Annotated in this window: 107 protein-coding genes, 2 tRNA genes, 5 pseudogenes and 1 riboswitch (2 of these 115 running past the window's edge); of the genes and pseudogenes, 46 read left to right on the forward strand and 68 right to left on the reverse strand. The window is 70.8% G+C overall.

Features of this window, described 5'->3' with window-relative positions:
- Positions 1-425, forward strand: partial view of a site-2 protease family protein gene (locus tag AC3CF1_RS11825; RefSeq protein WP_141910690.1) — the 3' portion only. 715 nt of this gene lie to the left of the window's left edge; the window shows 425 of its 1,140 coding nt (coding positions 716-1,140); the start codon falls outside the window, past its left edge; it ends in the stop codon at positions 423-425.
- A gap of 97 nt (positions 426-522) precedes the next feature.
- Here AC3CF1_RS11825 and AC3CF1_RS11830 read toward each other — a convergent pair whose 3' ends face one another.
- Positions 523-1,800 (reverse strand): FAD-binding protein, encoded by a 1,278-nt coding sequence (locus AC3CF1_RS11830; RefSeq protein ID WP_488450469.1) that lies wholly within the window; start codon positions 1,798-1,800, stop codon positions 523-525.
- Entirely contained in the window at positions 1,797-2,567 is a 771-nt protein-coding gene (locus AC3CF1_RS11835) for a hypothetical protein (protein ID WP_488450470.1), read from the reverse strand. The genes AC3CF1_RS11830 and AC3CF1_RS11835 overlap by 4 nt, the downstream gene beginning before the upstream one ends.
- Before the next feature lie 101 nt (positions 2,568-2,668).
- Between AC3CF1_RS11835 and AC3CF1_RS11840 the strand changes: the two genes are divergently transcribed.
- Complete coding sequence (locus AC3CF1_RS11840) at positions 2,669-3,097, forward strand: hypothetical protein (RefSeq protein WP_210928887.1); 429 nt, start codon at positions 2,669-2,671, stop codon at positions 3,095-3,097.
- A gap of 86 nt (positions 3,098-3,183) precedes the next feature.
- Here the strand turns inward: AC3CF1_RS11840 and AC3CF1_RS11845 are convergent, their stop codons facing one another.
- Positions 3,184-4,113, reverse strand: coding sequence for an LLM class F420-dependent oxidoreductase (locus AC3CF1_RS11845; protein WP_488450471.1), 930 nt, complete (start codon positions 4,111-4,113; stop codon positions 3,184-3,186).
- Between the two features lie 98 nt (positions 4,114-4,211).
- Here AC3CF1_RS11845 and AC3CF1_RS11850 point away from each other — a divergent pair, with 98 nt between their 5' ends.
- Both AC3CF1_RS11850 and AC3CF1_RS11855 read left to right on the forward strand, forming a co-directional pair.
- Positions 4,212-4,523: an ArsR/SmtB family transcription factor gene (locus AC3CF1_RS11850; RefSeq protein ID WP_088949605.1), complete on the forward strand. Its 312-nt coding sequence runs from the start codon at positions 4,212-4,214 to the stop codon at positions 4,521-4,523.
- Complete coding sequence (locus tag AC3CF1_RS11855) at positions 4,524-5,054, forward strand: SRPBCC family protein (RefSeq protein WP_488450472.1); 531 nt, start codon at positions 4,524-4,526, stop codon at positions 5,052-5,054.
- Between the two features lie 46 nt (positions 5,055-5,100).
- Here the strand turns inward: AC3CF1_RS11855 and AC3CF1_RS11860 are convergent, their stop codons facing one another.
- Positions 5,101-6,138 (reverse strand): hypothetical protein, encoded by a 1,038-nt coding sequence (locus AC3CF1_RS11860; protein WP_354983198.1) that lies wholly within the window; start codon positions 6,136-6,138, stop codon positions 5,101-5,103.
- The gene (locus AC3CF1_RS11865) at positions 6,138-6,407 is read right to left on the reverse strand and encodes a hypothetical protein (RefSeq protein WP_088949608.1); all 270 of its coding nucleotides are present in this window, start codon (positions 6,405-6,407) and stop codon (positions 6,138-6,140) included. Before AC3CF1_RS11865 ends, AC3CF1_RS11860 begins: the two co-directional genes overlap by 1 nt.
- Before the next feature lie 479 nt (positions 6,408-6,886).
- On the opposite strand from AC3CF1_RS11865, the gene AC3CF1_RS11870 reads away from it, so the two are divergent.
- The 3 genes from AC3CF1_RS11870 to AC3CF1_RS11880 all read left to right on the forward strand — a co-directional run bounded on the left by AC3CF1_RS11870 (position 6,887) and on the right by AC3CF1_RS11880 (position 8,903).
- A complete protein-coding gene (locus tag AC3CF1_RS11870; protein WP_488450473.1) occupies positions 6,887-7,141 on the forward strand; it encodes a GNAT family N-acetyltransferase in 255 nt (84 codons plus the stop codon).
- 9 nt (positions 7,142-7,150) lie between these two features.
- On the forward strand, positions 7,151-7,630 hold the full coding sequence (locus AC3CF1_RS11875) for a hypothetical protein (RefSeq protein ID WP_488450474.1): 480 nt from the start codon (positions 7,151-7,153) through the stop codon (positions 7,628-7,630).
- A 76-nt stretch (positions 7,631-7,706) separates the two neighbouring features.
- Positions 7,707-8,903: an MFS transporter gene (locus AC3CF1_RS11880; RefSeq protein WP_488450475.1), complete on the forward strand. Its 1,197-nt coding sequence runs from the start codon at positions 7,707-7,709 to the stop codon at positions 8,901-8,903.
- 11 nt (positions 8,904-8,914) lie between these two features.
- Here the strand turns inward: AC3CF1_RS11880 and AC3CF1_RS11885 are convergent, their stop codons facing one another.
- Both AC3CF1_RS11885 and AC3CF1_RS11890 read right to left on the reverse strand, forming a co-directional pair.
- Positions 8,915-9,511, reverse strand: coding sequence for an HD domain-containing protein (locus tag AC3CF1_RS11885; RefSeq protein WP_488450477.1), 597 nt, complete (start codon positions 9,509-9,511; stop codon positions 8,915-8,917).
- Between the two features lie 26 nt (positions 9,512-9,537).
- Positions 9,538-10,323, reverse strand: a complete 786-nt coding sequence (locus AC3CF1_RS11890; RefSeq protein ID WP_488450479.1) for a helix-turn-helix domain-containing protein — start codon at positions 10,321-10,323, stop codon at positions 9,538-9,540.
- Positions 10,324-10,386: 63 nt separating this feature from the next.
- On the opposite strand from AC3CF1_RS11890, the gene AC3CF1_RS11895 reads away from it, so the two are divergent.
- The 3 genes from AC3CF1_RS11895 (at position 10,387) to AC3CF1_RS11905 (ending at position 13,546) form a co-directional block, all read left to right on the forward strand.
- A complete protein-coding gene (locus tag AC3CF1_RS11895) occupies positions 10,387-11,220 on the forward strand; it encodes an SDR family NAD(P)-dependent oxidoreductase (RefSeq protein WP_488450481.1) in 834 nt (277 codons plus the stop codon).
- Between the two features lie 111 nt (positions 11,221-11,331).
- Positions 11,332-12,276 (forward strand): RNA polymerase sigma-70 factor, encoded by a 945-nt coding sequence (locus tag AC3CF1_RS11900; RefSeq protein ID WP_488450483.1) that lies wholly within the window; start codon positions 11,332-11,334, stop codon positions 12,274-12,276.
- A gap of 82 nt (positions 12,277-12,358) precedes the next feature.
- On the forward strand, positions 12,359-13,546 hold the full coding sequence (locus AC3CF1_RS11905) for an NAD(P)/FAD-dependent oxidoreductase (RefSeq protein WP_488450485.1): 1,188 nt from the start codon (positions 12,359-12,361) through the stop codon (positions 13,544-13,546).
- A gap of 4 nt (positions 13,547-13,550) precedes the next feature.
- Here AC3CF1_RS11905 and AC3CF1_RS11910 read toward each other — a convergent pair whose 3' ends face one another.
- Positions 13,551-14,441 (reverse strand): NmrA/HSCARG family protein, encoded by an 891-nt coding sequence (locus tag AC3CF1_RS11910; protein WP_488450486.1) that lies wholly within the window; start codon positions 14,439-14,441, stop codon positions 13,551-13,553.
- 86 nt (positions 14,442-14,527) lie between these two features.
- Here AC3CF1_RS11910 and AC3CF1_RS11915 point away from each other — a divergent pair, with 86 nt between their 5' ends.
- The gene (locus tag AC3CF1_RS11915) at positions 14,528-15,067 is read left to right on the forward strand and encodes a TetR/AcrR family transcriptional regulator (protein ID WP_488450488.1); all 540 of its coding nucleotides are present in this window, start codon (positions 14,528-14,530) and stop codon (positions 15,065-15,067) included.
- 73 nt (positions 15,068-15,140) lie between these two features.
- Here the strand turns inward: AC3CF1_RS11915 and AC3CF1_RS11920 are convergent, their stop codons facing one another.
- Together AC3CF1_RS11920 and AC3CF1_RS11925 are read right to left on the reverse strand one after the other, a co-directional pair.
- Positions 15,141-16,337, reverse strand: a complete 1,197-nt coding sequence (locus tag AC3CF1_RS11920) for a serine hydrolase domain-containing protein (protein ID WP_488450490.1) — start codon at positions 16,335-16,337, stop codon at positions 15,141-15,143.
- 120 nt (positions 16,338-16,457) lie between these two features.
- A complete protein-coding gene (locus AC3CF1_RS11925; RefSeq protein ID WP_488450492.1) occupies positions 16,458-17,534 on the reverse strand; it encodes an aldo/keto reductase in 1,077 nt (358 codons plus the stop codon).
- Positions 17,535-17,625: 91 nt separating this feature from the next.
- Here AC3CF1_RS11925 and AC3CF1_RS11930 point away from each other — a divergent pair, with 91 nt between their 5' ends.
- Entirely contained in the window at positions 17,626-18,507 is an 882-nt protein-coding gene (locus AC3CF1_RS11930; RefSeq protein ID WP_355161332.1) for an AraC family transcriptional regulator, read from the forward strand.
- Positions 18,508-18,697: 190 nt separating this feature from the next.
- Here the strand turns inward: AC3CF1_RS11930 and AC3CF1_RS11935 are convergent, their stop codons facing one another.
- From AC3CF1_RS11935 to AC3CF1_RS11945, 3 genes are all read right to left on the reverse strand, one after another.
- A complete protein-coding gene (locus tag AC3CF1_RS11935) occupies positions 18,698-19,585 on the reverse strand; it encodes a hypothetical protein (protein ID WP_488450494.1) in 888 nt (295 codons plus the stop codon).
- Positions 19,586-19,628: 43 nt separating this feature from the next.
- On the reverse strand, positions 19,629-20,348 hold the full coding sequence (locus AC3CF1_RS11940) for a hypothetical protein (RefSeq protein ID WP_355160338.1): 720 nt from the start codon (positions 20,346-20,348) through the stop codon (positions 19,629-19,631).
- Positions 20,349-20,440: 92 nt separating this feature from the next.
- A complete protein-coding gene (locus AC3CF1_RS11945) occupies positions 20,441-23,218 on the reverse strand; it encodes an AfsR/SARP family transcriptional regulator (RefSeq protein ID WP_488452070.1) in 2,778 nt (925 codons plus the stop codon).
- A gap of 124 nt (positions 23,219-23,342) precedes the next feature.
- Between AC3CF1_RS11945 and AC3CF1_RS11950 the strand changes: the two genes are divergently transcribed.
- From AC3CF1_RS11950 to AC3CF1_RS11965, 4 genes are all read left to right on the forward strand, one after another.
- On the forward strand, positions 23,343-23,798 hold the full coding sequence (locus AC3CF1_RS11950) for a hypothetical protein (RefSeq protein WP_488450495.1): 456 nt from the start codon (positions 23,343-23,345) through the stop codon (positions 23,796-23,798).
- A 284-nt stretch (positions 23,799-24,082) separates the two neighbouring features.
- Complete coding sequence (locus AC3CF1_RS11955; protein ID WP_354983227.1) at positions 24,083-24,376, forward strand: hypothetical protein; 294 nt, start codon at positions 24,083-24,085, stop codon at positions 24,374-24,376.
- The gene (locus AC3CF1_RS11960; protein ID WP_354983241.1) at positions 24,376-24,996 is read left to right on the forward strand and encodes an RNA polymerase sigma factor; all 621 of its coding nucleotides are present in this window, start codon (positions 24,376-24,378) and stop codon (positions 24,994-24,996) included. The genes AC3CF1_RS11955 and AC3CF1_RS11960 overlap by 1 nt, the downstream gene beginning before the upstream one ends.
- Positions 24,983-26,896: an EAL domain-containing protein gene (locus tag AC3CF1_RS11965; protein ID WP_354983228.1), complete on the forward strand. Its 1,914-nt coding sequence runs from the start codon at positions 24,983-24,985 to the stop codon at positions 26,894-26,896. Before AC3CF1_RS11960 ends, AC3CF1_RS11965 begins: the two co-directional genes overlap by 14 nt.
- 15 nt (positions 26,897-26,911) lie before the next feature.
- Here AC3CF1_RS11965 and AC3CF1_RS11970 read toward each other — a convergent pair whose 3' ends face one another.
- Together AC3CF1_RS11970 and AC3CF1_RS11975 are read right to left on the reverse strand one after the other, a co-directional pair.
- Entirely contained in the window at positions 26,912-27,169 is a 258-nt protein-coding gene (locus tag AC3CF1_RS11970; RefSeq protein WP_354983229.1) for a Txe/YoeB family addiction module toxin, read from the reverse strand.
- Entirely contained in the window at positions 27,166-27,441 is a 276-nt protein-coding gene (locus AC3CF1_RS11975) for a type II toxin-antitoxin system Phd/YefM family antitoxin (protein WP_354983230.1), read from the reverse strand. Before AC3CF1_RS11975 ends, AC3CF1_RS11970 begins: the two co-directional genes overlap by 4 nt.
- 157 nt (positions 27,442-27,598) lie before the next feature.
- Here AC3CF1_RS11975 and AC3CF1_RS11980 point away from each other — a divergent pair, with 157 nt between their 5' ends.
- A complete protein-coding gene (locus tag AC3CF1_RS11980; protein WP_488450496.1) occupies positions 27,599-28,426 on the forward strand; it encodes a M55 family metallopeptidase in 828 nt (275 codons plus the stop codon).
- Positions 28,427-28,461: 35 nt separating this feature from the next.
- On the opposite strand, the gene AC3CF1_RS11985 is transcribed toward AC3CF1_RS11980, so the two are convergent.
- Both AC3CF1_RS11985 and AC3CF1_RS11990 read right to left on the reverse strand, forming a co-directional pair.
- Positions 28,462-28,650 (reverse strand): DUF397 domain-containing protein, encoded by a 189-nt coding sequence (locus AC3CF1_RS11985; RefSeq protein WP_488450497.1) that lies wholly within the window; start codon positions 28,648-28,650, stop codon positions 28,462-28,464.
- A pseudogene (locus AC3CF1_RS11990) lies at positions 28,640-28,888 on the reverse strand (Scr1 family TA system antitoxin-like transcriptional regulator). The gene AC3CF1_RS11985 and the pseudogene AC3CF1_RS11990 overlap by 11 nt, the downstream one beginning before the upstream one ends.
- 336 nt (positions 28,889-29,224) lie before the next feature.
- Here AC3CF1_RS11990 and AC3CF1_RS11995 point away from each other — a divergent pair.
- The 4 genes from AC3CF1_RS11995 to AC3CF1_RS12010 all read left to right on the forward strand — a co-directional run bounded on the left by AC3CF1_RS11995 (position 29,225) and on the right by AC3CF1_RS12010 (position 33,115).
- The gene (locus AC3CF1_RS11995) at positions 29,225-29,479 is read left to right on the forward strand and encodes a type II toxin-antitoxin system Phd/YefM family antitoxin (RefSeq protein WP_328533632.1); all 255 of its coding nucleotides are present in this window, start codon (positions 29,225-29,227) and stop codon (positions 29,477-29,479) included.
- A complete protein-coding gene (locus tag AC3CF1_RS12000) occupies positions 29,476-29,850 on the forward strand; it encodes a type II toxin-antitoxin system VapC family toxin (protein ID WP_354983233.1) in 375 nt (124 codons plus the stop codon). The genes AC3CF1_RS11995 and AC3CF1_RS12000 overlap by 4 nt, the downstream gene beginning before the upstream one ends.
- Positions 29,851-30,208: 358 nt before the next feature.
- Positions 30,209-30,787 carry a TIGR03086 family metal-binding protein gene (locus AC3CF1_RS12005; RefSeq protein WP_354983234.1) on the forward strand — a complete coding sequence of 193 codons (579 nt, stop codon included), beginning with the start codon at positions 30,209-30,211 and terminating at the stop codon, positions 30,785-30,787.
- A gap of 531 nt (positions 30,788-31,318) precedes the next feature.
- Positions 31,319-33,115, forward strand: a complete 1,797-nt coding sequence (locus AC3CF1_RS12010) for an IS481 family transposase (RefSeq protein ID WP_488452071.1) — start codon at positions 31,319-31,321, stop codon at positions 33,113-33,115.
- Positions 33,116-33,304: 189 nt separating this feature from the next.
- Here AC3CF1_RS12010 and AC3CF1_RS12015 read toward each other — a convergent pair whose 3' ends face one another.
- Positions 33,305-33,814: a YwqG family protein gene (locus tag AC3CF1_RS12015; RefSeq protein WP_354983425.1), complete on the reverse strand. Its 510-nt coding sequence runs from the start codon at positions 33,812-33,814 to the stop codon at positions 33,305-33,307.
- A gap of 506 nt (positions 33,815-34,320) precedes the next feature.
- Here AC3CF1_RS12015 and AC3CF1_RS12020 point away from each other — a divergent pair.
- Positions 34,321-34,506, forward strand: a complete 186-nt coding sequence (locus AC3CF1_RS12020; RefSeq protein ID WP_354983424.1) for a hypothetical protein — start codon at positions 34,321-34,323, stop codon at positions 34,504-34,506.
- Positions 34,507-34,520: 14 nt separating this feature from the next.
- On the opposite strand, the gene AC3CF1_RS12025 is transcribed toward AC3CF1_RS12020, so the two are convergent.
- The 4 genes from AC3CF1_RS12025 to AC3CF1_RS12040 all read right to left on the reverse strand — a co-directional run bounded on the left by AC3CF1_RS12025 (position 34,521) and on the right by AC3CF1_RS12040 (position 38,298).
- Positions 34,521-34,597, reverse strand: a tRNA-Ile gene (locus AC3CF1_RS12025).
- 121 nt (positions 34,598-34,718) lie between these two features.
- A complete protein-coding gene (locus tag AC3CF1_RS12030) occupies positions 34,719-35,957 on the reverse strand; it encodes an NAD(P)/FAD-dependent oxidoreductase (RefSeq protein WP_488450498.1) in 1,239 nt (412 codons plus the stop codon).
- Complete coding sequence (locus tag AC3CF1_RS12035; protein WP_488450499.1) at positions 35,947-38,064, reverse strand: MMPL family transporter; 2,118 nt, start codon at positions 38,062-38,064, stop codon at positions 35,947-35,949. The genes AC3CF1_RS12030 and AC3CF1_RS12035 overlap by 11 nt, the downstream gene beginning before the upstream one ends.
- Positions 38,065-38,225: 161 nt before the next feature.
- Positions 38,226-38,298: transfer RNA gene (locus AC3CF1_RS12040), tRNA-Asn, on the reverse strand.
- Positions 38,299-38,593: 295 nt separating this feature from the next.
- Here AC3CF1_RS12040 and AC3CF1_RS12045 point away from each other — a divergent pair.
- A complete protein-coding gene (locus AC3CF1_RS12045; protein ID WP_088949629.1) occupies positions 38,594-39,007 on the forward strand; it encodes a hypothetical protein in 414 nt (137 codons plus the stop codon).
- A 64-nt stretch (positions 39,008-39,071) separates the two neighbouring features.
- Here AC3CF1_RS12045 and AC3CF1_RS12050 read toward each other — a convergent pair whose 3' ends face one another.
- The 22 genes from AC3CF1_RS12050 to AC3CF1_RS12155 form a co-directional block, all read right to left on the reverse strand.
- Positions 39,072-40,079, reverse strand: a complete 1,008-nt coding sequence (locus tag AC3CF1_RS12050) for a sugar phosphate isomerase/epimerase family protein (protein ID WP_088949630.1) — start codon at positions 40,077-40,079, stop codon at positions 39,072-39,074.
- A gap of 211 nt (positions 40,080-40,290) precedes the next feature.
- Complete coding sequence (locus AC3CF1_RS12055) at positions 40,291-40,794, reverse strand: sensor histidine kinase (protein ID WP_210928171.1); 504 nt, start codon at positions 40,792-40,794, stop codon at positions 40,291-40,293.
- 320 nt (positions 40,795-41,114) lie between these two features.
- On the reverse strand, positions 41,115-43,223 hold the full coding sequence (locus AC3CF1_RS12060; RefSeq protein WP_488450500.1) for a ThuA domain-containing protein: 2,109 nt from the start codon (positions 43,221-43,223) through the stop codon (positions 41,115-41,117).
- A gap of 74 nt (positions 43,224-43,297) precedes the next feature.
- Positions 43,298-46,156, reverse strand: coding sequence for a PQQ-dependent sugar dehydrogenase (locus AC3CF1_RS12065; RefSeq protein ID WP_488450501.1), 2,859 nt, complete (start codon positions 46,154-46,156; stop codon positions 43,298-43,300).
- A 219-nt stretch (positions 46,157-46,375) separates the two neighbouring features.
- A complete protein-coding gene (locus AC3CF1_RS12070; protein WP_488450502.1) occupies positions 46,376-47,443 on the reverse strand; it encodes a polyprenyl synthetase family protein in 1,068 nt (355 codons plus the stop codon).
- Positions 47,440-48,855 (reverse strand): alkaline phosphatase family protein, encoded by a 1,416-nt coding sequence (locus tag AC3CF1_RS12075; RefSeq protein ID WP_099856471.1) that lies wholly within the window; start codon positions 48,853-48,855, stop codon positions 47,440-47,442. Before AC3CF1_RS12075 ends, AC3CF1_RS12070 begins: the two co-directional genes overlap by 4 nt.
- Positions 48,852-50,051, reverse strand: a complete 1,200-nt coding sequence (gene eboE, locus AC3CF1_RS12080) for a metabolite traffic protein EboE (RefSeq protein ID WP_099856472.1) — start codon at positions 50,049-50,051, stop codon at positions 48,852-48,854. Before eboE ends, AC3CF1_RS12075 begins: the two co-directional genes overlap by 4 nt.
- Entirely contained in the window at positions 50,051-50,905 is an 855-nt protein-coding gene (locus AC3CF1_RS12085) for a TatD family hydrolase (protein WP_488450503.1), read from the reverse strand. Before AC3CF1_RS12085 ends, eboE begins: the two co-directional genes overlap by 1 nt.
- Positions 50,906-51,514, reverse strand: a complete 609-nt coding sequence (locus AC3CF1_RS12090) for an EboA domain-containing protein (RefSeq protein WP_088949638.1) — start codon at positions 51,512-51,514, stop codon at positions 50,906-50,908.
- Between the two features lie 52 nt (positions 51,515-51,566).
- Positions 51,567-52,520 carry a sugar phosphate isomerase/epimerase family protein gene (locus AC3CF1_RS12095; protein ID WP_488450504.1) on the reverse strand — a complete coding sequence of 318 codons (954 nt, stop codon included), beginning with the start codon at positions 52,518-52,520 and terminating at the stop codon, positions 51,567-51,569.
- Positions 52,517-53,371, reverse strand: a complete 855-nt coding sequence (locus AC3CF1_RS12100) for an SCO3242 family prenyltransferase (protein WP_088949640.1) — start codon at positions 53,369-53,371, stop codon at positions 52,517-52,519. The genes AC3CF1_RS12095 and AC3CF1_RS12100 overlap by 4 nt, the downstream gene beginning before the upstream one ends.
- Positions 53,355-54,521 carry an inositol-3-phosphate synthase gene (locus AC3CF1_RS12105; RefSeq protein WP_425887960.1) on the reverse strand — a complete coding sequence of 389 codons (1,167 nt, stop codon included), beginning with the start codon at positions 54,519-54,521 and terminating at the stop codon, positions 53,355-53,357. The genes AC3CF1_RS12100 and AC3CF1_RS12105 overlap by 17 nt, the downstream gene beginning before the upstream one ends.
- A gap of 625 nt (positions 54,522-55,146) precedes the next feature.
- Entirely contained in the window at positions 55,147-56,322 is a 1,176-nt protein-coding gene (locus tag AC3CF1_RS12110) for a Gfo/Idh/MocA family protein (RefSeq protein WP_370453101.1), read from the reverse strand.
- 54 nt (positions 56,323-56,376) lie between these two features.
- Positions 56,377-57,429, reverse strand: a complete 1,053-nt coding sequence (locus AC3CF1_RS12115) for a substrate-binding domain-containing protein (protein WP_210928144.1) — start codon at positions 57,427-57,429, stop codon at positions 56,377-56,379.
- A gap of 98 nt (positions 57,430-57,527) precedes the next feature.
- Positions 57,528-58,655 (reverse strand): ABC transporter permease, encoded by a 1,128-nt coding sequence (locus AC3CF1_RS12120; protein ID WP_099856484.1) that lies wholly within the window; start codon positions 58,653-58,655, stop codon positions 57,528-57,530.
- On the reverse strand, positions 58,652-60,160 hold the full coding sequence (locus tag AC3CF1_RS12125) for a sugar ABC transporter ATP-binding protein (protein ID WP_210793583.1): 1,509 nt from the start codon (positions 60,158-60,160) through the stop codon (positions 58,652-58,654). The genes AC3CF1_RS12120 and AC3CF1_RS12125 overlap by 4 nt, the downstream gene beginning before the upstream one ends.
- A 193-nt stretch (positions 60,161-60,353) precedes the next feature.
- A complete protein-coding gene (locus tag AC3CF1_RS12130; RefSeq protein WP_231927121.1) occupies positions 60,354-61,550 on the reverse strand; it encodes an ROK family protein in 1,197 nt (398 codons plus the stop codon).
- 243 nt (positions 61,551-61,793) lie between these two features.
- On the reverse strand, positions 61,794-62,819 hold the full coding sequence (locus tag AC3CF1_RS12135; RefSeq protein WP_354983415.1) for a YihY/virulence factor BrkB family protein: 1,026 nt from the start codon (positions 62,817-62,819) through the stop codon (positions 61,794-61,796).
- 64 nt (positions 62,820-62,883) lie between these two features.
- A complete protein-coding gene (locus tag AC3CF1_RS12140; protein WP_088949647.1) occupies positions 62,884-63,693 on the reverse strand; it encodes an ABC transporter permease in 810 nt (269 codons plus the stop codon).
- A 10-nt stretch (positions 63,694-63,703) separates the two neighbouring features.
- Positions 63,704-64,501 (reverse strand): ABC transporter permease, encoded by a 798-nt coding sequence (locus AC3CF1_RS12145; protein ID WP_488452072.1) that lies wholly within the window; start codon positions 64,499-64,501, stop codon positions 63,704-63,706.
- Between the two features lie 237 nt (positions 64,502-64,738).
- Positions 64,739-65,281: a hypothetical protein gene (locus AC3CF1_RS12150; protein WP_488450505.1), complete on the reverse strand. Its 543-nt coding sequence runs from the start codon at positions 65,279-65,281 to the stop codon at positions 64,739-64,741.
- 160 nt (positions 65,282-65,441) lie between these two features.
- Complete coding sequence (locus tag AC3CF1_RS12155) at positions 65,442-66,374, reverse strand: ABC transporter ATP-binding protein (protein WP_488450506.1); 933 nt, start codon at positions 66,372-66,374, stop codon at positions 65,442-65,444.
- Between the two features lie 408 nt (positions 66,375-66,782).
- On the opposite strand from AC3CF1_RS12155, the pseudogene AC3CF1_RS12160 reads away from it, so the two are divergent.
- Positions 66,783-68,878: pseudogene (locus tag AC3CF1_RS12160) on the forward strand (TRAP transporter permease).
- Complete coding sequence (locus AC3CF1_RS12165; protein ID WP_355160851.1) at positions 68,875-69,894, forward strand: TAXI family TRAP transporter solute-binding subunit; 1,020 nt, start codon at positions 68,875-68,877, stop codon at positions 69,892-69,894. Before AC3CF1_RS12160 ends, AC3CF1_RS12165 begins: the two are co-directional and overlap by 4 nt.
- Before the next feature lie 9 nt (positions 69,895-69,903).
- On the opposite strand, the gene AC3CF1_RS12170 is transcribed toward AC3CF1_RS12165, so the two are convergent.
- Together AC3CF1_RS12170 and dnaG are read right to left on the reverse strand one after the other, a co-directional pair.
- On the reverse strand, positions 69,904-70,440 hold the full coding sequence (locus AC3CF1_RS12170) for a hypothetical protein (protein WP_141910737.1): 537 nt from the start codon (positions 70,438-70,440) through the stop codon (positions 69,904-69,906).
- Positions 70,441-72,343: pseudogene (gene dnaG, locus AC3CF1_RS12175) on the reverse strand (DNA primase).
- A 113-nt stretch (positions 72,344-72,456) separates the two neighbouring features.
- Between dnaG and AC3CF1_RS12180 the strand changes: the two are divergent.
- Positions 72,457-73,661, forward strand: a pseudogene (locus AC3CF1_RS12180) (low temperature requirement protein A).
- Positions 73,662-73,668: 7 nt separating this feature from the next.
- On the opposite strand, the gene AC3CF1_RS12185 reads toward AC3CF1_RS12180, so the two are convergent.
- The 3 genes from AC3CF1_RS12185 to AC3CF1_RS12195 all read right to left on the reverse strand — a co-directional run bounded on the left by AC3CF1_RS12185 (position 73,669) and on the right by AC3CF1_RS12195 (position 76,262).
- Positions 73,669-74,526, reverse strand: a complete 858-nt coding sequence (locus AC3CF1_RS12185; RefSeq protein ID WP_488450507.1) for a siderophore-interacting protein — start codon at positions 74,524-74,526, stop codon at positions 73,669-73,671.
- Between the two features lie 15 nt (positions 74,527-74,541).
- The gene (locus AC3CF1_RS12190) at positions 74,542-75,807 is read right to left on the reverse strand and encodes a deoxyguanosinetriphosphate triphosphohydrolase (protein WP_355162494.1); all 1,266 of its coding nucleotides are present in this window, start codon (positions 75,805-75,807) and stop codon (positions 74,542-74,544) included.
- Between the two features lie 101 nt (positions 75,808-75,908).
- Positions 75,909-76,262 carry a VOC family protein gene (locus AC3CF1_RS12195; protein WP_088949656.1) on the reverse strand — a complete coding sequence of 118 codons (354 nt, stop codon included), beginning with the start codon at positions 76,260-76,262 and terminating at the stop codon, positions 75,909-75,911.
- 252 nt (positions 76,263-76,514) lie between these two features.
- On the opposite strand from AC3CF1_RS12195, the gene AC3CF1_RS12200 reads away from it, so the two are divergent.
- Positions 76,515-77,015 (forward strand): roadblock/LC7 domain-containing protein, encoded by a 501-nt coding sequence (locus tag AC3CF1_RS12200; protein WP_088949657.1) that lies wholly within the window; start codon positions 76,515-76,517, stop codon positions 77,013-77,015.
- Between the two features lie 53 nt (positions 77,016-77,068).
- Here AC3CF1_RS12200 and AC3CF1_RS12205 read toward each other — a convergent pair whose 3' ends face one another.
- Complete coding sequence (locus tag AC3CF1_RS12205) at positions 77,069-77,515, reverse strand: MarR family winged helix-turn-helix transcriptional regulator (RefSeq protein ID WP_355162493.1); 447 nt, start codon at positions 77,513-77,515, stop codon at positions 77,069-77,071.
- Between the two features lie 76 nt (positions 77,516-77,591).
- On the opposite strand from AC3CF1_RS12205, the gene wrbA reads away from it, so the two are divergent.
- Both wrbA and AC3CF1_RS12215 read left to right on the forward strand, forming a co-directional pair.
- The gene (wrbA, locus tag AC3CF1_RS12210; RefSeq protein WP_355162492.1) at positions 77,592-78,272 is read left to right on the forward strand and encodes an NAD(P)H:quinone oxidoreductase; all 681 of its coding nucleotides are present in this window, start codon (positions 77,592-77,594) and stop codon (positions 78,270-78,272) included.
- A gap of 26 nt (positions 78,273-78,298) precedes the next feature.
- Positions 78,299-79,726, forward strand: a complete 1,428-nt coding sequence (locus AC3CF1_RS12215; RefSeq protein WP_488450508.1) for an MFS transporter — start codon at positions 78,299-78,301, stop codon at positions 79,724-79,726.
- Positions 79,727-79,776: 50 nt separating this feature from the next.
- Here AC3CF1_RS12215 and ppdK read toward each other — a convergent pair whose 3' ends face one another.
- Positions 79,777-82,485, reverse strand: a complete 2,709-nt coding sequence (gene ppdK / locus AC3CF1_RS12220) for a pyruvate, phosphate dikinase (RefSeq protein WP_210793527.1) — start codon at positions 82,483-82,485, stop codon at positions 79,777-79,779.
- Between the two features lie 248 nt (positions 82,486-82,733).
- Between ppdK and AC3CF1_RS12225 the strand changes: the two are divergent.
- Positions 82,734-84,582, forward strand: a pseudogene (locus tag AC3CF1_RS12225) (beta-N-acetylhexosaminidase).
- Between the two features lie 712 nt (positions 84,583-85,294).
- On the forward strand, positions 85,295-85,954 hold the full coding sequence (locus AC3CF1_RS12230; protein WP_488450509.1) for a C39 family peptidase: 660 nt from the start codon (positions 85,295-85,297) through the stop codon (positions 85,952-85,954).
- A gap of 160 nt (positions 85,955-86,114) precedes the next feature.
- Here the strand turns inward: AC3CF1_RS12230 and dusB are convergent, their stop codons facing one another.
- The 4 genes from dusB to AC3CF1_RS12250 all read right to left on the reverse strand — a co-directional run bounded on the left by dusB (position 86,115) and on the right by AC3CF1_RS12250 (position 89,691).
- Positions 86,115-87,272 carry a tRNA dihydrouridine synthase DusB gene (dusB, locus tag AC3CF1_RS12235; RefSeq protein ID WP_327650599.1) on the reverse strand — a complete coding sequence of 386 codons (1,158 nt, stop codon included), beginning with the start codon at positions 87,270-87,272 and terminating at the stop codon, positions 86,115-86,117.
- A 79-nt stretch (positions 87,273-87,351) separates the two neighbouring features.
- Positions 87,352-88,731 (reverse strand): glycine--tRNA ligase, encoded by a 1,380-nt coding sequence (locus AC3CF1_RS12240; protein WP_141910749.1) that lies wholly within the window; start codon positions 88,729-88,731, stop codon positions 87,352-87,354.
- Between the two features lie 114 nt (positions 88,732-88,845).
- Positions 88,846-89,325, reverse strand: coding sequence for an Rv0361 family membrane protein (locus tag AC3CF1_RS12245; protein WP_088949664.1), 480 nt, complete (start codon positions 89,323-89,325; stop codon positions 88,846-88,848).
- 24 nt (positions 89,326-89,349) lie between these two features.
- Positions 89,350-89,691: an antibiotic biosynthesis monooxygenase gene (locus AC3CF1_RS12250; RefSeq protein ID WP_088949665.1), complete on the reverse strand. Its 342-nt coding sequence runs from the start codon at positions 89,689-89,691 to the stop codon at positions 89,350-89,352.
- Between the two features lie 29 nt (positions 89,692-89,720).
- Here AC3CF1_RS12250 and AC3CF1_RS12255 point away from each other — a divergent pair, with 29 nt between their 5' ends.
- The 8 genes from AC3CF1_RS12255 (at position 89,721) to AC3CF1_RS12290 (ending at position 94,306) form a co-directional block, all read left to right on the forward strand.
- Positions 89,721-89,978, forward strand: a complete 258-nt coding sequence (locus AC3CF1_RS12255; RefSeq protein WP_088949666.1) for a hypothetical protein — start codon at positions 89,721-89,723, stop codon at positions 89,976-89,978.
- 54 nt (positions 89,979-90,032) lie between these two features.
- Entirely contained in the window at positions 90,033-90,977 is a 945-nt protein-coding gene (locus AC3CF1_RS12260; protein ID WP_488450510.1) for a metal ABC transporter substrate-binding protein, read from the forward strand.
- Entirely contained in the window at positions 90,974-91,735 is a 762-nt protein-coding gene (locus AC3CF1_RS12265; RefSeq protein WP_488450511.1) for a metal ABC transporter ATP-binding protein, read from the forward strand. The genes AC3CF1_RS12260 and AC3CF1_RS12265 overlap by 4 nt, the downstream gene beginning before the upstream one ends.
- A 3-nt stretch (positions 91,736-91,738) precedes the next feature.
- Positions 91,739-92,605 carry a metal ABC transporter permease gene (locus AC3CF1_RS12270; RefSeq protein WP_488450512.1) on the forward strand — a complete coding sequence of 289 codons (867 nt, stop codon included), beginning with the start codon at positions 91,739-91,741 and terminating at the stop codon, positions 92,603-92,605.
- Between the two features lie 43 nt (positions 92,606-92,648).
- Entirely contained in the window at positions 92,649-92,948 is a 300-nt protein-coding gene (locus AC3CF1_RS12275) for an ArsR/SmtB family transcription factor (RefSeq protein ID WP_141910753.1), read from the forward strand.
- A complete protein-coding gene (locus AC3CF1_RS12280; protein ID WP_088949670.1) occupies positions 92,945-93,343 on the forward strand; it encodes a Fur family transcriptional regulator in 399 nt (132 codons plus the stop codon). Before AC3CF1_RS12275 ends, AC3CF1_RS12280 begins: the two co-directional genes overlap by 4 nt.
- A gap of 177 nt (positions 93,344-93,520) precedes the next feature.
- On the forward strand, positions 93,521-94,129 hold the full coding sequence (locus tag AC3CF1_RS12285) for a hypothetical protein (RefSeq protein WP_099857882.1): 609 nt from the start codon (positions 93,521-93,523) through the stop codon (positions 94,127-94,129).
- 9 nt (positions 94,130-94,138) lie between these two features.
- Entirely contained in the window at positions 94,139-94,306 is a 168-nt protein-coding gene (locus tag AC3CF1_RS12290) for a hypothetical protein (RefSeq protein ID WP_210926290.1), read from the forward strand.
- A 70-nt stretch (positions 94,307-94,376) separates the two neighbouring features.
- Here the strand turns inward: AC3CF1_RS12290 and AC3CF1_RS12295 are convergent, their stop codons facing one another.
- The 5 genes from AC3CF1_RS12295 to AC3CF1_RS12315 form a co-directional block, all read right to left on the reverse strand.
- Positions 94,377-96,383: an acyl-CoA dehydrogenase family protein gene (locus AC3CF1_RS12295; RefSeq protein WP_488450513.1), complete on the reverse strand. Its 2,007-nt coding sequence runs from the start codon at positions 96,381-96,383 to the stop codon at positions 94,377-94,379.
- Between the two features lie 112 nt (positions 96,384-96,495).
- Positions 96,496-96,999 carry a DUF6328 family protein gene (locus AC3CF1_RS12300; RefSeq protein ID WP_488450514.1) on the reverse strand — a complete coding sequence of 168 codons (504 nt, stop codon included), beginning with the start codon at positions 96,997-96,999 and terminating at the stop codon, positions 96,496-96,498.
- Positions 97,000-97,179: 180 nt separating this feature from the next.
- A complete protein-coding gene (locus AC3CF1_RS12305) occupies positions 97,180-97,929 on the reverse strand; it encodes a sugar isomerase domain-containing protein (protein ID WP_488450515.1) in 750 nt (249 codons plus the stop codon).
- Positions 97,926-98,732, reverse strand: a complete 807-nt coding sequence (locus AC3CF1_RS12310) for an AAC(3) family N-acetyltransferase (RefSeq protein ID WP_488450516.1) — start codon at positions 98,730-98,732, stop codon at positions 97,926-97,928. The genes AC3CF1_RS12305 and AC3CF1_RS12310 overlap by 4 nt, the downstream gene beginning before the upstream one ends.
- A 29-nt stretch (positions 98,733-98,761) precedes the next feature.
- A complete protein-coding gene (locus AC3CF1_RS12315; protein ID WP_488450517.1) occupies positions 98,762-99,592 on the reverse strand; it encodes an alpha/beta fold hydrolase in 831 nt (276 codons plus the stop codon).
- A 108-nt stretch (positions 99,593-99,700) separates the two neighbouring features.
- Positions 99,701-99,805, forward strand: a riboswitch (TPP riboswitch).
- A 74-nt stretch (positions 99,806-99,879) separates the two neighbouring features.
- On the opposite strand from AC3CF1_RS12315, the gene AC3CF1_RS12320 reads away from it, so the two are divergent.
- The 3 genes from AC3CF1_RS12320 to AC3CF1_RS12330 all read left to right on the forward strand — a co-directional run bounded on the left by AC3CF1_RS12320 (position 99,880) and on the right by AC3CF1_RS12330 (position 102,820).
- Positions 99,880-100,473, forward strand: a complete 594-nt coding sequence (locus AC3CF1_RS12320) for an ECF transporter S component (RefSeq protein WP_088951943.1) — start codon at positions 99,880-99,882, stop codon at positions 100,471-100,473.
- Between the two features lie 113 nt (positions 100,474-100,586).
- The gene (locus AC3CF1_RS12325) at positions 100,587-102,023 is read left to right on the forward strand and encodes an ABC transporter ATP-binding protein (protein ID WP_488450518.1); all 1,437 of its coding nucleotides are present in this window, start codon (positions 100,587-100,589) and stop codon (positions 102,021-102,023) included.
- A complete protein-coding gene (locus AC3CF1_RS12330; RefSeq protein ID WP_210793535.1) occupies positions 102,020-102,820 on the forward strand; it encodes an energy-coupling factor transporter transmembrane component T family protein in 801 nt (266 codons plus the stop codon). The genes AC3CF1_RS12325 and AC3CF1_RS12330 overlap by 4 nt, the downstream gene beginning before the upstream one ends.
- Positions 102,821-103,006: 186 nt before the next feature.
- Here the strand turns inward: AC3CF1_RS12330 and AC3CF1_RS12335 are convergent, their stop codons facing one another.
- Entirely contained in the window at positions 103,007-103,459 is a 453-nt protein-coding gene (locus tag AC3CF1_RS12335) for a hypothetical protein (RefSeq protein WP_355161463.1), read from the reverse strand.
- Between the two features lie 294 nt (positions 103,460-103,753).
- Between AC3CF1_RS12335 and AC3CF1_RS12340 the strand changes: the two genes are divergently transcribed.
- Both AC3CF1_RS12340 and gndA read left to right on the forward strand, forming a co-directional pair.
- Positions 103,754-104,050, forward strand: a complete 297-nt coding sequence (locus AC3CF1_RS12340) for an MTH1187 family thiamine-binding protein (RefSeq protein ID WP_354983399.1) — start codon at positions 103,754-103,756, stop codon at positions 104,048-104,050.
- 104 nt (positions 104,051-104,154) lie between these two features.
- Positions 104,155-105,597 (forward strand): NADP-dependent phosphogluconate dehydrogenase, encoded by a 1,443-nt coding sequence (gndA, locus tag AC3CF1_RS12345; RefSeq protein WP_354983398.1) that lies wholly within the window; start codon positions 104,155-104,157, stop codon positions 105,595-105,597.
- Between the two features lie 36 nt (positions 105,598-105,633).
- On the opposite strand, the gene AC3CF1_RS12350 is transcribed toward gndA, so the two are convergent.
- The 5 genes from AC3CF1_RS12350 to recO form a co-directional block, all read right to left on the reverse strand.
- Entirely contained in the window at positions 105,634-106,395 is a 762-nt protein-coding gene (locus tag AC3CF1_RS12350) for a pirin family protein (protein ID WP_088949681.1), read from the reverse strand.
- The gene (locus tag AC3CF1_RS12355) at positions 106,392-106,625 is read right to left on the reverse strand and encodes a thioredoxin reductase (RefSeq protein ID WP_355102034.1); all 234 of its coding nucleotides are present in this window, start codon (positions 106,623-106,625) and stop codon (positions 106,392-106,394) included. The genes AC3CF1_RS12350 and AC3CF1_RS12355 overlap by 4 nt, the downstream gene beginning before the upstream one ends.
- A gap of 254 nt (positions 106,626-106,879) precedes the next feature.
- A complete protein-coding gene (locus AC3CF1_RS12360; RefSeq protein WP_088949682.1) occupies positions 106,880-107,065 on the reverse strand; it encodes a hypothetical protein in 186 nt (61 codons plus the stop codon).
- A 69-nt stretch (positions 107,066-107,134) separates the two neighbouring features.
- Positions 107,135-107,947, reverse strand: a complete 813-nt coding sequence (locus AC3CF1_RS12365; protein WP_088949683.1) for an isoprenyl transferase — start codon at positions 107,945-107,947, stop codon at positions 107,135-107,137.
- A 4-nt stretch (positions 107,948-107,951) separates the two neighbouring features.
- Complete coding sequence (recO, locus tag AC3CF1_RS12370; protein WP_088949684.1) at positions 107,952-108,818, reverse strand: DNA repair protein RecO; 867 nt, start codon at positions 108,816-108,818, stop codon at positions 107,952-107,954.
- A gap of 102 nt (positions 108,819-108,920) precedes the next feature.
- On the opposite strand from recO, the gene AC3CF1_RS12375 reads away from it, so the two are divergent.
- Positions 108,921-109,727 carry a DUF4097 family beta strand repeat-containing protein gene (locus tag AC3CF1_RS12375; protein ID WP_488450519.1) on the forward strand — a complete coding sequence of 269 codons (807 nt, stop codon included), beginning with the start codon at positions 108,921-108,923 and terminating at the stop codon, positions 109,725-109,727.
- Here the strand turns inward: AC3CF1_RS12375 and AC3CF1_RS12380 are convergent.
- On the reverse strand, positions 109,714-110,877 hold the full coding sequence (locus tag AC3CF1_RS12380) for an acyltransferase family protein (protein ID WP_488450520.1): 1,164 nt from the start codon (positions 110,875-110,877) through the stop codon (positions 109,714-109,716). The two genes, AC3CF1_RS12375 and AC3CF1_RS12380, sit on opposite strands and share 14 nt — an antisense overlap.
- 194 nt (positions 110,878-111,071) lie before the next feature.
- Between AC3CF1_RS12380 and AC3CF1_RS12385 the strand changes: the two genes are divergently transcribed.
- On the forward strand, positions 111,072-111,542 hold the full coding sequence (locus AC3CF1_RS12385) for a hypothetical protein (RefSeq protein ID WP_354983393.1): 471 nt from the start codon (positions 111,072-111,074) through the stop codon (positions 111,540-111,542).
- 36 nt (positions 111,543-111,578) lie between these two features.
- Here AC3CF1_RS12385 and era read toward each other — a convergent pair whose 3' ends face one another.
- Positions 111,579-111,628: the end of a GTPase Era gene (era, locus tag AC3CF1_RS12390; protein ID WP_099857888.1), read on the reverse strand. 847 nt of this gene lie beyond the right edge of the window; the window shows 50 of its 897 coding nt (coding positions 848-897); its start codon lies off the right edge, out of view — the gene reads right to left on this strand; its stop codon occupies positions 111,579-111,581.

Here is a 111,628-nt window from a genome sequence, read left to right on the forward strand (position 1 = left end):
CCGGCAGCGCACTGCGCGGCATCCGGGTCGGCGACGTCATGACCTCGCAGCCGCAGACCGCCTCGGCGGAGATGACTGTCGCCGACTTCGTCGACCACTACCTGTTCGCGTACCGGCATTCGGCGCTGCCGCTGACCGAGGACGGCCGGCCCATCGGCCTGGTCACCGTCGACCGGGTGCGCGGCGTACCGCCCGAGCGGCGGGCGTCGACCACGCTGGCCGAGGTGGCCTGCCGGGCCGAGGATCTGGTCCTGGCCCAGGCCGGTGAGCAACTCAACGACCTGCTCCCCCGCCTCAGCGCGTGCGCCGACGGCCGAGCCCTGGTGGTGACCGAAGACGGCCGCCTGACGGGCATAGTCTCCCCCAGCGACATCAGCCGAGCCGTCCAGAGCAGCACCCTCCGCACCCCCGCACCCTCCCGTTGATCATGAAGTTGGCGGCGCGACAAGCCGACATCCACGTCGCTAACTTCATGATCGACGGAGTGAAGCGGGGGGTCGGGGCCGGGGGGTCCGCGGGAGTTCAGCGGGGGAAGTGGCGGTCCAGCAGCTCGGTGCGGAACGTGCCGGTCGGGTCCAGGTGACGCAGCAGGGCGGCGAAGTCGGCGTGCCTCGGATAGCGGGCGGCCAGCTCCGCCGGGTCGGTGACGAAGACCTTGCCCCAGTGCGGGCGGGGCGCGAACGGCGCCAGGCGCTCCTCCACCTGGGCCACCACCGGCAGCACGGCCGCGGTGTCGTCGACCCAGGTGAAGTGCAGTACGAAGCTGTCTCGCTGGTGGTTCGGGCTGAGCCACAGCTCGTCCGCCGCCACGGTACGCAGCTCGGACACCAGCAGCACCGGGGCGATCAGGTGCGCCACGTCGTCCAGGGCGGCGAGCGCGTCGGCTGCCGCTGTCCGTGGCACGTGGTATTCGGACTGGAGCTCGTCGCCGCTGCTCGGGGTGAAGCCGAGCTTGAAGTGCGGCAGCCGCTCGTGCCACGGGCCCGGCTCGCCGAGCTGCGGGGTGCAGTTCTCCACCGGCATCCCGAGCACCGGGTGCCGGGGCGCGTCGGCGGCGGTGGTGCCCAGCCAGTCCGCCGGGGGTGGCGGCTGGTCCGCCACCTGCTTGCGCCACACCTCGCGCAGCCGGGGGGAACGGAAGTCGGTGAAGACACTCACGCTGTACGCGGAGCCGAGCGCCTCGTCCAGCGCCTCCCGGTCGAGGTCGAGCCGCACGTACTGGCGTAGCTCGAAGGTCGGCACCACGTCCAGGGTGACCCGGGTGACCAGGCCCAGCGCGCCGAGCCCGACCACCATGCCGGCGAACGTGTCGGCGTCGCGGTCGACCCGCAGCAGGTCGCCGTCGGCGGTGACCAACTCCAGGCCGGCGACCGCGCTGGCCAGGTTGCCGTGGGTCTGGCCGGAGCCGTGGGTGGCGGTGGCCACCGCCCCGGCCACCGAGATGTGGGGCAGCGACGCGAGGTTGGCCAGCGCGTACCCCTGGGTGTGCAGGTGCCGGGCGAGGTCGCCGTAGCGCATCGCGCCACTGACCGTGACCTGCCCGCGCTCGCGGTCCAGGTCGACGACCGGGGGCAACCCGGCGAGGGAGACCAGGTCGCCGTCGGTGTCGCCGAAGCGGTTGAAGGAGTGCCCGCTGCCCACGGCCCGGATCCGGTTGCTGCCGGCGACCAGCCGGCGCAGCTCGTCGACGGAGGTGGGGCGGTGGAACGCCCGAGCGGCGTACCGCACGTTGCCGGCCCAGTTGCGGCGCGGAACGTCGACCGCGGTGGTCGACGTGGCGTGCTCTCCCTGGGCGGTCATGTGGCGGTCTCCCGCTCGGTGGACTGGTGGTCGGCCAACGCGGCGACGAGGGTGTCCAGAACCGTATCCGTCTGGAACGTGCTGTAGCCACGCTGGGCGACCGGCAGGCCGGCCGCGCACACGCGTTCGATCTCGCCCCGGGCCGCCTGCCTGGTCTGCGCTTCCCCGGAAACCAGGGCGTCCTGGCCGCGCCGGATCAGCTGGTCGACCCGGTCCATCCGGTAGCCACGCAGGCCGACCGGAAGGTCCGGGGTGGCGAAGGCGGCGCGGCGCAGCGCGGCCAGGTCGACGAAACGACCTCCGGCATAGCGGGTGAGCGCGGCCGACACCTGCTCGGGCTGCTCGCGAACCTGGTCGAGGACGAGCAACTCGATGGCCGGGCGGCCGTCGAGCGGGTGGCGGGCGGTCACCGGCTCAAGCGTCACGCCCGGCACAGGCACCAGCAGCAGTCGCGGTGGCGCCGAGTAGCCGGCGCGTCGGGGCGGGTCGTCGAGAACCAGCGCGTCGACCTCGGCCCACGGGATCTCCCGGCGCAGGCCGGGCCGCCGGATGCTGACGCCTTCGGCGTCGATCCGGAACCGGAACGGCCGCAGCGCGCTGACCAGCGCCAGGCAGCCGAGCACGACGGCTCCCACCGCGATGATCGTCCGTAGCAGGGCGCCGTCGCTGGGGTAGACCAACAAGAGCACTCCACCGAGTACGCACACCAGGGCGAGCGCACGGGCTCCCCGATTCCGGCGCAGTTCCACGCTCGGACCCCCGTTCATGACCGTGGCGTCGGTCCCAGCATTTTCCGCCAAACCCGGCACCGGGGACACCGGTCGATCGGGCACGGTTGTTCTCGTCATCGTCGGGGAACCCTACGCCCATGAGCAGCTACCGTGATCCGGCCCCGCGAGGCGACGTCTTCCCCTCCGAGGAGGAGCTGGACCCCACCGGCACCGGGGTCGAGCAGGCCAGCGCGCCAGCGGCCGGCGGTTTGCCGAGTCACCCGGCGCCGACGCCCGGCCCTCGCCCCACACCGGCGCCCGCGCCGGCCCCGACACCGGTGCCGGCACCGGGGCCGCCGCCGCGCACACCCGGTGCCGGCCCGCAGTCGATCGTGACCCGACACCTGGACGGCTCGGTGGAGGTGGTCACCGACCTCGACGGCGACGGTGTCGCCGACGTCGTCCAGATCGACGTGGACGGCGACGGGATCCCCGACATCACCTATGTGGACAGTGATGGGGACGGGCGGCTGGACACCGTGCTGGGCGACCCGGACGCGGTCACGACGGGCGCCCACCGAGCCTGAGCGGCAGCGCCATTTGACGGCCACCCGGCCGAGCGCCGGTCCCGCGGCCAGCCGGCCGAGCGCCGTCCCACGGCCACCCGGCCGACTCAGAGCTTCGCCATCACCTCGCTGGCGACGAACTCCAGGTGCTCCAGGTCGCCGAGGTCCAGCACCTGGAGGTAGATCCGCTCGCTGCCGATCTTCGCGTACCGGCCAATGGTGTCCAGGACCTCGGCGGGGGTGCCTGCCAGACCGTTGGCCCGCAGTTCGTCGGGGTCGCGCCCGATGGCGGCGGCCCGGCGGGCCACCTCGGCGTCGTCCCGCCCGCAGCACAGGACCAGGGCGTTGGACCAGACCATCCCGGCCGGGTCCCGGCCGATCTCGGCGCACGCCGCGCGGACCCTGTCGAACTGCGCCGCCGTGTCCGCCACCGAGGCGAACGGCAGGTTGAACTCGTCGGCGTAACGGGCAGCCAGCCGAGGAGTGCGCTTCGGGCCCGTCCCGCCGAGCAGGATCGGTGGGCGCGGCTGCTGCACGGGCTTGGGCAACGCGGGCGAGTCCTGGATCGGGTAGTACCGACCGGCGTGATCGAACCGCTCGCCGGTCGGCGTGGACCACAGCCCGGTGATCACCGCGAGCTGTTCCTCCAGGCGGTCGAACCGCTCGGCCAGCGGCGGGAACGGGATGCCGTACGCGGTGTGCTCCTCGGCGTACCAGCCGGTGCCGATGCCCAGCTCCACCCGGCCGCCGCTCATCTGGTCGACCTGCGCCACCGTGATCGCCAGCGGGCCGGGCAGCCGGAAGGTCGCGGCGGTCATCAACGTGCCGAGCCGGATGCGGCTGGTGTCGCGGGCCAGCCCGGCCAGCGTGGTCCACGCGTCGGTGGGGCCGGGCTCGCCGCTCGCCGCACCCATCATCAGGTAGTGGTCGGACCGGAAGAACGCGCCGTAGCCAGCGTCCTCGGCGCAGCGGGCGACGGCGAGCAACTGGTCGTAGCTGGCGCCCTGCTGGGGTTCGGTGAAGATCCGCAGTTCCATGATCCGAGCATAGGGAGCTGATCGGCGACGCCACGTCGGGACGGGGACTCCTGTCATATGCTTCGACAGTCATATGAATCACCAGGCATATTAGGCTGGTGTCCACCGATGCCTTCACCGTCCTCGCCGAGCCCACCCGGCGCCGGATCCTCGATCAGCTCCGCGACGCCGAACGCAGCGTCGGCGAGCTGGTCGACGGGCTCGGGGTCAGCCAGCCGGCCGTCTCCAAGCACCTGCGGGTGCTCCGCGACGCCGGCTTCGTCACCTGCCGGACGGCCGCCCGCCAGCGGATCTACCGCCTCGACCCCGGCCCGCTGCGGGCCGTCGACGGCTGGCTGGACCCGTACCGCCGGCTCTGGGCCCGGCACCTGGACGCCCTGGAACGGCACCTCGACAGTCAGGAGCAGTGAATGGACCGCGACGCGTTCCGCCCGAGCCCACCCGCCGAGGTGCGCGCCGAGCCCGCCGACGACGGCGCGACAGTGGTCTTCGTCCGCGACCTGCGGCATCCGCCGGCCACCGTGTGGGCGGCCCTGACCGACCCGACCCAGCTCGCGCAGTGGGCGCCGTTCCTCGCCGACCGCGACCTCGGCCACGTCGGCGCCGCCGTGCTCACGCTCGTGGACGGCGAAACCACTCAGGAGGACCCGGCGACGGTACGCCGGGCCGAGCCGCCACACCTGCTGGAATACACCTGGGGCGACGACCTGCTGCGCTGGGACCTGAGCCCGCTGGGCAGCGGCACCCGGCTCACCCTGCGGCACACCGTCGCCGACCGGGGCATGCTGCCGATGGTCGCGGCCGGCTGGCACCTCTGCCTCGACGTGGCCGACCGGCTGCTCGACGGCGACCCGGTCGGCCCGATCCGGGGCGCGGAGGCCAAGGACTTCGGTTGGCCCGAGCTGCGCGACGCGTACGCCGAACGGCTCAGTGCGGGCTGACCGGTCTGTCCCGGCGGCCCCGGCGCCCCGGAGCCGCCGGGACCGCTCAGACGTACGGCCGCTTGGCGTACGCCTCTCGCAGCGCGGCCAACCCGACCGCCTTCGGCGTCAGGGTGCCCCAACCGGAGTTGAAGTAGTTGGTCCGCGTGATCCGGGGCCCACGCTCGGCGTTGAGCTGAACGATCGCCGCCGGCACCGTCGCGATCCAGGCGGCCTGGTTCGGGATCTCCGCCGACCGGACCCCCCACTCCGCGATGATCACGGGACGGGCCAGGGCCACCGGGCCGAGATCCGCCACCGCCCAGTCCTTGGTGCGGCGGAACCGGGCCAACGCGGTGTGGCTGGCGTTGGTGGCGTACGCGTTCCACTGGAGATAGTCGAGGCGGGTCATCAGCGACTCCGGGTGCATACGCTGGAAGCAGGCCCGGTCGAAGCCGCCCAGCCCGACCGAGAAGGTCGTCGCGGCGGGCAGGGTCCGTGCCTTGAACCACGTCAGGATGTAGTTCACCGCCTGCACCGCCCGAGCGTCCGACTCGGCCCAGGTGTAGGCCTTGCCGTCCTCGGTGGTCCCGAACTCGTGGTCGGTGTCGAACTCCGAGGCGAGCTGGATGTTCACCCCGAAGCCGAGCGTCCGGTACTGCGACAGGGCGCGGGCGAACAACCCGTCGCACTGTCCGTTGATCACCTGGCCGTACCCGTACGCCCTCGGCCAGGTGGTGCCGGGACGCTGCTGGATGGTCATCGACGGTGCCGGCACCGTGTAGCTGACGCCGTCCACCGCGAAGCTCTGCGGCCCCTGGTTCGGGGCGCCGTAGTGCTTCAACTCCAGGACCATGTTCATCTGCACCCCGGCCTTACCGAGGCTGGTCAGCCAGGGGCGGTTGTAGCCGGGGAACGTGTAGCCGTCGGCGAAACTGCGGTACTGGGTCAGCGACCGGAAGTTGCCGCCGGCCATGTCGGCGGTCGGGTCGGCGCCCCCGGACAGGTAGTAGCCCCCCAGCACCGGCTGGCTCAGGTTGTAGTCGGCGGTGGCCGTCGCGGTGTTCCCGGCGGCGTCGCGGACCTGGACGGTGACTCGGGGCATCACGCCACCGCCCGGTAGACGGCCACGGAACCGTTGTCGGACACCCGGGTCCAGGTACGCCCGGAGTTGTCGCTGACGGTCAGGGTGAGTGGGTCGATGACGGCCGTGACCTTCACCGGCGCGCTGCTGTTGCCCTGCGCGTCGGTAACCACGATGGTGACGGTCAGCGGTTTGGTGTCGGCGTCTGAGTAGGTGACGGTCAGCAGCATCTGGTCACCCGGCGCGAAGACGGATGCGTTCAGGGCTGCGGTCGCGGTGGGAGCGGCCATGTCGGGCCCTTTCTGGCTCGGTCGCCAGGCCGGCGCGCGGTTTGGGCGACACCGGACGGCGGGGTCCACAGTGCGAAAGGCCGGCGGGGCACGGGGGCGGCAGGCACGGCCGGCGACAGGCGTCGCCTGGCTGCCGACGGTGCTGACGTCCTCGTCCCGATCGGCTGAGGCACCGCTGCGGGCGCCCGCAGGGGTGTCGGTGGCAGCCACGGCCTGTGGTACGCGTGATCAGCACGGCATCTGTGCCGTGACCGCCGCGGCGTCGGGGCCGGGCTGGGTGGGGACGGCACCGGTGCGGACGATGTTGTCCCCACCGGGCCGGAGGCTCTGGGTGTGGCCCGCCACCCGTCTACCTCCACCTGCCCCAAGGGTGCTCTACCAGGGCCTTTACCGTCTTGTCCGGTTTGTTACACCCCCGCCTACAGGGCATCAGCGAAACCGAGTCGATCACCGTCCTGGCGGGCCGACAACTTGTGATCATGGCGGACTGGGAGCTTCGACCGGCTTCGGCGGAGCACTTCTATCTGGCCCCGCACCTGCACGGCAGCGGCATCGGGACGGCCGTGCTGCGCGCGCTGCTGGACCGGTGCGACCGCGACGGCAGCCGCGTCCGCCTGAACGTGTTGCAGGGCAGCCCCGCCCGACGGTTGTACGAGCGACACGGCTTCACAGTGGAGACCGAGGACCCGGTGGACGTGTTCCTGGTGCGCGAGCCGAACCGCATGTCAATGTAAAGTTGACACATGACGTCGAAGCTGGCCCGGTTGGCCGAGGTTCGTGCCACCCGCGCCCGGCTCGACGAGCAGGAGTTGGACCTCATCGACCGGGCGCGCCACGACGGCGCGACGTGGGCGCAGATCGCGACGGCACTGGGTCTCGGCAGCCGGCAGGCCGCGGAGCAGCGCCGGCAGCGACTGGTGGCCGCGCGGTGGTCACGCCGCCAGCACCTCGACCTCCGGTTCGCACCACGGATCGTGGCGCTGCGAAACGCCGTTGCCGACCTCGGGCGGTGGATCGCCGCCGATCGCCGCTGGGACGCCCGGTTCGATCGGGCGGGGCTCGTCCGGAGCACGGTGGAGGTTGCCCTGGATGCCGCCCCGGGTTCGCTGTACGCGTTGGCCGAGCATCTCGCCGCCGATCTCGCCGAGGCGGGCGAGCGCGCGCCGGCACCCGTTCGCGCTGCCGCGGCGAAAATCGACGCGGCACTGTCAACGGTTGATTGACAGAGCCCCGAGAGTCTTGCCCGCATGAGACTCAATATTCAGGATGTGAGTCATCTCGGCTCAACCTGGAGGGCTCATGCGGCGCAACGCGGGACTGTTCGTGGCGATCTCCCTGCTGTCCGGCTTCGGCAGCAGCGCCATGACCTTGGTGGCCGGGATCTGGATCCTCGACCTCACCGGCTCCACCGGCCTCGCCGCCCTCGCCGGACTCTGCGTGTACGCCCCGGTCCTCGCCGGCCCGTGGCTGGGCGGTCTGCTCGACCGGGCACCCCGGCGGCCCCTGGTCATCGCCGTCAATCTCCTGTTGGCCGCCGCGCTGCTGGCGCTCCTCGCGGTGCGCGGGCCGGGACAGACCTGGCTCATCTTCGCCGTCTCGTGCGCCTACGGCGTCAGCTACGTGCTGATCGACGCGGGTGAGACGGCGCTGCTGCCGTCCGCGCTGTCACCGACGGAACTCGGCGACGTCAACGGCTGGCGCTCCAGCGCGCAGGAGGGCATGAAGCTCGTCGCTCCCCTGGCCGGGGCGGGCCTCTACGCATGGCACGGCGGTCACGCGGTCGTCGTGCTCAGCGCGGCCATGCCGGTCCTGGTCGCCACCCTGTACGCGGCGGTGCGCCTGAACAGGACTCCGCACGATGAGCCCGCACCACGGCGAAACGGCCTGCGTACCGGATTGTCGGTCCTGTTCGGACAGCGGGTGACCCGGGTGCCGGTCATGCTCGCGGCCGTGTCGATCGCCATGTCCGGCTTCACGACCGCGGCGGTCTACGCGGTCGTGATCACGGAGCTGCGCCTACCGACGACGTTCCTGGGCGTGCTGGCCAGCGCGCAGGGCGCCGGTTCCATCATCGGCGGGCTGATCGTCGGCCGGCTGCTCGCCCGACGCGGTCCCGTTGCCGTCGGCGTCGCCGGGACGGTGCTGTTCGCGCTCGGCCTTTTGGCGCGTTGCCTGCCGTGGTGGCCGGTCACGATCGCCGGGGCGCTGGTCGCCGGCGTCGGCCTGCCCTGGACCCTGGTCGCGGCGGTGACCGCCGTGCAGACACACACGCCGTCGGCGCTGCTGGGCCGGGTCTCCGCGACGGCCAACACCGCGATGTTCGGGCCACTCGTGGTGGCGATCCCCCTCGGCGCCGCGGCCGTCCACCTCGGCGCCCGCCCGCCACTCGTCGGCGCCGTCGTGATCTGTCTGACGGCCGTGGTGGTCACGCACCCCCGTCCACAGTCCCTACGGAGCGCCCGTCGGATGGCTGACCGGGATCCCGCGACCCGATGACGGGCAGGGCGTCACCGCTCGCGTACCGGATGGGTTGCCTGGAAGGCCAGCCGGCGGTCCGCGTCGGCGGCGATGTGGTCGAGGATGTCGTCGAGGTCCAGGAACACCGACCACCGCTCGCGGCCGGTGGCCTCGGCCAGCCGGTCCACGAGCAACCCTTCCAGGTCGGTGACCCGCTTTCCCTTCCACACCTTGTCGGCCACGCTGACCAGCAGGTCGTCGACGCCGATGCCGTCCTGCTGCCAGGACGCGTGGTCGCGCGCGAACCGGGCGAGCGCCTCGGAGACACCATGTCCCAGCAGCAGCTCGTAGCCGGCTGGCTCGTGGGCGGATCCGGGCCCGGACAGCTCCTCCGGGTGCCGAACCTTGCCGATGTCGTGGGTGGCGGCCCCGAAGAGCACCGCATCACGATCGAACGGAAGCTGCGGGAACCTTTCCGCCATCGCGTCGGTCAGCTGCGCGGCGACGTCGTGCACGGCCCGCAGGTGCGCGGCGAGACGCGGCGGCGCATGCAGGGTCTCCAACAGGGCGACGACCTGGTCGGGCAGGGACCGTAGCGGCGGGTCCGCGGGTGCGGTGAGAGCGCGGCGCAGGGGGTCGGCGGTCACGGCGCCAAGGGTACGACCACCGTTCCTCAGAGCAGTCTGGCCAGGGCCTGCGCGGCGGGGGTGTCAGGTGCCGCCTGGTAGGCGATGATCACCTGCCCCTCGGCACCGGCGATGGCGAGCGTCTCCCGTCGCAGCGTGAGCGGCCCGACGACGGGATGGTTGAAGCGCTTGACCTCGTCGCGTGTCGGCTGTACGTCGTGCAGAGACCAGCGGTCGCGGAAAACGCTGTCAGTCAGTAGCGAGGAGATGAGTTCGGCGGTCGCGGGATCGCGCGGGTCGGCTTCGGCGCGGAGCGCGGCGGCGCTCTGCGCGGCGATCTGCGCCCAGTCGGGAAACAGCGCACGCGCCGCGGGGTCGAGGAACATGCCGCGGACCAGGTTCTGACCGGGCGTGTAGAGCGGGGAGAGCGCCATGGCGAGCTTGTTGGCCGCCAGCACGTCGAACCGGCGGTCGCGGACGTACGCGGGTGTCTGGCTCCACGAGTCGATGAGCTGCTGCACCGCGTCGGAGACCGCCGTGTGCTCGACCCCGTGCGGCGGAGCGTCGGCGAGCGCGGTGAGATGTGCCCTCTCGTCGGGATTCAACCGCAACGCGCTCGCCAGGGCGTTCAGCACCTGCGGTGAGGGGTTGCGGTCCTTGCCCTGCTCCAGGCGGGTCAGATAGTGCTGGCTCACGCCTGCCAGGTGGGCCAGTTCGTCACGGCGCAGTCCCGGCACGCGTCGGCGCCCGAACGACGTCAGCCCCGCCTCGTCCGGCCGGACCCGCCCGCGACGTGCCCTGAGGAAGTCGCCGAGCGCGTTCTCGCCTTTCATTCCCGCCAGCCTAACCCTGTCAGGGTGCTGGCAGCCTGGCGTCCGCCGCCGCATGGTCGAGTCATGAAGACATGGTTCATCACCGGCGCATCCCGCGGCTTCGGCCGCATCTGGGCCGAAGCCGCGCTCACACGCGGAGATCGGGTCGCCGCGACCGCACGCGACCACAGGGCGCTTCAGGATCTGACCGAGGCGTACGGGGACCGGGTTCTGCCACTGACCCTCGACGTGACCGACCGCTCGGCCGTGTTCGACGCGGTGTCCCGGGCAGCGGAAACGTTCGGCCAGCTGGACGTCGTCGTCAACAACGCCGGCTACGGGCTGTTCGGCATGGTCGAGGAGGCGACCGAGGAGCAGGCCCGCGCGCAGCTGGAGACGAACTTCTTCGGCGCTCTCTGGGTGACCCAGGCCGCCCTGCCCGTGCTGCGCGCGCAGGGCAGCGGTCACATCCTCCAGGTTTCCAGCATCGGAGGGATCGGGGCCTTCCCCACCCTCGGGCTCTACAACGCGTCGAAGTGGGCACTGGAGGGGCTCAGCGAGGCGTTGTCCGCCGAGCTCGCCCCACTCGGCCCGAAGGTGACGATCGTGGAGCCCGGGCCGTTCGGCACCGACTGGTCCGGCGACTCAGCCGTGCACACGGAGCCGATCGGCGCCTATGAGCCCGTACGGCAGGCACGCCGGGCCGGGGCGGCCGCCCGCACGCCGGACGATCCCGCGCTGACCGCCGGAGTCATCCTGCAACTCGTCGACGCCGAGGAGCCGCCGCTGCGCCTGTTCCTCGGCCCGTACCCATACCTTCTCGCCGAAAAGTTGTATCGGAACCGGCTCGCCACCTGGAACGACTGGCGCTGGCTGGCGGAGCAGGCGGCACCGGGCCAGGAGGGTGACCCGGCGTGAGTGCCGGTCGCCGGGCCCGGGTACGACCGCCCCGCGTGCTGCCGCGCCGGCGTCGAGTGCGGTTGCCGACGGGAGCGAGTGCCCGACGCGACGGGTGGATACTGTCGCACCATGCGGCTAAGTCCGGACGAGGTCGAGCTGTTCGAGCACTCCAGGGCCCGCCTGGAGGCGATCGCCTATCGCCTGCTGGGCTCGGCCAGCGACGCCGAGGACGCCGTCCAGGACACGTTCCTGCGCTGGCAGGCCGCCGACCGGGAACGGGTCGAGACACCCCAGGCGTGGCTGACGAAAGTGCTCACCAACCTGTGCCTCAACCAGCTCACCTCGGCACGGGCCAGGCGGGAAACCTATGTGGGCACGTGGCTGCCCGAGCCGGTTCTCGCCGGGGACCGGATGCTCGGCCCGCTCGACACCGCCGAGCAGCGCGAATCGGTCTCGATGGCGGTGCTCACCCTCCTGGAGCGGCTGTCCGCCAACGAGCGTGTGGTGTATGTGCTGCGGGAGGCCTTCGGCTACTCGCACGGTGAGATCGGCGAGATCCTCGGCCTCAGCGAGTCGAACTGCCAGCAGATCTACCGGCGCGCCAAGCAGCACGTCGCCGCCGAGCGGGCCCGCGCGGAGGTCGACCAGGTCACCGCGCGGAAGATCGTCGCGGAGTTCCTCACGGCGGCCCAGCACGGCGAGATCCAGCGGCTGGTCGAGTTGCTGACCGACGACGTGACGAGCACGGGTGACGGCGGCGGCAAGATCCCGGCCCGGACCACGCCGTTCTCCGGGGCACTGGCGGTGGCGAAGTTCCTGCGCGGCCTGTTCAAGCCCGCCGACGTCAAGCGGGACCTGATCGGCGGCAGCCCCGCCCTGTACGTCGCGGCCGTCAACGGCAGTCCGGCGGCGGTGGTCGTGATGGACGACCGGGTCATCGGTGTGATGTCCCTGGAGGTGACACCCGAGGGGGTCGCGGCCATCCACACCCAGGTCAACCCCGACAAGCTCGTGCGCGCCACCCGTCAGTGGTCCGCCGCCGACCACGGCGAACCTCTCATGCACGTGTGGTGACCCAGGTCATAGCCGGCGCCTGTCAGGAATCACGTCGCTGTCCGGTTCAGGAAGCGACCACCGCCGAGACAGGAGTGACACCATGAAGCACCGCATCGTCGTCCTCGGAGCCGGCTACACGGGAGCCGTCGCCGCCGGGCGTCTCGCCAAGCGACTGCACCCCGACGACACCGAGATCACCGTCGTCAACGCCGACCCCGATTTCGTCGAGCGGGTCCGCATGCACCAGGTCGCCACCGGGCAGGACCCCGAGCGCCGCCCGCTGAGCAAGGTCTACGCCGGCACCGGCGTCACGCTGCGACTGGCGCGGGTCACCGCCGTCGACGCCGACCGCAGGTCCGTCGCGCTCGCCGACGAGCACGGCACCGACGAGATCGCGTACGACACGCTCGTCTACGCCCTCGGCAGCACCGCCGCCGACCATGGCGTTCCCGGCGTCGCGGAGCACGCGTACGACATCGCCGGCAGGCCGTCGGCGCTGCGGTTGCGCGACCGCCTCGACCAGCTCGCGGCCGGCGGGACCGTGCTCGTCGTCGGAGGGGGTCTCACCGGCATCGAGGCGGTCACCGAGATCGCCGAGGCCCGGCCGGACCTCGACGTCGCGATCGCCGCCCGTGGCGTCCTCGGTGACTGGCTCAGCGAGAAAGCGCAGCAGCACCTGCGGAGGGTCTGCGACCGGCTCGGCATCACCGTGCACGAGCACGCGGACATCGCGCGGGTCGAGGCAACCGCTGCGGTCACGGCCGACGCCCGGGTGATCCCGGCCGAGGTGACGGTGTGGACGACCGGCTTCGCCGTCCACCCGATCGCCACCGCCACGACCCTGACGGTCGCGGCGACCGGCCAGATCATCGTCGACGCCTCGATGCGCTCGGTCTCACACCCCGAGGTGTACGCGGTGGGCGACGCCGGACTCGCCGAAGGCGCCGGCGGCAAGCCATTGCGGATGTCCTGCGCCTCGGGCATCCCGATGGCCTGGCAGGCCGCCGACGCCATCGCGGCGCGGCTGGCCGGTCGGGAGAAGTTCCCCAAGGCCCCGCTGCGTTACTTCAACCAGTGCATCAGCCTCGGCCGACGCGACGGCATCATCCAGTACGTGACCGCCGACGACAGGGCCAAGCCGTCCTTCCTCGCTGGGAGGCTGGCGGCCCGCTACAAGGAGATCGTCTGCAAGGGTGCGGCCTGGCAGATCTCGCACCCGGTGCTCTACCCGGTGCGCCGCCGGCGCATCGCCGCGACCCGCACGGAGACCGTCCCGACGATGTCGTGAGGCGTCAGGAAAACGTCCGACGCGCCCACGTACGGAAATCGGTGGTGGGCAGGCCGAGGGCGCGGGTCATCTCCGGTCGGGCGGGGCTGCCGTTCTCGTTGATCTGCTCCACCGCGTTGACCATGGCGGGCAGCAGGCCGCGCTCGACGGCCTGCTGCGGGGTGAGCACGGGCGCGGTGACCGCCCGGCCGGTGACCTCACTGAGGATGGCGGCGATCTCGGTCATGGTGAGCAGGTCGCCGGCGAGTTCGACGTCCAGGCCGTCGAGCCTTCCCGGGTTGGTGAACGCGGTCGCCGCGGCCTCGCCGATGTCGTCGACGGCGATCCACGGAAGCCGCGTGTCCGCGGCGAAGCCGGTGATGATCGTGCCGCTGGACCAGTCGCCGAAGAGGTAGGACCAGCCGACGAGGTTCTCCATGAAGGTCGAGGGCTTGAGGACTGTCCAGTGCGCGAAGCCACCGGAGCGCACCATCTCGTCGATTGCCGCCTTGCTCTCCCAGTAGTGCCTGTCCCACCGGCCCTCGGCCCATCCAGGCTGGTTGCGGTGGAAGTCGCCGGCACCGGAAACGCTGCTGTGCACCACGTGCGACACGCCCGCCCGGCGCGCCGCCTCGACGACGTTGCGACCGCGGGTCACCTCGGCGTCGCCAGACATGTTCGTCACGTCGGGATACGGGATGGAGAAGAGGCCGTCCATCCCTTCCGCCGCGGCGAGCAGCGACTCCGCGTCGTCCAGGTCGCCCTTGACCAGTTCGGCGCCCCGCTCCCGCAGAGCCTTGGCGCTGTCGCTGCCCGGGTCCCGGACCAGGGCACGGACCGCGACGCCCCGGGCCAGCAGCGCGCGGGCTGTGGCCCCACCCTGCTTGCCCGTCGCGCCGATGACGAGAACAGCCATGATGCCTCCCCAGAACCAAGTGGGGTGGCCCCCCACTTGTCGTCGGCTACGATATGGGGGACCACCCCACTTTGGCAAGGCGGGCCATGAGAGCGGACGCACGGCGCAACTACGACCTCATCGTCTCCGCGGCCTCCGAGGCGATCGCCCGCGACGGCGCGTACGCCTCGCTTGAGGAGATCGCCCGGTCCGCCGGAGTGGGTTCGGCGACCCTGCACCGGCACTTCCCGTCCCGCTGGTCCCTGCTCCAGGCCGTCTTCCGCACCTGCGTCAGCAACCTGGCGGCCCGCGCCGGAGACCTGCTGACCGCGCCGGACGCCCTCGACGCGTTGACGACCTGGCTGCACGAGGTCACCGCGTACGCCACGACAACCCGCGGCCTCGCGGATTCGCTCCTGAACGAGCCCACCGAGGAGACCGACGCCTGCGGCGCGACGCTCGTCGCGGCCGGTGAACCGCTGCTGCGCCGAGCCACCGACGAGGGTTCGATACGCCCCGACATCACGATGGCGGACCTGATGATGCTCGCCAACGGCATCTCACTCGCGGCGCAACCAGCGGGCGCGGCCAAGGCGGAACAACTGCTGACCCTCGCCCTGGAGGGGGTCCAGCCACCCCGGCGGTGACGGGCCTCCGAGGCGGTGGCCGCCGGAGCGGCTGATTCACCTGAATCGGTCCGCGCCGGCATGCGCGTCCCGGTCAGCGGTCGGTGGCGCACAGCGCCGTCTCGACGCTCCGGTTCACCGCGCCGAGCATCTGCTCGCTGGTCGGCAGGCCGGTGACGGCGACGACGGCGCTCCGGCCGTCCCTGGTGGCGAGGTTGCGGGTCTCGAAGCCCTGGATGTCACCGCCGTGACCCCAGGCGTAGCCGCCGCAGGGCAGCTCGTACCGGGCGACACCAAGCCCGTACGCGTACTCCCCGGCCGGCTCGAACCCGGGCGCGGGCACGGTCGTCATCAGGGCCGTCTGCTGCGCGGGCTTGAGCAACCTGCCGCCGACCAGCGCGTCGAAGAAGGTCCGCAGCTCGTCCGGCGTCGACACCAGTTGGCCGGCGGACCAACCCAGGGACGGGTCCATCTCGGTGACGTCCACCCACGGCGCGCCAGGCGCCACCGCGACGTAGCCGTGCGGGTGGGTGCCACGGAGCCGCTGCTCCCCGACGCCCGGCCAGTAGGTGTCGCGCAGACCGAGCGGCCTGATGATGCGGTTGGTGATCTCCTCGCCGATCGGACGTTCGGTGACCTGCTCGACGACGAGCCCGGCGAGGACGTAGTTGGTGTTGCTGTACTCCCACTTCTCCCCCGGCGCGAAGTGCGGCGCGCCGGTGAGCGCCGCGTCCACCAGCCGACGCGGCTCGTAGTACGAGTGGCTCTTGTCGATCAGGTCCTGCGACCTGGTGAACAGCACGTCGTCGTAGTCCGGCAGACCGCTGGTCTGTTGCAGCAGCTGTCGTACGGTGATCCTGCCGCCGTCGTTGCCGTTGCCGCGCACGACCCCGGGCAGGTAGTGCTCGACTGTGGCGTCCAGGTCGATGCGGCCCTCGCCCACCAGCTGCAGGACGACCACCGCGGTGAAGCTCTTGGTGTTGCTGCCGACGCGGACCTGGCCGTCGCGGGGAACCGGGCGGCGGGTCTGGAGGTCACCGACACCGGCGGTGTAGTCCCGGACCCGCCCGTCGGCCCCCCGCACTGAGGCGAGTACGCCGGGGAAGCCGCTCTCGCTGACCAGGCCGTCCAGTTGTCGCTGCACGACGTCCCGCGGGCCGTCGCGCCGGGCGGTGTCGGCGAATGCCGAAGGGCCGGTCAGGGCGGCGCCGACGGTGACGGCGGCCAACGCGGCGGCGGCCATCCGCGCGGTGCGACGGCGGCGGGAGGGATCGTTCGGTGTCACGGGCATGATGACTCCTCGGTATCGGAAACGCTTGACACCATCAATGGTTCAAGAAGTCCGATACCTGGACGATCCCTCCTGCTGCCCTCCTTCGGTACAGCCTGCGCTACCCCGGCCGGTCGGTGATCAGTACCTGACCTGGCCCCCGACAAAGGGTGACGCCTCGCTCGGCCGGCCGTCGACCGTCGCGCCAGCGAAGGCGAGACTCGGCGCGAGGTAACGGTTGTTGTCTGCCGGGAAGTTGAGCACCGGTGTCGACACCTCGTCGAGCCGTGCCGTCTGCTGCGGCGACAACCGCACGTCCACCGCGGCCAGGTTCATCTTGAGTTGATCGAGGCGTCGCGCCCCGATCAGCACCGAGCTGACTCCCGGCCGGGCGCCGACCCAGGCTAGTGCCGCTGCCGCCGGTGTCACCTCGGCATCCCTCGCGACCTCGTGGAGCGCGTCGATCACCTGCCAGTCACGCTCCGCGGGACTGCCCACCAGGGCGGCACGTGTCGTGTCGACGGTGCTGTTTCCACGGACGAACTTGCCGGAGAGCCAGCCGCTCTTGAGCGGGCTCCACGGCAGTACGCCGAGACCGTGCTCGGCCGCCATCGGAATGAGTTCCCCCTCGACCGTCCGTTCGAGCAACGAGTATTCGAGTTGCATCCCGATCGCTGGCGTCCACCCACGGAAGTGCGCGACGACCTGCGCCTCGGCCGCCTTCCACGCCGGCAGGTCCGACAGGCCCACGTACCGGATCTTGCCGGCTGTCACGAGGTCGTCGAGGGCGCGCAGCGTCTCCTCGACCGGGACGCCCCGGTCCCAGTTGTGCAGCCAGTAGATGTCCAGGTAGTCGGTGCGCAGCCGGCGCAGCGACTCCTCGGCCTGGGCGACCACGGCCTTGCGCCCGGCGCCGCCACCGTTGGGATCGCCGGCGAACAGGTTGCCGAAGAACTTGGAGCCGAGGACGACCCGGTCGCGTAGCCCAGGCCGAGCGGCCAGGTAGTCGCCGATGATCTTCTCGGAGTGCCCGTTGGTGTAGATGTTTGCGGTGTCGATGGAGTTGCCGCCACGTTCCAGGTACTCGGTGATCATCGCCTCGGACTCGTCGACCGGGGCACCCCAGCCATGGTCCTCGCCGAAGGTCATCGCACCCAGGGTGTAGGGGCTGATACGCAGGCCAGAGCGGCCCTGTGTGATGAAACTGTCGAGTGGCATGCCCCCAGTGCACACCTGCGGGCCTCCGACCGGGTAGATCAGAACTGGCAGCGCGTTGCCCGATCCTGCCAAACTCGGCAGGATGAGCCCCATGAGCGCGCTGCCCGAGATCCGTGACCTGGTGCTGCGCCACGCCGGCCGTCCCGCACCGGGCGGCCTCGTCCTGCACCGCAGCGACTCCCCCACCGAACCGATGCCGTCGCAGTCCGCGCCGGTCTTCGCTCTGATCGCACAGGGCGCGAAGTACGCGGTACTGGGCGAACGGGTCTTCTCATACGGTGCCGGGCAGTTCGTCGTCGCGTCGACGGAGCTGCCGGTGATCGCCCACGTCAGCGAGGCCAGCCCCGCCGCGCCGTACCTGGTGCTGGGTCTCGCTCTGCGCCCGCCACTGATCGCGGAGCTTCTGCTGGAGACTCCACCGTCGCGCGGCGAGCCGGCGGCGGGCATAGCGGTCAGCACCGCGAGCGACGACCTGCTCGACGTGGTGGTGCGGCTGCTGCGACTGCTCGACCGCCCCGACGACCAGCGTGTGCTCTGGGCGGGGGTGGAACGCGAACTCGTCTGGCGGTTGCTGACCAGCGAGCAGGGTGGCACGGTCCGGCAGATCGGGCTGGGCGACGGCAACATCGTGCAGATCGAACGGGCGATCCGCTGGATCCGCGAGCATCACGCCGACCTGTTCCGCGTCGAGGACGTGGCGCGCGCCGCCGGGATGAGCGTGACGTCGCTGCACCGCCATTTCCGGGCCGTCACGACAATGACACCCATTCAGTTCCAGAAGTTGATTCGGCTGCAGGAGGCACGGGCCCGGCTGCTGGCCGAGCCCGGTGACGTGGCGGGCGTCGGGTTCGCTGTCGGCTACGAGAGCGCGTCGCAGTTCAGCCGCGAATACCGGCGACTATTCGGGCTCCCGCCGGGGCAGGACGCAGCCCGCCTGTCCCGCGTCGACCCGGCGCAGCTCGCCGACGTGTGAGGATGCCACAGGGGGTGGCCGGCTGGTCCGGTGGCAACGGGGTGGTGCCGGCGTTCGACCCGTCGAGGGTGACCGTGGCCGGCGGCGCGGCCGGCCTCGCCCCGACGAGCGTGATGCCTGTGAGTCATCTTGATGACTCACAGGCATCACTCACTCAGGGGAACCACTGGGTCAGCAGCGTGCTCGGCCGCTAGAACCCGTCCCACTGGCGGGCCGAGCACTTCCAGGTCTTCCCGCCATCCTGCGAGATGCAGACCACCAGGAGCTTCCCGAGGAGGGGAAGGCTGACGGTGAAAATGTGAGCCCTGGTCTTCGCGTACGCGACGCCGGAGTTCTCGGCGATGTCGGCCAACGCCCACCCCGGGTCCGGTCCCTTCACCGTCGCCACCCGGCGCAGCGAGTCGACGTCCTTGCCGTCGAGGAGCATCTCGACGTCCTTCGCCGAGGGCTCGCCCTCGCCGACCAGTGTCTCCACGGCGTATGGGCCGCCCACTGTGACTCCGTTGGCCTTCTCGAAGGCCGCCTTCGTCCCGCCGATCGTGGTGTCGCCGCCAAGGTCGAGGGTGATGACCGGTTCGCCCGTCCGGCGCGACAGCAGGCATTCCCAGACGGACTTGCCCGAGGCGACGCACATGGTCAGGCACCAGTCCCGACCGCCGGGCACCGACGAGGCGAAGATCAGCGACGTGGTCGGCGTTGCGGTGTCACCCTTGCCGTCGTACGCGCCGTCGGCCAGGTCGGCCATGGTCGTACCGAGGATGTCCCGGCCGCCCGGCATCGTGCCCACAACCTTGACGCCGTCGACCTTCTCACCGGCGACGAGCGCCGCAAGCTGGTCGCTGGTGAGATCGCGGCCTCCCGCGTCGACGGCCAGCACCTTGTCCAGGTCGCCGACGGGCCGGCCGGTCAGGTCCTCGAACCGTTGGAGCATCGTCCCCGGCGCACCGGGGTGGTCGGTGATCGTCGTCCGGGCCTCGCTCTCGGCGGCCTGCGACGGAGCGTACGAAGCTGTCAGCCCGACGATCAGGGCCGCGGTGATGATGGTGACGCGCCTGGTGATGTCCCGCAGAGTTGTCATCCTGTCCTCATCTCGGTGATCGGTTTCGGCGGGGTCGAACGGGCTACCAGCGACACGTGACCACGTCGCCAAAGTCGTTCGGGGATCCCAGGTCGCAGTGGTCGTCGATCCACTCGCCGATGTCGCCGATCGTGTCCACGATCCACGCGAACACCGACTTGATCGCGCCCCAGATGCTGAAGTAGACGACAGTCGACTCAGGGGTGCCGCCGGCCTCGTCGATGACGTCCTTCGTCGACATGGCGGCGTTCGGCTTCTCGATGATGTCCAGCACCCGTACGCCGGTGTCGTCCTTGCCGGCCAGCAGCGCCTCGATCTGCTCCGGGGTCCGCTCCTTGCCGTCGTCGACCGCCACGATCGCGCGGTCGATCAGCACCTCTCGGCTGCCGCTGACGGCCTGGGCGATGGTGGCGATCTCGCCCACCGTGAGGTCGTTGCCGAGCGCGGGACCGGTGAACCGCCGGGCCGACACCGCACCGGCCGGATCGACCTGGATCTCGCCGGCCCTGATCATGTCGTCCGCCCCGAACGGGTCCCACGCGAACGTCCACCGCCCGCCTTCGCAGCGGAACTGGCCGTGTTCCCGGCCCTCAGGCTCGGTCTCGGTGCGGACGATTCCGCCGCGCTCGTCGACGTGCTGGACCACGCAGTCGGTGCCTTTCGTCGGCGGCTTGTCGGGCCGGGCCACGGCTGCGGAGGACATGGCCAGCACCGTCCCGCTGACCACCCCGATCACCGCGAGGCGGTGTGCCAAACGCTTCATCGAACGCTCCATTCCTCGGAAAGAAACTGGTGTCCGAAGAGTGGCGGGCCGCGCTGAAGCGGCCCGGAAACGGCGCTGAAAGCGGGGGTACGTCAGTGGAGTCGACTGGCGTCGAGCTGTGCCAGGTCGGCACGGATCGTGTCGGCGTCGGCGTCGCCGAGCTCGTCGAGGATGCTCAGGGCCCGACGCCACGCCACCCGGGTGGCACCGAAATCGGCGAGGGCGCGGTGGCTGCCGCCGAGGTTGACGTACGTGCTGGCTTCCGCGTACCGGTCGTTGACCTGGGTGAAGAGGTCGAGTGCGTGCTCGTAGCAGGCGATGGCCCGCCGGTCGTCGCCGAGTTGGTGATGGGCGTGGCCGAGGCTGTCCCACGTGTCGGCCTGTCCCTGCACGTCGTCCACCTCCTGCAACTTTCTCAGCGCCTCGCCGCACGACTCAAGGGCACGGTGGTAGTTGCCGAGCAGTCCTTCCTGCCAACCGACCGCGTTGAGGGTGTACCCCTGCCCGGCCTCGTTTCCGGCTCGCCGGAACAGGGTCAGCGCCCGTCGGGAATGGTCGAGTGCCTGGTGGTGCTGCCCCTGTCGCTCCGCCAGCTGGCCGAGGTTCAGGCAGGTGTGTGCCCGCCCGGCGTCGTCGCCGACGTCGGTGAACAGGTCGAGCGCGCGGCGCAGGTGGTCGTCGGCCTCGTCGTACCGTCGAAGCCTTGAACAGGCGAGACCGAGGCTGCGGTGCGCGTGGCCCTGCCCGGTCTGATCGCCGATGCGGGACGCGGCGGCCAGAGCGATGCGTTGCGTGCCCAGCCAGTCCTGCCAGTGCCCCTGCCGGTGCAGGAAGCCGGCCATGGTCCAGGCGAGCCGCCAGGCGTGCCCCTCGAAACCTGCCCGCGCAGCCAGTGGCACGGCCGCGAGCAGAACGGGAACCTCGGCGGTGAACCACGCCGTGGCGGCCAACTTGTTCTTTACCCGTTCCGGCGTCACGCCCGCTCGCGGTGGCGGGAGGCTGATGTCGCTGAAGTGCGGGTGCAGTGCCAGGTCGGCCGCGTGGGCGGTGTGCAGGCAGTGGTCGAGCAGTCGGTGGACGGCGGCACTGCGCTCGGCCGGTGCCTCAGCCTCGTCGGCGAGGCTGGCGGCGTACGCGCGCAGCAGGTCGTGGAACGCGTAACGCCCGTACGTGTGCTCGGTCAGGAGGTTCGCCCGGGTCAGCTCGGTCAGCAGCGGACCGCTCCCCTGCGGGGTGATCCCGGCCAGGCTGGCCACGGCCGGGACGGAGACGTCCGGGCCGGGATGCAGGCTCAGCAGCCGGAACAGCCGGACCGCTGGTGGGCTGAGTGTCCGGCACGACCAGGAGAAGACCGCCCGGACGTCGGTGGCCTCGTCGCCGCCGTGGAAGGCGCCCAGATCGCCCAGCTCACCGGCGACCGCCGCCAACGAGAAGTGCCGGTTGGTGGCGGCTCTGGCCGCGACGATGGCCAGGGCGATCGGCAGCCGCGCGCACCGTTCGGCAATCTCGTCGGCCGCGCCGGGTTCGGCGTCGATCTGGCCCGCCCCGAGTCGGCGGGCCAGCATGTCGCGGGCTTCGCCGGGGCTCAGCAGGTCCAGGGGCACAGGTTGGGCGCTCTCGGTGACGACCAGTGGGAGAAGCTGGTCGCGGCTGGTGACGATCGCCAGACAGTCGGGTGAGCCGGGCAGCAGCGGCCGGACCTGTTCCGCGTCGCGCGCGTTGTCCAGCACCACCAGCAGACGCTTGCCGGCCACCGTCGTGCGGTACAGGCTCACCATCAGGTCCCTGTCGCTCGGCATCCGTGACACCGGCACACCGAGCGCCTCCAGGAACCCGTGCAGCGCTCGCGCCGGGTCGGTCGGTGTGGCCGCCGGGTCGAAGCCGCGCAGGTTGACGTAGAGCTGCCCGTCGGGGAAACGCTCGGCCGCCCGGTGCGCCCAGTGCACGGCAAGCGCGGTCTTGCCGACGCCCGCGGTCCCGGACACCACCACGGCGCCGCCCCGGTCGACCAGCGCGTCGAGGGCGGCCAGCTCCGCGTCGCGCCCGGTGAACGTTGGTACGGGAGGAGGCAGTTGCGCCGCAACCGGCGGTTGTGCCGCCGCAGCCGGGGCGGGTGCGGCAATCGCGGTGTCCTGGCGCAGGATGGCGCACTCCAGATCCCGGAGCCGCGGGCTCGGGTCGATGCCGAGGTTTTCCCGGAGGGTGTCACGCAGCCGCCGGTACGTGGCGACCGCCTCACCCTGTCGGCCGTCGCGGTACAGGGCGAGCATCAACTGCGCGTGCAGGTGCTCGTCGAGGGGGTGCTGCCGGACGAGCCGTTCCAAACCGGGGACGAGCCGGGCGTGCTCGCCGACGGACAGCCGAGCCTCGGCGAGCGCCCTTTCGGTCTCCAACCGCAGGCGGGCCAGGTGTTCCGCCTGCTCCTCAAGCCAGGCGGACCCGGCCACGTCGGCCAACGGGGGTCCACGCCACAACGCCACCGCGGCCGTCAGGTGAGCCACCTGCTCGTTGCGGTCCGATGACCGCCGGGCCAGTTCGAGGAGGCGCTCGGCGGCCTGGACATCAGTGGACTCCGGCCCGGTGTTGAGCACGTAACCGGGCTGACGCGCCACGATCGATCCGGGCTCGCCGAGCACTCCGCGTAGGTAGGAGACGTGGCGCTGCAACGTGTTCGCCGCGGTGGCCGGCAACTGCTCACCCCAGACCACGTCGATGAGCCGGTCCACGCTCACCACCCGGCCCACGTGCAGCGCCAACGTCGCCAGGACCGCCTTGCGGCGCACACCGTTCACCGCCTGCGCGCCGTCGGCGACGACCACCTCCACCGGCCCGAGCAGCCTGACGCGTACGCCCGTGCCAGCCATCGACATCACCGAATCAGGCTAATTCCGGAGCAGGGCAACCTCGATCTCTTCGTCGCGCAATGGACACGATCAACGGCTGAGCTGGTTCGTCAGCGGCGGGGCGGACATTGATCGTTGTAGGGTGCGCGGCGTGGGATACACGGTGATGCCGTCAGGTCGTCTGAACCTCCCCGAGTCGGACGACGGCGCTGCGGTCGCCGCCGTCCAGACCGCCATGGCTGGACGAGGTGACTGGTACGAGCCGGATGCGTTCCCGGCGAACGGCACGCTGGTCGACCTGGCGGAGGTGGCCAGAGCCTCGATCATCCGCGACGGAGACTGGATCGAGTTCGGGCACGACGACGAGGGTGATCCAAAATGGTCGAACAGGGCGACAGCCTTCTACGTCGCGATCGCGCCGTTCGTTCGCTCGGGAAGGTTCAGATCGAGGGTGAGGACGGGGCCCGCTGGTCATACACCTACGCCGACGGGCAGGTCACCCAGCAGGGTTGGAACGGTTGGGATGGATCCATCGAGCCGTTCGGCGATTATGTGGACCTCCCTCCCGTGGACCACCCATAGGTGCCGCTCCCCCACCGGCCGCTGACCCGGAGGGCCGCACTGGTAGCTCTCAGTCCTGGACCTAGACGGCTGGATCTCAGCGGTCTACGTGATGCGACCTTCACCCACAGTAGTTGACTAGCAGATCATGGGACTTGACGGCGGAGACAATCACTCCTCGCTCGACGTGCCGGTAGCATGACTTTGGGGAGTATCGGCAGGCTATGCGCTTGATCGCTGATCAACCAGAATAATGTGGACGGTGAGACATCTACATTCGCCCCTCGCCACGGATAGTAATTAGCTAACCGGGGACGACGAGGGGAAACGATGAACGAAACGCTGGCGACGGCCGTCTCTGATCACGGAGCGTTGGCCTTGGCTCTTGCCATCGCCGGAACGGCGGCAGGGTTGGTGCGCGCATACGTTGCGCACCGAACACGTCTGCACGAGGAGCGTGAGGCGTCGACACGAACCGCCGCCCGGGCGACCTGGCTGATCAGGCTGGCGGAGGCCGACCACGACGTCGTGCGGATCGTCGAGCGTGATCGGGACGGGCATCGCGAGGTGGAGTTGGGCAGCCGCGACGCGGCGCGGCGCGACGACACCAGGGAGGCCGCGTGATGGGGGTGGAGGGCACCGCCGCCCTGACACCGGAGCCGGTCGACAGTGAAGCGGCGCGCAGGGCGGAGGCCGCGCGCCTCAAGGCAGAGCACGACCAGGAGTTCGCCGCTTTCGCCGAGGGCAGCTACCACACGGTGGAGCGAATTCTCCGGGCGGCGTGCTGGGACCGGGAGGTGGTTCAGGACGCTCTCAACGAGGCGTACCTGCACGGGCGCGTCCAGTGGTTCAAGATCCGTACCTACACCGAGCCGATCGGCTGGGTGATCATCACGGCCCGAAACAAGATCCGCAAGGAGCTGCAACGACGCCAGCGCGAAGCCGCGGTAGCGCCGGAAGACCTGCCCCCGGCACCACACACGGACATCGCCGACGTATGGGAGGCCCAGGAGACGCTGAGGACCTGGTTGCACCACCTTCCGTCGCGGCAGGCCGAGGTGTTCCAGATGTCCCGCGAGGGTTTCTCCAACCAGGAGATCGCGCGCATCCTCGGACTGGCCGAAACCAGCATCCGCTCCTACAAGCTCGCTGCCAGGAAACGCCTGCGTGAGCTGGCCGAGGAAGCCGGCTATACGGATTCGGAAGGCCGCCGGCGCCAGGGAGGCAGCCGTGGACCTCGATGACATTCTGGCGTTGGCCGAGACAAACCAGCCCAGTCCTCTGGAGCTCGCCCGCGCACGCCGCGTGGCGCGGGCGGCGCAGGGCGAGTACGACCTGTCCGTCGCCGACGGATACGAGATCATTGTCGACGCCGACCTCGTCGATCCGCTGACCGCGGTCGTCGACGAGGCGACCAGAGTCGCACGTGCCGCGCAGTTGGCGAAGCTCGGCACGATCACCTGGACGACCGGTGAAGGGAAGTCCGGCGGTTTCGGGCGCCTCACCTGGTCGGATGAGATGGCGATGATCTTCGGGCATGCCCCGGGAACGCTGCGCCTGTCGCCCGAAAGGCTTGCCAACCTCGTCCATCCCGCAGACGTGGAGAGGGTTCGCAAGGTTGTGCGGACGGCATGGGACCGCCGTCGCCCCGAGGAGGTCACGTTCCGGCTGATCCAGCCGGGTGGCACCGTCCGCCACGTGCACTGCCACATCGAGATTCTCACCACCGACGGCACACCGTCGGGGATCATCGCCACCGGCGCAGATGACACCGCGCTCGAACTCGCCCGGCAAGAGCGTCGCAGGCTCGCCACCCGCAGCGAAATGCTGTGCGCCGACCTGGCCGCGCTGGACATCGTCACCGGGCTGCCGACCCGCAGCTACCTGACTGACGAGGTCGACCGAGCCCGCCGCACCACTGGCGGAGCCCTCATCGTCGTGGCAACCGAACCCGCCACCCGGCTACCCGATGCGCTCACCGACGAGAACCACGACGATCTGACGGCAGAGGTCGCACAGCACCTGCGAACGATCGTGGGCGACAAGGTGACCTGCGGTCTGGTCGGCCCCAGCCTGTGGGGCGTACTCCTCGCTCCGGCCGAAGGGCAAGCGGAGGCGCCCGAGGCCCTGGCGGCTCGGATCGTCGACACGTTCCGACGCCACCTGTTCAGCGTCCAGCACAAGACCTTGCGCCTCAACACCTCGGCGGGCCTTGTGCTCTTCGGCAGCGAGGTGTCGGCAACCGGATTTGACCTGCTCATCGACGGCGAACACGCGGCCCGCGACGCGCGCCGCAGCGGCGTCCCGACCACCGTCCTCACTGAGCCGGTGGCGACCAGGGACCGGATAGAAAGATGCCGGTCACAGGTACGACAGGCGGTATCTGCCAACAGGTTCGCCCTCTACGCCCAGCCCATTGTCGACCTCCGCCTCAACGAGGTCACTCGCCACGAGATCCTGTTGAGGGTTCGGAGCGATACCGGCCAGTCCGTGGCACCGTGGGCTTTCCTCGACATGGCCGAGCGCGTCGGCGAGATCCTCACCGTGGACAAGTGGGTCATCGACCATGCGCTCGAACTGATCGGCCGTGGAGCCCAGACCTCCCACTATCAGGTCAACATCTCCGGCAAGTCCCTCGCCGACCCGGGGCTGCTCACCTACGTGACGGAGGCGATCCGCCGACACCGGGTGAAGCCGGAATGCCTGACCTTCGAGATCACCGAAACCACATTGATCGAGAACCGCAACGAGGCCCTCGCCTTCGCAACGGGGATCAGAGAGATCGGCTGCCACCTCGCGTTGGACGACTTCGGTACGGGATACGGCGCCCTCGCTCACCTGAAATACCTGCCAGTGGACCTGGTGAAGATCGATGGGGTGTTCATCGTCGATCTCTGCCGGTCGCCGGCCGACCAAGCCGTCGTCTCGAAGTTGGTGGAGCTGTGCCACGCGCTCGGCATCCGTGTTGCTGCCGAATATGTCCAGGACGAGGAGACACTGGAATTCCTGAAGAGCAGTGGAGTCGACTTCGCCCAGGGCTACAAGACCGGCAGACCCGAACCGATCACGGTCAACCCCGAGAAGGCGGTGCGGACGATCGAACTCGAACTACGGCTCCCGCCGCAGCACACCGCCATGGGTTGAGTAGAGCCATGCCCGCTATCGGTCACCGTAGTGATACCGGCAGGCGACGATCTCAACGTCTTCCTTGGTGATTCGGTACACCAGCCGGTGTTCACGATCGATGCGGCGGGACCAGAAGCCGGACAACTCCCCTCTCAGGGACTCCGGCTTGCCGATGCCCTCGTACCCGTTGCGCATCACGTCCGCAATGAGGTCGTTTATGCGCTTGACCAACTTACGATCCGTATGACTGAGGTACTGGCTCCACGCCGTCGCCGTGAAGACCAACCTCATGCGACGTCCCGTACGGTGCCCGGGTCGATCAGGTCACGCTCAGCCGCGTCACCCTCCTCAAGCTCTGCCATCGATAGACGGAGGGCGGCTGCGTTGCTGGGGCTGCGCAGGAGGTACTCGGTTTCCTTCATCGACTCGTACTCCGCGAGTGGCACGATCACTACCGGCTCGTGGCCTGACCGGGTCACCACCACTTCCTCTGCGTCGTTGATGACGCTGTCGAGCTCGGCGGCCAGATTCTGTCGAAGCTGGGTGAAATTCACGGTCCGCATGACCACCTCCAGATAAGTACAGAAAATTGTACCTCAAGCTTTAGATGCGTCCGAGGCCCTACGAATGATCAACAATGTTGAGCCGAGAAGCATCGTCATCGCGCCTGCGTTGCCTGAGGTCGACCGTTGTGCAAGGAGCGCGTAGGGTCCCAGCTTCATGAAGGCATTGATCTCGGTGGACCTGGAAGGCATCTCGGGGATCGTGCATCCCACCGAGACGAATCCGGATCGCTACGACTACGAGCGCGGCCGGGCCTTGATGACGGCCGAGGCGAACGCGGCGATTGCGGGTGTCTTCGACGCCGAACCCGACGCCGTGGTGTGGGTCGCCGACGCACACGGGACGTTTCGGAACCTGCTGCCGGAGGACCTCGACCGGCGTGCCCACCTCGTGCGAGGCAAACCCCGCCCGCTGGGCATGCTCGCGGGGCTGGGCGAGCCCACGGATGCTGTCTTGTTCGTCGGCTATCACGCTCGGGCAGGCGCCGGGCCCGCCGTGCTGGCGCACACGATCAGTGACAGCATCCTCGACGTACGGGTGGGCGGACGCTCGCTGGGCGAGATCGGCCTCAACGCCGCCATGGCGGGACACCTGGACGTGCCCGTCGTTCTGCTCAGCGGAGACGACAGCGCGTGTGCGGAGTTCAGCGAGCTGGTGCCCTCGGCGGTCACCGTCGCCGTCAAGCAGTCCCTGGGTCAGGCCGCCGCGGTGGCCCTACACCCGCAGGAGGCACGCGAGCGGCTGCGCCGCGCCGCCGCCGATGCGATCACCCGGCGCGGATCGATTCCCCCACTGAAGATGGCCGGGCCGATGGACGTCGAGGTCGATCTGTACGGCCCCTACATGGTTGACCTCGCAGTTCTGGCGCCGGGCGTGACCCGCGTCGGCGGCGGCCGAACGGTCGCCTTCCAGGCCGCTGACTTCGGCGACGCCTACCGGCTGATTTCACTGCTCGTTCAACTCGCGAGCATCAAGCCCAGCTAGGGCGTGAAGCGGGCCGCCGCCAATGCGTTCCCCACTCAGGGGCGGCAGGTGTCCGCCTTGACGCTGTCGACGAACGCGTCCCAGGCGGCGAGCTCGAAGCTCAGCATCCCGGTGTCGGGCGAATTGGAGTCGCGGACGTCAATTGCCGCAGCCCGCTCACGCACCTCCACGCACTGGCCGTTGCTGCCGGAGCGGCTCGACTTGCGCCAGGCATCATGTTCCATGCGCGCTCAACTCCTTGACGAACTTGATCGCCTCAGCGGGCGACATCGCCAGCGTCTTCAGATTGTCGTACGCCGCCGACAGCCGCGCCAGGTCACGGCTCGACTCAAGGAACAGCTCGCCTGCCAGGGTTTCGATCTAGCCCAGTGGTGGCTCGTCCCGCTCAAAGCTGAGCAGGGCGAAGCCGCTGCTGTCCGCCAGGTGAGCGCCGGCCTCGAAGCGCAGCACCTGGATCGTCACGTTCGGCAGCCGACTCAAGGTGACCAGGTGATCGAGTTGCTCACGCAGTACGTCTGGGCAGCGATCTCGGTACGCAGCGACGCCTCGGAGAGGATGGCATGCATCCGCGCGCAGCGACGGTAAGCAACGTCTGCCTCGATCCTGATGCCTTGGCAGACTGACTGCGTGACGCAAGAGCAGGGCCAAGACGAACCCCACACCGAGCAACCGTCCTGGACATCAACTCTGGAATTCGCTAGGCACTTGGGCGAGCAGCCGTGAAACCACCAGCCGAACCGCTGGCCAGGGTGTCAAGCAGGGTAGACTAAGCGCCTAGCTAACCGAGGAGGTTGCGCCATGTCGGCTGAGGCAGTGCACTACAACATGCATGATGCCAAGACCCATCTGTCGCGCATCATCGAACGGGTGGAACACGGCGAGGAAATCATCATCGACCGGGCCGGTAAGCCGGTGGCGAAGGTCGTGCCGCTGGTTCGGCGGGCCAACCGCACCGCAGTCGGCTCCCTCGCCGGCCAACTGGACCTCTCTGGCGACTGGGACTCACCACAGACCAACACCGAGATCGCCGCCGACTTCGGCATCGGCGCATGACCCTGCTGCTGGACACCCACGTCGCGCTCTGGGCCATCACCGGCGACGCGACCCTCGGCACCGAGTTCCTCGACCGGCTACGCCACGAGCCGGACATCTTCCTCTCCCCGGTCACCCTGTGGGAGATCACCATCAAACAGAGTGCGGGGAAACTCCCCGGACCCCCTGACCTCGCCGAGCGGGTAAGAGACATGGGCTTCCGCGAACTCCCGGTGACCCACGCCCACGCCATCGCCGCCGGCCGCCTGCCACCGCATCACCGCGATCCGTTCGATCGCATGCTGGTGGCCCAGGCGATCACCGAGAGTCTGACCCTGGCCTCCCGCGACGCCTCGATAGCGCTGTACGACGTGGACATCCTCAAGGTGTGATCGGACGGGCCCATCAACGCCTGGTGCCGACGAGGGGCCCACCCCCAACCGCGCACACCGGTCAGCCGGTGCCATTCCGATCAACCCCGGTTGTTCGAGCTCCGACATACCGGCTGTGGCCTGCAACTTCGCGGGTCTTGAACCCTCCGTTTGGGTATCCGTTTCCGGGGGCGGGCGGGACTCGAACCCGCGGCCGAGGGATTATGAGATCAAGAGGGACGACCCGCCAAGCTGGGCACATGGTGATCTAGCAGCGTGAACGCCTTCCGACATCTCTCACCGCTGGGCACTGTCCGTGGACCTCTTGCGGACTGGATGCGGACCGCCCCCGTTGTCGCGGCAGATATCATCTCGGGCCGTGACCTTCGCGCAGCAACTACAGGATCACTCCGACGCTTGCCGCTGGGTCGGTGAGCTGGCGGCCGCAACGCAGGCGCCACAGCTCGACGCCCAGACTCCCTGTGAAGACTTCGACGTCCGAAGCCTCCTGGGGCACCTTCTCGGCACCGCGCACCGCTCGCTCGGTACGGCACGAGGCGTCTCCACACGCGAGATTCCTCATGTGATCACCGATGTCGGCGATGACAAGCTGGCCGCAACGTATACCGCCTTGGCCAATGAAATCCGTGAGGCGTGGTCCCAACTGGCCGCTGCCGACCCCGTCAATGCGCCGTGGGGACCGTGCACGGCCTTGGAGGCCGCACGGGGCTTCACTGTCGAGACAGTAACGCACGGATGGGACTTGGCGGTGGCCACCGGACAGCGCAGCGAGGCACCCAACGGCATCGCGGAACGCTGCATCGGGTACGCCACCACAGTCATCCCAGACCGGCTGCGCGGCGTCATGTACGACGCCCCGGTCCTCGGAGCTGACACCGCGCCCCCGACGGAACGACTCGCACACCTTCTCGGCCACAAGCGCACCGGGAACGAATAACTTACTCGCCCGTTGGCACGCCGGCCATGTTCTACCACTCATGGCAGCCGCCGGGCGCATTGACATGAGTGCGAGTAACGGTCGCGGATCTCCTCGTCGGGCAGTTGCAGACCGTCCAGCCTCCCCGGACGGGGACAAGGTGGAGCGCCTCACCAGCCGAACGACCTTGGCCCCGTCCGGGGAGGCTGGTAGCCCTTTGTGGTGCCCGGCGAGGTGATCCGCCCCGGCTGATCTCTGAGGAGGGCCCGGGTTCGGGGCGGAGCCCCGAGGTCTTCAAGGTCTTGTCCCCGTCAGTGTGGCCGGCCGGGCCGGCGCGGCCCGCTTGCGGGCCGCCTTGATTCATAAGAGGTCAATTCGGCAGTGAGACCGGCTCGCCAAGTGTCCTCCGTCGGCTGATGTGCGACACGCGTCCGCCAGGTGATCTGCGACGGTGGTCGGTTTCGGCACTCTGGGCCGGACGTCTCCGCGGGACGTCGGGACTCGGGGAGGCCGGGATTGGCGCTGGTTGTCTTGTCGGTTGTCGAGCAACGGTTGGATGCGGTCCGTGCGGTGTTGGCCGGGTCGGATGTGACAGAGGTAGCGGCCAACTGTGGGGTGCATCGGTCGACGGTGCATCGGTGGGTGGGTCGGTATCTGACTGAGCAGTTGGCCGGGTTGGTTGACCGGTCGCATCGGCCGCACTCCTGTCCGGGGCAGGTGGCGGAGGCGGTTGAGGTCGCGGTGGCGGAGATGCGCCGGGAGCATCCTCGGTGGGGATCGCGGCGGATCCGGTTGGAGATGCTGCGCAGGCCCGGCCCGTGGGCGGTCGATGAGTGGGTGGTGCCGTCGGAACGGACGATCGACCGGATTTTGCAGCGACAGGGTCTGCTGCGGGTCCGGCCCCGGAAACGACCGAAGGACTCGTATAAGCGGTGGGAACGGCCCGCTCCGATGCAGTTGTGGCAGATGGACATCGTCGGTGGGGTGCAGCTGGTGAACCCGGCCACGGGTGTGCTGCGGGAGGCGAAGCTGGTCACGGCGGTCGACGACCACTCTCGGTATTGCGTGATCGCGAAGGTGGTGGAGCGGGCCACCGGCCGGGCGGTGTGTCTGGCCCTCGCGGAGGCCCTGGCCCGTTTCGGGGTTCCCGAGGAAATCATCACCGACAACGGCAAGCAGTTCACCGACCGGTTCGGGAAGTACCGGCCCCGCACCGGTGAGGTGCTGTTCGACAAGATCTGCCGCCACAACGGCATCACGCACCGGCTGACCGCACCCGCTTCACCAAACCAGAACGGCAAGGTCGAACGGTTCCACGGCACCGTCCGGCCCGACTTCCTCGACACCGCCGAGGCGTTCACCAGCCTGGCCGAGGCCCAGGCCGCGGTGGACGCATACGTGCTGCACTACAACACTGACCGACCCCACCAGGCCCTCGATGCGAAGACACCGGTCACCCCGGCTGACCGATTCCAGCCGATCCCGGCCCAGCAGCGGGCACTGGTCGATCTGTGGCTGCCACCCACTTTGGACCCGCTCTCCTCCACCCCGCTCCATCAGCCCTCGACCGACCCTGAGCCCGTCCAGGTCCAGCCGCCGGCGGTCGAGCCGGGTGGGCCGGTGGAGTTCGACCGGGTCGTCCCGGCGTCGGGCAACCTGATGGTGTGCCAACGCCAGTTCTGGATGGGCACCCACCGCGCCGGCATGGTGGCCCGGATCTGGGCCGACTGCGACCTGATCCACGTCCTCATCGCCGGCATCCGGATCAAAACCGTCCGTTCCCACCTGAGCGTCAACGACCTGGCCACCCTCACCCGCCAAGGCGCCACCCCAGCCGGGCCGTCACCTCTGCCGCCGATCGAGGACGGCGACGCCATCGAGGTCGAACGCTGCGTCAACCGAGGCGGAGGGGTCTCGCTGGGCCAACACATCGTCCTAGCCGCCGAGATCCTCGCCGGCCGACGCGTCGGCATCCGCATCGAGCCGACCCTTCTCATGTTCTACGACCTGGACACCCGCGAACTCCTGCGCACCCGCGCCAACCCGCTGCGCCCCGAACAGATGAAGCGCCTACGCGGCGCCCGACCAGCCGGGCCACCACCACGACCCTCGGTCGAACCCGTCCGAGTGCAACGGCGGGCATCCAACAGCGGCATCATCATGGTCGCCGGCCAGAAGGTCGCCCTCGGCCGGCTACACCGGCACCAGACCGTCACCGTGACCGTCTCCGAAACGACCCTGGCCATCGAACTCACCGACGGCGACACCAAAGTCATCCGACGCACCACCACCCAGCCAGTCCGTAGCATCAAAGGCCAGCGACCGCGGATCGCTACCTCAGTTTCCTAGACCACCCGTCGCACATCACCTGGCAGAGCTACGTCGCGCATCAGCTGACGGATCACAGACCGGCTCGCCAAGTGTCCTGTCAAGGGACATGCTTGACGCTCGCGTCCCACCTGATGCCCGACATGATCCTCAAGGAGAGTCACGAAGGCCCTCACGGTCCACGACAAGGCGCGCATCGCGGCAGATGAGTTAGCCGCACTGCCAGAGAAATCTGCCTTCGGCGCCGTCTGGCGAAACGAAGATGTAGCCGATTCCGGCGTCGCCGAAGTTATGGCCCAAACGGTCGGTCAGCTGTCCGATTAGCTGCCAGCCCGGCCCAGGCGTCTCGTCACCCTGCAGCCACACCGGCTCGCCGCCCAGGAACTCCATCGCTTCCTCGTCGCCGTGGACCTGCTGATTCACAGGTAGGTGATCCTCCACGAGCCAGGACGGACCCTCGCTAATGTCAGTCACAGCGAAGAAGGCTGGTACCGATCCCTCAGGCTGAACGATCACGGCGTTCTCGCCACCCTCAGGCTCCCAGGTGCCATCAACGTACTCGTCGCCGTGAGTCATGAACAGGTAGGCCATGCGGAGCTCGCCATCGGCATCGAGGCGGAACTGGCCGATGAACGTCATCGGCTCGCCGAGCAAACGCGACACCGGCCACTGCGGAGCTTGCAGCCACACCGGTTGTCCGCCCATCTTGGTGACCGGCATGCCGGTCACCTCGCTGCTTCGCTCGAATCGAACTGGACGACGCATGCTCGGAACTCCTCGTACTGCGGCGGTAGGTCTGCTGGAGATTATGGGACCTCTACGACAGACAGGGACCGGCGCAAGCCCGTGGACGTTGCTGGCACGCGCGGTCGGCGGCAGATGCGTGCATCCGATCAAGCCGCCGGGTTCCGCCACGAGCGCGGCAGCCGCTCCGTAGAAACGCGGCGGGCTGCCTACCCCGCACTGAACTGGGGCAGCAGCCCGCGCCGCCTGCCACTGCGTGCCGAACAAGGCCAACAATCTCGGGGCCGGGTGGACGGAATTGGCGGCTTGCAGGAACCGCTAGTCCAATGCCGCGGTGAGGTCGACCTCGACGAGCTGCCCCCGGTAGCCGAGCGACGCCCCCCCAGCAACGTACTGGCGGAGCTGAAGGCCGGAGCCAATGAGGATGCGTTGAGTTGTCGCCACACCGCGGACAGCACCCCGCTATCAAGGCGGTGCAGCCGATGCTAGGGCACGCCTCGGCGGCCATGACGCTGGACGTGTACGCGGACCTGTTCGAGGACGACCTGGACCAGGTGCCGGACCGCCTCGACCGGGCGGCGGGTCGTGCTGCTGCGGACTCAGTGCGGACTGAGGGCATCGGTCCGGACCTCGACGCGGTTCGCCCGGGTCGTCGGCAGCATGGCTGACCAGGGAGAACGGCTGGTGGGGCGGGCGGGACTCGAACCCGCGACCGAGGGATTATGAGTCCCCTGCTCTAACCGGCTGAGCTACCGCCCCGAACACCGCGCCGGATCTTATCCCGCTCGGCGGTCAGCAGCCAGCACCGAGCCGGCCGGCGCCCACGCCTGCACCAGCACGATGGGCTACAGGAATATAACAGCGTGCTCGGGTACGCCTGTCAGCCGGCGCGCAGCTCCTCCAGCACCTCGGCGGCGGCGCGCCAGCCGCTGGCGAGAGCGCCCTGGATGGAAGGGCTGTCGCGGTGGTCACCGGCCACGAACAGCCCCTCGCCCAACGACACGGGCTTGCGTAGCCGCCCCTGCGGTGGTGGCGCGGCGGGCAGCGCGTTCGGGACGGCCACTGTGGTGAGGTGGGTCCAGTCGGCGGTGGAACGGCCGTACAGCCGGGTCAACTCGGCCCGTACGGTCGCCTCGGGTGGGGCGCTCGGGCCGACCACCGACGTGGCGACGAGGTGCCGTCCGGTGGGCGCGTACGTCGGGGCGGCGTTGCTGAGCACCACCGTGTTCGCCACGATCTCGCGCCGGTCCCCGTCGACGAGCAGGATCGGTTCGGTGAGCGGCGGCTCGGGCGCGCTGTGGTAGTAGGTGGTGTAGCTGTGCATCCGTACCGTGGTCAGGGTCGGCAGCAGCGCGGACGCGGCGGGTGGGTCGACGGCGACCACGACGGCCCGGCAGCGGATGTCGCCGGCCTGGGTGCGGACCCGACCGGGGGCGATTTCGGCGACCGGCATGTCCAGGTCGAGCAGGTCGGCGGGGAGTGGGTCGGCGATGGCCCGGGGCAGCGCGGCCATTCCCTCGGCGGGCAAGCCGATGCGGCCGCGGGCGAACGACCGCAGCACCATCGCGAGGACGTGGCTGGACGTGGCCAGTTCCCGGTCGATGAACACGCCGGACAGGAACGGCCGCAGCAGCTCCTCGATGATCGCGTCGGAGAGGCCCGCCCGGCGTAGCGCCGTCTCGGCGCTGGTCTCGGGTGCGGCGAGCAGCCGGGACGTGGGCAGGGTCGCGCAGCCGGTGGCGAGCGCGGCGAAGCGCAGCCGGTCGCGCAGGGAGCCGATGCCGGCGAGCGCGGTGCCGGGGGCGCCGGTCGGCTCCCGCAACGGGTTGACCAGCCGCAGCAGGTCGTCGCCCTTGCGCACCAGCACGCCGGAGGTGAAGTACCCGAGGTCGAGCCGGTCGGTGTCGAGCAGCGTGCCGAGCCGGGGGTAGGCGGTGTTGAGCACCTGAAAGCCACGGTCGATGAGGTGTCCGTCGACCACGTCGGTGGCGACCCGGCCGCCAAGGCGGCCGCTGGCCTCCAGCAGCCGCCAGGGCACGCCGGCGCGGTGCAGCCGGCGGGCGGCGGCGAGGCCGGCCAGGCCGCCGCCGACGATGACCACGTCGGTCTCAGCCAGCATCGCGCGCCTCCCGCTCACCGTTCGCCCGGGACAGCCGGCCCGGCCACCAGATCTTCGGCCCGATGTCGTACGCGAGTGCGGGCACCAGCAGCGACCGGACGATGATCGTGTCGATCAGTACCCCGATCGCGACTGCCGTACCCAACTCGACGAGCACCACGAGGGGCAACACGGCGAGGGCGGAGAAGGTCGCGGCGAGCACGATGCCGGCGGAGGTGATCACCCCGCCGGTGACGGCCAGGCCGGCGAGCACACCGGCGCGGGTGCCGCGCTTGACCGACTCCTCCCGGACCCGGCTCATCAGGAAGATGTTGTAGTCGATGCCGAGCGCGACCAGGAACACGAACGCGAACAGCGGGAACGACGAGTCCACGCCGGGAAAGTCGAAGACGTGGCGGAACAGGATCGCGCAGAGGCCGAGTGTCGCCCCGAAGCTGAGCAGCACGGTGGCGATCAGCAGCACCGGGGCGAGCAGCGCGCGGAGCAGCAGGGCCAGGATGACCGCGATGACCACCAGCACCACCGGGATGATGACGTTCTGGTCGCGCTTCGCGGCGTCCGAGGTGTCCACGTTGATCGCGGTGAAGCCGCCGACCACGGCGTCCGCGCCGGGCACCTGGTGTACGGCCACCCGCAGCTCGCGGAGGGTCCGCTCGGCGCCGTCGCTGTCGGGTGGGTCGGCCAGGGTCGCCTCCAGCTGGACCCGCCCGTCGACGACCTTCGGAGTGGCGCTCGGATCGGGTGGGCCGGTCTGCGGGCCGGTGGAGAGCGGGCGGACGTCGGCCACGCCGGGCACGCCCTGCGCCACCTGGGTGACCTGCCGGGCGGTCTGTTCGGTGGTGAAGATGGTGGCCGGGCTGCCCGTGCCGGCCGGGTAGTGCCGCGCGATCACCTCCTCGCCGTCGACCGAGTCGGTGCGCTGGGTGAACAGGTCGGACTGACCGAGGGTGGTGGCGCCGAGCTGGGTGAGCCCGAGCGTGAGGACGGCCAGCACGACTGCGGTGCTCAGCCAGATCGGTCGGGCGTGTCGGGCCACGAAGCCGGCGATGCGGCTCCAGATGCCGTGCTCGGCGCGTGGGTCGGCCTGATCCTCGCGGGGCCGTCGGGGCCAGAACGCCCAACGGCCGCCGAGCACCAGCAGCGCGGGCAGGAAGGTGAGCATCACCAGCAGGGTGGCGCCGATGCCGATGGCGGCGACCGGGCCGAGCGCCCGGTTGGAGTTGAGGCTGGACAGCAGCAGGCAGAGCAGGCTGACGATGACAGTGCCGCCGGACGCGATGATGGCCGGTGCGGCGCCCTTCCACGCGGTGCGCATGGCGGCCCAGGGGCGGTCGTGGCGGTGCAGTTCCTCCCGGTAGCGGGCGATCAGCAGCAGCGCGTAGTCGGTGCCCGCGCCGAAGACCAGCACGGTGAGGATGCCCTGGGCCTGCCCGTTGAGCTTCACCACGTCGGCGTCGGCGAGCAGGTAGACGAACACCGAGGCGAGGGCGTACGACATGCCGGCGGCCAGCAGAGGAAAGATCCAGAGCACCGGGCTGCGGTAGACGACCAGCAGGATGATCAGCACCACGACCAGGGTGACCAGCAGCAGTGGCCCGTCGATGGCGGAGAACACCTCGATCAGGTCGGCGAGCAGGCCGGCCGGTCCGGAGACGTCCACGGTGAGGCCGTCCCGGTCCCCGCCGGTGATGTCGCGCAACTGTTCGACGACAGTGCCGATCTCCTCGCCCTCGGCGTCGTCCACCGGTACGACGATCTGGAGTGCCTGGCCGTCCTCGCTGGGGATGGGCGGGGGCAGCGGGGCGACCACGCCGGGCACCTGGGCGAACCGGGCCGCGTCGGCGCTCACCCGCTGCCGGTCGGCGTCGGTGATCCCGGAGGGCCGCTCGTAGACGACCAGAGCCGGGATGGTCTGCCGGTCGACGAACTCACCGGCGAGGTCCTGGGCGCGGGTCGCCTCGGCGTCGGTGGGCAGGAATGCGGCGTTGTCGTTGGTGGCGACCTCGCTGAGGCGCCCGGCGTACGGGCCGGCCACGCCGCCGATCACCAGCCAGGCCAGCACGACCGCCACCGCTATCAGCGTGGCCCTGCCGCCTCGTCCGGACATCCGCACTCACCCCAAGGATCGACGCATGAATCGACGCAGCGGGAGCCGGAGCGTCGACATCGACCATCCTGCCGCCCAGGCAGGCTGAGGGAGGGCGAAACCGGAGTCGAGCACACGGAAACGCCCGTCGGCGTGCTGCCGACGGGCGTTGGGTGGAGAAGCTCCCCCGATTGGACTCGAACCAATAACCTGCCGGTTAACAGCCGGCTGCTCTGCCAATTGAGCTACAGGGGATCGTGCACCGCTCGGAATCGGATCTCACCGACGCCGTGCGACGGGACAAGAGTACAGGACATTCCCCGGTGGTGGTCCAGTGGGTTCCGCCCCACCACCCGATGATCAAGACGCGCAGGTCACGGTCCGGGAGGCATCGACAATCGGGGTAAATCGCCATCCGGGCACAAGCATGCTTGAGCGGAGAGCAGGATGGGTAGTTAGCTGCGGACAGAGGACGCAGGCGCGAATTGGTCGCCTTCCGACGGGGCAACTCGACGGAGCGACAGGCGCGTCAGGTACGGAAGGAGCCGCCATGCGCGGAAAGATCATGTTTCTTGGCGGGCTGGCTGCGGGATTCGTCCTGGGCGCCCGTGCCGGCCGGGAAAAGTACGAGGAGCTCGTTGTTCGGGGCCGCAAGGTGCTCGACCACCCGACCGTCCAGGAGGCGGCCGGGGTCGCGCAGGCCCAGGCCAACAAGTTCTACAGCGAGGGCAAGGACAAGCTCGGCCAGACCAAACTGGGCGAGAAGCTGGGCAGCGGCAACGGTAACGGCAGCACCGGCAAGCAGGAGCTGACCGCCGCCGACGACGCGTTCGCCGGCACGCCCGCAACCGTGGGCGCCAAGGCGGGCACCAGCACGGTCGGCACGACCTCCGGGTCGCCGTCGTCCACCAACAACCCCCGCACCAAGCCGTCCGGCTCGGGCACGAACGCCAGCACGCTCTGACCAACCGCACGTCGACGGGCCGGTCGCCGCAGGGCGACCGGCCCGTGGTCTGTCCGAGGTGCGGTCAGTCCTTGCTGCTGAACGCCGCGTCGAAGGCAGCGCTCGGGGCGTCGAAGGCCAGCCGGCGGACGAACTGCAACGCCTCCGGGGCACCGACGAGCCGGTCCATGCCGGCGTCCTCCCACTCGATCGAGATCGGGCCGGTGTAGCCGATCGCGTTCAGCGCGCGGAAGCAGTCTTCCCACGGCACGTCGCCGTGCCCGGTGGAGACGAAGTCCCACCCGCGGCGCAGGTCGGCCCAGGGCAGGTGCGAGGCGAGCCGGCCACGCCGGCCGTCCCCGGTGCGGACCTTGGCGTCCTTGCAGTCCACGTGGTAGATCCGGTCGGCGAAGTCGAAGATGAAGTTCACCGGGTCCAGCTCCTGCCACACGAAGTGCGACGGGTCCCAGTTCAGCCCGAACGCGGGCCGGTTGCCGATGGCCTCCAGCGTCCGCTTCGTCGTCCAGTAGTCGTACGCGATCTCGCTGGGGTGCACCTCGTGGGCGAACCGCACCCCCACCTCGTCGAACACGTCGAGGATCGGGTTCCACCGGTCGGCGAAGTCCTGGTAGCCGCGCTCGATCATCGACGGCGGCACCGGCGGGAACATCGCCAGGGTGTGCCAGATCGACGAGCCGGTGAAGCCGACGACGGTCTTCACCCCGAGCTTCGCCGCCGCCCGCGCGGTGTCCTTGATCTCCTCGGCGGCCCGCTGGCGGACCCCCTCGGGCTCTCCGTCACCCCAGATCCGACCGGGCAGGATGTCCTGGTGCCGCTCGTCGATCGGGTGGTCACAGACCGCCTGACCGACCAGGTGGTTGGAGATCGTGAAGACCTCAAGGTTGTGCTTCGCGAGAGTCTCCCGCTTGCGCTCGACGTAGGAGTCGTCGGCGAGCGCCTTGTCGACCTCGAAGTGGTCGCCCCAGCAGGCGATCTCCAGGCCGTCGTAGCCCCACTCGGAGGCGAGCCGGCAGACCTCCTCGAACGGAAGGTCGGCCCACTGGCCGGTGAAGAGCGTGATGGGTCGCGCCATTGTTCTTCTCCCCTGTTGTCATGGGGGATTCCAGGTGCGGACCGGGGCGAGGGTGACCGGACGTGCGCGGCACCGGGCGGTCACCGGTGGGTGCGGAACACACCTGGGCCCAGCGGGTTGCGCCTCCCACCGGGTCACCGGCCACCAGCACGGTCGCCGCCCTCACCTTATTTCCGCAGCACCCCATCGGGGAAGCCCTGCGGTCGGCCGATCATCCGATCATTTCCTCCGGTGCGGGCAGCGCGGCCCGCACGGCGAAACCGCCACCGGCGCGTGGGCCTGCGGAGAACGTGCCGCCGAGCCGCTCCGCGCGCCTGCGTACGCCGAGCAGACCCCGCCCGGCGCCCTGGCCGCGCCGGCCTGACGGCGCGGCACCGGTGCCCTCGTCGCGTACCTCGATGGTGATGCCCGTGGCGTCGTAGCGCAGGCGGACCGCTACCGGCGCGCCCGGGGCGTGCCGGCACGCGTTGGTGAGCGACTCCTCGATGATCCGGTACGCCACGACGTCGACCGGCCCCGGCAGCGGCCGGGGTTGCCCGGCCAGGCTCCACCGCACCGGCTGACCGGCGGCGAAGCCCTCCACCAGCGCGTCGAGCCGATTCAGGCTCGGAGTCGGCCCGGTCGGGTCGTCCGGCTCGTCGGGCCGGCGCAGCGCGTCACCCAGCCGGTGCCCCTGCGCCAGCACCATCCCGCGCCACTGCGCGAACCGCCCCATGCAGGTCAAGGTACGGCAGTCGGCTGTGAGCCGGTCCGCGGCGTCGCCGGAACGGCCCCCACCCGGGCGGCGGTCTCGGAGGCACCGCGTCACCGGGCCGCGTGCGACGGGCGAGATCTGCGGTCGCACACATCGGTGCGAGCGCTATACCTGCTAGTCATAGTTATGACACACAGGTATAGCGCTCGTGGGTGACACCGCCTCGCCGCTCCGCCAGAGCCGACAAACCCGGCCGGTCGGGGCACGCCCGGCCCGGCACGGCCGGCGCTGGAGCGGGAGGGGCCGACGCCGTGAGCGGCGGCCCCTCCAGGCTCAGTCGGTCAGGGCAGGGTCCACTTCTGGTTGGCCGCGTTGAGGCAGGTCCAGAGGTGCACGACGGTGCTGTCCGCCGAGTTGTTGCCGGAGACGTCCAGGCACTTGCCCGACGACGGGTTGCGCAGGGTGCCGTCGGACGCCGCCGCCCAGTTCTGCGCGCCGCTGCCGTTGCAGGTCCAGAGCTGGATCTTGGTGCCGTCGGCGGTGCCGCTGCCGGAGACGTCCAGGCACTTGCCGAGGGCCTTGATCGTCGAGTTCGGCGTCACGGTCCAGGTCTGTGCCGCACTGCCGTTGCAGGTGTAGAGCTGGATCTGGGTGCCGTCGGCGGTGCCGCCGCTGCGCACGTCCAGGCACTTGCCGGCCAGACCCTTGATCGGGCCGACCCCGGTGCCGCCGCCACTGCCCTTGACCAGGGTGAAGTCGTCCAGGTCGAAGAGCCCCGTGCCGTTACCGGTGAAGGTGAGGTAGAGGTTCTGGGTGCTGGACGGGACGTTGGACAGCGCCGTGGAGACGTTGGCGAAGGTCGTCCAGCTGCCGGTGTTCGGCACCGCGACAGTGCCGAGCACCGGGCCGGTGGCCGAACCGGTGCGCACCTGGATGGCGCCACCCGCGCCGCCGGAGACGACCCGGGCCGTGAACGAGGTGACCCCGGCCAGGTTGACGCCGTTGTACGCGGCCCAGTCACCCGGGTCGATGTAGCCGACGGTCTGCCCACCGTTGGCGCCCGCCTTGGTGAACGCGGAGACACCGTTGGCCGAGCTGAACGCCTCGGCCTGGATCGTGCCGGTGGGCGGTGGCGTCGTGCCCAGCTCCTTGACCCGGATGTTGCGGAACGAGGCGTCGTCACCGGTGCCGTGGTTCTGGATGCCGATGTGACCGGCCAACGAGCGGACCGGGTTGGTGTTGGTGAAGTCGTTGATCTTCACTCCGTTGAGGAAGATCTGCAACCGCTCGCCCTCGACCAGCAGCTCGTAGGTGTTCCACTCCCCCGGCGCGTTGAGTGCCGCGTCGCGGGCCGCCGTGTCAGCCGACTTGAAGGTGTAGACCGACCCGGTCGTGCGGTCGGCGGCGTCGGTGGCGTCGATCTGGATCTCGTAGCCGTTGTCCACCGCGGACCACGGGTCACTGGACGGCGGGAAGCCGATGAAGATGCCGGAGTTGTCGTCCCCGGCCAGCTTCCAGTCCAGCTTGAGCGAGTAGTTGGTGAACTGCTTCGTGTTGTACCAGTACAACCCCATGCCACCGACCGAGGTCAGGGTGGCGTCGGAGTTGGTGAAGTTGCCCGGACCGGCCTGCGACCAGCCGGCCGTCGAGCCGTTGAAGATCGGGGTGTAGCCGGCCTCGGGCCGGCAGTCGGCCTTGCTCCGGCCGGAGGCGTACCGGATGCCGCCGAGCAGGTGCGCCCGGAACGCCGGCTCCGCGTACGACGCCTGGGTGTGCCCCGCACCGGTGTAGAACGACCGGCCACCGTTGTAGCTCTTGCACCAGCTCAGCGGGTGGTCGGAGCCCATGCCGCCGCCGGAGTACGACGACTCGTCCAGCGTGGCCAGCACGTGGGCGGTCGAACGGGCGTTGGTCCGGTAGTTGTACCACTCGTCGGTGCGGGTCCAGGTCTGCGGCAGGTACGCGGTCGCCGCGTGGCCCCGGTCCTCCACCTTCATGTTGGCCTGCTGGATCGCCGGGTGCGAGGCGAACCACGCGCCCACGAGGTTGCCGTAGAACGGCCAGTCGTACTCGGTGTCGGCGGCCGCGTGCACGCCCACGTACCCGCGGCCGGAGGCGATGTACGACTCGAAGGCGGTCTGCTGGCTGGCGTTGAGCACGTCGCCGGTGGTGTTGAGGAAGACCACAGCCTCGTACTGGGCGAGGTTGCTGGTGGTGAACGCGGCGGCGTCCTCGGTGGCGGTGACGGTGAAGTTGTTCGCCCCACCCAGATCGCGGATGGTCTGGATGCCGACCGGGATGGCGTCGTGGCGGAACCCGGCGGTCTTGGAGAACACCAGCACGTCGTACGGGGCGTCGGCGGCGCTGGCGGGGCTGGCCGGGGTGGTGCAGGCGATGACGGCGAGTGCAGCCATTGCCGCACCGAGGACGGGTCGCAGGAGTCTGCGCATATCGCTCTCCTAATTGCGTTAGGAGGGGCCCCTCGCACCACACTAGGCGTTGACAAGAGGCCCCTCCGCTCAGCTCAGGGCAGGATCCACTTTTGGTTGGCGGCACCGCTGACGCAGGTCCACAGGTGGACCACAGTGCTGTCGGCGGAGTTGTTGCCGGAGACGTCGAGGCACTTGCCGGACGACGGGTTACGCAGCGTGCCGTCGGCCTGGGCCGCCCAGTTCTGCGCAGCGGTCCCGTTGCAGGTCCAGAGCTGGATCTTGGTGCCGTCGGCGGTGCCACCACCCGAGATGTCCAGGCACTTGCCCAACGACCTGATCGTGGAGTTCGGCGTGACCGCCCAGGTCTGCGCGGCGCTGCCGTTGCAGGTGTAGATCTGGATCTGGGTGCCGTCGGCCGTGGCGGCGCTGCGTACGTCCAGACACTTGCCGCCGAGACCCTTGATCGGGCCGCTTCCGCCGGTCGGGGGCGTACCGGTGACGAAGGTGAAGGCATCCAGGTCGTAGAGCGCCCCGGTGCCCGACCCGGCGAAGGTCAGGTAGAGCGTGGTCGTGCCGGTCGGCGGGCTGGTGATCGTCCCGGTCACCGTGGCGAAGGTTTCCCAGCCGCCGGTCACGGGGACCGTGGCCGAGCCGAGCACCGTGCCGGTGGCGGAGCCGGCCCGGACCTGGAGGGTGCCACCGGCACCCGCCGAGGAGACCCGGGCGTTGAACGAGGTCACGTTGCCGAGCCGGTACGGCTGGAATGCGATCCAGTCACCGTTGTTGATGTCGCCGACGGTCTTGCCACCCTCGGCCGTGGTCTTGCTGAACACGTTGATCCCGGACGAGGTGCCGTAGAACTCGGCCTGGCGGTGCCGCGGCGGCAGGGTGTGCTGGGTGTGCGTGGTCAGCCCGCCGGCGTCGGTGTACTCGGCGTCGAAGATCGCGAAGATGTTCGCCGCGTCGTCGTGCTCACCGTCGACCGGGATGGTGATCGAGCCGGAGCAGCCGGTCTGCGACGTGATCTGGTGCCCGTGCTGGTCGTGCCCGAGCACGTAGGTCATCTTGACCTTCGTGCAGTCGATCGTGCCGTCCTCCGGGTCGGTGACCGTGATGCTGAACGGCACCGTGTCACCGAAGCTGAACAGCTGCCCGTTGCCCGGGTTGTTGATGGTCACCGTGGGCGCGGTGTTGCCGACGCTGATCCGGACGCTGCTGCTGCCGGTGGCGCCCTGCGGGTCCCGAACCGTCAGGGTGGCGGTGTAGCTGCCGTTGGCGGTGTAGGTCTTCGTCGGGTTGGCCGCCGTCGAGGTGGTCCCGTCACCGAACGCCCACGAGTACGTCAGCGCTCCGCCCTCGGGGTCGGACGAGCCGGCCGAGGAGAAGGTCACCGCGAGCGGTGCCGCACCGGAGGTGCGGTTGGCGCTGGCCACGGCTGTGGGTGCCCGGTTGCCGCCACCGACGTAGTCGAAGCGGTAGAGCGCCGAGTTGGCGTCACCGTTGAAGTAGCCGGTGCCATAGTCGAGCACGTAGTACGCGCCGTCCGGGCCGAACGCCGAGTCCATCACCTGCTTGCCGACCCAGGGGAAGGTGTCGATGGTGCCCCGGGAGCCGTCGGAGTTGACGTGGATCGGCTTGATCCAGCCACGGCCGAACTCGGTGGCGAAGAACTGGCCGTCGAAGGACTGCGGGAACTTGGTGGTGGAGGTCGACGAGGCGTTGTACCGGTAGACCGGGCCGCCCATCGGCGACTCGGAGCCGCCGCCGAACTCGGTCGGGGTGCCGGCGTCGCCGGCGTACCGGATCCAGGCCGGCTGGGCCGGCGGCAGGGTGGTCAGGCCGGTGTTACGGAACGAGTTGTTGGTCGGCCCGCCGGTGCAGTTGTACTTCGCGCCGCTGGTGTTGGCGGCGAAGTCCCACTCGTTGTACGTCTCGGTGGAGGTGTTGGTGCCGGTGCAGTACGGCCAGCCGTAGTTGCCCGGCGCGGCGACCCGGTTGAACTCCACCTGGCCGGACGGCCCGCGGGTGGAGCTGGTGGTGCCGGCGTCCGGCCCGTAGTCACCGACGTAGACGACACCGGTGGCCTTGTCCACGCTGATCCGGAACGGGTTGCGGAATCCCATCGCGTAGATCTCCGGCCGCGTCCTGGCCGTGCCGGGCGCGAACAGGTTGCCCGACGGGATGGAGTAGGTGCCGTTGGCGTTCACCTTGATCCGCAGGATCTTGCCCCGCAGGTCGTTGGTGTTGCCGGCGCTGCGCTGCGCGTCGTACGCCGGGTTGCGGTTGGTCCGCTCGTCCAGCGGCGAGTAGCCGGCCGACTCGAACGGGTTGGTGTCGTCACCGGTCGACAGGAAGAGGTTGCCGGCGGCGTCGAAGTCGATGTCCCCGCCGACGTGGCAGCACACACCTCGGCTGGCCGGGACGTCGAGCACGTCGACCTTGCTCGCCTGGTTGATCGTGAAGTCGGAGTTGAGGGTGAACCGGGAGAGCCGGTTGACACCGTTCCAGGCCGAGAAGTCGGTGCCGGTGGCCGGTGCGTCGCCGGCCGGCGTCGACAGCGGCGGGGCGTAGTACAGGAAGATCTGGCGGTTGCTCGCGAAGTTCGGGTCGACGCCGACGCCCTGCAACCCCTCCTCGTCGTGCTGGTAGACCGACAGGGTGCCGATCACGGAGGTGGTGCCGCTCGCATCGGTGCGGCGCAGGGTGCCGTTGCGGGCGGTGTGCAGCACGGAGCGGTCCGGCAGCACCGCCAGCGACATCGGCTCGCCCATGTCGCTCACCCCACGGGCGAGCTCGACCTGCTGGAAGTCGGTCGCGTTGATCGTGTGCGCCTGCGCGGGGGTCGAGTCGGCGCCGAGGGCGACCGTGCCGGCCGCGACCACGAGCAGCGCTGCCGATCCGGCGGAGAACCATCGTCGGGATCGTTGTCTTGGAGCGTCCTTCATGGACATGTGTGCTGCCCCTTCCTGACGAGTGACTGCCAGGCGGGCGCGCGCCGTCGCGCCGGATGCCGTAGCGGTGATGGTGGGGGTCGATGGGTTACCGCGCCGCCGGTTCACCTCGACGAAACATTGTCGTGTTGGTCACGACACTAAGTTGGACCTGTCGATGTGTCCATACCTTCCGGCGATTCAGCATCAACTTTCGTCGATCTGATCGAAAGTTGCCGGTCAGGCCCGGCGGTCGATCGCCTGCCCGGCCAGCGCGACCAGCGCCGAGCGAGCCTCGTCGGCCACCGTCGCGGTCTGCAGGGCGACGAGCGCCGCCTCCGTCCGCACCCGGATCATCTGCTCGATCCGCTCCCGGGCACCGGTCGCCTCGATGATCGCGCGCAGCTCCGCCGCGCCGTCGGCGTCCAACGCCGGATTGCCGAACAGCTCCCGTAGCCGGGCGGTCTGCGACCGGTCGGCGGCGCTGCGGGCCAGCGCCATCATCACCGTGGGCTTGCCCTCACGCAGGTCGTCCAGGACCGACTTGCCGGTGACCGCCGGGTCCCCGAAGACACCCAGCACGTCGTCGCGGAGCTGGAACGCGTCGCCCAGCGGGTCACCGAACTCGCCCAGCGCGGCGATCAACTCCGGGCCGGCGCCGGCCAGGGCCGCGCCGATCTGGAGCGGCCGGGTGACCGTGTACCGGGCAGCCTTCATCCGTATCACGGTGAGCGCGCTGGCCACCGAGCCGTCACCCACGCCCGAGACCAGGTCCAGGTACTCCCCCGCGATCACCTCGGTACGCATCAGCGCGAACACGCCGTACCCCCGGTGCACCTGTTCGGTGCTCAGCCCGCACTCGTGGAACATCTGATCCGACCAGGCCGCGCAGAGGTCCCCGCAGAGCAGCGCCGTGTTACGGCCGTACGCCTCGGGGTCACCGCGCCAGGACGAGCGGGCGTGCAGGTCGGCGAAGAGCCGGTGCACCGACGGCTCACCCCGACGGCGGTCGCTGCCGTCCAGGATGTCGTCGTGGATCAGCGCGAACGCGTGGAACAGCTCCAGGGCAGCGGCCGCCACCACGATCGGGGTGCCGTCGGCCGCGCCCGCCCCGCGCCAGCCCCAGTAGCAGAAGAGCGGGCGCAACCGCTTGCCACCGGCCAGCACGAACCGTTGCAGGGCGGTGAACACGCCGCGCGGCGCGCCGTCGGGCCAGTCCGGGCCCTGCCGTTCGAGGAACCCGGCCAGCTCCGCGTCGAAGCGCGCCCGCAACCCGCTCGCGTCGGTGGGCGCGACGGTGACCGTCATGCCCCCTCCCCCGGCCCGCCCGTACCGCCGGCACCCAACCCGGCCAACTCCAGCAGCAGCGCCTTGACCTCGGTGGCCGCAATCCGGTCCCGGGCGGCCGTCGGGTCGGAGCAGAGCAGCACCGGGGCGTCCGCCGGGTCGTCCGGCAGCCGCCCGTGCGAGCCCCGTACCGCCTGCGCGCCGGCGTCCAGGCCGACAGCGCTCATCAGGTACCGCATGCCGAGCTTCTTGCGGGCCAGGGCCACCCCGGCGCGGGCCTTCGCGGCACCGGGGTTGGCCGGGTCGAAGAACAGCTCCGCCGGGTCGTAACCGGGCTTCCGATGAATCTCCACGAGGCGGGCGAAGTCCGGCGCCCGGGCGTCGTCCAGCCAGTAGTAGTAGGTGAACCAGGCGTCCGGCTCGGCCACCAGCACCAGCTCACCGGCGCGCGGGTGGTCCAGACCGTGCGCGGCCTTGCCCTCGGCGTCGAGCACCTCGGCCACCCCGGGCAGGTTGGCGCAGAGCTTCGCCACCGCCGGCACGTCGGCCGGGTCCTTGACGTAGACGTGGGCAATCTGGTGGTCGGCGACTGCGAACGCCTTCGACGTCCACGGGTCGAGGTATTCCATGCCGGCCTGGGTGTGCACCCGCAGCAGCCCTTCGGCGCGCAGCAGCCGGTTGACGTCCACCGGGCGGGACACGTCGGTGATGCCGTACTCGGAGAGCACCACCACTGTGGCGTCGCGCGCCCGGGCGGCGTCCAGCAGTGGCCCGAGCACCGCGTCCAGCTCGGCTGCCGCCGCGGCGGCCTGGGCCGACGAGGGACCGAAGCGTTGCAGGTCGTAGTCCAGGTGCGGGACGTAGACCAGGGTCAGGTCGGGTGACACGTCGGCGAGGATCTGTTCGGCCGCCTGGCAGATCCACCGCGACGACGGCAACCCGGCCGTCGGCCCCCAGTAGGTGAACAGCGGGAAGGTGCCCAGTCGCCCGGTGAGCGCGTCGTGCAGCTCCGGCGGGTCGGTGTAGCAGTCCGGCTCCTTGCGCCCGTCGGCGTAGTAGACGGGGCGTGGGGTGACCGTCCAGTCGACGTCCGCGCCCATGGCGTACCACCAGCAGACGTTGGCGACGGTGTAGCCCGGCTCGGCCTTGCGGGCCGCCTGCCAGAGCTTCTCCCCGCCGACCAGCGCGTTGTGCTGCCGCCACAGCAGCACCTCGCCCAGCTCCCGGAAATACCACCCGTTGCCGACGATCCCGTGCCCGCTGGGCGGCTCGCCGGTGAGGAAGGTGGACTGCACCGAGCAGGTCACGGCGGGCAGCACGGTGCCCAGCTCGGCCCGGAAGCCGCCGTCGGCGACCCCTCGCAGTCGAGGCATGTGCGCCAGTAGTCGGGGCGTCAACCCCACCACGTCGAGGACCACCAGTCGCCGGCTCATCGCGTCACCCCCATGCTCACGGATCGCTCTGCGGTCAGGCCGAGGCCGACCAGTTCGTCCCGGGCGAAGGCCAGCTCCGCGGCGATGCCCGCGGCCAGCTCCGCGTCGGTGCCGGGCCGTCGTGCCGCCGGCAGCACCCCCCAGGTGTACGTCTCGACGTCGAGGTGGTCGCAGCCAGCGGTCGGGCCGTCGAAGAGCGCTCTCAGGGCCGCGCGAAGAACCGGCAGGGTCGAGCCGAGCGGTTCCTCGGGCGGGGCGTGCAGTGGCACGTGGTAGTGCACCCGCCACGGCCCGGGTAGCGCCCTGTCCAGTGCCTCGTCCAGGTCGTCGGCCGCGTACGCCGGATCGGCCGGGTCTGCCAGACCGGCGCAACCGGCGCCCCGGGTCTGGTGCAGGAAGCGTGGCTCCACCCAGCGGCGCAACGCCTCGGCCCCACCATCCGGGTCGGTGGCCTCGACGGCGGCGGAGACCTGCACCTTCACCACCGGCAGCCCGGCCGCCCGCAGTCGTTCCAGTGCCTCGGCCGGCTCCTCCCAGGCGCAGGCCAGGTGGGCCAGGTCGAGACAGACGCCCAGCCGGTCGGTGTCCATCCCGGACAGCAGCTCGGCGGCCTGGCCGGTGCTCTCCACGACACAGCCGGGCTCCGGCTCGAAGGCGACCCGCACCTCACGGCCGGTGTCGCGCTGCACGGCGGCCAGGCCGGCGGCCAGCTGGTCGAGCCGGCGTCGGGCCGCGTCGGCCCGGTCGGTGTCCCACGGTTGCCGCCAGGCCAGCGGCAGGGTGGAGATCGAGCCCCGAGCGGCGTCGTCGGGCAGCAGGTCCGCGAGCACCCGGGCCAGATTCAGCGTGTACGTCAGGCGCTGCTCGGTGGTCCAGTCCGGGTGGTACACGTCCTGCTTGACCACGGGGGCCTGGAAGGCCGCGTACGGGAAGCCGTTGAGGGTGACCACCTCCAGCCCGCGCGCGTCCAGCTCGGTGCGCAACCGACGGCGTAGCGTCGGGTCGGCGGCCAGCTCGGCGGCGACCGGGGCGGCCAGCCACAGGCCGAGCCCGAGCAGGTCACTGCCGAGCGCCTCGCGGACCGGCACGGCGTAGGTGTCCAGTTGACCGAGGATGCCGGCGAGGTCCTCGGCGGGGTGCACGTTGGTGCAGTAGCCGAGGTGGACGGTGTCGCCGCCGGCATGTCGCAGGCGCATCAGCTGCCGCCGCGCAGGATCGAGTTGCCGGTCTGCGGGTCCACGGCGGTGACCTCCAGGTCGGTGAGGTCGAGCCGGCCGGACTGCCCGTAGAACTCCACCGGGTTGCGCCACAGCACATGGTCGACTTCGTCGTCGCTGAACCCGGCCAGCAGCATCGCCTCGCCGGTGGCCCGGGTCAGCAGCGGGTCGGAGCGCCCCCAGTCGGCGGCCGAGTTGACCAGCATCCGCTCCGTGCCGTACTCCCGCAGCAACTCGACCATCCGCGACGGTGTCATCTTGGTGTCCGGGTAGATGGAGAAGCCCAACCAGCAGCCGCTGTCCCGGACCAGCTTGACGGTCACCTCGTTGAGGTGGTCGACCACCACGCGTCCCGCCTCGATGCCGGATTCGGCGACCACGGCGAGGGTCCGTTCGCAGCCGCGCGCCTTGTCCCGGTGCGGGGTGTGCACCAGCGCCGGCAGGTCGTACGCCACCGCCAGGGCGAGCTGCGCGGCGAACGCCTCGTCCTCCTCCGGCGTCATCGAGTCGTACCCGATCTCGCCGACCGCCACCACCGCGTCCTTGTCCAGGTAGCGGGGCAGCAGGTCGAGGACCGGGCGGCAGCGCGGGTCGTTGGCCTCCTTGGGGTTCAGGGCCACCGTGGCGAAATGCCGCACCCCGAACTGACCGGCCCTGAACGGCTCCCACCCGATCAGCGAGTCGAAGTAGTCGGTGAACGAGGCAGCGCTGGTGCGCGGCTGACCCAACCAGAACGAGGGCTCCACCACCGCGCGCACTCCGGCTGCGGCCATCCGTTCGTAGTCGTCGGTGGTGCGTGAGGTCATGTGGATGTGGGGGTCGAAGATGCGCATTCACGCCTCCCGGGGCAGTGCGGCGGTGAGCCGGTCGAGCAGGTCGGTGGCGTCGGCGGGCAGGTCCCGGCCGGCGGCGTGCCGTTCGGCGGCGAGTGCGGCCAGCATCGCGGCCAGCTCCCCGTCGGCCCGGGTGTCCAGGTCGGCCACCGCGGCGAGGGGGACGCCGCTGAACACGCACTTGAGCACCGCCTGCCGCCAGGCGGCCGGGTCGAGGTGCCGGGCGTACGGGCCGAGGGCTGCGGCGACCAGCCGGGTGTCGTTGGTGCGGATCGCGTCGTGCAGCAGCGGCACGCCGGCGGCGCCGATCGGCAGCAGCGGCAGTGCCCGCAGCACGGCTCGCCGCTCGGCCGCGTCGCCGTGCTGGTAGAGGCTGTCGGCGTACGCCGCGTGGTCGCCGGGCAGCGCCGTGAGCAGCAGCACCCGGGCCGCGTCGTCGGCGGTCCAGCCGGGCGCTTCGGGCAACGCGCCCCGACCGCAACGCCGACCTGCGGCGGGGAAGAGCCGGGTGATCGCGGTGGGCTCGGTGGTGACCCGGCGCAGCGCCGTGTCCAACCAATCGGGATCGGGTACGCCTCGCAGCGCGGCCCGTAGTGAATCCGGTGTCATCCCGTCTCCTCCCTCTTGCTGCTACGCGGTGCCCGCCACCTTTGCTCTGCACCTACATATGCACCGGGGCCTCTTTGGCGGGTGTCGCCTCGGTGGGTGCAGAGCAAAGGGTGCGGGCAGCGTGGTGATCGGTGGCCGCGGCGGCGCGCAGGAACTCGATCGACCGGGCGGCCACGGCGGGCGCGGCGTGCGAGTCCCGGGGCAGCTCGACGGCGACCAGGCCGCGGTAGCCGGCGTCGCGCAGCGCGGCCAGCACCGGCGGGAAGTCGATCTCGCCGACGCCGAACTCCAGGTGCTCGTGCACGCCCCGGCGCATGTCGTCGATCTGCACGTTGACCAGGTGGTCGGCAACCTCGGCGACGCACTGCGGCACCGGCCAGGGCTCCAGGCACCGGCAGTGTCCGATGTCGAGGGTGATGCCGAAGCGGGCCGGGTTGTCGAGAGCGGCGTGCAGCCGACGCCAGTCGGAGATGTCCTGCACCAGCATGCCGGGCTCCGGTTCGAAGCCGAGGGTGACGCCGGCGGTCTCGGCCGCGTCGACCACCGTGGCGCAGCCGGCCACCAGCCGGTCCCAGGCGCACTGCGGTGACACCGCCTCGGGTCGGACACCGGCCCAGAACGAGACAGCCTCGGCGCCCAGGTCGGCGGCGATCCGCACGGCGCGGCGCAGGAACTCGATCCGCCGGGTCGGGTCGTCGTGCAGCAACGTCGGAGCGTGTTTGTGCCACGGGTCGAGCAGGTAGCGGGCCCCGGTCTCGATCACCACGGCCAGTCCGAGCGCCTCCAACCGTTTGCCGACGGCGGCGACCCGGCGGGTGAGGCCGGGCGCGAACGGGTCCAGGTGGTCGTGGTCCAGGGTGAGCGCCACCCCGTCGTAGCCGAGGTCGGCGATGACGGCGAGCGCGTCGTCGAGCCGGTGGTTGGCGAAGCCGTTGGTGCCGTACCCGAGGCGCAGCGTCGTGGTGTCGGCGGCCGGCGCACCGGGCCGGGGCTCGGGGATGCTCATGTCGGGGAGACCTTCCGGGCCAACCGTCGACCCAGCGGCGCGGCCGCCGCGACGGCCACCCCGAGCAGACCTGCTCCACCGCGCGCGGTGAGCGCCCCCTGGAGGGCGGGCAGCCCGGTGATCCCGGCGCCGACGGCCGCGCGGACCCGCCCGGCCGACGGGTCCCGGACCACCTCGGCCTGGGCCGCGCCGTAGCGGGCGGCGTACCAGCCGGCCAGCACGGCGGGCAGCACCGCAACCCGCCGAGGGGCGGCGACGGCGGCGCTGGCGGCGACCAACGCGGTGCCCGCGAGGGTGCGCATCGGCAGTTTCGCGTCGGCGCCGGTGACCTCCCGGCGGGACAGCGCGGTGACCGTCCAGGTGTGCGCGGCAACCGTCGCCGCCGCCGGCAACGCCCGGGTCACCCGCCCACCCGACGCGCCGAGCAGCACATCCAGCCCCCGGCAGGCGGCCATCACGGCCGGACCGGCGGCGGTGTTCTTGGCCAGCAGGTCGTACCCCCAGATTGTGGCGGCCAGCGGCACGGCGAGCGCGACGGCGCGGCGACCGCCCACGGCGGCGGCCAGGCCCACGCCGGCGGCCGTGAGACCCGCCGCGAGGCCCACCGCGGCGGCCGGGGTGACCCGACCGCTGGGGATCGGCCGCTCGGGGCGTTCCACCGCGTCCAGGCCCCGGTCGGCCCAGTCGTTGGCGGCCATGCCGGCCCAGTAGAGCAGCACCGACGCGCCAGCCAGGGCGGGCGTACGCGGGCTCAGCGCGCCGGCCGCCGCCGCACCGGCGATCACGTCACCGGGCACCGAGAGCGCGGCCGGTGCCCGGACCAGCTCGGCGAGATCAGCCAACGTTGTCATGGACACCGTCCCCGCCGGCGTGCAGCTGCCGGGTGAAGTCGCTCAGGCGGGCCCACTGCTCGCCCAGCGAGTGGGTGGGCGAGCCGAGCGGGTCCTTGAAGAAGAAGCCCAGCTCAGCCAGCGGCCCCACCTGCCCGGCGGCGTGCGCGGCGGCGGTGAGCCGGGCCAGGTCGAGCACCAGCGGCGCGGCCAGCGCGGAGTCACAGCCGTGCCAGGTGAACTCCATCCGCATGCCGGTGCCGAGGAAGCCGGCGAAGGTGATCAGATCCCAGGCGGTCTTGAAGTCGCCCAGATCCTCGACGTACTCGATGCGGGTGCCGCCCTGCGGGACGTAGCCCAGCGTCTCGCCGAGCACCCGCTGCTTGCTCTGCACCTTCGCCGCGTTGGCGGCCGGGTCGGCGAGGGTGGCGCCGTCGCCACCGCCCAGCAGGTTGACCCCGGACCAGGAGCGCACGGCCAGGTTGCGCATCGCGAACATCGGCGCGAGCACCGACTTGACGAGGGTCTCCCCGGTCTTGCCGTCATGCCCGGCGTACGGCAGTCGGGCCTCCTGGGCCAGCGCGGCCAGCGCGGGAAGCCGCAGCCCGGTGGACGGGGTGAAGTCGACGTACGGGCAGCCGGCCAGCACCGCCGCGTACGCGTAGAGGGAGCTGACCGGCAGCACCTCGTCCGGCCCGGCGAGGGCGGCGCGCAACGCGGCCGGGTCGGCGTGCCCGGGGTGCGGCTCCGGTGCCGGTTCGGTGGCGGAGACGTTGACCACCACCACTCGGTCCAGGTGGTGCCGCTCACGGAAGCTGGTGAGGTCGCGGACCACGGCGTCGGCCCGGTCGGCCTGGGTGGCACCGACCGGTGCCGGGCGCAGCTCCTGCTCGACCGCGTTCAGCTCGTCGGGGAGCGCGGCGACCAGCCGCCAGGGGATGACACCGGCGTCGGCGAGGGCCTCGGCGCGCTTGGACAGCGGGGTGGTGGCCAGGTCGTGCCCGCCGAAGACGAGGTCGGCGAAGCTCGGCAGGGCGGGGCCACGCAGCTCGGGCAGCTCGGTGACGCAGCCGGTGGGCCCGGCCAGGCCAGCCCGCAGCGCGAGCCCCCCGACGATGCTGGTGGTCGCGACGGAACCGCGCGCTCCTACCAGCCAGACACCTGTTCGCATGGTGCTCCTTCCCCGTTCACGAGGAACCGCGGTACCGCTAAATATAGGAATATCAGAATATGTTTCGGAAAGATACGCCCCGGTTTTGCGGGGCCCCGTCCGCCCGTCCCACACCGGTTTGGCACCGGGTTCCGACGTCGGCGTCGGCGGCGACGACGCCGGACCGGTTTCCGGTCCGGGCGCGGGCAGACGGGGCTTGGTAGACAGGGTCGGGTCGGCGTCTCGACCCTGTCTCCCCCGCACCCGACCGGCCGGGGCGCTGATGCGTCCCGACCGGGCGTGCTCAGGCCGCCGTGCCCACCAGGTCACCGACCGCAGCACGACCCGCCGGACGTCGGCGAGTGGTTGCGGTACGGGTGGGGGCAGCGGCGGGCGGTGCCATCAGGTCCTCCGGATCTCCGGATTGGTGGCGGTCCTCCGGTGCGGCCGGGGAATCCCGGTCCGGTCGCACCGGACGACCGTCCTGCTCGTGCGCCACCGGGCCGCAGTGCCCGGCCGCACGCTCTCCGACGCCGACCTCGTCCCGGCCGCGGGGCGCAATCCGCGGCCGCTCCCTCGCCGGTCGGCTTCGGGAAGCTGGTAGGGCGATGGTGGTGCGATCACCACCATCGCGGATGGTCGATGGTCAGACGGCCGCCGCGATCAGCGCCGGCTCCACCTCGGTCCAGGAGGAACCGAGTTCCGCCGAGCGGGTCACCGCGTCCAGCACGAGCTGGACCTGCAACGCGTCGGCGAAGGACGGAGTCGGGTCGACGCCGGTGGCGACCGCCTCGATGAAATCGCGCATCTCGTGCGTGAACGAGTGCTCGTAGCCGATGATGTGGCCCGGAGGCCACCACGCCGACATGTACGGGTGCTCGCCCTCGGTCACCAGGATGCGGCTGAAACCCTGCTCCACGCTCGGCCTGGTGGCGTCGTAGAACTCCAGCTCGTTGAGCCGCTCCAGGTCGAAGATCACGCTGCCCAGCGAGCCGTTGATCTCGACACGCAACGCGTTCTTGCGACCGGTGGCGAACCGGCTCGCCTCGTACGTGGCCAGGGCGCCGCCGTCGAGCCGTGCCACGAAGACCGCGGCGTCGTCGACGGTGACCGGCCCGGTGGGCGCGGTGTGCCCGTCCACAGTGGCCGCGAGACCACTCGACTCGGCCGGCAACGGCCGTTCCTTGACGAACGTCTCGGTGACCGCGCTGACCCCGCTGATCTTCTGGCCGGTGACGAACTGGGTCAGATCGATGATGTGCGCACCGATGTCACCGAGCGCGCCGGAGCCCGCCCTGTCTTTCTGCAACCGCCAGACCAGCGGGAACTGCGGGTCCACGATCCAGTCCTGCAGGTACGTCGCACGGACGTGTCGAATCACCCCGAGTCGTCCGTCGGCGACCAACTGGCGCATCATCGTGACCGCGGGGACCCGGCGGTAGTTGAACCCGCACATCGACCGCACCCCGGAGGCCCGGGCGAGTTCCGCCGCAGCGGTCATCGCCCGTGCCTCCGCCACCGTGTTGGCCAACGGCTTCTCGCACAGGACGTGCTTACCGGCAGCCAACGCGGCGAGCGCGATCTCGGCGTGACTGTCGCCCGGTGTGCAGACATCGATCACGTCGATGTCGTCCCGGTTGATCAGGTCACGCCAGTCCGTGGTGTACGCGTCCCAGCCGAGCCGGTCGGCGGCATCCGCCACCTTCGTTGTGTCTCGACCGCAGATCAGCGCCATCCGGGCCCGCGCCGGCAGGTCGAAGACGCGGTTCACGGTGCGCCACGCCTGTGAGTGCGCGGCGCCCATGAACGCGTAGCCGACCATGCCGACCCGCAGTTCTTTGTCTGTCGTGGACAAGGTGGGTCTCCCCCCGGTATGTCAGAACCCGAGCTTGTCGTAGCTGCTCGCGTTCTCCTTGGTGATCGTCTCGGAGGCCAGGGTTACTTCCTTGGGAACCTGCAGTTCCGTCAGGTCGCCCAGGCCCCGGCCCTGCGCGACGAGCCGTGCGAGGGAGACTGCCGACGAGGCCATCGACGGGTTGTACGTGACCGTCGCCTTGAGCACGGTGTTGTCGGCCTTGATCGCGTCGATCGCGAGCTTCGAGCCGGCGCCGCCGACCATGAAGAACTCCGACCGGTTGGCCTGCTTGATGGCGGCAAGCACACCGATGCCCTGGTCGTCGTCGTGGTTCCAGACCGCGTCGATCTTCGGCAGCGCCTGGAGCAGCTGGGCCGCCTCACGCTGGCCGCTGTCCGAGGTGAACTCGGCGGAGCGACGGTTGTTCACCTTGAACCCGTAGGTCGCCAGGGCCGCCGCGAAGCCGGCGCTGCGCTCGACGGTCAGCGGGATCTCCAGGCCGGCGATCTCACCGATCACCGGGTTGGCGATGCCCTTGGCCTTGAGCTGCTTGCCGATGAAGTGCCCGGCCGAGACGCCCATGCCGTAGTTGTCGCCCTTGATGACCAGCCGCGAGGCCAGCGCGTCGGGGAACGCCCGGTCGAGGTTCACGATCGGGATGCCCGCCTGCATTGCCTGGAGGGCAACGGCGTTGACCTCCTTGCCGTCGTGCGGCAGCACGACGATGATGTCCGGCTTCTGGGCGATCAGGGTGCCGAGCGTGGAGCGCTGGGCCTCGGAGTTCGACCCACCGTCGACCTCCTTGAACTCCACGTCCGAGTAGGCCGCGGCCTGAGCCTTGGCGTTGGCGTGGATCGCACCCATCCAGCCGTGGTCGGCGGCCGGCGCGGAGAAGCCGATGACGACCTTCTTGCCCGGCGCGTTGTTGCCGGCGCTGTCTCCGGCGGCCTTGGTCTGGGTGCTGGCTGCCGGCGTCTCGTTGCTGGTGCAGGCGGTGAGAAGGGTGGCGGCGCCTACTGCGGCTCCACCGAAGAGCAACCGGCGGCGCGACAGGTCGCGACTGTGCTGGGTCATGAATGACCTCCTGGGAGCGGGATTTGAGTTGGTGAGGGTGTGCGAGGCCCGGCCACTGTCGAATTTCTCGACGTCGCCCGGGACAACGGTGCGGTGCGTCAGGTTGCGGTGGTGACCCTGTTCCGCGCGAGGAGCCGAGTGACGGACTTGAACTGGAACTGCTGGACCAGGACGGCGGCGACGATGATGCCGCCCTTGACCATGTTCTGCGCCTCGATGGAGAGGCCGTTGATGGCGAAGAGGTTGGTGATCGTGGCGAAGATGATGACGCCGAGCAGGGAGCCGACGATCGTGCCCCGACCACCGCTGAGCAGCGTTCCACCGATGATGGCCGCGGCGATCGCGTCCAACTCGTACAGGTTGGCCATCGCCGCCTGCGCCGAGGTGGCCTGCGAGGTGAGCATGATGGCGGCGATGCCGCAGCACAGACCGGAGAGCGCGTAGAGCAGCATCGTGTGGCGGCGGACGTTGATGCCGGCCAGCCGTGCCGCCTCCGGGTTACCGCCGACGGCGATGGTCCGCCGGCCGAAGGTCGTCCGGTTGAGCACGACCCACCCGGCCAGCACCACCGCGCCGAGGATGTAGACGAGGATCGGGATGCCGATCACCTTGCGCGCCGCGATGTCGTTGATGAAGGTGCTGCTCGACACCTGGGTCTGCTTGTTGGAGATCGACGCCGCGAGGCCCCGCGCGGCCACCAGCATCGCGAGCGTCGCGATGAACGGCACCAACCGCCCGTACGAGATGAGCACCCCGTTGACCAGGCCGACACAGATGCCGACCGCGAGGGCCGTGAAGATCATCCCACCGGCGCCGTAGCTCTGGGTGGCCACCGTGGTGCACCAGACGCCGGCCAGCGCGACGATCGCCCCGACCGACAGGTCGATGCCACCGCCGATGATCACGAACGTCATACCGACCGTCACCACGCCGACGACCGAGGCGAGCTGAAGGATGGCCAGGACGTTGTTCCACACCCAGTTCGGGTCACCGTAGAGATCCGGCTTGGTCACCGCACCAACCACGATCAGTGCGGCCAACACACCGATCAGACCGAGGTTGCGCTTGGCGCCGTCGCCGCCGTCGCCCCGCCACCAGGAGAGCCGACCCGCGGATGCTGCTTTATCGCCGGCCACCGCCGTCTCCGCCGGGTCCACCGGCGGCGACTGCGCCGGAAGCTGCGGGCGCTCCGGTGTCGCGGTGGGAGTGGGAGTCGCGTCGCTCATGCCGGTGCGCCTTCCATCAAGGACCCCGCCATCACGAGGTCAAGCACAGTGTTCTCGTCGAGTTCGCCGGCCGCGGCCTCGCGGACGACCCGCCCTTCCCGCATCACCAGCACCCGGTCGGACAGACCCAGCACCTCGGGCACCTCGCTGGAGACCAGCAGCACGCCGACGCCCTGGGCGGCCAACGCCCGGATGACCTGGTAGAGCTCAGCCCGGGCGCCCACGTCCACACCCCGGGTGGGCTCGTCGAGCAGCAACAACTTCGTGCCGCCGAGCAACCACCGCCCGACCACGACCTTCTGCTGGTTGCCGCCGGACAGCGTGCGTACCGGCCGGTCGACGTCCCGGGGCCGCAGCTCCAGGGTCTCGGCGATCCGGTCCGCTTCGGCGCGTTCCTTGGCGGCGTTGGTGAAGCCGAGCCGCGCGTACCGGCCGAAGGTGGCCAGCGTGACGTTGCGGTAGATCGGCTCACCGAGCAGCAGCGCCTGACTCTTGCGTTCCTCAGGCGCCATCCCCATGCCGGCCCGCACCGCCGCGCCCACGCCGGGACGCAGCACCTTGCCGTTCATCCGGACCGAGCCGGCCTCCGCGAGACGGGCGCCGTAGATGGTCTCCAACAGCTCGGAACGGCCGGAGCCGACCAGCCCTGCGATGCCGACGATCTCCCCGGCACGCACGTTCAGCGAGACGTCGGCGAACTCGCCGGGCCGCGTCAACCCCTGCACCTGGAGCAGGTCGGCACCCGCGGCGTCGTCGCTCGGCCGGTCCGGGAAGACGTACTCGATGGTCCGGCCGGTCATCCGGCTGACCAGGTCGCGGGTCGGGGTGTCGCGCGCCGGCAGGTTCGCCGCGGTGGTCCGGCCGTCCTTGAGTACGGTGACCCGGTCGCCGATCTCGCGGATCTCCTCCAGGCGGTGGGAGATGTAGATGACGGCGATGCCCTGCGCGGTCAGCTCCCGGATGATCCGGAACAGGTTGCCGACCTCGTCATGGGCCAGCACGGCGCTCGGCTCGTCCATGATGATCAGTCGGGCCTCGTGCGACAGCGCCCGGGCCATGCTGACGATCTGCTTGCCCGCCGCCGGCAGCGACCGGACCATCCGCCCGGGCGGAATCTCGCCGTGGCCGAGCCGACTGAGGATCTGCCGGGTGTGCCGGGCCATCCGGCCGCGCCGGACGAACCCGAAGCTGCGGTATTCGTGGCCGAGGAAGGCGTTCTCCGCCACCGACAGGTCCTCGACGAGGTCGAGCTCCTGGTAGATGGTGGCGATGCCGGCCTTCATCGCGGCCTGCGGGTTGGCGAACGTGGCCGGCTCGCCGCGCCACTCCACCTGCCCGGAATCGGGTTGGTGCACCCCGGAGAGCACCTTGATCAGGGTGGACTTGCCAGCGCCGTTCTGACCGAGCAGACAGTGCACCTCGCCGGCACGCACCTCCAGCTGCACACCATCGAGCGCGCGTACGCCGGGGAAGGTCTTGACCACATCGGTGAGGCGCAGGACCACCTCGCCCGCGACGGTGTCAGCGGGAGCCTCGACCAGCGGTGCCTCGGCGACGGCCTCAGCCGACGCGGTGGCGGCGTCATCCTCGGGCAGAGCCACAGTCTCCTCCTCGCTCACGACAGGATCTCGGTCAACTTCACGGCACCGGCCGCTGGTCGCGACTGCGGGGCTCGCAAGCCCGGCTCCCTGCTCGCGCTCATGACGCCTCCGCGAAGGCGACGTCACTCGCGAGCACCGCCGCCCCGGTGACACCGGCACGGCCACCGAGCTCGGACAGCACGACGGGCAGGTTGCCGGTGGCCAACGGCAGCGACCGGCGATAGACCACGCTGCGGATCTCGGCGAGCAGGATGTGCCCGAGCTGGGCCAACCCACCCCCGATCACGATCATCGACGGGTTGGTGAAGCTGACCAGGCCGGCGAGCACACCGCCGACCCGCCGCCCGCCGTCACGGATCAGCTGGATGCAGGCCACGTCTCCCTCGACGGCACCCTCGGCGACGTCGAGAGCCGTCACCACACCGCGCAGCGTCATCCGCTCGGCGAGCGCCGGCGAGACGCCACTGCGGGCGGCCGCGGTGGCCTCCTTGGCCAGCGCGGCACCGCTGAACAGCGCCTCCAGGCAACCGATGTTGCCGCAGGAACACATCGGACCGTGCGAGTCGACCTGGATGTGGCCGATGTCGCCGGCGCAACCGTCGGTGCCCCGGTAGACCTCGCCGGTGAGGTAGATGCCGCACCCGATGCCGGTGCCGATCTTCACGAAGAGGAAGTCGTCCACCGAGTGGGCGACCCCACCGTGCCGCTCACCGATCGCCATGATGTTGACGTCGTTGTCGACCACCGCCGGGCAGCCGTGCTCCCGGCTGAGCAGCTCGCGCACCGGGAACCGGTCCCAGCCCGGCATGATCGGCGGCGAGACCGGAACGCCGTCGCGGAAGCTGACCGGACCGGGTACGCCGATGCCGACCGCGTCCAACCGCTCGTACGCGCCGTCGACCCGGGCCTTGTGCAGCAACTCGTTGACCCGTTGCAGGGTCACCTTCGGACCGTTGCGGATGTCGGCGGCCTCGCCGTAGTGGGCCACCGGCTCGAGGCGGCCGTTGACCACCTCGATGTCTATCGAGCTGGCGCCGAGGTCGACGGCGGCGAAGCGGAGCTTCGGGTTGAGCTCCACCAGGGTCGAGCGACGCCCACCTCGGGAGGCGGCGAGCCCCGCCTCGGCGACGTAGCCCAGCGCGACCAGACGTTCCAGCTCGGCCAGCATGCGCGGGCGCGGCATCTGGAGCCGGTCGCCCAGCTCGGCCCGGGACACGGCCCCCTCGTCGCGGAGCAACCGCAACAGTCGCACGTGCAGGGGATCGACGGTCCGCAACGGGGGCCACCTCTTCATCAGCCTCGTTCACATCGACGTCATGTCGATGTGTTGTGTCCGACACAGTAGGAGCGTTCCGCGCCGCCTGTCCAGAGCTTCAACCGTTCCGAGACCAACTTTTGTCCGAAAGAACAAAAGCTACTAGTCGATCAAGAAAAGGATCACGGGCCGCCCGCATCCGCTTGCCAGCAGTTCCATCGATGGACACGCAATCGCCCCGCCAGCCGGACGTGCGGTGGCGGGGCGATTCGTGCGAGGCGGTCAACTGCGGTCGGCGGATCCCCTCTTCTTGCGAAGCTTGCGGTCGTCGCGCAGCTCGACGTACGGCTCGTCGTCGACGTCGTGACCCGCCTCGATGGCGCGGCCCCGCTCCAACTCGGCGTCGAACTCGGCACCCAGCAGGATCGCGATGTTGCTCAGCCAGAGCCAGACCAAGAAGATGATCACGCCGGCGAGCGCTCCGTACGTCTTGTTGTACGAGCCGAAGTTGCTCACGTAGAAGGCGAACAGGCCGGAGATCACCAGCCAGATCACCACGGCCAGCACCCCGCCCGGGCTGACCCAGCGGAAGCCGCCGTGCCGCGCGTTCGGCGAGGCCCAGTAGAGGATCGCGAACATCAGGCTGACCAGGATCAGCAGGACCGGCCACTTGGCGACGTCCCACACCGCGACGGCCGTCGAGCCCAGCCCGATCACGTCACCGACCGATTCGGCGAGACGACCGGTGAAGACCACGATCACCGCGCTGACCAGCAGCAACACCCCGACCACCGCGGTCACGCCGAGCCGGATCGGGAGCGTCTTCCAGATCGGCCGCCCCTCCGGCACGTCGTAGATGGTGTTCGAGGCGCGCATGAACGCGCCGATGTAACCGGAGGCGGACCAGAACGCGGCCAACAGACCGATGATCGCCGCGACGCTGGCCAGACCGCCGTTCTGCTGGGCGGTGTCGATCGCGCCCTCGATGATCTTCTGGATGCTGTCGTTCGGCACTGCCTGGTTGACGGTGTCCTTGACGCCCTCGGTGGCACTCTTGCCGAGCAGGCCGAGGATCGAGATCAGCACCAGCAGGCCGGGGAAGATGGACAGCACCCCGTAGTAGGTCAACGCCGCCGCCCAGTCGGTCAGGCTGTCGTCCTGGAATTCGCGGACCGTCCGGCGCAGAGCCGCCTTCCAACCGCTGCCGGGCAGCTCGGTGGGGCTGTCCGGCCCCGCGTCGGGCCCGACCGGCGCGTTCGCGGGATCACGCTCCCGCTCCCGCTGGGCGGAAGACTCGTCCGAGGCCATCGCCCCTCCTCTTCGTCGGTGGTGTCACCACCGGACATGCCCCGTGAACGTGCGCGGATAACCCCTACTTGTAGAGCAACCTGCCCATCCGGCGAGAGGCCACGAACAGGCCGACCGCCAGCATCGCCAGCAGGTAGAGCACGTCGAGCACCCAGACCCAGCCACCGCCGCCCAGCGCGACCCCGCGGATCAGGTGCACCGACCGGTACAGCGGGGTGACCTCGACCAGCCAGTGCAGCAGAGTCGGGTAGGCCTGCGCCGGCACAAAGGTGCCGGAGAACAGGAACAGCGTGAACTGCGCGGAGCCCACCAGGTCGAAATCCTGCCAGCTGCGCATGAAGGTGGAGATCGCCATGCCGAGCGCCCCGAACGCGAACCCGACCAGCACCGCGGCCGGTAGGGCGGCCAGCGCGCGGCCGACGCTGGTCAGATCCAGAGCGACCATCACCCCGAGGAACGCGGCCGAGTAGGCACTGCCCCGCAGCATCGCCCAACCCAGCTCGCCAACGGCGATCTCGAACGGCCGTACCGGGGTGGCGATCATCCCGTCGTACAGCTTCATGTATTTCATCTTGCCGAAGAAGTTGAAGGTGGTCTCCGCGAGCGCCCCGGTCATCGCCGAGGACGCGAGCATCGCCGGGGCCACGAACTCCGCGTACGAGACCAGTCGGCCGTCGGGCAGCGGCAGATCGCCGACGAGCGCCCCCACGCCCACCCCGATGGAGAGCAGATAGAGCAGCGGCTCCACGAAGCCGGACAGCAGCAGCAGCCAGTAGACCGACTTCAGTGCCGAGAGGTTGCGCTCGACCACCGACGCCGACCGCCGGGACGCGGCGGAGACGTCGACCAGCCGGGGCAGGATCAGCGTGACCACGGCGGCCTCCCTAGACGACGAGCTTGCGACGGAACGTGCGCAACGCCAGCAGCCAACCGGCGACGGCCCAGGCGGCCAGGTAGAGCACATGCCCGGCGACCGACCACTGTGGGGCGACGCCGAGCGTGGCCGCACGACACAGGTCGACGGCGTGCCACAGCGGCGTCACGTACGCCAGCCACCGCAGCGCGTCGGGCAGGGACTCGACCGGGAAGAACACCCCGGCGAAGAGCGTCATGGGGATGACGGCGAACCGGAACAGCATCGCGAGCCAACTGTCGCTGGACACCGACGCGGCGTACGCGAAGGTCGGCGCGGCGACAGCCAGCACGAGCAACGCGACCACCGGCAGGGTGACCACCGCCCACGGCGACCGCAGCGCCCCGAACAACCCGGTGACCAGCAGAAACGCCACGATCGTGGTGAGCACCCGGAACAGCACGAAGGCCAGGTGCCCGGCCACGATGTCGCCCACCCGCAGCGGCGACGCGCTCTGCGCGAAGTAGGTCTTGACCCACTGGAAGTTGCTGAACACCGGCCAGGTCGAGTCACCGACGGTCACCTGGAGCGCGGTCGAGGCGATCAGCCCGGGCACCAGCCAGTCGAGGTAACGCACCCCGCCGACGCCCTGGTCGATGTAGGCGCCGACGCCCAGCCCGAAGCCGAGCACGGTCAGCACCGGCAGCAGGAACGACGAGAACACCCCGGCCCGCCAGGTGCGTCGTAGACCCACCAGATAGTGCTCGAAGACCGCGTACGCCGGCACCCACGGGAACCGCCCGCGCGTCGCTGCCGCCACGCTCACCACGACCACCCCCACCCACCGTGCCGACCACCACGACCTGTCTACCGCCGGGGTACGACAGGCCGCGGTCACCCTACGACGCCCCCGGCAAGGTGTCGTCCGGGTTTCAGCGCGGTGATCGACTCGGTTTCCAGGAACTCGCGGTGTCCACGTTGCCCGGACAGCCCGACTTCCAGAAAGCGGAGTCGATCAACCCCCGGGGCGGGTGCGCGCGCAATTCACGCCTGCCTCGCGTGCCGGTCAGGCCGGCCGGCGAGCGCGGACCAGTGCCTGGACGGCGTAACCGAGCAGCAGCAGCCCCGCACCAGTGCCGACCACCCGACCCGCGGCGACCGCCGAGCCGAACGCGGCCACGAGCCCCGCCGCCGCCACCACGCACAGCGCGACACCGAGCGGCCTGAGCAGCGGGTCTCGCAGCAGCGGAGCGAGCGGGAAGAAGTGCAGCCCGACCACCGCGCAGACCAGCACCGGAATGTACTCGGACCGGTCGGCGGCAGCCAGCAGGACGGCGCCCAGCCCGGCGGCGGCGAACTCGGCGACGACGATGAGTAGGTACCGCCGGTTGGTCGCCCGCTCCTGCGCACCGCCACCCTCGCCCCGGGGACGGCCAGACATCACACCGCCCAGCACGGCGGTGATCATGGACGCCACGCTGCCGACCACCAACAAAGCGCGCCACGGCTGCTCCACCGCCGGCACGTTGAACCAGACCGTGGCGAAGATGCCCAGGTAGAGGGCGGTCAGGCCGGCCTGATGCCGGCTGCTGGTCGGCATGTTGGACATGGAACCCCCGTGGTCGAAGGCCGACTCGGTGAACTCACTGATTCGGCCGGCCGATGTTACGCCCAAGATCGAATGTAGTCGAACGACGATCGTTGGCAGCTCAGCGGTGCGACACGCCGGAGAAGTTGTCGCTGAGCTGCCAACGATCAGCCGAGGTCGGTCAGTCGACCAGGGTGCGGCCGGTCAGGTGCAGGAAGACGTCCTCCAGGCCGCTGCGCCGCACCAGCACGTTGGCCGGGTTGAGCCTCAACGCGGTGACCTCGGCGACCGCCGCGTCGCCGTCGGGCACGTAGAGCAGGACCCGGTCGGGCAGCACCTCGACCCGCTCCCCCAGCCCGTCGAGCTTGCTGGCGAACGGTTCCTGCGACTCGGCGGCGAAGCGCAACTCGACCACCTCGCGGGTGGAGTGCCGCTCGATCAGCGCCCGGGGCGACCCCTCCGCGACGATGCGGCCGCCGTCCATCACCACCAGCCGGTCGCAGAGCTGCTCGGCCTCGTCCATGTAGTGCGTGGTGAGCACCAGCGTGACGCCCTGCTGCTTGAGCCGGAACAGCCGCTCCCACACCAGGTGTCGGGCCTGCGGGTCGAGCCCGGTGGTCGGCTCGTCGAGCAGCACGATCTCCGGGTCGTTCACCAGCGCGCGGGCGATGGTCAACCGACGCTTCATCCCACCGGAGAGCGGGTCGACCTTGCTGTCGGCGCGCTCGGTGAGCTGGACGAAGTCGAGCAGCTCGTCGGCCCGCTCGCGGGCCGCCCGCCGTGAGATGCCGAAGTAGCGGGCGTAGACGGTGAGATTTTCCCGGACCGTCAGCTCCGGGTCGAGATTGTCGAGCTGCGGGCACACCCCGAGCCGCGCCCGGATCGCCGGCCCGTCAGCCACCGGGTCCAGGCCGAGGATGCGCAGCTCGCCCCCGCTCGGTGGAGAGGTGCAGCCGACCATGCGCATGGTGGAGGACTTGCCGGCGCCGTTGGGCCCGAGGAAGCCGAACGCCTCACCCGAGCGCACCTCGACATCGATGCCGTCCACGGCGGTGAAGCCACCGAACCGCTTCACCAGCCCGCGAGCCTGAATCAATGGTCGCCCCGAAGTCACCGCCCGACCCTAACCGCCCGGTCCGACAGCCCTCCACGCAAATATCCGCCCGTGCCCAACCGGCCACCCCGTCGACAGCGAAACCCCGATCGGTGCCCCACCGGTTTGCTGATCGACGTGTATCGTCCCCTCGTGCCGCCCATCAGCTCGCCCGATGGTTCCTCGTCACCCGTCCGACCAGCCAACTCTCCCGCCGGTGAGCCCGCGACGGGCCCCAGCAGCGCGGCCCCGCGACCGCGACCATCAGCCGAGCTCACCGCGCCCACCGAGCCCGCCAAGCCCACCGAGCCCGCCGAGACCCCTACGACCGGCGACGACCCCACCAGGCACGACCCCACCAGGCACGACCCAAGCAGGGACAACCCGACCGGCGACGGCGACTCCGTCGCCGAACGGGCGACCCGGGATCTGGCTGCCCAGTTCGAGGACGAGAAACCGGGCCGTGTGTTGTCCGGGCCGGCGGGTCTGCTCCTCACCGCGGCGGCGCTGACGGTTGGCGCCCTCTCCCTCTGGCAGGTGTTCCGCCCGCTGTCGCAGGGCAGCAAGTATTACTTGATCATCTTCCTGGCCGGCGTACTCCCGCTGGTCTTCCTCGCCTACCCGGCCGACCTGCGGCTGCGGGCCCGCCTGGCGGCCCGGCGCGGACGACGCAGCACCAAGGGCAGCGGCGACCACGACACTGACGCACCGGTCCTGACACGGCTGGCCTCCACAACGCCCACCACGACGGACTGGGTCCTGGTCGTGCTGGCGGTGGCGGCCTGCCTCTACCCAGTCCTGCCGGTCCCGCTCGGCTCGGGTGGCGGCGGCTACAACGCCTTCCTCGACCGGCAGGGTCTGCTGGTGCCGGCGGACCTGGCGATGGGCACCATCCTGCTGCTCCTGCTGCTGGAGGCGTGCCGACGCACGACCGGCTGGATCCTGCCCGCCGTCTGCCTGCTGTTCCTCGGCTACGGCTACTACGGCGGGTTGCTCCCGCAGTCGTGGCCGGTCGCTCATGCCGGGCTCGACTTCAGCCAACTGGTGGACGCGTTCTACAACTCCGACAGCGGCTTCTACGGCACTCCGCTGGACGTGGCCGCGTCGTACATCGTGCTGTTCACCATCTACGGCGCTGTGCTGGAGCTGTCCGGGGCCGGGCGGTTCTTCGTCGAGCTGTCGGCTGCGGCGTTCCGCCGCTCGCGTACCGCCGCCGGGCGGACGGCGGTGGCCTCCGGCTTCCTGCTTGGCACCGTCTCCGGCTCCGGAGCGGCGACGACAGTGAGCATCGGGGCGGTCACCTGGCCCCTGCTGCGCCGCGCCGGCTATCCCCCGGAGCGGGCCGGCGGCATGCTGGCCGCGGCCGGGGTTGGCGCGATCCTCTCCCCACCGACCCTGGGTGCGGCGGCGTTCATCATCGCCGAATACCTGGGAGTCTCGTACCTCCAGGTGCTGGGCTGGGCGACGGTGCCGACGGTGCTCTACTACCTCGGCATCCTGCTCTCGGTGGAGATCGACGCGCGCCGCTCCGGCGTACGCCCCGTCGTGATCGACGTCGGTTCGCCCTGGCGTCTGCTGGCCCGCTTCGGCTACCACTTCGCCTCGCTGATCGCGATCATCGTGTTCCTCGCGGTCGGCGTGTCCGCGACGAGGGCTGTCGTCTTCGCCACCCTCCTGGCGGTCGCGCTCTCCTTTCTGGACCGCACGAAGGACCGCGCGTACCGGCTCACCCCGGCCCGGCTGGCGGCCGCGCTCGTCACCGGCGTACGCGGCGTGCTCGCGGTCTCCGCGGTCTGTGCCGCCGCCGGCATCATCACGGCGACCACCACGAAGACCGGCCTCGGACCGCAGGCGGCTGCGTTGCTGATCGGTGGGGCGAAGGCGGCCACCTCCGACCCGACACTGGTCCTGGTGCTCACCGCGCTGCTCGCGGCCGTCGCCCTCAGCCTGCTGGGCCTGGCGGTGCCGGTCACCGCCTCGTTCGTGATCGGTTGGGTGATCGTCGGTCCGGCTCTGCTCGACCTGGGCGTGAGTGCGCCCGCCGCGGCGATGTTCGTCTTCTACTTCGCGGTCCTGTCCGAGGTGTCCCCGCCGACCGCGCTCGCCGCGGTGGCCGCCGCCGCGGTGACCGGCGGCCGGCTGGTGCCGACCATGTGGCAGACCCTGCGGTACGCGCTGCCGGCCTATCTGACCCCGATCGCGTTCGTCATCACCCCCGCCGGGCTCGGCCTGCTCGGCATCGGTGGCGTCCAGCGGATCGCCTTCGCCGCCGTGGTGACCGCGCTCAGCGTGGCGGTGCTCGCCGTCGCCGCCGGTGGCTGGCTGCCCGGGGTGGGGCCCGCCGGCGCCCGGAACGCGTGCTCGGTGCCCTCGCCGGTGTCACCCTGCTCTGGCTCGAACCCGTCCCGGTCATGGTCGGCGCGGCACTGGCCGCCGTCGCGGCGGCAGGTGTGTTCGTCCGACGTGGATCCGCCGGTCGGCCATCGTCCGGATCACCAGCAAATCCTGTGGAGGAACAACTGTGAGACGAATCGACGTACGCCTCGCGGCGGGCCTGAGCGCTCTCGCCCTCGTCACGGTCGGCGCCACGGCTTGTGGAGGTCAGCAGGGCGGCGCCGACAAGGACGACGCGGCCAGCGAGGTCACCTGCGAGGTGACCAAGGAGACCCGTGTCGGCATCGCCACCGGCAACGCGACGGGCGTCTACTACGTGGTCGGCAACGCCCTGGCCGGGCAGTTGTCCGGAGCGACCGGCGGCAAGCTCACCGGCACCGCTGCCGAGACCGGCGCCTCGGTACAGAACGTCGAACAGCTCGTCGGTGGCCAGTACGACGTGGCGTTCTCCCTGTTCGACACGGCGGTCAACGCGGTCGAGGGCAAGGGCAGCTTCACCGCGCCGCAGCCGGTGGAGGCGCTGGCCCGCATCTACGACAACTACACGCAGGTGGTGGTCCGCAACGACTCCGGGATCACCTCGGTGGCCGACATGCGCGGCAAGCGAATCTCCACCGGGTCACCGAAGTCCGGCACGGAGGTGATCGCCAACCGGCTGCTGGAGGCCGCCGGCCTCGACCCGGCCAAGGACATCCGGGCGCAGCGGCTGGACCTGACCAAGACGGTCGAGGGGGTAAAGGACGGCAGCGTCGACGGTTTCTTCTGGTCCGGCGGCCTGCCCACCGGGGGCCTGACCGACCTGTTCACCACCGCCGGCGACTCGGTGAAGTTCGTCGACATCGCGCCGTTGCTGCCGAAGATGACCGCGTCGAGCCCCGGCTACCAGGAGGGCACGATCGGGCGGGACGCGTACGGGACGGCAACCGACACCCCGACCATCGTGGTGCCCAATGTGCTGTTGGTCCGTAAGGACCTGGACGCCAATGTCGCCTGCGCGATCACCCGGACGGTGTTCGACAAGCGCGACGCCCTGGCCCAGGCCAACCCGGCGGCCAAGGGGATCTCGCTGGAAAGGGCCCGCAGGACCCTGCCGGTGCCGCTGCACCGCGGCGCGGAGAAGGCGCTGAAGGATCTCGGCGCCAACTGACCCAACCGGTCAGAGATCGGCCGGCGCGGTGGCGGCACGGGCCGCGCCGACCAGACGGTCGGTCTCGGCGAGCAGTGCCTCGTCGTCCGCGGGGGTGCCGGGGTCGAGTCGGACCGTCCAGGTCAGACCGTCGGCCCCGGCCACTCGGCGGGCCGCGACCCGCGCCGCGCCGCCGGGCACCGGCTGGTGCTCGGTGTACGCGACCGAGCGGGTCACCCGCGCCCGCACCTGGTGCGGCAGCTCGCGCGGGTCGAGGAGGAAGTATGTCTCGGCCGGGCCGTCGGCGACCACCGTGTAGCCGTCGCGTTCGACGACGGTCTCGGCGGGGGTGACGGTCAGCTCCCGGCCGGACCAGACCGCCTTGAGGATGGTGTGCCAGCCGAGCCGTTGCCCTCGACCGGGCAGCCACAGCCCGAGGTTGGTGGCGACCACCACTCCGTCGCCCTCGCCGTTGCCAACGGCCGCCCATGCCAGCACCCGCTCGTCGGCGGTCAGCGGCGGCCGGTCGGCCGGCGGCAGCTTCGGCTTCCGGCTGAACAGTCCCATCTAGAGGCCTCCCGCAGCCTGCTCGCGCAGCGCCCGGGCGTGCTGCTCCAGGGACAGCAGCTCACCGAAGGCGGCGAAGTACTCGTCCTTGTTGTTGACCGGGTTGATCCGCTGGATGCGGGACTTGATGTCCCGGATCCGGGAGGTCACCGACCCGAACTGCACCCGCGCCATGGTGATCGACACGTAGCGTGGGTCGGCTTCCCCGTCGATCCGCAGCGGCTCCACCGCCAGCTCACCGACCAGCGCCGCCGACGCCAGGTCGTCGCAGGCGTCGCGGACCGACTCGATCCAGACCGCGCCGCCGGTGGCTGACGCGGCGCCACCGGCCGCCGCGATGGCCGCGCGCACCCCGACGTGCACCGGGTGGCGGTATTCGGTGGCCTCGACCGCGTCGAACATGGGCCCGGCCAGGACCGGCTGCTGGAGGGCGAGTTTCAGCGCCTCCCGTTCGACCATCGACAGCGGGCTGTCCGGGGTCGGCTCGGGGCGGGCCGATGCGGGGCGGGTGGCGGGTGCGGCGTCGCGGGTGCCGGCTTGCGGGGTGTTGGCGGCGGCGAGCACCGCCCGCTGCACCGGCTCGATCTCCATGCCGAGGTCCATGGCGAGCTTGCGGACGTACTCCGGGCGCTTTTCCCGGTCCTTGAGTCGCGCGACCAGCGGCGCGGCGTGGCGCATGGCCTCGACCCGGCCGTCGACGGTGTCCAGGTCGAAGCGGCCGATCACGTGTCGCAACGCGAAGTCGACAAGCGGCTCGCGGCGCGCGACCAGGTCACGCACCGCCAGGTCACCCTTGGCCAGTCGCAGATCGCACGGGTCCATGTTGTCCGGGCTGACGGCGATGAACGTGCGCCCGACGAAGCGCTGGTCGTCCTCGAAGGCGCGCAGCGCGGCCTTCTGGCCGGCGGCGTCGCCGTCGAAGGTGAAGATGATCTCGCCGGCCACCTCGTCGCTGTCGAACAGCAGACGGCGCAGAACCGAGATGTGGTCCGCGGCGAAGGCCGTGCCGCAGGTCGCCACGGCAGTGGTCACCCCGGCCAGGTGGCAGGCCATCACGTCGGTGTAACCCTCGACGATCACCGCTCGCCCCTGCTTGGCGATCTCCCGTTTGGCCTGGTCGATGCCGTAGAGCACGTGCGACTTCTTGTAGATCGGCGTCTCGGGGGTGTTCAGGTATTTCGGGCCGTCGTCGTCGTCGAAGAGCTTGCGCGCGCCGAAGCCGATCACGTCGCCGGCGAGGTCGCGGATCGGCCAGAGCAGCCGGCGGCGGAACCGGTCGATCAGGCTGCCGGAGCGGGCCTCCCGGGACAGCCCGGCAGTGACCAGCTCCTGGTGGGTGAAGCCCTGCTGGCGCAGGTGCTTGGTGAGCAGGTCCCAACCGTCCGGCGCGAAGCCACAGCCGTAACGCTCGGCGGCGGCCCGGTCGAACCCTCGCTGGGCCAGGAACTCCCGCGCCGGACGGGCACCGGCGGTGCTGAGCTGCGCCCGGTAGAACTCGACCGCGGCGGCGTGCGCGGCGACCAGGCGCTGGCGCTGGCCCTGCTGCGGGCGAGGGCGCGGGGCGCTCCTGTCGTCCTCGATGTAGCGCAACTGGATGCCGGCGCGGCCGGCGAGCCGCTCGACGGACTCCACGAAGCTGAGGTGGTCGGCGTCCATCAGGAACTTGATGGCGTCACCACCGGCCCCGCAGCCGAAGCAGTACCAGACGTTGCGGGCCGGGGAGACGTTGAACGACGGGCTCTTCTCGTCGTGGAACGGGCACAGACCCTTGAGGTTGCCGCCGCCGGCGGACTTCAGGGTGACCGTCTCGGAGATCACATCCCCGATCGAGGTGCGTTCCCGGACCAGTGCGATGTCCTCGTCCCGGATCCGCCCAGCCATGCGCCACCCCCTCGACGTACATCCTGCCCTGCCGGGCCGACGACACGCCGGCCGGGGGACGCCGGTGTGGCGGCCACCGCTGCCGGCTGGGCGGTTCCGGCCCGCAGGCCGGGCCCGCCCGGGGACCATGACCAGATGCGCAGGGTACGGACCGACGTCCCCCGCCTGCCCAGATGGTTGGCCGGTCGGATCGGGTTACGCGGGCAGGCCCCGCCTGCGGACGAGGCCGGACACCGCCATGCCACCTGGTTGGAGCTCTTCCTCGACCTCATCTTCGTGTACGCGCTGGCGGCGGTCGTCGCCCGGCTGGGCAGCGACCCGACCCCGTCGCCGAGCGCGGTGCTGGCCGTGATCGGGCTGTTCGTGGTGATCCAGTGGTCGTGGGTGGGGCAGGTCTTCTACGACACCCGGTTCGACCCGGATGACGCGCTGCACCGGGTGCTGGTGCTGTTCGCGTTGGTCGGCGCGGGCGCGATGACGCTCGGCGTCGACGAGGTGCCGGAGAGCGTGCTCCTGCCGGTCGGGTACCTGATCGTGCGCGGGGTGCTGCTCCTTCTGTACCTGCGAGCCCGGCCGACCAGCCCGATGGCCGGCATGGTGACGACGGTCTACCTGATCGGCTTCGGGTCGGGCTGGCTGATCTGGCTGGTGTCGCTGACCGCACCCCCGACCGGCGCCCGACGCTGTGGGTGGTGGCGATGGTCATCGAACTGGCCACGCCCTGGGTCGGGGCGCGCTGGCTCAACCGCTGGCCGGTGGACAACCGGCACCTGCCGGAACGGATCGGGCAGTTCACGATCATCGTGCTGGGTAGCGCCCTGGCGAGCCTGCTCTTCGCCGTGCCGGACCATCCCCCGCCCCACATGATCCTCACCGCCGGGTTGGCCTTCCTGATCCCGGCGGCCGTCTGGTGGGTCTACACGACCTTCGTCACCACCCGACTCCTCCAGAGTCGTCTGCGGGGCGGGCAGGCGTACAGCTACCTGCACATTCCGCTCGGCGGTGCGCTGCTGCTGCTCGGCTGGGCGCTCGGGCAGGTGGTCCGGCTGGTCGACGACGACGCACCCCGGCTGCCGCTGGAGCTGCGGCTGCTGCTGGCCGCCTCGATGGTGGTGTGGACGGTGTGCGGCCTGGCCCTGTACTGGTTGTGGACCCGGCCGAGCCTCGCCCGGTTGGCGATCGCCGCCTACGGGGTGGTCTCGGTCAGTGTGATCACCGCGACGGTGCACGAGCCGAGGCTGATGCTGTCCCTGCTCGCCGCGGCGATCGTCGGGTACGCCGTGCTGCTCAGCCGCCGACTCGCCCGGGCCAGCGAGTCGACCCAGACGCCCGAGGGATGATCCGCCCTCAGGCGGCCGCGGCCTGCTCGGTCACCACAGAGGGGGTTTCCTCCTCGGCGGTCACCTGCCGGTTCCAGTCGGCCTTGGTGGAACGCCAGCCCTCGTCGTCCATGCCGCGCCGCCAGTAGCCGGAGATGGAGAGCCGATCGAGAGGCACGCCGCGCTCGCCGCGCAGCAGCCGGCGCAGGTCCCGGACGAAGGCAGCCTCGCCGTGCACGAAGGCGTGCACGGTCCCGGCGGGGAACTCCAACGCCCGCACCGCCGCGACCAGCGCCTCGCCCACCGGGCGGTCGCCGCGGTGCAGCCAGGTCACCGCGACCGCGCCGGGGCTGAGCAGCTTCTGCTCATCCGCCGGGTCGGCGATCTCCACGAAGACGTGGGCCGGTGCACCCAGCGGCAGCCGTTCCAGGGCGGCGGCGATCGCCGGCAGGGCGCTCTCGTCGCCGACCAGCAGGTGCCAGTCCGCGTCCGGGCTCGGGGCGTACGCGCCGCCGGGGCCGACGAAGTGCACCGGGTCACCCGGGCGCAACGCGGCGGCCCACGGGCCGGCCAACCCCTCGTCGCCGTGGTGCACCACGTCCACGGTCAACTCCTCGGCCAGCGGGTCCCAGCGTCGCACCGTGTACGCGCGCAGCCGGGGCCACTGCTCCCGGGGCAGGTCCCGACGGATCGCGGCGAGGTCCAGCGGCTGCGGATAGTCGACACCGGGCTGCGGGAACACCACCTTGATGTAGTGGTCGGTGAACTCGCCCACCGGCAGACCGGTCAGCTCGTCCCCACCGAGGACGAGCCGGATCAGATGCGGGGTGGGCCGCTCGGTGCGCAGCACCCGGGCCGAGGTGACGTTCCTGGGGCGTTCCGTCATATCAGTTAGGCTAGCCTAAGCTGCCCCGTCGTGGGTCGGCGGTGTGTCCCCGCAGACGAGACGGGTGTGCCAGGTCACCGCCGCCGGGTCGGTGAGCGAGGCGACCTGGTCGATCACCACCCGCAGTCGGGCGGTGTCGTCCGGGGCGGCCCGCCACAGCGGAGCGAAGATCGGGTCGAGCCCTTCCGGAGCCCGCCGCACCAGCGCGGCGACCAGCTCGGCCAACATCGTCCGCTGCCGCTCGTAGCGGCCCCGGAAGCCGGTCCGACGCATCACATACCGCAGCGCGATGCCCTTGAGCAGGGCGCACTGCGCCCGGACCAGCCGAGGCACCACCAGGTCGGCGGCGTAGCGGCGATGCGGTCCGGGGCCGAAGCGCCCCTCCGTGGCAGCCACCGCAGCGGACACGAAACGCCCGGTCACCCCACTTGTGGTGGCCTTCAGCGCGACCTGCGCGCGATGACTGCCGTCGTAGCCGGCCAGAGGGGCGAGCAGCGGATCGGCCAGCAACTCGACCAGCACCTCGGCCAGGTCGGCCGCCGACTCCCCGGAGTAGGCGCCGGCCACGTCGGCGCAGAGCGCAGCCCGCTCGTCGGCGTCGCCGAGCAGCGGACGCAGCGACACGTACCCGCCGTGAATGCCGTCCTCCACGTCGTGCACCGAGTACGCGACGTCGTCGGCCCAGTCCATCACCTGCGCTTCCAGGCAGCGCCGGTCGCCGGGCGCACCCTCCCGGATCCAGTCGAAGACGGTCGCGTCGTCGGCGTACACCCCGAACTTGCGCTCGCCGGGGCGGCGGGGCCAGGGGTACTTGCCGATCGCGTCGAGCGACGCCCGGGTCAGGTTCAACCCAGCGGACGACCCGTCCGGGGCGAGCACCTTCGCCTCCAGCCGGGTCAACACCCGCAGGGTCTGCGCGTTGCCCTCGAAGCCGCCGCACGGTGTGGCCAGCAGATCCAGAGCCGCCTCGCCGTTGTGCCCGAACGGCGGGTGCCCCAGGTCGTGGGCGAGCCCCGCCACGTCCACCACGTCCGGGTCGCAACCCAGCCGGGCGCCCATCTCCCGGGCGATCTGGGCCACCTCCAGCGAGTGCGTCAGCCGCGTACGCAGGAAGTCATCGGTCCCGGCGGTGTGCACCTGGGTCTTCGTGGCCAGCCGCCGGAACGCCGCCGAGTGCAGCACCCGGGCGCGATCACGCTCGTACGGTGAGCGGCGGTGACCGGTGTCCTTGGGAGGCTCCTCGACCAGCCGGGCGTCCGCCGCAGCAGGCTCACTTCTCACGCAGCCGCCATTGTTCGCGACTGCGGGGCTCGCAAAACCGGCTCACTCCTCGCGCTCACGGCGCCACTGCTGTTCGCGACTGCGGGGCTCGCAAAACCGGCTCACTCCTCGCGCTCACGGAGGACGCAGAACTCGTTGCCCTCGGGATCTGCCAGCACCGTCCACTCCACGTCACCCTGACCGATGTCGACGTGCCGGGCGCCCATGTCGACCAGCCGCTCGACCTCGGCCTCCCGGTTGGCGGGGCGCAGATCGATGTGCAGCCGGTTCTTGCGGTCCTTGGCATCGGTCACGGGCACGAAGACCAGGCCGGGCAGGCGGTCCGCGGACTGGCGGATCTCCACCTCGTCCGGACTCTCGCTGACGACCTGGTAGCCGAGCGCCTCGGCCCACCAACGGGCCAGTCGCGCCGGATCGCGGGCATCGACGGTGAGGTTCTCCCAGACGCTGGTCATTCAGTCACCTTTCCCGTTCGACGGCATACGCAATCGGCCGTGTGCGAGCGAGCCAAGATTACGCCCGCCACCGCTGGTCGACCCGCCCACGACGCATCGACGATTGGCCCACAACCGCCGATTGGCTTGGAGTTGTCAACCGATCGCTGAGGGTTATGGGCTCGCGGGCGGAAGTCGCGCCCGGTAGCGTTCCCAGCGCGGAACGTGACCAGCCGACCGACATGCGGAGTCCAACCGGTAAGGGGAAATCTCGTGGACGCGGACACGGTGGTGGGAACGGAACTACGCGGGCTGCGCCGCCGCCGGCCCGAGATCGCCGGCACGGTCCTGGCCGGCACCGACGGGCTGCTCATCTCCAGCGATCTGCCCAGCACCGACGCCACCCATCTCGCCGCGCTCGCCGCAGCCAGCTTCGGGCTCGGCCACCGGGTGGCCGACACGGTCCAACGTGGTGAGTTCCGGGAGTCGGTCGTCTGCACCACCGCCGGTTGCGTGGTGACCTACCCGGCCGGGCGCACCGCCCTGCTGACCCTGGTCACCGTGTCTGCGGCCGAGGACCTGGAAGCGCTGCACGAGGAGGCCCGTGCCGTGGCCCGTCGGGCGGGCTCGGTGCTGGACAGACGCGGTGGGGCAGTCGGCGCCACCTCGATTCAGGACGCGCACGGGCCGCTCGCCGTGCGTACGCCGATGGCCACCCTGCCGGCGCAGTTGCGCCGCTCGTCCCGGCCCACCTGGCGTCGCCCGCCGATCTGACCGCAGACAACCAAACCTCCTCGACGGCACAGCTCGGGCCTGCTGCGCAAGAACTAGCGGGTGGCCGGGCGCCTGGTGTCGACGTTGCCGGTCATGGCGTTGAGGATGGCGGGTAGTTCGGCCACGGTCTGGGCGGGCAAGCCGGTCACGGTTTCCTCCGCCAGGCCATGCCACAACTTCTTGACCTGGTCGGCAAGCGCCTTGCCGCTGTCGGTGAGTTCGACGATGCTGGCGCGCTTGTCGGAGGGAGCGGGCCTGCGGCGGATGTGGCCGGAGGCTTCGAGCTTGCGCGTCATGAGCGTGACGCTGGGCGGCTCACAGCCGAGCGCCTCGCTGAGCTGGGCCTGAATTCTCGGGCCGGTCCGGTCGAGTTCGAGCAGGAGTGCCTCTTGGCCAGGGTGCAGGCCGAGCGGGGCCAGCAACGCGGCGGCCCTGGCCCGGTGGCGCAGGCTCAGCAGGCGGATGGCCTGGTTGAGGGCATCGGCGTACTCGAAGTCCACGAACTCTCCTTGACAAGTTAGTTATGCGCATAACATTATGCGAATAACTAATTCTAGCAACACCGAGGAGCCCGACATGACCGTGAAGGTCGCTGTCATCTACTACAGCGCGACAGGCAGTGTGCACACACTCGCAGAGGCCGTCGCCGAGGGGGCCGCCTCGGCTGGGGCCGTCGTGCGGCTGCGGCGGGTCGCCGAACTGGCACCCGACAACGCGATCGACCAGAACCCGCAGTGGCGGCGGCACGCCGACGCGACCGCGTCGATTGCCCAGGCATCCCTCGATGACCTGGCATGGGCCGACGCGTACGCGTTCGGGACGCCGAGTCGATTCGGCGCGCCTGCCGCGCAGCTCAAGCAGTTCATCGACCAGGCCGGCGGGCTGTGGCGGGAGGGAAAACTGGCCAACAAGCCGGTGACCGCCTTCACCTCGGCGTTCAACCGGCACGGTGGCAGCGAGGCAACGATCTTGTCGCTAAGCAACGTCTTCTACCACTGGGGGTCGCTGATCGTGCCGCCCGGATTCACCGATCCGGTCGTGTCCGCCGCAGGCGGCAACCCCTACGGCACGTCGCATGTGGCCAGCCCGAACGGAGACGGCCCCGATGCCGCGGCGCTGGACGCGGCCAGGTACCAGGGACTTCGGCTAGCCAAGATCACACTTCAGCTGCTGGGCGACCACGTCGTCACCGATGCCGTCGTGGGTGACGGAAACAGCCACGGAGCTCTCGCCGGAGCAGCCTCCCGGACCGCGTGAGCGGCGGGTAGGCAGGGAGAGAAGTCATGACAAGCACCAGCACCGCAACTCAGCGGGCCAGGCTGCAGGCCGGATCCTCCTGGATGGTCCTGGCGCTGGCATGCGCCTGCCAGTTCATGGTGATCCTGGACGTCTCCATCGTCAACGTCGCGCTGCCCTCGGTCCAGCGGGATCTTGGCTTCACCGCCACCGGACTGGCCTGGGTGGTGAACGGGTACGTGCTTACTTTCGCCGGCTTCATGCTGCTGGGTGGCCGCGCCGTCGACCTGTTCGGCCTGCGCCGGATGCTGGTCGCCGGGCTGTTCCTGTTCTCCGCCTCAAGTGTGGTCGGTGGCCTGGCAACCGCTCCGGAGATCCTGGTGGGGGCCCGCGTCGCGCAGGGCGTGGGCGCCGCCATGCTGGCCCCGGCCACGTTGGCCGTGATCAACACCTACTTCACCGAGCCGCAGGCGCGGGCCCGCGCGTTCGGCGCGTGGTCCGCCTCGGGCGGTGTGGGCGGGATGGCCGGCGCGCTCGCCGGCGGTGCCATCACCACGGGCCTGTCGTGGCGGTGGGTCTTCCTCATCAACGTACCGATCGGCGCCGTGCTGATCGTGCTGGCCATGATGTCGCTGGTCCGCACGGGAGTCAGCCGGCGAGAACCGCTCGACCTCGGTGGCGCGGTCACGGGCACGGCGGGGCTGGCCGCGTTGATCTACGGGGTCATGCAGAGCGCCGACCAAGGCTGGATGTCCGTGCGGGTTCTCGGGCCAGCCGTGGCGGGCCTGCTCCTGCTCGTCGTCTTCGCCGTGGTGGAGGCGCGTGTCGCCACCCGGCCGATGGTGCCCCTGCGGCTGTTCAGGATCCGGACCGTGGCCGTCAGCAACGCCATGTTGCTGCTGTTCGGCGGGATCGCCATCGCAATGTGGTATTTCACGTCGCTGTTCATGCAGAACGCCCTCGGTTACAGCGCTCTTGAAGCCGGGCTCGGGCAGACACCCGCGGCGGTGACGTTCGTGGTGATCGCGCGACTGTCCGCCAACCTGCTGCCCCGAACCGGTGCACGCCCTCTGGTGCTGGCCGGCAGCGCCTGTTTCGTGGCCGGTTTCGGCTGGCTCGCCCAGGCCCACACGGACAGCGACTACGTCACAAGCGTGCTCGGACCCACGCTCCTCATCGCCGTCGGCATCGGCCTGACCTTCCCAACCCTGATGGCTGCGGCCACCGCCGACGCACCCGAAGGCGACGCGGGCATCATCGGCGGCCTGGCCAACACCGCCAGCCAGATAGGTGGCTCGGCAGCCCTGGCCGTACTCGCCACAGCCGCCAGCGCCAAGGTCGGAACAGACGCCGCCGACGCAGGCACTCCTGCCGCCCTTGCCGCCGGCTACGACCTGGTCTTCCTCATGGCAGCCGGGATCGGCCTGGCTATCGCGGTAGTCAGCCTGCTGCTACCGCGGCATCGCCGGGGCTGACCACGGCGGCGCGGCGGCGGACCGGGTCACCGGTCCGCCGCCGGCCCACGTCAGCGGCTGTCCGACCCGCCGGTCTCCACCACGGCCCGGCCGGCCTCCAGCCGGGCCACCGGCACCCGGAACGGCGAGCAGGACACGTAGTCCAGGCCGACCTCGTGGAAGAAGTGCACCGAGTCGGGGTCACCGCCATGCTCGCCGCAGACGCCGAGCTTCAGCCCCGGACGGGCGGCCCGGCCCTCCTCGGCGGCGATCCGCACCAGCCGGCCAACCCCGTCACGGTCGATCGACTCGAACGGCGAGATGCCGAAGATGCCCAGCTCCAGGTACCGCCAGAAGAACGCGCCCTCGACGTCGTCACGGGAGAAGCCCCAGCCCATCTGGGTCAGGTCGTTGGTGCCGAAGGAGAAGAACTCCGCCGCCTCGGCGATCTGCCCGGCGGTCAGCGCCGCCCGGGGCACCTCGATCATGGTGCCGATCAGCACCTCGACCCCGCTGTCCCCGACCACCTCCGCGATGATCTTCTCGGCCTCGGCGCGGACGGTCTCCAGCTCCTGCACGGCCCCGACCAGCGGCACCATGATCTCCGGCTTGGCCACCCCGCCACCACGGGCACAGGCGACGGCGGCCTCGGCGATGGCCCGGACCTGCATCGCGAACAGGCCGGGGATGACCAGGCCGAGGCGGACGCCCCGCAGCCCGAGCATCGGGTTCTCCTCGTGCATCCGCCGGACGGCGGCGAGCAGCGCCTCCTCCTTGGCCACGTCCTCGCCCCGTTCCTGGGCGACCGCGACGTTGACCGCGAGCTGCTCCAGCGGAGGCAGGAACTCGTGCAGCGGCGGGTCGATCAGCCGGACGGTGACCGGCAGGCCGTCCATCTCGCGGAAGATCTCCTCGAAGTCGGCCCGCTGCAACGGCAGCAGCGCCTCCAACGCCGCTTCCCGCTCGCCCGGGGCGCGGGCCAGGATCAGCCGCTCGACCAGCTCCCGCCGGTCGCCGAGGAACATGTGCTCGGTGCGGCACAGCCCGATGCCCTCGGCGCCGAAGCGCCGGGCCCGGGCGGCGTCCGCGCCGGTGTCGGCGTTCGTGCGGACCGCGAGCCGCCGCTTGCCGTCGGCGTGCGTCATGATCCGGTGTACGGCCCGGACCAACGCGTTGTCGATGTGCTCCGGGTCGAGGCTGCCCTCGAAGTACTGCACCACCTCCGACGGCATGACCGGCACCTCACCCAGGTAGACCTTGCCGGTGGTGCCGTCGATGGACACGACGTCGCCCTCGTTGACGGTCTGCCCGGCCACGGTGAAGCGTTTCGCCGGGACGTTCACCTCGATCTCGTCGGCGCCGGAGACGCAGGTCTTGCCCATGCCGCGGGCCACCACCGCCGCGTGGCTGGTCTTGCCGCCGCGCGAGGTGAGGATGCCCTGGGCGGCGATCATGCCGTTCAGGTCGTCCGGGTTGGTCTCCCGGCGGACCAGGATCACCGACTTGCCCTCGGCGGCCATCTCGACGGCCCGCGCGGAGGTGAAGACCACAGTGCCGGACGCCGCGCCGGGCGAGGCGCCGATGCCCTTGGCGACCGGCTGGAAGTCGTGGTCGAGCTGGAAACGGGGGAACATCAGCTGGGCCAGCTGCGCCCCGTTGACCCGGTGCAGTGCCTCGTCCAGGTCGATCAGACCCTCGTCGACGAGTTGCCCCGCGATGACGAACGCGGCGGCGGCGGTGCGCTTGCCGACCCGCGTCTGCAGCATCCAGAGCTTGCCGCGTTCGATGGTGAACTCGATGTCACAGAGGTCCTTGTAGTGCTCCTCCAGCCGAGCCATGATGCCGAGCAGCTGGTCGTAGGAGGTCTTGTCGAGCTGTTCCAACTCCTGCAGGGGCACGGTGTTGCGAATGCCGGCGACGACGTCCTCGCCCTGCGCGTTGGCCAGGTAGTCGCCGTAGATGCCCTGCGCGCCACTGGCCGGGTCACGGGTGAACGCGACACCGGTGCCGGAATCCGGGCCGAGGTTGCCGAACACCATGGTCACCACGTTGACCGCGGTGCCGAGGTCGGTCGGGATCCGCTCCTGGCGACGGTAGAGGATCGCGCGCTCGGCGTTCCACGACTCGAAGACCGCCCGGATGGCCAGGTCGAGCTGTTCGCGCGGCTGCTGCGGGAACTCCCGACCGGTGTGCTTCAAAAAGATCTTCTTGTACGCGTCGACCAACCCACGGAGGTCGTCGGCGTCCAGGTCCAGGTCGTTGTGGGTGCCCTTGGCGCTCTTGGCCTCGTCCAGCGCGTGCTCGAACTCCTCGCCCGGCACCTCGCAGACGGTCTTGCCGAACATCTGGATGAGGCGGCGGTAGGAGTCCCAGGCGAACCTGTCGTTGCCGCCGGCCTGCGCGGAGAGCCCGACCACGCTCTGGTCGTTGAGGCCGACGTTGAGGACGGTCTCCATCATGCCCGGCATGGAGAACTTGGCGCCGGAGCGGACGGAGACCAGCAGCGGATCCTGCGGGTCGCCGAGACGCTTGCCCATCGCGCGCTCCAACGATTCCAGGTGCGCCTCGATCTGACCGGCGAGCCCGTCCGGCTGCTGGCCCGTCGCGAGGTACGCCTTGCAGGCCTCGGTGGTGATGGTGAAGCCGGGCGGAACGGGCAGGCCGAGGTTGGTCATCTCGGCGAGGTTGGCCCCCTTGCCGCCGAGCAGGTCCTTGAGATCCTTGTTTCCTTCAGAGAAGTCGTAGACGTACTTGTGATCGACGGTCTCTTGCGCTGCCACCAGAGCCTCCACAACACACGCGCCGGATTGACACTTAACGAAGGTTCAGTTTTCTTCTACCCCGCAGCGGACCACCGGTAATCCCCGGGTCGACGCCGATCGGTGGGCGAAGGTTAAGCGAACATCGAGCGACCTGGGACCGTTCGGTGACAATTGGCACAGCCATCACGACTATCCGTGTTCGTACCGGTTTTTGGGAACGCTTCCATGCGCACCATCACGCATCCCGGCCCCGCGCCGTACGCTGGATGGCACGCCAGCCGGTGAACGTCGCTTTTGCCATAACCGACGCGAATACACCCCCCGGAGTCGCCGCCGTGCCGACCACCCCCTCCCCCAGCCCCACCGCCGTCCCCGCGCCACTGCCGGCGGAGGAGCCGGACGCGGCCACTCTGGCCCACGCGGCCGAGCAGAGCGCGGTCACGGTGCTCACCGCGGCGACCTCGCACCGGCTCGCCGACGTCGTGCCCGCCCCGCAGCAGGTCCAGCCGGACCCGACCGGGGACTGGGTGCTGCGGGCCGAAGCCGTCATCGTGGTCAGCGTCGACCCGGCCGCGCTGACCGTCGCCGAGCACCTCGCCGAGCTGCTGCGCCCGGCCACCGGCTACCCGCTCCCGGTCACCGACACCGCCGCCCACTCGCTGCCGGTCGCCGACGCCGCCGGGCCAGGGCCGGTCGGCGGCATAGCGCTGGTGCTGGACGAGGCCGCCGATCTCGGCGCGGAGGGCTACCGGCTCGACGTCGCCCCCGACGGGGTACGCCTCACCGCCGTCACCGCCACCGGCCTCTTTAACGGCGTGCAGACCCTGCGCCAACTGTTGCCGGCGGCGATCGAGAGCCCCACCCCGGTCACCGAGCACTGGGCGCTGCCCGGCGGGACGATCAACGACGCACCCCGCTTCCCGTACCGGGGCGCGATGCTCGACGTCGCGCGGCACTTCTTCGCCGTCGAGGACGTGCTGCGGGTGATCGACCACCTCGCCCGCTACAAGCTCAACCACCTGCACCTACACCTCACCGACGACCAGGGTTGGCGGATCGCCGTCGACTCCTGGCCGAGGCTGACCACCGTCGGTGGGGCGACCGAGGTCGGCGGCGGCCCCGGCGGGCACTACACGAAGACCGACTACGCGCGGATCGTCGCCTACGCGGCCGCCCGGCACATCACCGTCGTCCCGGAGATCGACCTCCCCGGCCACACCAACGCGGCGCTGGTCGCGTACCCGGAGCTGGCACCGGACAAGATCGCGCCACCTCCGTACACCGGCACCGAGGTCGGTTTCAGCTACGTCGACCCGGCCGACGAGCGGACGTACGACTTCATCGCCGACGTGCTGGGCGAGGTGGCCGCGCTCACCCCCGGGCCGTGGCTGCACATCGGTGGCGACGAGGCGTTCAAGGTCACCGGCGAGGTCTACACCGGTTTCGTCGAGCGGGTCCAGCGCATCGTGGCCGACCTCGGTAAGACCGTCGTGGGTTGGCACCAGCTCGCACCGGCCGCGCACCTCGACGGCCGGATCCTGCAGTGGTGGGGCACCACCCGCGCCGACCCCACCACCGCCGAGGCCGTACGGCAGGGCGCCCGGCTGATCCTCTCCCCCGGCAACCACGCCTACCTGGACATGAAGTACGCCCCGGACACCCCGATCGGGCACGACTGGGCCGGCCTGATCGACGTACGAAAGGCGTACGACTGGGACCCGGGCACGCACGTCGCAGGTGTACCGGCCGAGGCCGTCCTCGGTGTGGAGGCCCCGCTCTGGACCGAATCGGTCACCTCACTGGCCGACATCGAGTTTCTGCTCCTGCCCCGACTCCCCGCCATCGCCGAGTTGGGCTGGTCCACCCGGGCGACCCACGACTGGGCCGACTTCCGTGACCGGCTGGCCGGTCAGGGCCCGCGCTGGGCGACCGCCGGCATCGGCTTCCACCGAGCGCCCGAGATCCCCTGGGCAACCACCGCCACCATCCCCACCCAGCGCGACACGCCCCAGACCGACACCGCCACCCACTGACGCGGCCCGCGTTCACGGGAGGCCCCCGGTCACAATCCGGGTCTCTGGGTCTCCCCATGATCGTGCTCGATCCCGGTTGTAGTGGCCTCGTCGGCGCCGGATGGGCCTGTTTCCTGGATCGAGCGCGACCTTGGCGTGATGCGCTGCGTTTGACGTCCCCGGCGTGGGTGTCCGGATCCCCACCCAGTCAAGATCCGCGCAACATCCGGGAAACTGCTGCCTCGCCGCGTCGTGAGGCAGCACTTTCCCGGAAAGTGCGCGGATCTTGGATTGTTCAGGCCGGGGTTGGCGGGCGTGGTGTCCCGTTTCGGGATGGGCTCTTGGGGTTGTTGTCCGATTTCGGTATGGGTGTCCCGTGGCTGGCACGACCCTGGCGGCGGAATCGTGGGCCGGGCGGGGCCGTTATACCTGGCATGCCACCGCGACTTCGGGTCGTGGAGCGCGGCAGCCGCCGGGAACACCCGACAGGCCGCCCCGGTTACACCCCCCGCAGCACGCACCGCCAGCGGGCGGAAATGCGTCGCCCGCCCGGCCGGTTACAGCCCCGGAGCACCGTGGCGGGGAACCCGGCGGAATGACTCGCCAGCCCGGCCGGTTACACACCCCGCACCCCCCGAGCACCACAAGCCGGGGCCAGGCGGAATGACCCGCCGCCCCGCACCGTTCCACCCTTCCCCGACGCCGGCCCCCTGTGGCCGCCGGGCAAGAACTTCGAAACTTTCCCCCTTGCACGTGCGGCACGCCCACCCCCCGGGCGTGCCGTGCACCCCCAAATCGCAGAGGAGCACGCCATCATGCGTACCGATCTGATTCGTAAGACCGCTCTGACCGCTGCTGGCCTGGCCTTCACCGGCGGCGCGATCGTCGGACCGATCACCGCCGCGTACGCCGCCACGGATGCGAAGCCCGCCAGCCAGACGCAGTCTGACCGCAAGCCGTCGGGTGAGCGTCAGCTGGGCGTGCGCTACGAGGCCCAGCCGAACTTCTACTACTGCGGCCCCGCCGCCGCCCGCAACGCCCTGAGCGTGCAGGGCAAGGACATCAGCGTCGACGCGATGGCCAAGGAGATGGGCACCACCGAGGACGGCACCAACTCCATCAACGACATCACCCCCGTACTGAACAAGGAGACCGGCAAGAACGACGCCTACCACTCGGTGGAGATCAGCAAGCCCGACGCCGACGCCAAGCAGACCGACAAGCTGCGCACCGACATCGTCAAGACCGTCGACGACGGCCGGGCCGTGGTCGCCAACATCGCCGGCACCACCACCGACACCGACGGTGCTATCCACTCCTTCGAGGGCGGGCACTACATCAGCGTCGTCGGCTACCGCGACAACGGCGAGACGGTGAAGATCGCCGACTCCGCCAACCCGAACACCGCCTCCTACGAGGTCACCGTCGAGCACCTCGCCGACTGGATCGCCACCCGCGGCTACGCCACCAGCTGACCCCCACTGACACACCACGAAGGGCCGGACCCCACCACGGGGACCGGCCCTTCGTCATGACCGGGTCACTGTCCACGCGCCCTCGTCGGAAGACCGAGCGCCACGAGACCGAGGAGGGATGGCCGCGCCGGGCGTCTCCACCAACCGGCCGGAGGCTCGGTCAGCCGCCGGAGTCGTCCATCTCGGCGCCCTCGGGGACGGTGTCGTCGTCCCGGCTGGCCAGCCACCCGTCGGGCAGGGAGACCTTGCCCGGCGAGTTGGTGCGCCCGCGTGGCTGCCCCAGAGCGGTCACCGGGAACGGCTCGCTCGGGTCGAGCTTGCCGAGCAGGTCGTCGAGCTGGGCCAGGCTTTCGATCATCGCCAGCGAGCGGCGCAGCTCGCCACCGACCGGGAAGCCCTTGAGATACCAGGCGACGTGCTTGCGGAAGTCGGTGCAGCCGTCCCGTTCGCCCCGTGCCGGGTTGCGGGCACCGGCCACGAACTGGTCCACCAGCAGCTCGGCGTGCCGGCGCATGGTCACCGCCACCTCGCCGAGACTGGGCAGTCGCCGCTCCGGCCGGCCGTTGAAGGCGGCCTCCAGGTCGGCGAAGAGCCACGGCCGACCCAGGCAGCCGCGCCCGACGACCACGCCGTCCACGCCAGTGTGCGCGACCATCCGCAGCGCGTCGTCGGCCTCCCAGATGTCACCGTTGCCGAGCACCGGCACGTCGAGGGCCTGCTTCAGGGTGGCGATCGCGTCCCAGTCGGCGGTGCCCGAGTAGCGCTGCGCGGCCGTCCGCCCGTGCAGGGCCACCGCGGCCACGCCGGCTTCCTGGGCGGCGAGCCCCGCTTCGACGTACGTCAGGTGGTCGTCGTCAATGCCCTTGCGCATCTTGACAGTGACCGGCACTCCGGCCGGTGACGCGGCGTCCACCGCAGCCCGCACCAGTCGGGCGAAGAGCCGGCGTCGCCACGGCAACGCCGCGCCGCCGCCACGCCGGGTGACCTTGGGGACCGGGCAGCCGAAGTTGAGGTCGATGTGATCGGCCAGGTTGCGCTCGACGACGATCCGGACGGCGGCCGCGGTGATCTCCGGGTCGGTGCCGTAGAGCTGGAGGCTGCGCGGCTTCTCGTCGTCGCCGAACGTGATCATGCGCAGCGTCTTCGGGTTGCGCTCGACCAGAGCCCGAGTGGTGATCATCTCGCAGACGTAGATGCCGCCGCCCTGCTCGCGGCAGAGCCGGCGGAACCCGACGTTGGTGATCCCGGCCATCGGCGCGAGCACCACCGGCGGCCACACCTGGTACGGCCCGAGAGTCAACGGGCGCAGCGCGGGCATGGTCGAGACAGTCACCGGACAAGTGTACGGGGCCCCGACCGGCGCTTATCGCGTCGGCCGAGGCCCCGTGCGCTCAGCCTCAGCAGCCGGGCAGACGCTCGATCAGGTAACGCTCGACCTGGTCCAGGGAGACCCGCTCCTGGGCCATCGTGTCCCGGTTGCGCACCGTCACGGCGTTGTCGTCCAACGTGTCGAAGTCGACGGTCACGCAGAACGGGGTGCCGATCTCGTCCTGCCGACGGTAGCGGCGGCCGATCGCCTGCGAGTCGTCGAACTCCACCACCCAGCGCTTGCGCAGCAGCGTCGCGAGATCCTTGGCCTTCGGCGACAGCGCCTCGTTGCGGGACAACGGCAGCACCGCCACCTTGACCGGGGCGAGTCGCGGGTCGAACCGCATCACGGTGCGCTTGTCCACGCCGCCCTTGGTGTTGGGCGCCTCGTCCTCGTCGTACGCCTCCAGCAGGAAGGCGAGCACAGCGCGGGTCAGACCCGCGGCCGGCTCGATGACGTACGGCATCCAGCGCTCACTCTTGGTCTGGTCGAAGTACGACAGGTCGACGCCCGAGTGCTTGCTGTGCGTGGACAGGTCGAAGTCGGTGCGGTTGGCGACCCCCTCCAACTCGGCGAACTCGGTGCCGCCGAACTGGAAGCGGTACTCGATGTCCACCGTCCGCTTCGAGTAGTGCGAGAGCTTCTCGGCGGGGTGCTCGAAGAGGCGCAGATTGTCCGCCGAGAGGCCGAGGTCGAGGTACCAGTTCCAGCGCTCCTGGAGCCAGTACTCGTGCCACTGCTCGTCGGTGCCCGGCTCGACGAAGAACTCCATCTCCATCTGCTCGAACTCCCGGGTCCGGAAGATGAAGTTGCCCGGGGTGATCTCGTTGCGGAACGACTTGCCGGTCTGCGCGATGCCGAAGGGCGGCTTCTTGCGGGCGACCGTCTCGACGTTCTTGTAGTTGACGAAGATGCCCTGCGCGGTTTCCGGGCGCAGGTAGTGCAGCCCCTCGTCGCTCTCCACCGGGCCCAGGTAGGTCTTCATCAGGCCGTTGAACATCTTCGGCTCGGTGAAGGTGCCCTTGTTGCCGCAGTTGGGGCAGTTCAGCTCGGTGAGCGAGGTCAGCGGCTTGCCGTGCTTCTCCGCGTACGCCTCCTCCAGGTGGTCCGCCCGGAAGCGCTTGTGGCAGAACTGGCACTCGGTGAGCGGGTCGACGAACTCGGCGATGTGACCGGACGCCTCCCACACCTTGCGGGACAGGATCACCGCGGAGTCCAGGCCCACGACGTCGTCGCGCTGCTGGACCATGGTCTTCCACCACTGCCGGCGGACGTTCTCCTTGAGCTCCACGCCGAGCGGACCGTAGTCCCACGCCGATCGGGTGCCTCCGTAGATCTCGCTGGAGGGGAAGACGAAGCCTCGTCGCTTGGCGAGGCTGACGACGGCGTCGATACGGTCGGCTGGCATGTTTCCTCCTACGCCGGCTGGCGGTCGGCGGGGGCGAGATGTGGATGGAACGGTCAGTTCAGGACAACGGTACGACCACCGTCGCCCTGAGCCCAGCAGAATACCGGGGGCGGGTCAGCTCACCCCGCAGACCTCCACGCCGCCGGTCTCTCCGTCCTGCCCGAGCCTGACCTGCTGCTGCTCCCGGTCACCACCGGCGAGTGTCACGTCGACCGGCACGGTCAGGCTGGTGGTGTCCACCTCACCCACGCGGAACGCCGAGACCTGAGGTTCGGCGGAGGCTCGCCGCTCGAACTCGGGCCGGGACTCACGCCGCTGCGCGTCGTCGCAGAGCTGCTCGTACGCCCGCCCGTAGTCCCGCTCGACCAGCGCCTGATAGTAGTCACCGGTCACGGTGCGGGCCTGCTCCCGGATCGCCTGCACGCCGCTGACGGCCAGGCCGACGACGGCGGTGCCGCCCCCGCCACAGCAGAGCACCACGGCGAGCGCGCCGACGCCGAGGCCGATCCAGAGCCGAGTCCGGCGACCCTCGGTGGGCGGCGCGGCGAACGGCGGAGCCACCCCGGGACCGGGTGGCGGGGCGGGTGCGGTCATAGGAGCAGCGTAGTGTCCGGCGGCTCAGCGGTAAGGACCCGCAGCCCGATCACTCTCGGCGACGACCACCGCTCCGCCGGGCGCCGCGGTCGCCAGCGCCTCGTACGCGGAGGGTTCGTCGACCGACTCGGCGAGCAGCGGCACGGCGCTGACCTTGACTTCGAAGGCCCCCAGGGCCCGCCGGTACGTGCCGACCGACTCCCATTCGGTAACCAGCGACCAGTGCCGGGGGTCGTCGAGCGCCCGGACCAGTTGACCGCGCAGGTAGCCGCGGCAGGCGGCCAGGGCGGTGAGGGCGGCGTGCGCCCGTTCGGTGAAGTCGTCGGCGACATCGACGTCGACCACGAACCGGTTGGTCACCAGCAACGGTGGTCCCTCCTCGTAGAGTCTGTGGGATGCAGCGTACGCAGCGCCCCCTGCTCGCCCGGTTGGCCGGGGCGAACCCGACGTCGGTGTTCCTGCTCACCCTGGTGGTGGTGCTGGTGGCGTTCTTCACGCCCGGGGTGATCGGCGGGCTGCTGACGCTCGCGCTCGCTGCGGGCCTGATCGCCCTGTTGGCGACGACCTGGGCGGTTCAGGCGCCGCAGACCCGCCTGATTCGACTGGTCATGCTGACCCTGCTGGTGACGGTGGGCCTCGCCAAGCTGCTCTGACATGCACTCATGCGTTTTTGACAATCATTATCGTTGCCACGGACAGTTGACGACATGACCAACCGCACCACGTACCGTGTCCTGGCCGCCGCGACCGCCCTCCTCGCCCTGGGTGCCGGGGCCGGCTGCTCCAGCGGCGACGCCGCCGGCGCCGACCCTCAACGGGTCGACGTGGTGGCCGCGTTCTATCCCCTCCAGTTCCTGGCCGAGCGGATCGGCGGCGACGCGGTCCGGGTGACCAACCTGGCCAAGCCGGGTGCAGAGCCACACGACCTGGAGCTCAACCCGAGCCAGGTCGGCCAGGTCAGCGACGCGGAGCTGATCGTCTACCTCAAGGGTTTCCAGCCGGCGGTGGACGACGCCGTCGCGCAGAACGGTGGCGACCGGGCGTTCGACGTGACCGGCGTGCAGCCGCTGCTGGACGCGTCCGCCGGCGGGCACGACCACGAGGGCGAGGAGGGGCACTCCGAGGAGAGCGGCGGCAAGGACCCGCACGTCTGGCTCGACCCGACCCGGCTGGCCGGCATCGGCGACCAGCTCGCGCAGCGGCTCGGCAAGGCCGACGCGGCCCACGCCGCCGACTACACCGCCCGCGCCGCGGCGCTGCGCGCCGACCTGACGACCCTGGACGGGGAGTTCAAGCAGGGCCTGGCGACCTGCCAGCGGCGCGAGATCGTCACCAGCCACGCCGCGTTCGGCTACCTCGCCGACCGCTACCAGCTCGACCAGGTCGGCATCACCGGGCTGAGCCCGGACGTCGAGCCCTCCCCGCAGCGGCTCGCGCACGTGATCGAGGAGGCGAAGGAGCACCAGGCCACCACGATCTTCTTCGAGACGCTGGTCAGCCCGAAGGTCGCCGAGACCATCGCCGGTCAGGTCGGCGCGAAGACCGCGGTGCTGGACCCGATCGAAGGGCTCGCCGCCGGCAGCAACGGGGACTACCTTTCGGTGATGCGTACCAACCTGCAGACCCTGCAGACGGCCTTGAGCTGCTCGTGACCTCACCTGTCATCACCGTCGAGCACGGGGTGGTCGGCTACGACGGCCGCCCGGTGCTCCGGAACATCTCGCTCAACGTGACCGCCGGAGAGGTGGTCGCGGTGCTCGGCGCGAACGGCTCCGGCAAGTCCACCCTGATCCGCGCCGTGCTCGGGCTGGTGCCACTCAGCGCCGGCTCGGTCGCCCTCTTCGACCGGCCGTTGCGCCGGTTCCGGCAGTGGGCGCGCATCGGGTACGTCCCGCAGCGCCTGGGCGCCGGCGGCGGCGTGCCAGCCACCGTCCGCGAGGTGGTGGCCTCCGGCCGGCTGGCCCGCCGGGGGGTGCTCCGCCCGCCGGGTCGAGCCGACCGGGCCGCCGTGGACGCCGCACTGCTCGCGGTCGGGCTCGCCGACCGGGCGGGCGACCCGGTGTCCACGCTCTCCGGCGGCCAGCAGCAGCGCACCCTGATCGCCCGCGCCCTGGCCGGTGAACCGGAGCTGCTGGTCCTCGACGAGCCCACCGCCGGGGTGGACGCGGCCAGCCAGGAGGCATTCGCCGGCGCGCTGCGCGACTTCGTCGGCAACGGTGGGACGGTGCTGCTGGTCGCCCACGAGCTGGGCCCGCTGCGACCGGTGATCAGCCGGGCGGTCGTCGTCCACGAGGGTGGCATCGTCCACGACGGCGCGGTGCCGGACCCGGCGGGCCATCACGCGGAGCCCGACCACGACCACGTGCACCCGCACTGTTACGACGAGCCCGCCGGGCTGTGGAGCAACTGACGCATGGAACTCTTCCAGTACCCCTACATGCAGCGTGCCCTGATCGGCGCGCTGGTGATCGGCCTGGCCGCGCCGGCGCTCGGCATCTACCTGGTGCAGCGCCGGCTGGCGTTGATCGGCGACGGTGTCGGGCACGTGGCTCTGACCGGCGTCGGGGCAGGCCTGCTGCTCAACCGCTCACCGGTGCTGGTCGCGGTGATCGCCGCCACCATCGGCGCGATCGCCATCGAGGTGGTCCGCGCCCGAGGGCGTACGTCCGGTGACCTGGCCCTGGCCCTGCTCTTCTACGGCGGCATCGCGGGCGGCGTCCTGCTGGTCGGCCTCTCGGACGCGACAAGCACGAACCTCAACGCCTACCTGTTCGGGTCGCTGACCACCATCTCGCCCGACGACCTGGTCACCATCGCGGTGCTCGGCGCGGCAATCCTGGTCACCATGATCGCGTTGCGCCCGGCGCTCTTCGCGGTCAGCCACGACGAGGAGTACGCCCGGGTCTCCGGCCTGCCGGTGCGCACGCTGAACCTGCTGATCGCGGTCGCCACCGCGGTCACCGTGACCATCGCGATGCGGGCTGTCGGGGTGCTCCTGATCAGCGCGCTGATGGTGGTGCCGGTCGCCACCGCCCAGCAGGTGACCCGGGGCTTCCGGAGCACGATGGTCGCCGCGATGGCGCTCGGGTTCTTCGCCGCCGGTTCCGGTGTCTGGGTGGCGGCTACGGCGGACACCGCGCCGGGCGCCTCGGTGGTGCTGGTGGCGATCGCCTCGTTCCTGGTCGTGGCCGTGGCCGGCGGCGTCTGGCGGACGTTGCGCCGCCGGGCGACACCGACCGACGCTCCGACGCCGGAGCCGCACGAGGTCGTGCTGAGCTGATCCTGATCAGCGAAGCGTCGGTGGTAATGGGTACCGTTGCGGAATGACCAGCGTGACGGGCTACGACGGGTTCGACGGGGCCAGCGAGTTGCTCCGCGCTCTGTCCGCGCCGATCCGGCTGGCCATCGTCAGCGAGCTGGCCGGCGGTGAGCGGTGCGTGCACGAGCTGGTGGAGAAGCTCGGTGCCGCACAACCGTTGGTCTCCCAGCACCTGCGGGTGCTGCGGGGCGCGGGAGTGGTGCGAGGCTCCCGCCGCGGTCGGGAGATCGCCTACAGCCTGGTCGACGAGCACGTCGCGCACATCGTGGCAGACGCGGTCAGCCACGCCGGGGAGGGATCATGAGCGAGAGCACCGCCGCGGTGCGCAACACCCGGCAGCGCTCGGCAGTGAGCGCGCTGCTGGGCGAGATGGAGGGCTTCCACAGCGCCCAGGACCTGCACGCCATGCTGCGGCAGCGCGGCGAGCGGGTCGGCCTCACCACCGTCTACCGCACCCTGCAGGGGCTCGCCGACGCCGGCGAGATCGACGTGATGCGCCCACCCGGCGGCGAGCACCTCTACCGCCGGTGCAGCGAGGGGCACCACCACCACCTGGTCTGCCGGGCCTGCGGGCGCACCGTCGAGGTGGCCGGCCCGGCGGTGGAGAGCTGGGCCGACCGGGTCGCCGCCCAGCACGGGTACGCCGACGTCAGCCACACCCTGGAAATCTTCGGCACCTGCCCAACCTGCGTCCGCTGATTCAACCCCGCGGACTGGTCGCCGCGCCTTGAGGCAGCAATATCCCCGATGTTGCTGCCTCATTCGACAGCGAGGCAGCAATATCCCCGATGTTGCTGCCTGCCCTGGCCGCCCGGGCCGTCCCGCCGGCTGATCTGACGGGTGCCGCGCCGGGCTGTTCGTGACACGCTGTCCGGCGTGAAAATCTATGCCGATCGGTTTCCGACCGCCGCCCGTCAGTTGCTCACCGACCTGCTCGTCGTCGCCTGGGTGTACGTGGCTATCCGCGGCGCGCTGTGGCTGCACGACCTGGTGCAGAAGCTCGCCGTACCGGGGCAGAAGCTGGAGGGCGCGGGCAGCGGCCTCGCCGACAACCTCGCCGACGCGGGCGGCAAGGTTCGCCGGGTCCCGCTGGTCGGTGACGAGCTGACCGCACCCTTCCAGCGGGCGGCCGACGCGGCCCGGGGGCTCGCCGACGCCGGCCGCGACCAGCAGCACCTGGTCGACCAGCTCGCCCTCGCCCTCGCCATCGCGGTCCTGATCTTCCCGCTCGGCATCGTGCTGCTCGGCTGGCTGCCGCTGCGGGTGCGCTGGATGCGCCGGGCCGGGTCAGCGGCGAAGCTGGCCGTCGGACCGGCCGGCCGGGACCTGCTCGCCCTGCGCGCGCTGGCCACCCAGCCGCTGGGCAAGCTGACCCGGATCGCGCCGGACGTCGCCGAGGCGTGGCGACGTGGCGACGACGCCACCGTCGACGCCCTGGCCGCGTTGGAGCTGCGCCAACTCGGCCTACGCGGCAGGAGCCGCTAAGGTCTTCGGGTGTTCTACTTCCTCCTCGTCATCGCCGTCCTGCTGCTCGGCTACGCCGCCGTCCTGGTCTCCTTCGTGCGACGGGGCAGGAAGATCCCACCCGCGGCGTACCTGGCGCTGGCCGGGCTCAACGGCCTGATCCTGGCCGGGGTGCTGGCCTGGGCGGTCGCCCGCTGACCGCAGCCGACGACCAGCCCGGCCACCAACAGGCGGGGCCGACTAGCAGCCGGCCAACGGCCGGCGCGGCTTACGGCTTCGGTGGGATGCGGCGGCGGACGTCCTCGACGGTGGACGGGCCGGGTGACCAGCCGGCCACCCACGGCAGTTCGTCGGACGGGGTGAGCACACCCTCCTCCAGACCCGCGTAGCGGCCGGCGAGGATCCGCTTCGCCGCCGCGGTGTCCACCGAGTCGGTGTTGTCCCACAGTGCGGCGAACAGGGCGTCCACCCGCCCCCGCGCCTGCCGGCAGAACAGGTCGGCCAGCTCCACGTTTTCCGGTCGGCTGTCCCGTTCGGCGACGGCCCGGACACAGACCGCGGACATCGCGAACAACTCGGCGCCGATGTCCACCACACGGCCCAGGAACGCCTGCTTACGCTCCATCTTTCCCTGCCAGCGGGACATCGCGTAGAACGTCGAGCGGGCCAGCTTGCGCGACGAGCGCTCGACCTGGCGCAGGTGCGCGGCGAGCGGCCCGAACTCGGCGTACGCCGAGGGCCTCTGCCCCCGACCCACGGCGAGGGTGGGCAGCCACTTCGCGTAGAAGGCACCGGCTCGGGCGCCGGCCCGTGCCTTGCGGCCCAGCCCTGCGTCCGGGTCGATGATGTCGCCGGCCACCGACAGGTGGGCGTCGACCGCCTCCCGGGCGATCAGCAGATGCATGATCTCGGTGGAGCCCTCGAAGATCCGGTTGATCCGCAGGTCGCGCAGCATCTGTTCGACGGCGGCCGGGCGTTCGCCACGGGCGGCCAGCGAGTCGGCCGTTTCGTAGCCGCGCCCGCCCCGGATCTGGATCAGCTCGTCGGCGATCTTCCAGGCCATCTCGCTGGCGTACAGCTTGACCAGCGCCGCCTCGATCCGGATGTCGTTGCGGTCGTCGTCGGCGAGCAGGCAGCAGAGGTCGAGCATGGTCTCCATGCCGTAGGTGGTGGCGGCGATGAAGGACAACTTCTGCGCGACCGCCTCGTGCTCGCCCACCGGCCGGCCCCACTGGACCCGGTCGGCCGCCCAGCCCCGGGCCACGTTCAGCGCCCACTTGCCGGCGCCCACGCACATCGCCGGCAGCGAGAGCCGGCCGGTGTTCAGCGTGGTCAGGGCGATCTTCAGACCCTTGCCCTCGCCGCCGATGACGTTCTCGGCGGGTACGAACACGTCGTGGAACCGGGTGAGGCTGTTTTCCAGGCCGCGCAATCCGATGAACTCGTTGCGCCGCTCGACGGTGATGCCCTCGCTGTCGCCCTCCACCACGAACGCGGTGATCCCGCCCCGACGCCCCTCGGTGGCGGGCACCCGGGCCATCACCACCAGCAGGGTGGCCACGATGCCGTTGGTGGCCCAGAGCTTCACCCCGTTGAGCCGGTAGCCGGTGCCGTCCTCGGTCGGCTCGGCGATGGTGCCCAGGCGGGCGGGGTCGGAGCCGACATCGGGCTCGGTGAGCAGGAACGCGGACACCTCACCGGCGGCGAGGCGGGGCAGGAAGAGCTGCTTCTGCTCGGCGGTGCCGAACATCTTCAGCGGCTGTGGCACCCCGATCGACTGGTGCGCCGAGAGCAGCGCGCCGATGGCCGGGCTGACCGACCCGGCCAGCATCAGCGCCCGGCAGTAGTGCAGGTTGCTCAGCCCGAGCCCGCCGTACTTCCGGTCGATCTTCATGCCGAACGCGCCGAGGTCGGCCAGACCGTGGAACACCGAGTCCGGAATGGACGCGTCGCGTTCGATGGCGGCGCCATCGACCTCGGTGGTCAGGAAGGCGCGCAACCGACCGAGGAACTCCTCGGCGCGCGCCACGTCGTCCGGGTCGGACCGGGGCCACGGGTCGATCAGGTCGAGCCGGAACCGACCGAGGAACAACTCCTTGCCGAAGCTGGGTCGGTCCCAGGTGGACTCACGGGCGGCCTCGGCGACCTGCCGGGCCTCCTTCTCGGAGACCTGCCCGGCCTCCCTGGGCAACGGGGCCGCGGCACCGGCGGTGCTGGGCGCGGCTTCGGAGTCGGGGCCGTCCGGTGCCGGTCGGCCGTCCTGCGTCGTGGTCACGGCTGCCCCCTCGAAGCTCGGTGCGGCTGCGTCGACGTGCGCGACTACCCGCCACGCTACCCCCGGTTGTTACCCAGGGGTAGCGCTGCGTGAAGATCTGCGCGATCAGCGATCAGCGACCGGCGATCGTGTCCGGGTCGTCGTCATCGTCGGCGATGTCGTCCTCACCCCAGTTGCGTCGCGCGAACGGCAGGATCACCCAGAACGCGAGGAACCAGATTCCGGTCAGGGCGCTGAGCAGGAAGGCGATCGGCCGGTCCAGCACGAAGTCGGTGATCAGCAGCACCGCGCTGACCATCGCGATCAGCATGAAGGCGAGACCGCCGGTGGCCATCCGGTGCGCGAAGCGCACCAGCTCCGGCTTGCGTCCCTGCCGGAACAGCGCCCGGTGGAACGCCACCGGCGAGATGATCAGCGCGGTGGCGGCGGCCGCCGCGAGCAACGCCACGATGTAGACGTCCCGCTGGAACTCCGTGGTCTCGGTGAACCCGTTGCTGAACGGCAGGGTGAGCAGGAAGGCGAAGAGGATCTGCACGCCGGTCTGTGCGACCCGCAACTCCTGGAGCAGGTCGGCGAAATTGCGCTGCCAACGCTGCTTGTCGGTCTCCTTGGACACGCGCTACCTCCGGTGAGACGCTACTGCCGGCGGTCCCGGCCGCCGGCAGCAACGCCAATGCCCCACCCGCCCGAGCGCGAAACAGGTTCACGACATCTCCCGTTCACCTCGGGGACGCAGGTCGGTCACCAGCATCAGCCAGCGCCGATGCCTGGCGACCGGAAGCACCGCGGGGCGGCGTCAGGACCCGCGACGGATGCGGCCCGCGTACCGGGCCTCCAACGCCGTGTTGTGCGCGTCGCCGTCCGGGATGTTCGCCGACAGGTAGACCGGTGGCCGCTCCCCCGCTGCCAGCAACCGCGCCACCACCTCCACGGTGATCTGCTGGGCGAGCAGCGCAGCGGTGATCGAGGAGACCGCGCCGACCGCACCGCCACCGGGAAGCGGCAGCGTCGCGTCGCCGTACGGGGCGCCGTTGTCGAGCACCACGTCGGCGAGGTCGCCCAGCTTGCGCCCGGACGGGTGCCGGGAGGTCATCCGAGCGGAGTGCTGCGCCGAGGTGATCGCGACCAGCCCGTGGCCACGTTCCTTGACCAGCGTGGCGAACTCCACCATCGCGCCGTTGACCCCGGAGTTCGAGGCGAGCACGAAGACGTCGGTGGGCCGCACCGGCGCCAGCTCGTAGAGGCGGTGCGCGACCGACGGGTCCCGTTCCAGCATCGGGCCCAGCCGATCGGCCGGGTCGCCGCCGAGCAGCACCAGGTCGCGGAGGGCGATCCGGTTGGTCGGCACCAGACCGCCCGCCCGGCCGGCGATCTCCATGGCGAGGGCCTCCGAGTGCCCGGTGCCGAACGCGTGCACCACGCCGTCGGCGCGTACGGCGTCGGCGATCAGATCCGCGGCCCGCCCCACCGCCTCCCGCTGGCTTTCGGCCACCCGGCCGATCGTCTCGGTCACCACGGCCAGGTAGTCCTCGGCACTCACCGTCATGCGTCCTCCGTCGTCCGATTGCGGGCCAACCAGTGCACCGCGAAGTCGACCGCCGCCCGCTGGCGCATCAACCTGCCGGTCCCGGCACCCACCGGGCCGGTGCGAACCTCCCCGGTGGCCTCCAGGGCCGCGCCCAACGCGTCGAAGTCACCCGCGTCGAGCCGTACGTCCTGCCACCACACCCATTCCCTGCCGCCGTCGGCGGTGCGCACCGCAGCGCCGACCCGCTCCCGGGGCGAGCCGGGGCTGCGGTATTCGGCCAGGTGCAGCGAGGTGCTCGCGGAGTGGCCGACACCGAGCAGCAACACGTCGGCGTACAGGTCGTAGAGCCGGGCCAGCGGGGACTGCTCGCCGAGCATGTCGGCCAGGGCGTGCCCGGCCACCACCTGCTCGGCGGCCGGCCCGAGCGCGGCGAACGACACCTGGGGATGTGAGCTGCGCAGAGCGCCGGGCCAGCCACGGACCGTCTCGGCGAGCGCCCCCATGAACCGGCTCGGGGTGATCGCCGGGTCGAAGCCGGGCATCTCCGAGCGGATCAGCGGCCACCAGTCCGCCGGCACCGGCGGGTTGCCCCACTGGGCGGGATCGCTGTTCTCCGGTGTGTGGGTGGGCACGACGATCGTGCCGTCCGGACCGAGCGCGTCACGCAGGGCCAGCACCACCGCGTGCGGACCACCGCTGATGAATCCCAGCGGACGGAGGCCGGCGTGCACCAGCAGCGTCGCGCCGGGGCGTACGCCCAGCAGGCGTAGTTGCGCGGCGATCGAGCGGCGGCTGCCCGGCCCGCTGCCGTCCGTCGTCATGATGGTCCTCCCGCGCTGACCCGCACGACTCAGGCCGTCGCGCTGACTCGGGCCAGGATCGCCTCGGCGAGCGGGCCCGGGGCCGCGTCCGGGATCCAGTGGCTCACACCGGCCAGTTGCACGAAGCGGTAGTCCCCGGTGACGTTCGCCGCACACGCCTCGGCGGCGGTCCGGCCGATCGCGACGTCCCGGTCACTCCAGACGTACGTGGTGGGCACCGCGACCGGGCCGACCGCCGCCAGGTCGGAGCGGGACATCGCCCGGTACCAGTTCAGTGCGGCGGTGAGGGCTCCCGGCTCGCGCATCGGGTCGGCGTAGCGGTCCACCCGGGGCCTGTCGCCCACCCCGCCGAGCAGTTTGCGCAGCGCGGTGGCGTGCCACGCCAACAGCACCTTCTCCGCCTTGTCCGGCTTACGGAACAGCGCAATGTACGACGAGCGGGCCTTCTGCTGGCTGTCGTTGGCCAGGGCGTGCGCCATGGCCGCCGGATGTGGCACGGACACCGCCGTCAGTGTGCGGACCCGCTCGGGGTGCCCAGCGGCGACCGCCCAGGCCACGATCGCGCCCCAGTCGTGGCCGACCAGGTGGACGGCGTCCAACCCGAGGGCGTCGAGCACCGCCACCACATCGGCGACCAGCTCGGGGATCCGGTAGTCCGCCACCGCCGTTGGCCGGGCACCCGGCGAGTAACCCCGCTGGTCCAGCGCGTACGTGCGCAGCCCGGCCGCGTGCAGCGTCGGCACGACCTCGTCCCACTCGCCGCTGTGCTGTGGGAACCCGTGCAACAGCAGGACGGGTACGCCCTCCGGCGGACCACCGGCGGTTACCTCGAACGTGAAGCCTCGCGCGTCAACCCGCATGATCGGAAGCGTACCCAGCCGACGACGGGCCGGCTGCCCGCCGCAGGTCAGGCGGATGCCCTCCTGGGCCAGCGGCCCACGTCGGTGTTAGCGTCAGCGAGACAACTTCACATCCGACAGGGGAGCGCACAGCGCTGAGAGTGCGGGCATGCCCGCAGACCCTCGAACCTGATCTGGGTAATGCCAGCGCAGGGAGTTCGGTCGACCTCCAGCCGCGCCGCAGTCCGGTGCCACCGGACGCGGCGTGCGTCTTCTCCTGGTTCGCACTCACGAACTGGGAGCAACACATGAAATCCACCACCGACACACACCGTTGGCGGACCATCGACATCGTGGTCGCCTCGGTGATCGCGGTCGCCTTCGGCGTCATCTTCTGGGCCTGGGGCCTGGTCTGGAGCGCCACCGAGGGTGCGTTCGCCTTCTTCCCGCCGGCGCAGGCGCTGCTGTACGGCGTCTGGCTGATGCCGGCCGTCATCGGCGGTCTGGTCATCCGCAAGCCCGGTGCCGCGCTCTACTGCGAGACGGTGGCCGCGGTCCTCTCCGCGCTGCTGGGCAGCCAGTGGGCCGGCACGGTGATCCCGCAGGGCATCGTGCAGGGCATCGGCGCGGAGCTGGCGTTCGCCGCCTTCCGGTACCGGTCGTTCCGGCTGCCCACCGCGGTGGTGGCCGGCGCGCTGACCGGTCTCAGCGCCGCGCTGTTCGACTTCTTCATCTGGAACGTCGACTACGCGCTGGCCGACTACCGCATCCCGTACGCGCTGATCACCATCGTCAGCGCCACCGTGATCGCTGGCGCCGGCGGCTGGCTGCTGACCAAGGCCCTGGCCAACACCGGTGTCCTGGACCGTTTCCCGGTAGGCCGGGACCGCGCCCTGATCTGACCCCACCCACTCGCGTCGATCATGAGGTTGACGGGCGGATGGATCTTCAGAACCACCGTCAACCTCATGATCGACCGTGCAGGGTGGAGCCGGGGCTTGGGAGGGGGTGTTTGGTGGGCGGGGTACTGCTGCGGGGGTTCGGTTGGCGGCACGCCGGGCGGCGCGCGTGGGCTCTGCGCGGGGTCGACCTGCGGGTTGAGGTCGGGGAGCGGGTGCTGCTGCTCGGGCCCTCGGGGGCCGGCAAGAGCACCCTGCTCAGCGCGCTCGCCGGGCTGCTACCCGAGGACTCCGGCGAGCAGGAGGGCACCGTCGAGATCGACGGGCTCGACCCCCGCAAGGGCCGGGAACGGGTCGGCATCGTCTTCCAGGACCCGGAAACCCAACTGGTGATGGCCCGCTGCGGCGACGACGTCGCGTTCGGGCTGGAGAACCGGGGAGTGCCCGCTGACGAGATCTGGCCCCGGGTGGACGAGGCGCTGCACCGGCTCGGCTTCCCGTACTCCCGGGACCGCAACACGGCCGCACTGTCCGGCGGCGAGCAGCAACGCCTGGCCCTGGCCGGCGCGCTGGCCCTGCGCCCCGGCCTGCTGCTGCTCGACGAGCCGACCGCCAACCTCGACCCGGCCGGGGCCGAGCTGATCCGGCAGGCGGTTGCCGGGGCGCTGGACGCCGACACCACGCTGATCCTGGTCGAGCACCGGGTCGCCGAGGCGCTGCCACTGGTCAACCGGGTGGTCGTCCTGGACCCGGGCGGCGGGGTCCGTGCGGACGGCACCCCCGAGGCGGTATTCGCCGCCCACGGCGCCGCCCTGGCCGCCGAGGGAGTCTGGGTGCCGGGTCACCCCATCGCGCCCCGGCGGGCCACCGCCGCTCCCGGCGAGCTGTTGCTCACCGCCGACCGGCTCGGCCTGCCACCCCGGCTGACCTCCACCGATCTGGCGGTACGCGCCGGAGAGGCACTCGCCGTACGTGGACCCAACGGCGCCGGCAAGTCCACCCTGGCGTTGCTACTCGGCGGGCTGCTCCGGCCAGGCACCGGCCGGGTCAACGCGTCCGCCGAGTTGGCCGGCGCGGACCATCGCACTCCCCCGCACCGCTGGCGGGCACCCGCGCTGACCCGGCGGATCGGGTCGGTCTTCCAGGACCCGGAGCACCAGTTCGTCACGAGCACCGTCTTCGACGAGCTGGCGCTCGGCCCGCGCCGCACCGGTCAACCCGAGGCAGCCGTGCGGGAGACCGTGGCCGGGCTGCTGGAGCGACTACGACTGGATCGGCTCGCCGCCGCCAACCCGTACACCCTCTCCGGGGGCGAGGCGCGGCGGCTGAGCGTGGCGACGGCCCTGGCCACCGCGCCCCGTCTGTTGATCTGCGACGAACCGACCTTCGGCCAGGACCGGCGGACCTGGCGGGAGCTGGTCGACCTCTTCGCCGAGCTGCGCGACGCCGGGCACGGCGTGGTCGCGGTCACCCACGACGCGGATTTCGTCGCCGCTCTCGCCGACCGCACCGTCACCCTGCACCGGGCCGTGACCGGCGGCGGTGCCCGATGATCAGCATCGAACCGGTCGCCGCGCCCGGTGCGCCGTTGGCCCGCCGCAACCCGGTGGCGAAGGTCGCCGCAGCGCTGGTCTTCTCGTTCACCCTGCTGGCCACCCTGGACCCGGTGGCCCCGGCGATCGCCATCGCGCTCGAACTCGCCGTACTCCCGCTGTTCGGCATCCGCTACCGGGTGCTGGCCCGGCGGGCCTGGCCGCTGCTCCTCAGCGCCGCCGGCATCCTGGTCACCCTGGTGCTGTTCGCCGCCGACAGGTCCGGTCGGGTCCTGCTGGACGCCGGGCCGGTGTTCGTGAGCACCGGCGTGCTGCTCACCGCGCTCGGCCTGGTGCTGCGGGTCTTCGCGGTGGCACTGCCGGGCGTGATCGTCTTCGCGACCACCGACCCCACCGACCTGGCCGACGCGCTGATCCAGAACGCGAAGGCGCCGGCCCGGTTCGCCATCGGGGCGCTCGCCGCGTTCCGGCTGGTGCCGCTGCTCGGTCAGGAGTGGCAGATGATCAGCATGGCCCGGCGGGCGCGGGGCGTCGACGCGGGACGCAACCCGGTGGCGAAGCTGAGACTGTTCGCCTCCACCGCGTTCGCGCTGCTGGTCGGCGCGATCCGCCGGGGCACCCGGCTGGCCGTGGCGATGGACGCGCGTGGCTTCGACGCCGGCACCCCTCGGACCGTGGCCCGCCGGCAGCGCTTCACCCGGGCCGACGGGCTGCTCGTCGCCGGGGCAGCCACCCTGGCCGCCGGCGCACTGACCACGAGCATCCTCCTCGGCAGCTTCCGCCCCCTGATCGGCTGACCTGACCCCTTCTCCCCACGCAGGGGCGCCGCCCGGCGTCTGTTCGCGTCGCCGCGCCGGCAGGATCCGCACAACATCAGGGATGGTGCTGCTTCGTTGGGCGGTGAGGCAGCACCATCCCTGAAGTTGCTGTCTGCCTCACCGCCCACGGGGTCGGGACAGCGCGCCGGGTGGGCGCGAGGTCGGTCAGCTGCGGCGGAAGGCGTAGCGGCGGCTCTGGCCGGCTTGTTGACCACGCCCGCCGGCCGAGCGTGTCCCGCCACCCTGCGGCGGTCCGGCGGTCGGTGCCTTCGGTCGCCCGGCGACCTTCGGCAGGTCTGCCACCACCGGCGCGTCGACTGCTGCCGGCACGTCGAACGGCGGCACCAGCTCACCCGGCACCACCGCTGGCGGAGCCGGCTGACTCAGCACCGCTGGCGGAGCCGGCTGACTCAGCACCGCCGGCAGCGCCGGCTCGACCAGCACTGCCGGCTCACCCAACCCCGCCGGAAGCGCGGGATCGACCAGGAGAGCCGGTTGGACCGCGAGATCGAAGTCGGGGCGGGTCGGTAGGAGCGCGTCATGGCCGACCGCCGAGTCTGTGCCGGCGGACGTGGGTGCGGCTGTACGGGATTTCTTCCGGTTGCGCCTGGCAGGCATCCGGGCCTCCTTCAGAGCCGACCGGCACGGCCGGTCCCGCGCGCCGGCGGTCGGTCGGATCGGCTGATGACCGTCGTCGTGCGACGGCCCAACGGGGAAGGGACTGCTCACCGGGGGTCGGGGCACAGCCAGCGCCGCCGAACGGCGGGTGGGAGATGCGGGACGCCCGGGAGCGCACGGACCGCGACGCGGGGCGGCGGGCCGGCTCTGAAGTGGGGCGTCAGTTGCGCATGCCCGCACTCTATCGGCACCAGGTAGGGCGGTGCAGCCGATTTTCCTGGCACCATCGGCGGCATGCTGATCGCGTTCTCGATAACCCCGCTCGGTGTCGGTGAGTCCGTCGGTGACCTGGTCGCCGAGGCGGTACGGGTGGTCCGCGACTCGGGCCTTCCCAACCGCACCGACGCCATGTTCACCACCGTCGAGGGTGAGTGGGACGAGGTGATGTCGGTCGTCAAACAGGCGGTCGACGTGGTGGCCGCGCAGGCACCCCGGGTGAGCGTGGTGCTCAAGGCCGACATCCGGCCGGGGGTGACCGACGCGCTCACCGCGAAGGTGGCGCACGTGGAGAACCGGCTGGCCCAGGGCTGAGCGCCATCGGTCGGTGACCGGCTGTTGGGCAGCGCTCCCCCATGGCCCCTGCGTCGCGATACCGTCGCAACACATTGACACGACGGCGAGAGGTGGCGGCACGGATGGTTGAGCAGGCGAGGGCGCAGATTGGTGTGACCGGGCTGGCGGTGATGGGTCGGAATGTGGCCCGCAACCTGGCCCGCAACGGCTTCACGGTGGCAGTGCACAACCGGTCGCCGGAACGCACCCGCAGCCTGGTTGCCGAGCACGGTGACGAGGGCACGTTCGTGCCCGGCGAGTCGATGGCCGATTTCGTGGCGTCGTTGGAGCGCCCCCGCGCGGTCATCGTCATGGTCAAGGCTGGCGCGCCCACCGACGCGGTGATCGACGAGTTGGTGCCGCTGCTGGAAGAGGGCGACATCATCGTCGACTGCGGCAACGCCCACTTCGCCGACACCCGCCGTCGGGAGGAGGCGCTGCGCGCGCAGGGCCTGCACTTCAGCGGCACCGGCGTCTCCGGTGGCGAGGAGGGCGCGCTGCGGGGGCCGAGCATCATGCCGGGCGGTTCCGCCGAGTCGTACGCCAAGCTCGGGCCGATGTTCGAGAAGATCGCCGCGCAGGTGGACGGTGTGCCGTGCTGCATGCACGTCGGGCCGGACGGCGCCGGGCACTTCGTCAAGATGGTGCACAACGGCATCGAGTACGCCGATATGCAGCTCATCGCCGAGGCGTACGACCTGCTGCGGGCCGGTCTGGGCGCGGAGCCGGCGGAGATCGCGGAGATCTTCCGCGACTGGAACAACGGCGAGCTGGAGTCGTTCCTCATCGAGATCACCGCCGATGTGCTCGCGCACACCGACGCGGCGACCGGCCGGGCGTTCGTGGACATCGTGCAGGACCGTGCCGAGCAGAAGGGCACCGGCCGGTGGACGGTGCAGAGCGCCCTGGACCTGGGCATCCCGATCACCGGGATCGCCGAGGCGACCTTCGCCCGGTCGCTCTCCGGGCACGTCGACCAGCGGGAGGCGGCCCGTCGGGCGTTCCCGGACGCGGGTGAGAAGTGGCAGGTCGCCGACCGGGACGCGTTCATCGAGGACGTCCGCCGGGCGCTGCTCGCTTCCAAGATCGTTGCGTACGCGCAGGGCTTCGACCACATCCGGGCCGGCAGCGAGGAATACAACTGGGACATCGACCTCGGCGGCACCGCGACGATCTGGCGGGGCGGCTGCATCATCCGGGCCCGCTTCCTCAACCGGATCCGCGAGGCGTACGACCAGCAGCCCGACCTGTCGACGCTGCTGGTGGCACCGTACTTCGCCGAGGCGGTCGCCGCCGGTGTGCCGAGCTGGCGCCGGGTGGTGGGTGACGCGACCCGGGCCGGTGTGCCGACGCCCGCGTTCTCGTCGTCGCTGGCGTACTTCGACGCGCTGCGCGCCGAGCGGCTGCCCGCCGCGCTGATCCAGGGTCTGCGGGACAACTTCGGGGCGCACACCTACCAGCGGGTGGACCGGGACGGCTCGTTCCACACCACCTGGGCCGGCGACCGCGCCGAGTCCCCCGCCTGACCTGAGCGACGGTCACCTGGCCCCGTCCACGAGGGGTCAGGTGACCGTGGCGTGCATCTCCCAGACGAGGATCTCGGCTGGTTCGTCGGCGGTGACCCGCCGGCCGCCGGTCATGGTGAGCCGGGCCGCGTCGCCGGTGCCGAGCGGGCCGCTGCCCTCCAGGGTCACCGTGCCGTTGGGCACGTACAGGTGCACGAAGGGCGCGTCGGGGATGGTGACCTCGTCGCCGGGGGCGAGTCGGGCGGCGTGCAGGGTCGCGTACCGGTTGCGGATCCGGATGGCGGACGCCCCGTCGTAGCGTTCCATCCCGGAGGCGATCGGCACCAGGCCGCCGCGGAGCAGCTCGTCCTCGATCTCCAACTGCTCGTAACCGGGGTCGCCGCCGTCCTCGTCGGGGAGCACCCACATCTGCACGAAGTGGACCGGGTCGCTGTGCGGCTCCTGGTTGTTGAGCCGCCAGGCGTCGTTCTTCTCCGAGTGCAGGATGCCCGTGCCGGCGCTCATCCGCTGCGCCAGCCCCGGGTAGATCACCCCGGAGTGCCCGGTGGAGTCCTGGTGCACCAGGGAGCCACGCAGCACCCAGGTGACGATCTCCATGTCCTGGTGCGGGTGGGTCTCGAAACCGGCACCCGGTCGCACGACGTCGTCGTTGTTGACCAGCAGCAGACCGTGGTGGGTGTTGGCCGGGTCGTAGTGCCGGGAGAACGAGAACGAGTGGTGGGAGTCGAGCCAGGAGATCCGGGTGGAGAAGCGGTCTTCGCCACGACGGACGTCGACGGCGGGAGCGGGCGCGGTCACCAGGCACGCTGCCCGGTGTCGGAGGTCGACGGCGCCCACGTCAGGGCCGGTTCGCCGGTGGCCAGCTCGGCGATCTCACCGGTGCGCAGCTGCGGGGTGTGGCCGAACTCGGCGCAGTGCTGCTCGGCGATCTCGGCGCAGATGTCGGCCACCTGTTCGCAGATCGGGTCACCCAGATCGGCCGCGTTCAACGCCATGATCATCTTGAACCGAAGATCCCGCACACCCACCCCAACCGCCGTAGTCCCGCCACTTCCGGACCCTACCCGCCGCCCTTTCGCGAGACCCCGAAACGACAGCTCAGTCCCCCAGCCGGAACCCCTCCACCCCGGCCGCGTCGATCATGCAGTTGTAGTGCCGCACAGAAGTGGCGAAAGCGGTGGAACCGCCCACCACAACTCCATGATCGACCGGGTTGGGGGCGGGTTTGGGCACAGGGAGGCGCCGCCCACACGGGGTGTGGGCGGCGCCGGTGGGTCTGGGGTCAGAAGAAGCGGCGGCGCTTGGCCTTCTGCGGGCGCATCAGGTCAGCGCCCCTGGTCAGCAACCGGGTAGCCCCGGAGGGACCACGCCGGGCCTCCAGGGTGTGGCTGAGCCGGCGAGCACCGGCAGCCGCCAGTGGCACCGCGACCGCCATCACCGCCCACTGGGCAATGCGCTTCTGGATCATGTGGGTTCACCTCCGTCAGTGGCTTCTGACGTCACTGATACCCAGAGTGACGTGCGGATAAGCGTCGGTTCAGAGAACCGGGGCGACCGGGTTGGGCAGCGCCCCGCCGAAGCGCCGGTCCCGCTGCGCGTACAGCTCGCACGCGTACCAGAGGTGGCGGCGATCGAAGTCGGGCCAGAGCGTGTCCAGGAAGACGAGCTCGGCGTACGCGGCCTGCCAGAGCAGGAAGTTGGAGATTCGCTCCTCGCCGGAGGGGCGCAGGAACAGGTCGACCTCCGGGACCTCCGGGTGGTAGAGGTACTTCGCGACGGTCTTCTCGCTGACCTTCGCCGGATCCAGCCGGCCGGCCGCCACGTCCCGGGCGATCGCGGCTGCGGCGTCGCCGATCTCGGCCTGCCCGCCGTAGTTGACGCAGAACTGCAGGGTCAGCGTCGAGTTGTCGCGGGACATCTCCTCGGCGGTCTGCAACTCGGAGATGACGCTCTTCCACAACCGCCCGGCCCGGCCCGACCAGACCACCCGGACGCCGAGGTCGACCAACTCGTCGCGGCGGCGACGGATCACGTCCCGGTTGAACCCCATCAGGAACCGGACCTCGTCGGGCGAGCGCCGCCAGTTCTCGGTGGAGAACGCGTACACCGACAGATACGGGATGCCCATCTCGATCGCACCCTCGATGGTGTCGAAGAGGCTGTGCTCCCCCGCCTCGTGCCCCTTCGTACGGGGCAGCCCGCGGTCCTTGGCCCAGCGGCCGTTGCCGTCCATCACCACCGCCACGTGCTTCGGCACCGCGTCGCCGGGCAGCGCCGGCGGCCGGGCGCCGGACGGGTGTGGTGTCGGCGGCGTCGGCTCGCGCCGGCCAGCCTTCTTCGATCGGATCACTCGGTCACTCCCTGTTCGCGCCGTCCGCCCCGGCCTCGACGTCGCCACGTGGCCGGAGCACCACGGCCCCGGTGCCATCCGGCGGCGAGGCCGTGCTGGTCGCCGAGGGACCCCGGTCGACCAGCGGCAGCGAGCGTAGCGCGCGCTCCAGGTGCCACTGGAGGTGAGCTGCGACCAGCCCACTGCACTCCCGGCGTACGCCGGCTTCGGTGGCGTCGGCGAGCACCCAGTCACCGGTGGTCAGCGCGGACATCAGGTCGACGGTGGCCGGCGCGGGGTGGGCCGCGCCGGGTGGCCGACAATCGGGACAGACCGTGCCGCCGGCGGGCACGGAGAACGCCCGGTGCCGGCCGGGGGTGCCGCACACGGCGCAGGCGATCAGCGCCGGCGCCCAGCCCGCGAGGGCCATCCCCCGCAGCAGGTACGCGTCGAGCACCAGGGTGGTGGCGTGCTCGCCCCGGGACAGCGCCTTCAACGCGCCCACGGTGAGCTGGAACAGCCGCAGCGACGGCTCCCGCTCCACCGGGGTCAGCCGCTCGGCGGTCTCGGCGATCGCGCTCGCCGCCGTGTAGCGCGGATAATCCCCCAGGAACCGCTTGCCGTACAGGTCGATGCCCTCGACCTGGCTGACGCTGTGCAGTGAGCTGCCGTGGTTGCCCTTCGGGTCGCCGGCGAGCTGGAGGTCGACGTGGCCGAACGGTTCCAGCCGGGCGCCGAACTTGCTGGTGGTGCGGCGGATCCCTCGGGCCACCGCGCGCAGCCGGCCATGTCGACGGGTCAGCAGGGTGATGATCCGGTCGGACTCGCCGAGTTTCTGCACACGCAGCACCACCGCGTCGTCGCGGTAGAGCTGTCGGCGATACCCGGCCATCGGGCCATTCTCCCTCGGGGTGTGAAATCAGGGTCGGTTCGGGGTGGATGCGCGGATGAACCCCGATGCGCGCGGCTCCGCACCGGCCGTAGCGTGCTGGCCATGGCAATGCAATCCACCACCGACGCCCGCCGTCGTCGCGCCGCCACCCCCATCGCCCTGGGGCTGGCAACCGCACTCATCGTGCTCGCCGGGTGCGACAACCTGGCCATGCGCCGGCTCGACTACGACGACACCGAGACCGTGAAGATCACCACCATCCGGGTGCTGCCGGGTGCTGGCGACCTGATCGTCCGGGGCACCGCCACCGCCGCAGAGGCGCGGATCAAGCGGGTGGTGCGCTACCAGGGCGGCGAGCCCAAGGCCCGCTACGAGATCAAGGGCAGCGAGCTGGTGCTGGACACCGACTGCGGCGACCGGTGCAGCGTCTCCTACGAGGTGGCCGTGCCGGAGGGCGTCGCCCTTCAGGGCGAGTCCGGCTCCGGCGATGTCGAGCTGAGCCGGGTCGGCGCGGTGGACCTGCGGCTGGGCTCCGGTGACGTCCGGGTCAACGGCGCCTCCGGCACGGTCGGGGTGGAGACCGGGTCCGGGAACATCGACGTGAGCGAGACCAGTGGGACGATCCGCCTGCGCGCCGGCTCGGGGGACATCACGGCGCGCCGCCTCGGTGGCGCGGCGGACGCCGAGGCCGGCTCCGGCAATGTCACAGTCGAGCTGGACAAGCCCGCCTCGGCCCGGGCGCACGCCTCCAGCGGCGACGTCACGATGCTGGTGCCGGCGGGCAGCTACCAGGTGCGCTCCAGCACCGGTTCCGGCGACGCGCGGATCACCGTCACGCACGACCCGGCCGCGACCGACGTTCTCGACGGCTCGGCCGGCAGCGGCAGCGTCACGATCAGCCAGCGCTGACATCGCTCCGTGCTGCCGCAACCCGCTGCGGTGGCACCACCGCCCGCCCGAGGGTGGCCCCGGCCGGCTGCTCGTCGGGACGGTCGCGGCGCTCGGTGTCGGGCTGTTCGCGGCCCTCGGTGTCGGGCTGGTCGGCCAGCTCGGTTGCCTGGATCGGGCCGCCGGGGATCAGCTCCGGGCGGCGACGGGCGGCGACGTCCTCGACCCACCCGACGGCCAGGGTGACCACCCCGACCAGCGCGAAGACCAGCACCACCCGGATGGCCAGACCCACCGGGTCCTGATGGGACCAACCCACCACGTCGACCAGCGGAGTGAGCGCCACCACGAACGGCATGTGCCAGAGATAGATGGTGAGCGCCCGCCGGTTGACCACGGTCACCGCCCGGTCAGCCAGCCGGCTCCGGCCCAGCCAGGCCACCCCGGCGGGGGCTCGGCCCAGCACGATCAGGATGAACGCGGCCGACCAGAGCGCGTTGCCGAGGTGGTTGTCGTTGAGGTCGTACCCGCGCGGGCCGGGATGCCCGACGATCCAGGCGCCGCCGGTCACCGCGAGCGCGAGCGCCACCGGGTACAGCACCCGACCGGCGAGCCGGCGCAGCATCCCGGCGTGATGGGCGAAGCCGAGCATCCACGCTCCGAAGTAGAGCCCGAACTCGCGCAGCACCGGAGGCGCCGGGTAGATCCCCACCTCGATCGCCACCAGCAGGAGGTACGGGGCGAGCAGGGTGAGCAGCGGGGCACGCCGGAACAGCCAGAACGCGACCGGTGAGGCGAGCACGAACCACAGGTAGTCGCGCAGGTACCAGATGATGCTCAGCGCCAGGGCGCCCCAGTTGTTGGCCGGCGGGTCGGCGATCGGAAACAGCCACAGCAGCACCCGGGGGCTCATCGGCATCCCGCTGAGCAGCATGGCCGGCACGAAGACCACCGCGAGCACCCACAACGACGGCAGCAGCCGCCGCAGCCGCCGCCCGACCGCCGCCGGCCCGGAACGGGTCAACGAAGCGGCCATCAGCGAGCCGGCCAGCGCGAACATCACCGACATGGCGGGGAAGACGAGGGTGAGGGTCGCCCATCCCGTGACGTGGTAGACGACAACTCGAACGATGGCCAGGAAACGGAGCAGATCGAGATACCGGTTGCGCATCAGCCTGCATCTGGGTCGGGGACGCGGGGCGTAACTCCCCTACCCTGCGCGGTGCCCGAGCGAAACGGTCACCACCCCGACCAAACGTGAGCCTTTCCACCCACCTGACCGAAGACGATCATGAGTTGCACGGCATGTTCACCGACGATTGCGGGGCCGACGGCTCGCCGGCCCCGCAACCACAATGAGGGACGATGACTGAACCACTGGCCAGCGTGGAGGCGCTGCTGGCGCCAGCTCACCGCGTCATCATCGTCGCGGGCGCGGTTGCCGAGTTCCTGGACCTGCCGGGCCGGGCCAGCGCGCTGTGCTACGCCGGCGACGACGTCCTTTACCTGATGAGTGCTTCGGGTTCCTATCACCGCGCGCGGGTAGTGCTCGAGTCGTGGGCCGCCGCCCCGCCGGACGACCGCACGGGCGTGGACGCTCAGCAGCAGGTGACACTGGCACTGAGCGACGGCACCGTGCACGTCTCCGGCATGTTGGAGTTCCAGGCCAGCCCGATCCTGACCCTCGGTCCACCGGGCCGCTACCACGCCCGGGTCGATGTCACCGGGCGTGCCGAACTGCGCCGCGTCGAAGCCCGGCCGGACCACCCCGTCCCCATCATGGACGTGGAACGGTTCCTGGTCCGCTTCTGGGCCGAGCGTCAGGGCGAGGGGTGACCGGATTCTCTGGTCGATCCCGGCCGGTGCGGTGGATCAGAAACCCAGCTTGCGCAGCTGCTTCGGGTCGCGCTGCCAGTCCTTCG

It is taken from the genome of Micromonospora sp. MGP-C2, from assembly GCF_057766525.1.

Bases quoted from the DNA above. Each gene is read 5' to 3' on its own strand.
- AC3CF1_RS11830 (WP_488450469.1), bottom strand. From the start codon at position 1,800: ATGACCGCCCAGGGAGAGCACGCCACGTCGACCACCGCGGTCGACGTT.
- AC3CF1_RS11835 (WP_488450470.1), bottom strand. From the start codon at position 2,567: ATGAACGGGGGTCCGAGCGTGGAACTGCGCCGGAATCGGGGAGCCCGT.
- AC3CF1_RS11840 (WP_210928887.1), top strand. From the start codon at position 2,669: ATGAGCAGCTACCGTGATCCGGCCCCGCGAGGCGACGTCTTCCCCTCC.
- AC3CF1_RS11845 (WP_488450471.1), bottom strand. From the start codon at position 4,113: ATGGAACTGCGGATCTTCACCGAACCCCAGCAGGGCGCCAGCTACGAC.
- AC3CF1_RS11855 (WP_488450472.1), top strand. From the start codon at position 4,524: ATGGACCGCGACGCGTTCCGCCCGAGCCCACCCGCCGAGGTGCGCGCC.
- AC3CF1_RS11860 (WP_354983198.1), bottom strand. From the start codon at position 6,138: ATGCCCCGAGTCACCGTCCAGGTCCGCGACGCCGCCGGGAACACCGCG.
- AC3CF1_RS11865 (WP_088949608.1), bottom strand. From the start codon at position 6,407: ATGGCCGCTCCCACCGCGACCGCAGCCCTGAACGCATCCGTCTTCGCG.
- AC3CF1_RS11870 (WP_488450473.1), top strand. From the start codon at position 6,887: ATGGCGGACTGGGAGCTTCGACCGGCTTCGGCGGAGCACTTCTATCTG.
- AC3CF1_RS11875 (WP_488450474.1), top strand. From the start codon at position 7,151: ATGACGTCGAAGCTGGCCCGGTTGGCCGAGGTTCGTGCCACCCGCGCC.
- AC3CF1_RS11880 (WP_488450475.1), top strand. From the start codon at position 7,707: ATGCGGCGCAACGCGGGACTGTTCGTGGCGATCTCCCTGCTGTCCGGC.
- AC3CF1_RS11890 (WP_488450479.1), bottom strand. From the start codon at position 10,323: ATGAAAGGCGAGAACGCGCTCGGCGACTTCCTCAGGGCACGTCGCGGG.
- AC3CF1_RS11895 (WP_488450481.1), top strand. From the start codon at position 10,387: ATGAAGACATGGTTCATCACCGGCGCATCCCGCGGCTTCGGCCGCATC.
- AC3CF1_RS11900 (WP_488450483.1), top strand. From the start codon at position 11,332: ATGCGGCTAAGTCCGGACGAGGTCGAGCTGTTCGAGCACTCCAGGGCC.
- AC3CF1_RS11905 (WP_488450485.1), top strand. From the start codon at position 12,359: ATGAAGCACCGCATCGTCGTCCTCGGAGCCGGCTACACGGGAGCCGTC.
- AC3CF1_RS11910 (WP_488450486.1), bottom strand. From the start codon at position 14,441: ATGGCTGTTCTCGTCATCGGCGCGACGGGCAAGCAGGGTGGGGCCACA.
- AC3CF1_RS11915 (WP_488450488.1), top strand. From the start codon at position 14,528: ATGAGAGCGGACGCACGGCGCAACTACGACCTCATCGTCTCCGCGGCC.
- AC3CF1_RS11920 (WP_488450490.1), bottom strand. From the start codon at position 16,337: ATGCCCGTGACACCGAACGATCCCTCCCGCCGCCGTCGCACCGCGCGG.
- AC3CF1_RS11925 (WP_488450492.1), bottom strand. From the start codon at position 17,534: ATGCCACTCGACAGTTTCATCACACAGGGCCGCTCTGGCCTGCGTATC.
- AC3CF1_RS11930 (WP_355161332.1), top strand. From the start codon at position 17,626: ATGAGCGCGCTGCCCGAGATCCGTGACCTGGTGCTGCGCCACGCCGGC.
- AC3CF1_RS11935 (WP_488450494.1), bottom strand. From the start codon at position 19,585: ATGACAACTCTGCGGGACATCACCAGGCGCGTCACCATCATCACCGCG.
- AC3CF1_RS11940 (WP_355160338.1), bottom strand. From the start codon at position 20,348: ATGAAGCGTTTGGCACACCGCCTCGCGGTGATCGGGGTGGTCAGCGGG.
- AC3CF1_RS11945 (WP_488452070.1), bottom strand. From the start codon at position 23,218: ATGTCGATGGCTGGCACGGGCGTACGCGTCAGGCTGCTCGGGCCGGTG.
- AC3CF1_RS11955 (WP_354983227.1), top strand. From the start codon at position 24,083: ATGAACGAAACGCTGGCGACGGCCGTCTCTGATCACGGAGCGTTGGCC.
- AC3CF1_RS11960 (WP_354983241.1), top strand. From the start codon at position 24,376: ATGGGGGTGGAGGGCACCGCCGCCCTGACACCGGAGCCGGTCGACAGT.
- AC3CF1_RS11970 (WP_354983229.1), bottom strand. From the start codon at position 27,169: ATGAGGTTGGTCTTCACGGCGACGGCGTGGAGCCAGTACCTCAGTCAT.
- AC3CF1_RS11975 (WP_354983230.1), bottom strand. From the start codon at position 27,441: ATGCGGACCGTGAATTTCACCCAGCTTCGACAGAATCTGGCCGCCGAG.
- AC3CF1_RS11980 (WP_488450496.1), top strand. From the start codon at position 27,599: ATGAAGGCATTGATCTCGGTGGACCTGGAAGGCATCTCGGGGATCGTG.
- AC3CF1_RS11985 (WP_488450497.1), bottom strand. From the start codon at position 28,650: ATGGAACATGATGCCTGGCGCAAGTCGAGCCGCTCCGGCAGCAACGGC.
- AC3CF1_RS11995 (WP_328533632.1), top strand. From the start codon at position 29,225: ATGTCGGCTGAGGCAGTGCACTACAACATGCATGATGCCAAGACCCAT.
- AC3CF1_RS12000 (WP_354983233.1), top strand. From the start codon at position 29,476: ATGACCCTGCTGCTGGACACCCACGTCGCGCTCTGGGCCATCACCGGC.
- AC3CF1_RS12015 (WP_354983425.1), bottom strand. From the start codon at position 33,814: ATGCCGGTCACCAAGATGGGCGGACAACCGGTGTGGCTGCAAGCTCCG.
- AC3CF1_RS12020 (WP_354983424.1), top strand. From the start codon at position 34,321: ATGCTAGGGCACGCCTCGGCGGCCATGACGCTGGACGTGTACGCGGAC.
- AC3CF1_RS12030 (WP_488450498.1), bottom strand. From the start codon at position 35,957: ATGCTGGCTGAGACCGACGTGGTCATCGTCGGCGGCGGCCTGGCCGGC.
- AC3CF1_RS12035 (WP_488450499.1), bottom strand. From the start codon at position 38,064: ATGTCCGGACGAGGCGGCAGGGCCACGCTGATAGCGGTGGCGGTCGTG.
- AC3CF1_RS12045 (WP_088949629.1), top strand. From the start codon at position 38,594: ATGCGCGGAAAGATCATGTTTCTTGGCGGGCTGGCTGCGGGATTCGTC.
- AC3CF1_RS12050 (WP_088949630.1), bottom strand. From the start codon at position 40,079: ATGGCGCGACCCATCACGCTCTTCACCGGCCAGTGGGCCGACCTTCCG.
- AC3CF1_RS12055 (WP_210928171.1), bottom strand. From the start codon at position 40,794: ATGGGGCGGTTCGCGCAGTGGCGCGGGATGGTGCTGGCGCAGGGGCAC.
- AC3CF1_RS12060 (WP_488450500.1), bottom strand. From the start codon at position 43,223: ATGCGCAGACTCCTGCGACCCGTCCTCGGTGCGGCAATGGCTGCACTC.
- AC3CF1_RS12065 (WP_488450501.1), bottom strand. From the start codon at position 46,156: ATGTCCATGAAGGACGCTCCAAGACAACGATCCCGACGATGGTTCTCC.
- AC3CF1_RS12070 (WP_488450502.1), bottom strand. From the start codon at position 47,443: ATGACGGTCACCGTCGCGCCCACCGACGCGAGCGGGTTGCGGGCGCGC.
- AC3CF1_RS12075 (WP_099856471.1), bottom strand. From the start codon at position 48,855: ATGAGCCGGCGACTGGTGGTCCTCGACGTGGTGGGGTTGACGCCCCGA.
- eboE (WP_099856472.1), bottom strand. From the start codon at position 50,051: ATGCGCCTGCGACATGCCGGCGGCGACACCGTCCACCTCGGCTACTGC.
- AC3CF1_RS12085 (WP_488450503.1), bottom strand. From the start codon at position 50,905: ATGCGCATCTTCGACCCCCACATCCACATGACCTCACGCACCACCGAC.
- AC3CF1_RS12090 (WP_088949638.1), bottom strand. From the start codon at position 51,514: ATGACACCGGATTCACTACGGGCCGCGCTGCGAGGCGTACCCGATCCC.
- AC3CF1_RS12095 (WP_488450504.1), bottom strand. From the start codon at position 52,520: ATGAGCATCCCCGAGCCCCGGCCCGGTGCGCCGGCCGCCGACACCACG.
- AC3CF1_RS12100 (WP_088949640.1), bottom strand. From the start codon at position 53,371: ATGACAACGTTGGCTGATCTCGCCGAGCTGGTCCGGGCACCGGCCGCG.
- AC3CF1_RS12105 (WP_425887960.1), bottom strand. From the start codon at position 54,521: ATGCGAACAGGTGTCTGGCTGGTAGGAGCGCGCGGTTCCGTCGCGACC.
- AC3CF1_RS12110 (WP_370453101.1), bottom strand. From the start codon at position 56,322: ATGGTCGGCTACGCGTTCATGGGCGCCGCGCACTCACAGGCGTGGCGC.
- AC3CF1_RS12115 (WP_210928144.1), bottom strand. From the start codon at position 57,429: ATGACCCAGCACAGTCGCGACCTGTCGCGCCGCCGGTTGCTCTTCGGT.
- AC3CF1_RS12120 (WP_099856484.1), bottom strand. From the start codon at position 58,655: ATGAGCGACGCGACTCCCACTCCCACCGCGACACCGGAGCGCCCGCAG.
- AC3CF1_RS12130 (WP_231927121.1), bottom strand. From the start codon at position 61,550: ATGAAGAGGTGGCCCCCGTTGCGGACCGTCGATCCCCTGCACGTGCGA.
- AC3CF1_RS12135 (WP_354983415.1), bottom strand. From the start codon at position 62,819: ATGGCCTCGGACGAGTCTTCCGCCCAGCGGGAGCGGGAGCGTGATCCC.
- AC3CF1_RS12150 (WP_488450505.1), bottom strand. From the start codon at position 65,281: ATGTCCAACATGCCGACCAGCAGCCGGCATCAGGCCGGCCTGACCGCC.
- AC3CF1_RS12170 (WP_141910737.1), bottom strand. From the start codon at position 70,440: ATGGGACTGTTCAGCCGGAAGCCGAAGCTGCCGCCGGCCGACCGGCCG.
- AC3CF1_RS12185 (WP_488450507.1), bottom strand. From the start codon at position 74,526: ATGACGGAACGCCCCAGGAACGTCACCTCGGCCCGGGTGCTGCGCACC.
- AC3CF1_RS12195 (WP_088949656.1), bottom strand. From the start codon at position 76,262: ATGACCAGCGTCTGGGAGAACCTCACCGTCGATGCCCGCGATCCGGCG.
- wrbA (WP_355162492.1), top strand. From the start codon at position 77,592: ATGACCGTGAAGGTCGCTGTCATCTACTACAGCGCGACAGGCAGTGTG.
- AC3CF1_RS12215 (WP_488450508.1), top strand. From the start codon at position 78,299: ATGACAAGCACCAGCACCGCAACTCAGCGGGCCAGGCTGCAGGCCGGA.
- AC3CF1_RS12230 (WP_488450509.1), top strand. From the start codon at position 85,295: ATGCGTACCGATCTGATTCGTAAGACCGCTCTGACCGCTGCTGGCCTG.
- dusB (WP_327650599.1), bottom strand. From the start codon at position 87,272: ATGCCCGCGCTGCGCCCGTTGACTCTCGGGCCGTACCAGGTGTGGCCG.
- AC3CF1_RS12240 (WP_141910749.1), bottom strand. From the start codon at position 88,731: ATGCCAGCCGACCGTATCGACGCCGTCGTCAGCCTCGCCAAGCGACGA.
- AC3CF1_RS12245 (WP_088949664.1), bottom strand. From the start codon at position 89,325: ATGACCGCACCCGCCCCGCCACCCGGTCCCGGGGTGGCTCCGCCGTTC.
- AC3CF1_RS12255 (WP_088949666.1), top strand. From the start codon at position 89,721: ATGCAGCGTACGCAGCGCCCCCTGCTCGCCCGGTTGGCCGGGGCGAAC.
- AC3CF1_RS12260 (WP_488450510.1), top strand. From the start codon at position 90,033: ATGACCAACCGCACCACGTACCGTGTCCTGGCCGCCGCGACCGCCCTC.
- AC3CF1_RS12270 (WP_488450512.1), top strand. From the start codon at position 91,739: ATGGAACTCTTCCAGTACCCCTACATGCAGCGTGCCCTGATCGGCGCG.
- AC3CF1_RS12275 (WP_141910753.1), top strand. From the start codon at position 92,649: ATGACCAGCGTGACGGGCTACGACGGGTTCGACGGGGCCAGCGAGTTG.
- AC3CF1_RS12280 (WP_088949670.1), top strand. From the start codon at position 92,945: ATGAGCGAGAGCACCGCCGCGGTGCGCAACACCCGGCAGCGCTCGGCA.
- AC3CF1_RS12305 (WP_488450515.1), bottom strand. From the start codon at position 97,929: ATGACGGTGAGTGCCGAGGACTACCTGGCCGTGGTGACCGAGACGATC.
- AC3CF1_RS12310 (WP_488450516.1), bottom strand. From the start codon at position 98,732: ATGACGACGGACGGCAGCGGGCCGGGCAGCCGCCGCTCGATCGCCGCG.
- AC3CF1_RS12315 (WP_488450517.1), bottom strand. From the start codon at position 99,592: ATGCGGGTTGACGCGCGAGGCTTCACGTTCGAGGTAACCGCCGGTGGT.
- AC3CF1_RS12320 (WP_088951943.1), top strand. From the start codon at position 99,880: ATGAAATCCACCACCGACACACACCGTTGGCGGACCATCGACATCGTG.
- AC3CF1_RS12330 (WP_210793535.1), top strand. From the start codon at position 102,020: ATGATCAGCATCGAACCGGTCGCCGCGCCCGGTGCGCCGTTGGCCCGC.
- AC3CF1_RS12335 (WP_355161463.1), bottom strand. From the start codon at position 103,459: ATGCCTGCCAGGCGCAACCGGAAGAAATCCCGTACAGCCGCACCCACG.
- AC3CF1_RS12340 (WP_354983399.1), top strand. From the start codon at position 103,754: ATGCTGATCGCGTTCTCGATAACCCCGCTCGGTGTCGGTGAGTCCGTC.
- gndA (WP_354983398.1), top strand. From the start codon at position 104,155: ATGGTTGAGCAGGCGAGGGCGCAGATTGGTGTGACCGGGCTGGCGGTG.
- AC3CF1_RS12360 (WP_088949682.1), bottom strand. From the start codon at position 107,065: ATGATCCAGAAGCGCATTGCCCAGTGGGCGGTGATGGCGGTCGCGGTG.
- recO (WP_088949684.1), bottom strand. From the start codon at position 108,818: ATGGCCGGGTATCGCCGACAGCTCTACCGCGACGACGCGGTGGTGCTG.
- AC3CF1_RS12375 (WP_488450519.1), top strand. From the start codon at position 108,921: ATGGCAATGCAATCCACCACCGACGCCCGCCGTCGTCGCGCCGCCACC.
- AC3CF1_RS12380 (WP_488450520.1), bottom strand. From the start codon at position 110,877: ATGCGCAACCGGTATCTCGATCTGCTCCGTTTCCTGGCCATCGTTCGA.
- AC3CF1_RS12385 (WP_354983393.1), top strand. From the start codon at position 111,072: ATGACTGAACCACTGGCCAGCGTGGAGGCGCTGCTGGCGCCAGCTCAC.